Origin of the sequence: Natrinema sp. DC36 (assembly GCF_020405225.1) — an archaeon.
GTDB lineage: Archaea > Halobacteriota > Halobacteria > Halobacteriales > Natrialbaceae > Natrinema.
Genome location: NZ_CP084472.1, coordinates 3,083,603 through 3,198,945, shown reverse-complemented (window position 1 = coordinate 3,198,945; position 115,343 = coordinate 3,083,603). Strand labels below are relative to the sequence as shown.

At 64.7% G+C, this 115,343-nt stretch carries 102 protein-coding genes (2 of these 102 running past the window's edge); 51 read left to right on the top strand and 51 right to left on the bottom strand.

The annotated features are described in order from the left end of the window. Together metX and LDH74_RS16430 are read right to left on the bottom strand one after the other, a co-directional pair. Positions 1–93 carry the 5' end (the start) of a homoserine O-acetyltransferase gene (gene metX / locus LDH74_RS16435; RefSeq protein ID WP_226039775.1) on the bottom strand. The gene continues 1,113 nt to the left of window position 1, outside the view, so only the first 93 of its 1,206 coding nucleotides appear in the window; it begins with the start codon at positions 91–93; the stop codon falls past the left edge of the window. After that, a complete protein-coding gene (locus LDH74_RS16430; protein WP_226039774.1) occupies positions 90–1,442 on the bottom strand; it encodes an O-acetylhomoserine aminocarboxypropyltransferase/cysteine synthase family protein in 1,353 nt (450 codons plus the stop codon). The genes metX and LDH74_RS16430 overlap by 4 nt, the downstream gene beginning before the upstream one ends. 235 nt (positions 1,443–1,677) lie before the next feature. Between LDH74_RS16430 and LDH74_RS16425 the strand changes: the two genes are divergently transcribed. Further along, a complete protein-coding gene (locus LDH74_RS16425) occupies positions 1,678–2,016 on the top strand; it encodes a DsrE family protein (RefSeq protein WP_226039773.1) in 339 nt (112 codons plus the stop codon). Between the two features lie 125 nt (positions 2,017–2,141). Here LDH74_RS16425 and LDH74_RS16420 read toward each other — a convergent pair whose 3' ends face one another. Further along, positions 2,142–2,798 carry a DUF6517 family protein gene (locus LDH74_RS16420; RefSeq protein ID WP_226039772.1) on the bottom strand — a complete coding sequence of 219 codons (657 nt, stop codon included), beginning with the start codon at positions 2,796–2,798 and terminating at the stop codon, positions 2,142–2,144. A 151-nt stretch (positions 2,799–2,949) separates the two neighbouring features. On the opposite strand from LDH74_RS16420, the gene LDH74_RS16415 reads away from it, so the two are divergent. The 3 genes from LDH74_RS16415 to LDH74_RS16405 all read left to right on the top strand — a co-directional run bounded on the left by LDH74_RS16415 (position 2,950) and on the right by LDH74_RS16405 (position 6,353). Continuing rightward, positions 2,950–4,182: an MFS transporter gene (locus LDH74_RS16415; protein ID WP_226039771.1), complete on the top strand. Its 1,233-nt coding sequence runs from the start codon at positions 2,950–2,952 to the stop codon at positions 4,180–4,182. A gap of 121 nt (positions 4,183–4,303) precedes the next feature. Then, positions 4,304–4,852, top strand: a complete 549-nt coding sequence (locus tag LDH74_RS16410) for a plastocyanin/azurin family copper-binding protein (protein WP_226039770.1) — start codon at positions 4,304–4,306, stop codon at positions 4,850–4,852. A gap of 388 nt (positions 4,853–5,240) precedes the next feature. Beyond that, a complete protein-coding gene (locus tag LDH74_RS16405; protein WP_226039769.1) occupies positions 5,241–6,353 on the top strand; it encodes an alanine--glyoxylate aminotransferase family protein in 1,113 nt (370 codons plus the stop codon). A gap of 94 nt (positions 6,354–6,447) precedes the next feature. Here LDH74_RS16405 and LDH74_RS16400 read toward each other — a convergent pair whose 3' ends face one another. After that, on the bottom strand, positions 6,448–7,788 hold the full coding sequence (locus tag LDH74_RS16400; protein ID WP_226039768.1) for a S8 family peptidase: 1,341 nt from the start codon (positions 7,786–7,788) through the stop codon (positions 6,448–6,450). 422 nt (positions 7,789–8,210) lie between these two features. Continuing rightward, positions 8,211–8,498 carry a translation initiation factor eIF-1A gene (gene eif1A, locus LDH74_RS16395; RefSeq protein ID WP_098725110.1) on the bottom strand — a complete coding sequence of 96 codons (288 nt, stop codon included), beginning with the start codon at positions 8,496–8,498 and terminating at the stop codon, positions 8,211–8,213. A 130-nt stretch (positions 8,499–8,628) separates the two neighbouring features. Here eif1A and LDH74_RS16390 point away from each other — a divergent pair, with 130 nt between their 5' ends. Further along, a complete protein-coding gene (locus tag LDH74_RS16390; RefSeq protein WP_226039767.1) occupies positions 8,629–8,808 on the top strand; it encodes a hypothetical protein in 180 nt (59 codons plus the stop codon). A gap of 41 nt (positions 8,809–8,849) precedes the next feature. On the opposite strand, the gene LDH74_RS16385 is transcribed toward LDH74_RS16390, so the two are convergent. Together LDH74_RS16385 and rnz are read right to left on the bottom strand one after the other, a co-directional pair. Further along, positions 8,850–10,826 (bottom strand): DUF460 domain-containing protein, encoded by a 1,977-nt coding sequence (locus LDH74_RS16385; RefSeq protein WP_226039766.1) that lies wholly within the window; start codon positions 10,824–10,826, stop codon positions 8,850–8,852. A gap of 367 nt (positions 10,827–11,193) precedes the next feature. Continuing rightward, positions 11,194–12,132: a ribonuclease Z gene (gene rnz / locus LDH74_RS16380; RefSeq protein WP_226039765.1), complete on the bottom strand. Its 939-nt coding sequence runs from the start codon at positions 12,130–12,132 to the stop codon at positions 11,194–11,196. A 254-nt stretch (positions 12,133–12,386) separates the two neighbouring features. Here rnz and LDH74_RS16375 point away from each other — a divergent pair, with 254 nt between their 5' ends. Both LDH74_RS16375 and LDH74_RS16370 read left to right on the top strand, forming a co-directional pair. Further along, positions 12,387–13,508 (top strand): DUF4179 domain-containing protein, encoded by a 1,122-nt coding sequence (locus LDH74_RS16375; protein WP_226039764.1) that lies wholly within the window; start codon positions 12,387–12,389, stop codon positions 13,506–13,508. Positions 13,509–13,670: 162 nt separating this feature from the next. Then, positions 13,671–14,675, top strand: coding sequence for an AAA family ATPase (locus tag LDH74_RS16370; RefSeq protein ID WP_226039763.1), 1,005 nt, complete (start codon positions 13,671–13,673; stop codon positions 14,673–14,675). 29 nt (positions 14,676–14,704) lie between these two features. On the opposite strand, the gene LDH74_RS16365 is transcribed toward LDH74_RS16370, so the two are convergent. Then, positions 14,705–15,220, bottom strand: a complete 516-nt coding sequence (locus LDH74_RS16365) for a DUF21 domain-containing protein (protein WP_226039762.1) — start codon at positions 15,218–15,220, stop codon at positions 14,705–14,707. Between the two features lie 98 nt (positions 15,221–15,318). Here LDH74_RS16365 and LDH74_RS16360 point away from each other — a divergent pair, with 98 nt between their 5' ends. After that, complete coding sequence (locus LDH74_RS16360) at positions 15,319–15,756, top strand: acyl-CoA thioesterase (protein WP_226039761.1); 438 nt, start codon at positions 15,319–15,321, stop codon at positions 15,754–15,756. Here LDH74_RS16360 and LDH74_RS16355 read toward each other — a convergent pair whose 3' ends face one another. Both LDH74_RS16355 and LDH74_RS16350 read right to left on the bottom strand, forming a co-directional pair. Further along, on the bottom strand, positions 15,757–16,008 hold the full coding sequence (locus tag LDH74_RS16355) for an AbrB/MazE/SpoVT family DNA-binding domain-containing protein (RefSeq protein WP_226039760.1): 252 nt from the start codon (positions 16,006–16,008) through the stop codon (positions 15,757–15,759). A 419-nt stretch (positions 16,009–16,427) separates the two neighbouring features. Then, complete coding sequence (locus tag LDH74_RS16350) at positions 16,428–17,513, bottom strand: methyltransferase domain-containing protein (RefSeq protein ID WP_226039759.1); 1,086 nt, start codon at positions 17,511–17,513, stop codon at positions 16,428–16,430. Positions 17,514–17,980: 467 nt separating this feature from the next. Between LDH74_RS16350 and LDH74_RS16345 the strand changes: the two genes are divergently transcribed. Together LDH74_RS16345 and LDH74_RS16340 are read left to right on the top strand one after the other, a co-directional pair. After that, positions 17,981–18,541 carry a TATA-box-binding protein gene (locus tag LDH74_RS16345; protein WP_006092636.1) on the top strand — a complete coding sequence of 187 codons (561 nt, stop codon included), beginning with the start codon at positions 17,981–17,983 and terminating at the stop codon, positions 18,539–18,541. Between the two features lie 427 nt (positions 18,542–18,968). Beyond that, positions 18,969–19,388 carry a hypothetical protein gene (locus tag LDH74_RS16340; protein ID WP_226042545.1) on the top strand — a complete coding sequence of 140 codons (420 nt, stop codon included), beginning with the start codon at positions 18,969–18,971 and terminating at the stop codon, positions 19,386–19,388. Between the two features lie 92 nt (positions 19,389–19,480). On the opposite strand, the gene hisG is transcribed toward LDH74_RS16340, so the two are convergent. Both hisG and LDH74_RS26665 read right to left on the bottom strand, forming a co-directional pair. Next, positions 19,481–20,341, bottom strand: coding sequence for an ATP phosphoribosyltransferase (gene hisG / locus LDH74_RS16335; RefSeq protein ID WP_226039758.1), 861 nt, complete (start codon positions 20,339–20,341; stop codon positions 19,481–19,483). A 227-nt stretch (positions 20,342–20,568) separates the two neighbouring features. After that, positions 20,569–20,697, bottom strand: a complete 129-nt coding sequence (locus LDH74_RS26665) for a hypothetical protein (protein ID WP_345778533.1) — start codon at positions 20,695–20,697, stop codon at positions 20,569–20,571. Between LDH74_RS26665 and LDH74_RS16330 the strand changes: the two genes are divergently transcribed. Beyond that, positions 20,692–22,707 (top strand): copper-translocating P-type ATPase, encoded by a 2,016-nt coding sequence (locus LDH74_RS16330; RefSeq protein ID WP_345778532.1) that lies wholly within the window; start codon positions 20,692–20,694, stop codon positions 22,705–22,707. The two genes, LDH74_RS26665 and LDH74_RS16330, sit on opposite strands and share 6 nt — an antisense overlap. Before the next feature lie 87 nt (positions 22,708–22,794). Further along, positions 22,795–23,052: a hypothetical protein gene (locus LDH74_RS16325; protein WP_226039757.1), complete on the top strand. Its 258-nt coding sequence runs from the start codon at positions 22,795–22,797 to the stop codon at positions 23,050–23,052. Between the two features lie 21 nt (positions 23,053–23,073). Here LDH74_RS16325 and LDH74_RS16320 read toward each other — a convergent pair whose 3' ends face one another. After that, on the bottom strand, positions 23,074–23,271 hold the full coding sequence (locus LDH74_RS16320) for a heavy metal-associated domain-containing protein (RefSeq protein WP_226039756.1): 198 nt from the start codon (positions 23,269–23,271) through the stop codon (positions 23,074–23,076). A gap of 127 nt (positions 23,272–23,398) precedes the next feature. Between LDH74_RS16320 and LDH74_RS16315 the strand changes: the two genes are divergently transcribed. Together LDH74_RS16315 and LDH74_RS16310 are read left to right on the top strand one after the other, a co-directional pair. Continuing rightward, positions 23,399–23,989: an AsnC family transcriptional regulator gene (locus tag LDH74_RS16315; RefSeq protein ID WP_226039755.1), complete on the top strand. Its 591-nt coding sequence runs from the start codon at positions 23,399–23,401 to the stop codon at positions 23,987–23,989. A gap of 84 nt (positions 23,990–24,073) precedes the next feature. Continuing rightward, positions 24,074–26,671: a heavy metal translocating P-type ATPase gene (locus tag LDH74_RS16310; protein WP_226039754.1), complete on the top strand. Its 2,598-nt coding sequence runs from the start codon at positions 24,074–24,076 to the stop codon at positions 26,669–26,671. 191 nt (positions 26,672–26,862) lie between these two features. On the opposite strand, the gene LDH74_RS16305 is transcribed toward LDH74_RS16310, so the two are convergent. The 4 genes from LDH74_RS16305 to LDH74_RS16290 form a co-directional block, all read right to left on the bottom strand. Beyond that, positions 26,863–27,063, bottom strand: coding sequence for a hypothetical protein (locus LDH74_RS16305; RefSeq protein WP_226039753.1), 201 nt, complete (start codon positions 27,061–27,063; stop codon positions 26,863–26,865). Positions 27,064–27,315: 252 nt separating this feature from the next. Beyond that, positions 27,316–28,197 carry a hypothetical protein gene (locus LDH74_RS16300; RefSeq protein ID WP_226039752.1) on the bottom strand — a complete coding sequence of 294 codons (882 nt, stop codon included), beginning with the start codon at positions 28,195–28,197 and terminating at the stop codon, positions 27,316–27,318. A 362-nt stretch (positions 28,198–28,559) separates the two neighbouring features. Beyond that, positions 28,560–29,387 carry a DUF4382 domain-containing protein gene (locus tag LDH74_RS16295; RefSeq protein ID WP_226039751.1) on the bottom strand — a complete coding sequence of 276 codons (828 nt, stop codon included), beginning with the start codon at positions 29,385–29,387 and terminating at the stop codon, positions 28,560–28,562. Between the two features lie 133 nt (positions 29,388–29,520). Next, positions 29,521–30,168, bottom strand: coding sequence for a stage II sporulation protein M (locus LDH74_RS16290; protein ID WP_226039750.1), 648 nt, complete (start codon positions 30,166–30,168; stop codon positions 29,521–29,523). 94 nt (positions 30,169–30,262) lie between these two features. On the opposite strand from LDH74_RS16290, the gene LDH74_RS16285 reads away from it, so the two are divergent. The 3 genes from LDH74_RS16285 to LDH74_RS16275 all read left to right on the top strand — a co-directional run bounded on the left by LDH74_RS16285 (position 30,263) and on the right by LDH74_RS16275 (position 33,973). Further along, positions 30,263–31,561 (top strand): amidohydrolase, encoded by a 1,299-nt coding sequence (locus LDH74_RS16285; RefSeq protein ID WP_226039749.1) that lies wholly within the window; start codon positions 30,263–30,265, stop codon positions 31,559–31,561. Positions 31,562–31,709: 148 nt separating this feature from the next. Further along, positions 31,710–32,408 (top strand): hypothetical protein, encoded by a 699-nt coding sequence (locus LDH74_RS16280; protein WP_226039748.1) that lies wholly within the window; start codon positions 31,710–31,712, stop codon positions 32,406–32,408. A 275-nt stretch (positions 32,409–32,683) separates the two neighbouring features. Further along, positions 32,684–33,973 carry an adenosylhomocysteinase gene (locus LDH74_RS16275; RefSeq protein ID WP_226039747.1) on the top strand — a complete coding sequence of 430 codons (1,290 nt, stop codon included), beginning with the start codon at positions 32,684–32,686 and terminating at the stop codon, positions 33,971–33,973. Between the two features lie 62 nt (positions 33,974–34,035). Here LDH74_RS16275 and LDH74_RS16270 read toward each other — a convergent pair whose 3' ends face one another. Further along, positions 34,036–34,887 (bottom strand): PAS domain-containing protein, encoded by an 852-nt coding sequence (locus LDH74_RS16270; RefSeq protein WP_226039746.1) that lies wholly within the window; start codon positions 34,885–34,887, stop codon positions 34,036–34,038. A gap of 168 nt (positions 34,888–35,055) precedes the next feature. After that, positions 35,056–35,313, bottom strand: a complete 258-nt coding sequence (locus tag LDH74_RS16265) for a HalOD1 output domain-containing protein (protein WP_226039745.1) — start codon at positions 35,311–35,313, stop codon at positions 35,056–35,058. A 279-nt stretch (positions 35,314–35,592) separates the two neighbouring features. Here LDH74_RS16265 and LDH74_RS16260 point away from each other — a divergent pair, with 279 nt between their 5' ends. The 3 genes from LDH74_RS16260 (at position 35,593) to hjc (ending at position 42,498) form a co-directional block, all read left to right on the top strand. Next, positions 35,593–40,968, top strand: a complete 5,376-nt coding sequence (locus LDH74_RS16260; protein ID WP_226039744.1) for a PAS domain S-box protein — start codon at positions 35,593–35,595, stop codon at positions 40,966–40,968. Positions 40,969–41,064: 96 nt separating this feature from the next. Continuing rightward, positions 41,065–41,874: a CPBP family intramembrane glutamic endopeptidase gene (locus tag LDH74_RS16255; RefSeq protein ID WP_226039743.1), complete on the top strand. Its 810-nt coding sequence runs from the start codon at positions 41,065–41,067 to the stop codon at positions 41,872–41,874. Positions 41,875–41,973: 99 nt separating this feature from the next. After that, positions 41,974–42,498: a Holliday junction resolvase Hjc gene (hjc, locus tag LDH74_RS16250; RefSeq protein ID WP_226039742.1), complete on the top strand. Its 525-nt coding sequence runs from the start codon at positions 41,974–41,976 to the stop codon at positions 42,496–42,498. Between the two features lie 451 nt (positions 42,499–42,949). Here the strand turns inward: hjc and LDH74_RS16245 are convergent, their stop codons facing one another. Next, positions 42,950–43,573, bottom strand: a complete 624-nt coding sequence (locus LDH74_RS16245; protein WP_226039741.1) for an SWIM zinc finger family protein — start codon at positions 43,571–43,573, stop codon at positions 42,950–42,952. 196 nt (positions 43,574–43,769) lie between these two features. Here LDH74_RS16245 and LDH74_RS16240 point away from each other — a divergent pair, with 196 nt between their 5' ends. Both LDH74_RS16240 and LDH74_RS16235 read left to right on the top strand, forming a co-directional pair. Then, complete coding sequence (locus tag LDH74_RS16240; RefSeq protein WP_226039740.1) at positions 43,770–44,042, top strand: hypothetical protein; 273 nt, start codon at positions 43,770–43,772, stop codon at positions 44,040–44,042. A gap of 42 nt (positions 44,043–44,084) precedes the next feature. Then, a complete protein-coding gene (locus tag LDH74_RS16235; protein WP_226039739.1) occupies positions 44,085–44,468 on the top strand; it encodes a hypothetical protein in 384 nt (127 codons plus the stop codon). A gap of 90 nt (positions 44,469–44,558) precedes the next feature. Here LDH74_RS16235 and priL read toward each other — a convergent pair whose 3' ends face one another. Then, entirely contained in the window at positions 44,559–45,653 is a 1,095-nt protein-coding gene (gene priL, locus LDH74_RS16230; protein WP_226039738.1) for a DNA primase regulatory subunit PriL, read from the bottom strand. 253 nt (positions 45,654–45,906) lie between these two features. Here priL and LDH74_RS16225 point away from each other — a divergent pair, with 253 nt between their 5' ends. After that, a complete protein-coding gene (locus LDH74_RS16225; RefSeq protein ID WP_226039737.1) occupies positions 45,907–46,776 on the top strand; it encodes an alpha/beta hydrolase in 870 nt (289 codons plus the stop codon). A gap of 49 nt (positions 46,777–46,825) precedes the next feature. On the opposite strand, the gene LDH74_RS16220 is transcribed toward LDH74_RS16225, so the two are convergent. Together LDH74_RS16220 and LDH74_RS16215 are read right to left on the bottom strand one after the other, a co-directional pair. Then, entirely contained in the window at positions 46,826–47,140 is a 315-nt protein-coding gene (locus tag LDH74_RS16220) for a HalOD1 output domain-containing protein (protein ID WP_226039736.1), read from the bottom strand. A gap of 163 nt (positions 47,141–47,303) precedes the next feature. Next, a complete protein-coding gene (locus LDH74_RS16215) occupies positions 47,304–48,047 on the bottom strand; it encodes a DNA polymerase sliding clamp (protein WP_226042543.1) in 744 nt (247 codons plus the stop codon). Between the two features lie 260 nt (positions 48,048–48,307). Here LDH74_RS16215 and LDH74_RS16210 point away from each other — a divergent pair, with 260 nt between their 5' ends. Further along, positions 48,308–49,084: a 23S rRNA (uridine(2552)-2'-O)-methyltransferase gene (locus LDH74_RS16210; RefSeq protein WP_226039735.1), complete on the top strand. Its 777-nt coding sequence runs from the start codon at positions 48,308–48,310 to the stop codon at positions 49,082–49,084. 8 nt (positions 49,085–49,092) lie between these two features. Here LDH74_RS16210 and LDH74_RS16205 read toward each other — a convergent pair whose 3' ends face one another. From LDH74_RS16205 to LDH74_RS16195, 3 genes are all read right to left on the bottom strand, one after another. After that, the gene (locus LDH74_RS16205) at positions 49,093–49,269 is read right to left on the bottom strand and encodes a ribbon-helix-helix domain-containing protein (protein WP_098725150.1); all 177 of its coding nucleotides are present in this window, start codon (positions 49,267–49,269) and stop codon (positions 49,093–49,095) included. Between the two features lie 310 nt (positions 49,270–49,579). After that, complete coding sequence (locus LDH74_RS16200; RefSeq protein ID WP_226039734.1) at positions 49,580–49,960, bottom strand: hypothetical protein; 381 nt, start codon at positions 49,958–49,960, stop codon at positions 49,580–49,582. 107 nt (positions 49,961–50,067) lie between these two features. Beyond that, positions 50,068–50,724, bottom strand: a complete 657-nt coding sequence (locus tag LDH74_RS16195) for a helix-turn-helix domain-containing protein (RefSeq protein ID WP_226039733.1) — start codon at positions 50,722–50,724, stop codon at positions 50,068–50,070. A 190-nt stretch (positions 50,725–50,914) separates the two neighbouring features. On the opposite strand from LDH74_RS16195, the gene LDH74_RS16190 reads away from it, so the two are divergent. The 4 genes from LDH74_RS16190 (at position 50,915) to LDH74_RS16175 (ending at position 53,769) form a co-directional block, all read left to right on the top strand. Beyond that, a complete protein-coding gene (locus tag LDH74_RS16190; protein WP_226039732.1) occupies positions 50,915–51,556 on the top strand; it encodes a helix-turn-helix domain-containing protein in 642 nt (213 codons plus the stop codon). A gap of 95 nt (positions 51,557–51,651) precedes the next feature. Continuing rightward, positions 51,652–51,915 (top strand): HalOD1 output domain-containing protein, encoded by a 264-nt coding sequence (locus LDH74_RS16185; protein ID WP_226039731.1) that lies wholly within the window; start codon positions 51,652–51,654, stop codon positions 51,913–51,915. Further along, complete coding sequence (locus LDH74_RS16180) at positions 51,912–52,121, top strand: hypothetical protein (RefSeq protein ID WP_226039730.1); 210 nt, start codon at positions 51,912–51,914, stop codon at positions 52,119–52,121. The genes LDH74_RS16185 and LDH74_RS16180 overlap by 4 nt, the downstream gene beginning before the upstream one ends. Before the next feature lie 337 nt (positions 52,122–52,458). After that, on the top strand, positions 52,459–53,769 hold the full coding sequence (locus tag LDH74_RS16175) for a 5'-deoxyadenosine deaminase (RefSeq protein WP_226039729.1): 1,311 nt from the start codon (positions 52,459–52,461) through the stop codon (positions 53,767–53,769). A 521-nt stretch (positions 53,770–54,290) separates the two neighbouring features. Here LDH74_RS16175 and LDH74_RS16170 read toward each other — a convergent pair. Next, a complete protein-coding gene (locus tag LDH74_RS16170; protein ID WP_226039728.1) occupies positions 54,291–56,621 on the bottom strand; it encodes a twin-arginine translocase subunit TatC in 2,331 nt (776 codons plus the stop codon). A gap of 140 nt (positions 56,622–56,761) precedes the next feature. On the opposite strand from LDH74_RS16170, the gene LDH74_RS16165 reads away from it, so the two are divergent. The 5 genes from LDH74_RS16165 (at position 56,762) to LDH74_RS16145 (ending at position 64,255) form a co-directional block, all read left to right on the top strand. Then, complete coding sequence (locus LDH74_RS16165; RefSeq protein ID WP_226039727.1) at positions 56,762–57,778, top strand: twin-arginine translocase subunit TatC; 1,017 nt, start codon at positions 56,762–56,764, stop codon at positions 57,776–57,778. Positions 57,779–58,193: 415 nt separating this feature from the next. Continuing rightward, positions 58,194–60,356, top strand: coding sequence for an assimilatory nitrate reductase NasA (gene nasA, locus LDH74_RS16160; RefSeq protein WP_226039726.1), 2,163 nt, complete (start codon positions 58,194–58,196; stop codon positions 60,354–60,356). A gap of 6 nt (positions 60,357–60,362) precedes the next feature. Then, the gene (locus tag LDH74_RS16155; RefSeq protein WP_345778531.1) at positions 60,363–61,712 is read left to right on the top strand and encodes an MFS transporter; all 1,350 of its coding nucleotides are present in this window, start codon (positions 60,363–60,365) and stop codon (positions 61,710–61,712) included. Positions 61,713–62,113: 401 nt separating this feature from the next. Beyond that, the gene (locus LDH74_RS16150) at positions 62,114–63,883 is read left to right on the top strand and encodes a ferredoxin--nitrite reductase (protein WP_226039724.1); all 1,770 of its coding nucleotides are present in this window, start codon (positions 62,114–62,116) and stop codon (positions 63,881–63,883) included. Between the two features lie 84 nt (positions 63,884–63,967). Then, positions 63,968–64,255 carry an amphi-Trp domain-containing protein gene (locus tag LDH74_RS16145; RefSeq protein ID WP_226039723.1) on the top strand — a complete coding sequence of 96 codons (288 nt, stop codon included), beginning with the start codon at positions 63,968–63,970 and terminating at the stop codon, positions 64,253–64,255. Between the two features lie 68 nt (positions 64,256–64,323). On the opposite strand, the gene LDH74_RS16140 is transcribed toward LDH74_RS16145, so the two are convergent. Both LDH74_RS16140 and larE read right to left on the bottom strand, forming a co-directional pair. Then, positions 64,324–64,680, bottom strand: a complete 357-nt coding sequence (locus LDH74_RS16140) for a hypothetical protein (RefSeq protein ID WP_226039722.1) — start codon at positions 64,678–64,680, stop codon at positions 64,324–64,326. Positions 64,681–64,912: 232 nt separating this feature from the next. Continuing rightward, the gene (gene larE, locus LDH74_RS16135; protein WP_226039721.1) at positions 64,913–65,767 is read right to left on the bottom strand and encodes an ATP-dependent sacrificial sulfur transferase LarE; all 855 of its coding nucleotides are present in this window, start codon (positions 65,765–65,767) and stop codon (positions 64,913–64,915) included. A 153-nt stretch (positions 65,768–65,920) separates the two neighbouring features. Between larE and LDH74_RS16130 the strand changes: the two genes are divergently transcribed. After that, complete coding sequence (locus LDH74_RS16130) at positions 65,921–66,481, top strand: DUF6789 family protein (protein ID WP_226039720.1); 561 nt, start codon at positions 65,921–65,923, stop codon at positions 66,479–66,481. On the opposite strand, the gene LDH74_RS16125 is transcribed toward LDH74_RS16130, so the two are convergent. The 3 genes from LDH74_RS16125 to LDH74_RS16115 all read right to left on the bottom strand — a co-directional run bounded on the left by LDH74_RS16125 (position 66,478) and on the right by LDH74_RS16115 (position 70,752). Then, complete coding sequence (locus LDH74_RS16125) at positions 66,478–67,632, bottom strand: glutamate-cysteine ligase family protein (RefSeq protein WP_226039719.1); 1,155 nt, start codon at positions 67,630–67,632, stop codon at positions 66,478–66,480. The two genes, LDH74_RS16130 and LDH74_RS16125, sit on opposite strands and share 4 nt — an antisense overlap. A 340-nt stretch (positions 67,633–67,972) precedes the next feature. After that, complete coding sequence (locus LDH74_RS16120) at positions 67,973–68,932, bottom strand: DUF368 domain-containing protein (protein WP_226039718.1); 960 nt, start codon at positions 68,930–68,932, stop codon at positions 67,973–67,975. 239 nt (positions 68,933–69,171) lie between these two features. After that, positions 69,172–70,752, bottom strand: coding sequence for a SagB/ThcOx family dehydrogenase (locus LDH74_RS16115; RefSeq protein ID WP_226039717.1), 1,581 nt, complete (start codon positions 70,750–70,752; stop codon positions 69,172–69,174). Between the two features lie 80 nt (positions 70,753–70,832). Between LDH74_RS16115 and LDH74_RS16110 the strand changes: the two genes are divergently transcribed. The 3 genes from LDH74_RS16110 (at position 70,833) to LDH74_RS16100 (ending at position 74,451) form a co-directional block, all read left to right on the top strand. Continuing rightward, positions 70,833–72,980, top strand: a complete 2,148-nt coding sequence (locus tag LDH74_RS16110) for a helix-hairpin-helix domain-containing protein (RefSeq protein WP_226039716.1) — start codon at positions 70,833–70,835, stop codon at positions 72,978–72,980. 112 nt (positions 72,981–73,092) lie between these two features. Next, entirely contained in the window at positions 73,093–73,260 is a 168-nt protein-coding gene (locus tag LDH74_RS16105; protein ID WP_226039715.1) for a hypothetical protein, read from the top strand. A gap of 60 nt (positions 73,261–73,320) precedes the next feature. Then, positions 73,321–74,451, top strand: a complete 1,131-nt coding sequence (locus LDH74_RS16100; protein ID WP_226039714.1) for an ORC1-type DNA replication protein — start codon at positions 73,321–73,323, stop codon at positions 74,449–74,451. Positions 74,452–74,486: 35 nt separating this feature from the next. On the opposite strand, the gene LDH74_RS16095 is transcribed toward LDH74_RS16100, so the two are convergent. Beyond that, positions 74,487–76,520 (bottom strand): SLC13 family permease, encoded by a 2,034-nt coding sequence (locus LDH74_RS16095; protein WP_226039713.1) that lies wholly within the window; start codon positions 76,518–76,520, stop codon positions 74,487–74,489. A 176-nt stretch (positions 76,521–76,696) separates the two neighbouring features. Between LDH74_RS16095 and LDH74_RS16090 the strand changes: the two genes are divergently transcribed. Next, complete coding sequence (locus LDH74_RS16090) at positions 76,697–76,858, top strand: hypothetical protein (protein WP_226039712.1); 162 nt, start codon at positions 76,697–76,699, stop codon at positions 76,856–76,858. On the opposite strand, the gene LDH74_RS16085 is transcribed toward LDH74_RS16090, so the two are convergent. Further along, a complete protein-coding gene (locus LDH74_RS16085) occupies positions 76,849–77,118 on the bottom strand; it encodes a hypothetical protein (RefSeq protein WP_226039711.1) in 270 nt (89 codons plus the stop codon). The two genes, LDH74_RS16090 and LDH74_RS16085, sit on opposite strands and share 10 nt — an antisense overlap. Positions 77,119–77,252: 134 nt before the next feature. On the opposite strand from LDH74_RS16085, the gene uvrB reads away from it, so the two are divergent. The 3 genes from uvrB to LDH74_RS16070 all read left to right on the top strand — a co-directional run bounded on the left by uvrB (position 77,253) and on the right by LDH74_RS16070 (position 86,598). Further along, a complete protein-coding gene (gene uvrB, locus LDH74_RS16080; RefSeq protein ID WP_226039710.1) occupies positions 77,253–79,307 on the top strand; it encodes an excinuclease ABC subunit UvrB in 2,055 nt (684 codons plus the stop codon). 588 nt (positions 79,308–79,895) lie between these two features. Continuing rightward, positions 79,896–85,370 (top strand): hypothetical protein, encoded by a 5,475-nt coding sequence (locus tag LDH74_RS16075; RefSeq protein ID WP_226039709.1) that lies wholly within the window; start codon positions 79,896–79,898, stop codon positions 85,368–85,370. A gap of 1 nt (position 85,371) precedes the next feature. After that, on the top strand, positions 85,372–86,598 hold the full coding sequence (locus tag LDH74_RS16070; protein WP_226039708.1) for a hypothetical protein: 1,227 nt from the start codon (positions 85,372–85,374) through the stop codon (positions 86,596–86,598). A gap of 217 nt (positions 86,599–86,815) precedes the next feature. On the opposite strand, the gene LDH74_RS16065 is transcribed toward LDH74_RS16070, so the two are convergent. The 7 genes from LDH74_RS16065 to LDH74_RS16035 all read right to left on the bottom strand — a co-directional run bounded on the left by LDH74_RS16065 (position 86,816) and on the right by LDH74_RS16035 (position 94,478). Further along, a complete protein-coding gene (locus tag LDH74_RS16065; protein WP_226039707.1) occupies positions 86,816–88,039 on the bottom strand; it encodes a putative manganese transporter in 1,224 nt (407 codons plus the stop codon). Positions 88,040–88,282: 243 nt separating this feature from the next. Continuing rightward, positions 88,283–89,605 (bottom strand): NrfD/PsrC family molybdoenzyme membrane anchor subunit, encoded by a 1,323-nt coding sequence (gene nrfD, locus LDH74_RS16060; protein WP_226042542.1) that lies wholly within the window; start codon positions 89,603–89,605, stop codon positions 88,283–88,285. 100 nt (positions 89,606–89,705) lie between these two features. Then, complete coding sequence (locus tag LDH74_RS16055; RefSeq protein ID WP_226039706.1) at positions 89,706–90,188, bottom strand: GNAT family N-acetyltransferase; 483 nt, start codon at positions 90,186–90,188, stop codon at positions 89,706–89,708. Between the two features lie 136 nt (positions 90,189–90,324). Continuing rightward, a complete protein-coding gene (locus tag LDH74_RS16050; RefSeq protein ID WP_226039705.1) occupies positions 90,325–90,849 on the bottom strand; it encodes a GNAT family N-acetyltransferase in 525 nt (174 codons plus the stop codon). A gap of 118 nt (positions 90,850–90,967) precedes the next feature. Continuing rightward, on the bottom strand, positions 90,968–91,264 hold the full coding sequence (locus LDH74_RS16045) for a translation initiation factor (protein WP_226039704.1): 297 nt from the start codon (positions 91,262–91,264) through the stop codon (positions 90,968–90,970). Positions 91,265–91,899: 635 nt separating this feature from the next. Beyond that, positions 91,900–93,657: an excinuclease ABC subunit C gene (locus tag LDH74_RS16040; RefSeq protein WP_226039703.1), complete on the bottom strand. Its 1,758-nt coding sequence runs from the start codon at positions 93,655–93,657 to the stop codon at positions 91,900–91,902. A 26-nt stretch (positions 93,658–93,683) separates the two neighbouring features. Next, positions 93,684–94,478, bottom strand: coding sequence for a hypothetical protein (locus tag LDH74_RS16035; RefSeq protein ID WP_226039702.1), 795 nt, complete (start codon positions 94,476–94,478; stop codon positions 93,684–93,686). Positions 94,479–94,646: 168 nt separating this feature from the next. Here LDH74_RS16035 and LDH74_RS16030 point away from each other — a divergent pair, with 168 nt between their 5' ends. The 5 genes from LDH74_RS16030 (at position 94,647) to LDH74_RS16010 (ending at position 98,313) form a co-directional block, all read left to right on the top strand. After that, positions 94,647–94,916, top strand: a complete 270-nt coding sequence (locus LDH74_RS16030; protein WP_226039701.1) for a hypothetical protein — start codon at positions 94,647–94,649, stop codon at positions 94,914–94,916. Between the two features lie 119 nt (positions 94,917–95,035). Continuing rightward, positions 95,036–95,968, top strand: a complete 933-nt coding sequence (locus LDH74_RS16025; protein ID WP_226039700.1) for an ABC transporter ATP-binding protein — start codon at positions 95,036–95,038, stop codon at positions 95,966–95,968. Continuing rightward, positions 95,965–96,939 carry an ABC transporter permease gene (locus tag LDH74_RS16020; RefSeq protein ID WP_226039699.1) on the top strand — a complete coding sequence of 325 codons (975 nt, stop codon included), beginning with the start codon at positions 95,965–95,967 and terminating at the stop codon, positions 96,937–96,939. The genes LDH74_RS16025 and LDH74_RS16020 overlap by 4 nt, the downstream gene beginning before the upstream one ends. 126 nt (positions 96,940–97,065) lie before the next feature. Then, positions 97,066–98,070, top strand: a complete 1,005-nt coding sequence (locus LDH74_RS16015; protein ID WP_226039698.1) for a TRC40/GET3/ArsA family transport-energizing ATPase — start codon at positions 97,066–97,068, stop codon at positions 98,068–98,070. Between the two features lie 57 nt (positions 98,071–98,127). Continuing rightward, entirely contained in the window at positions 98,128–98,313 is a 186-nt protein-coding gene (locus tag LDH74_RS16010; protein ID WP_226039697.1) for a multidrug transporter, read from the top strand. 323 nt (positions 98,314–98,636) lie between these two features. On the opposite strand, the gene ligA is transcribed toward LDH74_RS16010, so the two are convergent. The 5 genes from ligA to LDH74_RS15985 all read right to left on the bottom strand — a co-directional run bounded on the left by ligA (position 98,637) and on the right by LDH74_RS15985 (position 103,753). Next, entirely contained in the window at positions 98,637–100,715 is a 2,079-nt protein-coding gene (ligA, locus tag LDH74_RS16005) for an NAD-dependent DNA ligase LigA (protein ID WP_226039696.1), read from the bottom strand. A gap of 271 nt (positions 100,716–100,986) precedes the next feature. Next, positions 100,987–101,412 carry a DUF5518 domain-containing protein gene (locus tag LDH74_RS16000; RefSeq protein ID WP_226039695.1) on the bottom strand — a complete coding sequence of 142 codons (426 nt, stop codon included), beginning with the start codon at positions 101,410–101,412 and terminating at the stop codon, positions 100,987–100,989. A gap of 66 nt (positions 101,413–101,478) precedes the next feature. Beyond that, positions 101,479–101,868, bottom strand: a complete 390-nt coding sequence (locus tag LDH74_RS15995) for a 2Fe-2S iron-sulfur cluster-binding protein (protein WP_226039694.1) — start codon at positions 101,866–101,868, stop codon at positions 101,479–101,481. Positions 101,869–101,899: 31 nt separating this feature from the next. Further along, positions 101,900–103,312, bottom strand: coding sequence for a selenium-binding family protein (locus LDH74_RS15990; RefSeq protein WP_226039693.1), 1,413 nt, complete (start codon positions 103,310–103,312; stop codon positions 101,900–101,902). Between the two features lie 60 nt (positions 103,313–103,372). After that, positions 103,373–103,753, bottom strand: coding sequence for a 2Fe-2S iron-sulfur cluster-binding protein (locus LDH74_RS15985; protein WP_226039692.1), 381 nt, complete (start codon positions 103,751–103,753; stop codon positions 103,373–103,375). A 166-nt stretch (positions 103,754–103,919) separates the two neighbouring features. On the opposite strand from LDH74_RS15985, the gene rio1 reads away from it, so the two are divergent. Both rio1 and LDH74_RS15975 read left to right on the top strand, forming a co-directional pair. Beyond that, positions 103,920–104,795 (top strand): serine/threonine-protein kinase Rio1, encoded by an 876-nt coding sequence (gene rio1, locus LDH74_RS15980; RefSeq protein ID WP_226039691.1) that lies wholly within the window; start codon positions 103,920–103,922, stop codon positions 104,793–104,795. Between the two features lie 61 nt (positions 104,796–104,856). Beyond that, positions 104,857–105,360, top strand: a complete 504-nt coding sequence (locus LDH74_RS15975) for a metallophosphoesterase (RefSeq protein WP_226039690.1) — start codon at positions 104,857–104,859, stop codon at positions 105,358–105,360. Between the two features lie 48 nt (positions 105,361–105,408). Here LDH74_RS15975 and LDH74_RS15970 read toward each other — a convergent pair whose 3' ends face one another. After that, positions 105,409–106,167: a PAC2 family protein gene (locus LDH74_RS15970; protein WP_226039689.1), complete on the bottom strand. Its 759-nt coding sequence runs from the start codon at positions 106,165–106,167 to the stop codon at positions 105,409–105,411. A 272-nt stretch (positions 106,168–106,439) separates the two neighbouring features. Between LDH74_RS15970 and LDH74_RS15965 the strand changes: the two genes are divergently transcribed. The 3 genes from LDH74_RS15965 (at position 106,440) to LDH74_RS15955 (ending at position 110,341) form a co-directional block, all read left to right on the top strand. Further along, positions 106,440–106,997: a KH domain-containing protein gene (locus tag LDH74_RS15965; protein ID WP_226039688.1), complete on the top strand. Its 558-nt coding sequence runs from the start codon at positions 106,440–106,442 to the stop codon at positions 106,995–106,997. Positions 106,998–107,284: 287 nt separating this feature from the next. After that, positions 107,285–108,946 (top strand): thermosome subunit alpha, encoded by a 1,662-nt coding sequence (gene thsA / locus LDH74_RS15960; protein WP_226042541.1) that lies wholly within the window; start codon positions 107,285–107,287, stop codon positions 108,944–108,946. Positions 108,947–109,345: 399 nt separating this feature from the next. Beyond that, positions 109,346–110,341, top strand: a complete 996-nt coding sequence (locus tag LDH74_RS15955) for an ornithine cyclodeaminase family protein (protein WP_226039687.1) — start codon at positions 109,346–109,348, stop codon at positions 110,339–110,341. Positions 110,342–110,736: 395 nt separating this feature from the next. On the opposite strand, the gene LDH74_RS15950 is transcribed toward LDH74_RS15955, so the two are convergent. The 4 genes from LDH74_RS15950 to leuS form a co-directional block, all read right to left on the bottom strand. After that, a complete protein-coding gene (locus LDH74_RS15950) occupies positions 110,737–111,489 on the bottom strand; it encodes a DUF2071 domain-containing protein (protein WP_226039686.1) in 753 nt (250 codons plus the stop codon). A gap of 139 nt (positions 111,490–111,628) precedes the next feature. Beyond that, a complete protein-coding gene (locus LDH74_RS15945) occupies positions 111,629–112,393 on the bottom strand; it encodes a bacteriorhodopsin (protein ID WP_226039685.1) in 765 nt (254 codons plus the stop codon). Beyond that, a complete protein-coding gene (locus tag LDH74_RS15940; RefSeq protein WP_226039684.1) occupies positions 112,390–114,639 on the bottom strand; it encodes a methyl-accepting chemotaxis protein in 2,250 nt (749 codons plus the stop codon). The genes LDH74_RS15945 and LDH74_RS15940 overlap by 4 nt, the downstream gene beginning before the upstream one ends. A 310-nt stretch (positions 114,640–114,949) precedes the next feature. Then, positions 114,950–115,343, bottom strand: partial view of a leucine--tRNA ligase gene (gene leuS, locus LDH74_RS15935; RefSeq protein WP_226039683.1) — the 3' portion only. It continues 2,306 nt past the right edge of the window; 394 of the gene's 2,700 nt are visible here — the last part of the coding sequence; the start codon falls outside the window, past its right edge — the gene reads right to left on this strand; it ends in the stop codon at positions 114,950–114,952.

The window sequence follows — 115,343 nt, the reverse complement described above, 5'->3', positions numbered from 1 at the left end:
GCCGTAGGTCTCGTAGGCCATCTCGAGGTTCGGGATCGATTCCCCCGACTCGAACTGGAACTCCCCCAGATCGACCGTCTCCTTCGTCGTCATCGTGTTTCCCCCGTCCCTCGACAGGCCCGCGTCGCCGCCTCGATCGCCTGCTCGAGGTCGGCCAGGATATCCGCGGGGTCCTCGATCCCGACCGACATCCGCACGAGGTCGGCCGTCACGCCCGCTTCCTCGCGCTCTTCCGGCGAGAGTTGACCGTGGGTCGTACTCGCGGGGTGGATGACCAGCGTCTTCGCGTCGCCGATGTTGGCGAGGAACTGGGCGAGTTCGACGTTCTCGCAGAAGGCCTTGCCCGCCTCGAACCCTTCTTCGAGGCCGAACGCGACCATGCCACCGAAGTCCTCGAGATACCGCGTGGCGTTGTCGTGAGTGGGGTGGTCCGCGAGCCCGGGATGCGTGACCCAGGCGACGTCCTCGTGGTCGTCGAGGTACTCCGCGACGATGGCGGCGTTCTCGCAGTGCTTTTCGACGCGCAGGGGCATGGACTCGAGCCCCTGGAGGGTCTGCCAGGCGTCGAACGGCGACTGCTGGTTGCCGAGACTGCGCAGCGAACGGAATCGGGCGGTAGCCGCGAACGGTGCGTCCGAAAAATCCCGCGAGAAGTCGACGTCGTGGTAGGCGTGATTCTGACCCGAAATCTCGTCGTAGCCGTGTTCACTCCACGGGAACGAGCCGCCGTCGACCAGCACCCCGCCGACGGTCGTGCCGGAGCCGTGGAGCCACTTGGTCGTCGACTCCCAGACGACGTCGGCCCCGTGCTCGAGCGGCCGACAGAGCGCCGGCGTCGCGAAGGTGTTGTCCACGACGAGCGGGACGCCGTTATCGTGGGCGACCTCGGCGACGCGCTCGAAGTCGGGCGTGACCAGGGAGGGGTTGCCGATCGTCTCGACGTGGACGAATGCGGTATTCTCGTCGATGGCCTCCTCGTAGGCGTCGTACTCGAGGGTGGGGACGAACCGCGGTTCGATGTCCCGTCGACTCGCCGTTTTCGAGAAGTAGGCGGTGGTTCCGCCGTAGGTATCGGTCGAACAAACCACGTTGTCGCCCGCCTCGGCGAGGATCAACACCGCGGAGTCGAGCGCGGCCATGCCGCTTCCGGTCGCGACCGCGCCGGCACCGCCCTCGAGGTCGGCGAGGCGGTCCTCGAGCGTCGTGACGGTCGGATTGGCGATACGAGAGTAGATGTAGCCGTCGTCCTCGAGGGCGTAGCGGGCGGCGGCCGTGTCGGCGTCCTCGAAGACGTAGGAGGTCGTCTGGTAGATCGGCGGTGCCATCGCGCCGGTCTCCGGATCGGGAGACTGGCCGGCGTGGACGCTGCGCGTTCCGAGCCCGCGCCCACCGCGTTCGGCATCGGAGTCGGCGTTGTATCCGTCGCTCGCGTCGTCGCTCATGTTTAGTATGCATACTACTCCACGTTCATATGCGTGGCAGTAACGGCAAAAACCGCAGACTAGAGAATATCACGCACGAACGGGGCGGACGCGTTCGCGTCAGAGACGGACACACGAACGACCGCCTCGATAAGGGACACACACGGCCGCCTTGAGCCGCCGAGCCGACCGTTTCCCACGGAGCGCTTCGCTTGCAGGCTCAAACACTTTCGCTGGCCGGCCGTACCATCGAGACATGCAGACAGTTTTCCACCTCATCGCGGACGAACCGGCACAACGACAGACCGCACTCACGATCGCGGAGAACCTCACGAAAGACGACTCCGTCGAGATTAGCGACATCGCCATCGTCGCCCAAGCCGACGGGATCGAACCGCTGACGGCCGGCGGGGACGGCAGCGACACGGTCGAATCGCTGCTCGAGACGGGCATCTCGGTCAAGGCCTGCGGTAACACGCTCGACCTCAAAGACCTCGCGGAATCGGATCTCGTCGATGGCGTCGAAACCGTTCCCTCCGGTGGCGGCGAACTCACCCGGCTCCAAAACGAGGGCTACGCCTACATCCGTCCGTAGCAATCGCAAGCGCAGAGCCGTTTTCCAGGAGCCCCTGTAACTCTGCTCAGTACAGCTGACGGAGGTACCGCCGTGAACTGACGGATACCGCTGCAGTCGGCGTGCACGCACGTCCTGCGAGCGGCTCAGTTGTGCTCGAGCGACTCGAGCATCGTCCGAACGGCACCGGACTCGGTTTCGAGCCCGTGTACCTGCGGATAGACCGCGACGCAGATCACGAAATCGTCGCCGTGGGCGACGGGCTCGCTGAGCTGCAAAAAGACGTCGAACGAGGTTCCGGCGGAAATCAATCGTGCACGCGCCTCGTACCGGGTAAGCGTCCTTTCGGTTCCCAGAATAGAGACCGATTGCTCGTCGACGGACCGGCCGACCTCGAGTCGGTCGTATCGGCTCTGAATCAGTTCGACGAGTTCGTCCGTCGAGTACTCGCCGACGGGATTGAACGTCTTGCCGAGGACAGATACCTGCGGCGTCGTGAGGACGGCGACAACCGCCGCCCGGGCGCGCGTCAGTCCGAACGAATCGAGCGCGATCGCTCGATCGTACTCGGCGTACCAGTTCCGGACTTCGATAGTCCGGTCGAACCCGAACCGGCTGACAGTCCGCTCGATGACGACCTCGTTGACGGTGTGTTCGCCGTATCCGGTTTCGTCGAGCGCCGTCCCGGAGACGGTCGCCACTTTCGACGAGAGTGAATCCTCGACGAGACTCGTACAGCCGGCAACGACCCCCGTTCCGGCGGTGACTCCCGCAGCGAGTAATCGCCGACGCGTGACTGTCATCGAGAGTAACACGTTCTCAGCGACTGAAACTCCATCGGTTCCGGCCGTCGTCGTCTTCGTGCGCTGACACCAGTGACAGGACGACCCCTGTCCCGTAGCTGCTCGCCTCGAGACGAACGGCTTCATACTCACGGAGCGACAAGCCCCCGTCGTGCACTCGAGTGATCGCGATCGGGCCGTGCTCGCCGCCCTCGTCTTCGCGGTGTTGTTCTCGCAGGTGTTGCTCTATCCGGGCGTGGCGACGCTCGTGGCGGCGCTGGGTGCGGACGCGACGGGTTCGGCGTTCGCGGCGACGCCGCTCGACGCGAGCATGTGGTTTCTGGTCGCCGAGTTCGCCGCCTACGTCACGTTCGTCGGCGTTTGGGGTGTCGCGAGCGACGCGACCGGCCGCCGGACGCCGTTCATCGTCGCCAGCGCCGTCGCCGGTGCCGTCGGCTACGCCGCTCTCGCCGCCGTCCCCGCGGTGGGATCGATTCCCTTCGAGGGCGTGCTCCTCCTGCGGGTCTTTCAGGGCGCGATGACCATCGGCGCGTTCTCCCTGACGATGACCATGCTGATGGACCTCGAGGGCGGCCACGGCCGGAACATGGGCGCGGCGGGGATCGCCATCGGGCTCGGGGCCGCCCTCGGTGCGCCGATCGGCGGCCAGCTAACGGAGGTCGACCCGATCGCACCGCTGCTCGTCGCCGCCGGCTTGCTCGTCTTCGTTGGCATCGCCGTCTCGCTCGTCGAGGACCGCACCCCCGACGAACGCCGGTCCGCTCGCGCGCTCGTCAACGGGATCCGCCGGCGGCCGACGCTGTCGATTCCGTTCGCCTTCGGCTTCGTCGATCGGCTCACGGCCGGCTTCTTCGCGCTCGTGGGAACGCTCTACTTCCAGGAGGCGTTCGGGCTCGACGCCGGAACGACCGGACTCATGCTGGCGTGCTTTTTCGCCCCCTTCGCCCTCCTGCAGTATCCGATGGGTGCCCTGTCGGATCGGATCGGTCGGACGATTCCGATCGTCGTCGGCTCGCTGTGTTACGGCGGCGGGATCCTCCTCGTCGGGGCCTCGCCGTCGGTCGCGACCGCCGCGATCGCGATGGTCGGCGTCGGCGTCCTCGGCGCGCTGGTGGCCCCCGCCACGATGGCGCTGGTCACCGACCTCGCCGACGAGAGCGAACGCGGGATCGCCATGGCCGGGTTCAATCTCGCCGGCAGCCTCGGCTTCCTCGCCGGCTTCCTCCTCGGCGGCACCGTCGCCAGCAGCTACGGCTACGGCACCGCCTTCCTCGTCGTCGGCGGCCTCGAGATCGCGATCGCCGTCGTCACGGTGCCACTGTTTTTGCGGCTCCCGCTCGAGGCGACCGATCGCGTTCGGTCGAGTGACCGTGGCGACGCCTGATACCGTCCGCTCTGGTGGACAGTCAACGAATATAGGTGTCCATATATTGTGGCATGTACTCACATAACATTGTAACGAGAGAAGGTATCAATTTTTATGCGGTCAGGCCCAATCTCCGATGATGGCACAAGACAACCCAGTTTCGCGGCGGACAGCACTGAAGATCACGGGCGCGGCCGCATCGACGGCGCTCGTCGCCGGCTGTAGCGGTGGTAACGGAGACGGAAACGGTAACGGCAACGGTAACGGTGAGGACAGCGGTGCCGTGGCGATCGAACCCGGCGAGACGATTATGTTTAAGGCCACGACCAATAACACGTGGGAGGGCAAATCCCCATCCGGAATCGAAGGCCAAGAGAACCCCACTATCGAGCTTACTGAGGGTAAGTCGTACACCATCGGCTGGGACGAGAACGCGGGCAGCGCCAAACACAACATCGCGCTCTATAGCGAGGGGTCCCCGTACGAGGGGAACAAAACCGAGCAAACGGCTGAGCCCGGCGACAGCCAGACTATCGAGTTCACGGCCAGCACCAACATCGACGAATACGCCTGTGTTCCGCACTACGGGTCGGGAATGAAGGGCACGATCAAAATCACGGAGGGCAGCAGCGGCAGCGGAAGCGGCAGCGGCAACGAGTCTAACTCGTCCAACTCGTCCAGCGAGTAATCGAGACTCGTACCGGTCTCCACAGTTTCTCTCTTGTTTTGTATTGTTTATTGGCGGCCACCGTGGCGAACGTCTCTCCGACCAGCAGCAGGTATTATCACCGAGTTAATTATATTCGGCTAACTCTCGGGGACGTGCTAACCGACGATCGACGGACCCGACGGACGGTACGTCGAACGGTCGGCCTTACCGCCTCGAGCGAGATGGCAGAATACGTCTGTTTGCCCCACTACTCTGATGGCGGGTAGCATCGAAATCCAGGACGGCGACGACTCGAGGGAGTAACGCCGGTAACCGACTTCCGGTGGTAACCGCTGCTCCGTTCCCAGTGCAGCATCAAAAGTACCATACCACCTCGCGACTCAGTAGCCCGTATCAGGTGATTTCCGTGAGCAAGAAACGCGAATACAGGGACGACTATCCCGACAAGACGCTGTACATCCCGGGCCCGACCGAGGTACGCGAGGACGTCCTCGAGGCGATGTGCGAGCCGATGTTCGGCCACCGAATGGACCGAATGACCGACCTCTACACCACCATCGTCGAGGACACGAAGGAGTTCCTCGGCACCGACAACGAGGTCATCATCCTCACGGGGTCGGGGACCGAGTTCATGGAGAGCTCGCTCCTCAACCTCGTCGACGAGGACGTCCTCTGTACGACCTGCGGGAGCTTCAGCGAACGACAGGCCAACGTGGCCGAGCGATTGGGGAAGTCCGTCGACACGCTCGAGTACGAGTGGGGTCAGGCGGTCAAACCCGAGGACGTGCGCGAGCGCCTCGAGGAGAGCGAGACGGCGTACGACGCCGTCACCTGCGTGATGAACGAGAGTTCGACTGGCGTCCGCAACCCGATCGAGGAGATCGGTGACGTCGTCGCCGACTATCCGGACACCTACTTTATCGTCGACGCCGTCTCCGCGCTCGGCGGCGACCTCGTCGATATCGACGAGCACGAGATCGACGTCATCTTCACGTCGGTTCAGAAGGCCTTCGCCATGCCACCCGGCCTCGCCGTCTGTGTCGTCAACGACGACGCCTACGAGCGGGAACTCGAGAAGGACTCGGCGTCGTGGTACGGCGGCTTCCAGCGCTCGCTGGACTACTACGACCGGAAGGGACAGACCCACTCCACGCCGGCGATTCCGGTCATGCTCGCCTACCGCGAGCAGATGAAACACATGCTCGAGGAGGGCCACGACGCCCGCGACCAGCGCCACCGCGAGATGGCCGAGTACACCCGCGAGTGGGCCCGCGAGCACTTCGATATGTTCCCAGAGGCGGGCTACGAATCCCAGACGGTGGCCTGCATCGAGAACACGCAGGGGATCGACGTCGCCGAGACGATCGAGACCGTCTCCGCGGAGTACGACATGGTCTTTTCAAATGGCTACGGCTCCCAACTCGGCGAAAAGACGTTCCGCATCGGCCACATGGGCGAACACGACCTCGAGTCCATCACAGAATTGACTGACGCCATCGAAGACGTCGCCGATCTGTAATCGGCGCTCGAAAATTCCAACGCGACCGACCGAAACGGACCGACTTTTCGTCGTTCACTCCCGAGACCTGATCGTGGCCACGACTCGCCGATAGCTACGAAAATAGTCCCCAGAGCCATTCGAAGAAGCCCACGATCAGGTCGACGACTCGCTCGAGTATCGACAGCAACCCGCCGCCGTCGAGGGGACTGCTACCGCCGTCGGTCGCGCGGTCGTCGCCGACGGCCGACCGGGCGTTCACGAGGCCGTCCCCCTCCGCGCACGTTCCGAGTACCGTTTCCGCCGTCTCGGCGAGGATTTCTCTGACCGGCTCGTTCGGTCCCGGACCCTCCTCCTCGCGGATCTCCCAGACGAGCGCCGCGACGCCGGTGACGTACGGGCAGGCGATGCTCGTCCCGCTCGCCTCCGCGTACTCGTTGTCGACGGTCGTCGAGGTAACGGCCGTGCCGGGCGCCAGCAGGTCGACACCCGAGCCGACGCTGCTGTAGGACGCCAGCGTGTCGTCCTCGTCCATCGCGGTGACCGCGATGACGTCCTCGTGGGTCGCCGGGTAGGTCATCGTCTCCGCGTCGCACGATCCGTTCCCGCCGTTTCCTTCGTTCCCGGCCGCACAGAGCAGGAGGTGTCCCGCCGAGTGTGCGGCCTCGATCGCCCGGTCCATCGTGGAACTCTCGGCCTCGCCGCCGAGGCTCATCGAGATCAGCTCCACGTCGTTCGACATGCACCAGTCGATCCCGGCGATCAGTTCGCTGTAGCGTCCGGATCCGTCGTCGCCGAGCACCTTCACCGCGTACAAATTCGCCCCGGGAGCGACGCCGACGACGCCGAGGTCGTTGTCCGGCGCACCGGCGACACCGGCGACGTGCGTCCCGTGGCCGTGGCGGTCCTCGTAGTCGCCGGGCGTCCCGTCATCGGTAAAGTTCCGACCGCCCTCGACCGAGAGACTGCAGTGGTCCGATTCGATTCCCGTGTCGAGGATTCCCACGTTGACGCCCGAGCCGTCCGATTCGACGGCGTCGGCACCGATTCGTTCGACGCCCCAGGACGGTCGTTGATCGGGATGGCCGAAACAGTCGGAACCCCCAGGTGGGTTCAGGAAGTCCGACAGGGACGGTGACCAGTTCGACGGGATCCCCGTCTCCTCGTCGTCTTCGACGGACGCCACGCGGCGGTCGCCGCGCAGTTCGTCCAGCCTGGTCGACGGCACCTCCGCGACCACGAACTCGAAGTTGTCGAACTCGAGGACCGTGGTTCCGCTGCTGTCCTCGATGACGCCGAGGAGTTCGCTGAGGCCGTCGAGCAGTCCCGTTTTGGGATGTACGAACACCCGCTCGGTGTCGGTGTTGGATTCCGCAGCCGACGCCGGCGCTCCGAGCAGCCCGGCCGCGGCGCCGGCCCCGATACCGCCGAGTAACCGCCGCCGGCTGAGTTTCATGCGCGGGTCGACGCACAAGGACGGAATAAGTCTTCTGTGTCCGATGATAGTCAGGATTCATGATGGGTCGTGCGTCATCGAGCGCCACCAGAATTGACTAACGAGTGACCGCCAGTGGAAATAACCCACCGGCATCGTCGACGAGTGAGTGGTTCGAAGAACCCGAACGATGTCGTTCACCGTGAGTGAAGCCTTGCGCGGCGCTATGCGCCGCGAACAGTCGAACGGCCGAAGGCCGTGAGACCGGCTGAGCGAGCGGGCCGACGACTGACGTGGAGTGACCCGAAGCGTCACGAAACGGAAGGAGGAGTGTCCTCGTGAACGGAGTGAACGAGGGCTCGGAAGACGCGAAGCGTCTTCCGGTGCTTTTAATCGAATTGTTGCCGAGGGCCGCCGAAGGCGGCCCTCGGCGCAAAACTTCGTTACTGAATATGGCCTTCTTCCCGCAACTGATCGGCCTCGCTCTTCTCGTAGCGCCAGGTGATGTCGGCCTTTTCGTCCTGCCAGTCCCAGGGTTCGACGAGTACGACGTCGTCCTCGCGGATCCAGACGCGCTTTTGCATCTTGCCGGGGATGCGCGCGGTGCGTTCGGTCCCGTCGGCACAGCGTACTGTGACCCGATTCGCCCCGAGCATGTTCGTGACGGTCGCGAAGACCTCGTCATCCTCGGGCATCCGGAGGTTCTTCCGACCGCCGTCTCCGTCGCTCATGGCCGTGGATTCGCGTTCGAGTGGTTTAATCCTTTATCGTCCGTCCGAACGTCGGACGCTGACGGCGCGTGATGGACGTGCGAGCACGGAAACCACGCCGTTTATTTCGCTCGGCTCTGCACCCCTGCGTATGTTGAAAAACCTCGGCGCGCTCGGTATCGCCGGTATCGTGATCTTGCTCGCCGGTATCGGTCTCATCGCATCCCAGAATCTACTGATCGCTGCGGGGATGGCACTCATCGTCGCTGGCCTCGGTCTGGTCGTCAAGTCCCTGATCTCGGGACTGCTCCAGAACTTCGGGATGTTCTGAGACGGTCTACGTCATACTGACTACTGATACGGCAGATCGTCTCACACTTCGCTGTCGCCGGCTCGATGCTCGCTGATGAGCTGGTCGACCATCGCCGATTTGCGGTCGCGTTTCCGTGCCTCGGCGCGCTCGTGCCAGTCGTCGATGGCGGCTTCGACGTCGGCCTCGCGGGCGACGGCGAGTTCGTCGACCTCCTGCATGGCCACGTCGTCGGCGGGGCCGACCGGAATCTCGCTCTCGAAGAGGAGCTCGTCGGCGATCTCCGAGAGGCCACCGTCCTTGAGGACGACGCGGGGATCGAACTCCGCGAGCAGTTCGGCCGTCGATCGGCCCGCGCCGCTGGCGTCCCGGATGTAGACCACGTCGCCGCTCGCGATGCCGTATTGCTCGTCGGCCTCGCGGATCGCGCCCTTCGTGAACTTTTCGACGACCTTCACCGGGACCAGCCCCTCCTTCTTCGCGGAGACGTCGCTGAAGTTCGAGTGGTCGAGCTTCCAGAGGGCCTTCATCCGCTCGACCTTGTTCTCGAGGCTCTCGACGTCCTCGCGGGCGTCGTCGCGCTCGCGCTCGAGTCGGTTCGCTTTCCGCTCGAGGCGGTTCACCTCGCGGTCCTTGCGAACCTGCGTTCGTTCCTCGCGGCGAGCGAGCGTCAGTTTCGACTCGAGTTCGTCGATCCGGTCGTCGCGCTCGGCGACGCGGCCCTCGAGCCGTTCGACGTGCGACTGGAGCCGTTCGACCTGCCGCTCTAAGTCCTTGATCCGTTTCTCTTCCGCGGTGAGTTCGCGGGGCTCGTGCTCGGTGGAGTCCTCCTCGTCGCCGCTGTCGTCGTCGCTCAGGTCCCGCAGGACGGCCTCGACGCTCTCCTCGCCGGCGACGACGCGAGCGGTGACCTCGCCGCGATCGATCCCCGGCGGGAGCTTGTCGGCGATGCGCTCGAACTGGTCCTCGTGGGCGTCGAGGGCGAAGAGCGCGGCGGCCATCGCGTCGCGCTGGTGGTCGTCGTCGTAGGGGTGCTCGCGCGTGCGATGCTGTTTCTCGTCGACCGGCAGATCGCTCTCGGGCGTCCAGCCGGCGGCGTCGAAGCTCCGGCGGAACTTCTCGACGGTTTCGGGGATCGGCGTCACGTCGGCCGCGACGATGATCGGGCGGCCGCGTTCGACGATCCACTCGATCACGTCGGCGGTGTCGCTGGTTCGGGAACTCCAGACGTCGAGGACCTCGCCCTCGAGGCCGACGATGGCGACGGCGGTCGTCGTCCCGGGGTCGATCCCGACGATGACGTGATCGCGGCGCTTGACGAGCGGCTCGAATTCGATGCCGTCGCGGCGCTCGCGCTCGATTTCGACCCGGACGTCCCCCGAGCGATTTCGGGAGACGGGGATGTCGCCGGGCCGGGCTTGCACGGTGAAGACGGCGTTCGCGAAGCCGCCGTAGGCCTCCCGAACGTCGCGCTCGTACTCGAGGTTGTGTTCCTCGAGTTCGGACTCCACCTCGCGGGCTCGTTTCCTGACTGAGCCGTGGATGCGGCGGGTGTAGCGGTCCTCGCTCCAGCCGCCGCTGCCGGTCGAGCGCCCCCGTGCGACCTTCACCTCGGTCGTGTCGGTGAAGGCCGACACCTCGTGGCCGACGTTGTGGGCGGCAAGCCGGGCCGCGGCCTCGGCTTCCTGCATCGGGTCCTTTCCGTAGGGGATGTTGTGGCGGTTGGCGACGCGAGAGAGCGGCTCGGGCTGTTCGGCACCCGTCACCTGCACGAGCGTGGTTCCGCTGGGGAGCGAGCCGAGGAAGTGGATCAGCTGGTCCTTGTCGGCGGCCAGCTCGTACATGTTGTCGGTCGCGACGATCGCCGGCTCCTCGTCGTCGATCAGTCGTCTGAGCTTGCGGTGAGAGACGACGTCTCGAGTGATCTCCTCCCCATCGTAGACCGCCAGTGCGTACGATGGTGCATCGCCGCGCACGTCACCGCTCTGGATATCGACACCGAAGACGACCGCATCGAGCGCACTCGTTCGCGTACTCACAGCGGGCCGTAGGAACGAGACGGCTATAAATCCGACGCGGGTTCGCACTGCGATAGAGTCGGGTGAAAGCTGGGAGCTGGTACGCGTTCTCCAGCCGATTTGCGTATTCACCCAGTTTACTGAGCAGGATGCTCGATAGTCGTTCGATGAAAGAAGCTCCCTGCTACCGTGGCAACAGGGAATCACCACGCCCTCCCCAACCGATTCGTTCGCTCGCTGTACTCGCTCACTCATTCCTCGCGCAATATCGTCGGCCGCCCTCGCTACCACTCGGTCGGCCGACAGTGCGCGCCACCGCACGTCGGTTGATCAGACTCAGACTGAGCGATACATAGGTCCCCTGTATCGAACGATAGCGTCGACTGACCTACTCGCCGTCGGGATACGGAATCTCGAGGCGCTGCCCATCATCGGGAACGAACACGTCCTCGCCGTCGCCCGCGAAGACCTCGCGAGCCTGTTCCTCGTGATCGGCGGTGTGACCGGCGTAGCGCGAGGAGAGGTGCACGAGCGCGAGCCGATCCGCGCCGGTGCGGTTCGCGATCTCGGCGGCCTGGCGGGCGGTCGAGTGGGCGGTGTCGGTCGCCCTATCGGCCCGGTCGTCGGCGAAGGTCGCGTCGTGGATCAGCAGGTCGGGCTCCTCGGCGATCTCGATCGTCGCCTGCGCGGGACGGGTGTCGCCGGTGTAGACGATCGATCGGCCGGGACGGGGGTCGCCGACGACCTGATCGGGGTCGACGACGGTACCGTCCTCGAGTTCGACGGACTTGCCCTCGTGGAGCCTCGAGAACTTCGGGCCGACGGGAACGCCGAGTTCTTCGGCGCGCTCGCGGTCGAATCGGCCCTTGCGATCGTCCTCGACGAGCGCGTAGCCGACCGAGCGGGTGTCGTGGTCGGTGTCGAACGCGCGGACCTCGTACTCCTCGGCGCGGTAGGCGACGTCGCCGCCGCCGATCTCGTCGATCCGCACCGGAAACGAGGGGCGGTTTCCGAGGGCGTTCACCAGCGACTCGAGCTGGGTACGCGTGCCGCGAGGGGTGTGGATGGCGAGCGGCGCGTCGCGGTCGTTGAACGCCATCGTCTGGAGCAGTCCCGGAATCCCGAGGACGTGATCCCCGTGGAGGTGCGTGACGAACAGCTGCGAGACGGAAAAGCCCGTCCCGAAGCGCATCATCTGGCGCTGGGTTCCCTCGCCGGCGTCGAACAGCAGCCCCTCGCCTTCGCGGGCGACGAAGACGCTGCTCGGGTTCCGCTCCGTCGTCGGAATCGCACCGGCCGTCCCCAGAAACGTCACGCGCAGTGGCATCGGTATCCCTTCGGCGGGCCGCGACTAAACCGGCTTCGGATCGCTCGAGCCGAGTTTCGCGTTCAGCACCGCCCTCCTCGGGTGGGAATCGCGAGCCCGACCGTTCGGATCGCCCGTTGGCGACGAACAGCCCCGCTGAACGCTCGTAACTGGCGGTTATTCAGATAAACTATCTCGAACCGAATCGGAAGCCTGCGAACGGACTGCGCATTTTACGTCCGTCGAACACGAAGACGGGGACGACGACACCCCCAATGAGTTCGAGACTGACGTTCGGCACGTTGAAGCGGATCGGTGCGATTCTGATCGCGATCGTGATCGTCATCGCCGCCGGTATCATCGTCGGCCAGGCCCCCGCCATCTTCGGCGTCGAGGAAGACCCCGAGGCCTCGATCACGTTCGAGGATCAACAGGGCAACGGCTCCACCGTCACGGTAGAGTCGGTTACCCTTTCCGAGGGCGGCTACGTCGTCATCGGCGACGGCGGCGACGAGCCGCTGGCCGTTTCCGAGCGCCTCGAGGCCGGCAGCCACGAGAACGTAACTATCGAGCGCGAGGACGACGCGACCCGCGAACTCCTCGGGCAGCTGACCGCGACGGTCCATCGGGACACTTCGGACGACGAGGGCTACGCCTACGAGGCGAGCGACGGCGAGGAGGATCGCCCCTATCTCGAGGACGGGTTTCCGGTCAGCGACACCGCGACGGTGACGACCGGCGACGACGCGGTCAGCAACTCGTTCATGGTCGAATCGATCGACGCGCCGGCGACGGCGACGACGAACGAGACGATCGAGGTGAACGCCACGATCCGCAATCCGACGGAGTTCCGGGCTCAACAGCCCGTCGAGGTCCGTATCGACGGGGCCGTCTTCGCGCGACAGGTGCTGGAACTCGAGGGCAGCGAGACCCGGACCGTGACCCTCGAACTGGACACCAACGGCGCACCGCCCGGAAACCGGTCGATCGGCGTCTACACCGAGGACGACGGGGAACTCGACCGGATCGATCTCGAGTTCCACACCGATCCGAGCGTCTCGGTCGAAACCGCGAGCGACGGGAACGTGACGGTCTCCGCGGCGATTCCCGAGGCGGGATTCGTCGCCCTCGAGCGAAACGGGACGGTTATCGGCACGAGCGACCGACTCGAGCCGGGCGAACACGAGAACGTCTCCCTCGAGCTCTCTGACGACGCCTCGATCGATGCGGACGAGGAACTGACGGCGGCGCTCTACGCCGGTAATCCCGGCAACGCTGATGCGGCCTCGCCGATTGAGTTCGAGGGCGAACCGGTGCGGACGACGTTTACGCCGGCGAACGTGGAGTCGGGCGATTCAGACGACGGCGGGGCCGGGAACGACTCGAGCGGCGAGTAGCGAATCGACGGCTCACCGAGAGGCTGCGGCTCACCGGGTTGTCGACGGGTCCCGCCGGCTAGCGACTCGTCCTGTCGTGTCAAGACGGTCGATAGATGAATACACTGCAGTACCGGCTTCCAACCGACCGATTCTTACCCGCCCCACTCCTAGTCGCTGGCGATGGACGCGCCGCTGTGGACCGAAACCCACGCCCCGGAGCTGGCCGAGTTGCCACAGGACGACGCTCGCGAGTACTTAGAGCGGGCCGTCGAGGAGCCAATCAACCTCCTCCTGCAGGGCCCGCCCGGAAGCGGGAAGACGGCCGCGGCGCGCGCACTGGCCCGTGCGGCCCACGCGGATCCGGACAACGATTTCGTCGAGATCAACGTCGCCGACTTCTTCAGCCGGACCAAGACCGAGATCAAGAACGATCCCCGCTTCGAACACTTCCTCGTCGGCCGCTCGTCGATGTCAAAACGGGACATGATCAACCACGTCCTCAAGGAATCGGCGAGCTACGCGCCCGTTTCAGGCGGCTACACCACAATCTTGCTCGACAACGCCGAGGACATCCGCGAGGACTTCCAACAGGCCCTGCGCCGAATCATGGAGCAACACCACCGGACGACGCAGTTTATCGTCGGGACGCGCCAGCCGACCAAGCTCATCCCGCCGATCCGCTCGCGGTGTTTCCCCGTCTCGCTTCGCTCGCCGACCAGCGAGGAGATCGTGACCGTTCTCGAGCGCATCGTCGAGGCCGAGGGCGTCGACTACGATGACGACGGCCTCGAGTTCGTCGCGGGCTACGCGAACGGCAACCTCCGGCAGGCGATCCTCGCGGCCCAGACGACCGTCGAGAACGCGGGCGAACTCACGATGAGCGCGGCCTACGAGACGATCGGTGAGGTCGGCCTCGAGGACGAGGTCGAGTCGATGCTCGACGACGCCGAAGCCGGCGCGTTCACCGACGCGCGATCGACGCTGGACGACCTGCTCGTCGACGAGGGGTTGGACGGCAACGAGGTGCTGGACGTGATCCTCCGAGTCGCGCGCAAGCGTTACCAGGGCGAGCACCTCGCTCGAGTTCACCGGCTGGCCGCCGACATCGATTTCGAGATGCACGAGGGAACGAGCGATCGAATTCACGTCTCGCATTTCCTCGCGGAGCTGGGTCGGGACGCCTGATTGTCGCGCTCGGCCCGTATCCCGCGTCATCACTCCACGTACGGCTGCTCGAGATCGCTGTTTCCACCGATCCGGTCGCTCAGCCACTGCGTCACGACGTCGAAGACGGTCACCAGCGGCGACAGAGCGTGCTCGACCATCGAGATCGGTCGCGCGACCGTCATCGCCCACCGCTGGGCGTTTCCTAGACCGTACGACTTGGGGACGATCTCGCCGAACACGAGGACGACGACGCTGACGGCGACCGTCGCAGCGGTCACGGCGATTCCGGTGGGGAGGTAGGTGACGAAGACGACCGTCACGATACTCGAGAGCGCCACGTTGACGACGTTGTTGCCGACCAGAACCGTCACGAGCAGCCGGTGCGGGTCGTCCCGCAGAGATTTGAGCGCGGTCGCTCGCCGATCGCCGCCCGTCGCTCGCTCGTCGATCCACGCCATCGGGAGCGTGAAGATCGCCGTCTCTGCGCTCGAGAAGAAAGCGCTACAGCATAGTAAGACGACCGTCGCACCGAGTCCGAACCACGCCAGCGTGAGGTCAACCATGGCCGTGCTTTCGGGACGACATCCATGAAGGCGAGGGATTCGTCGGCCGATATCGCGTCGATACGGAGCGTTATCCCATCGCCGGACGAAGGTCGGGTATGCCGACGCTTCTCGAGACCCACATTCGGAACCGATTTCGCGTCCAGCCCAATCACGCGAACAACAACGATACGCTCCACGGCGGCAACCTGATGAAGTGGCTCGACGAGGTAAGCGCGATGTCGGCGATGCGCTTCGCCGGCGAGACCTGCGTCACCGCTCGAGTGAACGAACTCGACTTCGAGCGGCCGATCCAGATCGGTGACACCGCCCTCGTGGAGGCATACGTCTACGACGCGGGCCGGACGAGCGTCCACGTCGCGCTGCGCGCCTGGCGCGAGGAACCCCGCAGCGGCGAGACCGAGAAGACCACCGAGTCGACGTTCACGTTCGTCGCGATCGATGAGAACGGCGAGAAGGTCCCGGTTCCCGACCTCTCGGTCGAGACCGAGAAAGGGGAACGGCTTCGGGATCGCGTCCACGAGATCAAGGGTTGATCACTCACCGAACGTCGCGTCACCTGCGTCCCGAAACGCTTCGTCGCCCCACTTCGATCCTCGCGTAACCGTCTCGAGATCGGGGAGTTCCCTGATGAGATGGATGTCACCACCGTCGCGAATGACCCGGAACTCGGCTCGCTTCTCGAGATCGGGTTCGTCGCGGAGTTCCGTCGGAATCGTTACCCGGCCGCGACAGTCGAGACGAATAGTGCCGTATTCTTCGCCAGCAGCGTCTTCCGTTCCGTCCATACCGGATCACCGGTGTCTAATCACACGTCACCGCCCTCAATAAGAGATGGGACAATCCGAACCCTATCGTGACTCGCTACAGCGGGCGGCTGACTGTTCGGTCTCTATGATGGCGCGCTGGGTCGCGGTTCGTCAGTGACGAACCGCGACGCGATATCGCGAGGGACGAACGAATGAACGTAGTGAACGAGCGTTAGCGCGGAACCGGGGGTTCCGCGAACCATCCGAACGGGCAGAGCGCGGCGCGACGCGCCGCGACCGTCGAGGCGGTTTCACCGCCTCGCAGCGCCCGTGAGGAGAAATCGGCTGGGGAGGGCGTGGCTACTCCGTGTTGCCACGATAGCAGCAAATCTGTTCCCCCAGTCGTTCTGTATCCGTTATACAGATTTAGCACAAATAACCGACAGACGTTACGGAGATTATCGCTCGAGCACCATCACGTACCGCGTCAGCGACCGGTGCACCCGGCGCTCGAACGCGGACTCGAGTTCCCAGCCGGCCGCCCGCGCCTCCCCGGCCCACGACCGATCCGCGATCACGACCGCTCGCGGGGCCACCCGACGGGCTTCCTCGAGCGCACCGGAGACGAGGTCCGCGAGCCGATGCGTTTCGATCTTCGACTGGCGGCCGTAGGGGGCGTCGAAGACGACGCCGTCGACCGCGTCGTCCGCCAGCGGCAGCCGGGTCGCGTCGCCCCGGCCGACGTGCCACGATCCCCGCGACACGCCGGTCGGCGAGGGCTCGTCGCGCTCGAGGAAGGCCGCCAAATTCTCCCGCGCGCCCTCGACCATCTTCGCCTGCGCGTCGGTGCCGATCACGTCCGCGCCGACGAGGCCCGCCTCCACGAGCACGCCGCCGGTGCCACACATGGGATCCAGGATCGTCGCGCCCGGCCGAGCGCCGGCGACGTTCGCGACGGCCCGCGCGAGCAGCGGATCCATGCTGCCGGGCTGGAAGAAGGGTTTGTCCGTCGGCGCGCGAGCGCCGAAATCGCGGACGCTCTCGGCCGCGAGCCAGCCGAGCGCGCAGACGGAGACCCGCTCGCCGTCGGCTTCACCGGTCCCGTCGCCCTCGAGGGACTCGAGCACGCCGTCGTTCCTGTCGGTCTCGAGCGTCCCTTCCGAAAACGCGACCCGCAGGAGGTGGTCGGGATCCTCGAGATCCACCGCGAAACCCCGATCGACCAGGATTTGGCCGAGTTCACGTTCCGCCGTTTCGGTGCTTACGCCGCTCGAGCCGTGGACGTCGGTCGCCCGCACCGCGACCGATCCCTCCCGGTCGATCGCGGCGGCCTCGAGGATCGCGCGAGCGCTCTCGAGGTCTGCGTCGCCCCGTCCGAGGAGTTCGCTGGCGCGGTGGGTGTAGGCGAGGCCGCGGACGCGCTCGGGGACGATTGTGTGTGCGACGGCGAGCCCCGGTGCGATTCCCTCCACGCCGGTCGCGGCGCTCCCGGCTTCGCGGGCCGCGAACGCGTCGTCCTCGCCGCCTAGCTCGAGCAGATACACGGTCGACTGTCGCCGCGCCTCGAGTATGAGGCTGCCGTTTTTCGCGACTCACTCACGGGATGCTCGTCCGTTCGTCTCGCCCCCTCCACTGCGGACTCGAAGACGGATTTCATCGAAAACGAGCGTTCTGCTACCGTGGCAACAGGGAATCGCCACGCCCTCCCCAGCCGATTCACTCAGTCGCTCCCTCCTTCGCTCATCCACTGGAAGACGCAAAGCGTCTTCCAAGCAGTCACTCGCTACACTCGTGACGACCTCGCACGGCATCGAGCCGCGGTTCATTGGCATTCACCGCGGCACAGCGTGCGCCACCGCACGTAGTTCGTCAGTCATGGATCGATACTACTGGTCGTGTGAGCAACCGCGACCCGGCGACGGTCTCGGATCGATTTCGGTCGTATATACCGGATATATCAGGTGGCGGTACCAACCTTTATAAACCTTAAATACGTCTTTTTAAGCGACTAATGACGGATCCGAAGGACACCATCAACATCGAAAACGTGGTGGCGTCGACCGGCATCGGGCAGGAACTCGACCTCCAGAGTGTCGCGATGGACCTCGAGGGGGCCGACTACGACCCCGAGCAGTTCCCCGGTCTCGTCTACCGAACCCAGAATCCCAAATCCGCCGCCCTGATCTTCCGATCGGGAAAGATCGTCTGTACCGGCGCGAAAAGCACCGACGACGTCCACGAGAGCCTGCGCATCGTCTTCGACAAGCTCCGCGAACTCCAGATCCAGGTCAACGAAGACCCCGAGATCGTCGTCCAGAACATCGTCACCTCGGCCGATCTGGGCCGGAACCTCAATCTGAACGCGATCGCCATCGGGCTGGGCCTCGAGAATATCGAGTACGAGCCCGAGCAGTTCCCCGGCCTCGTCTACCGACTCGACGACCCCGAGGTCGTCGCCCTGCTCTTTGGCTCCGGGAAGCTCGTCATCACCGGCGGGAAAAAGCCAGTCGACGCCGAACACGCGGTCGACAAGATCGTCTCCCGGCTCGAGGATCTCGGCCTGCTCGAGTAACGCCGCTCGAACCGTTCCGCTCGAGTCGGTGTCGCCACCAGTTGCCGTCCGTTCATACGGGTTGCTGTCCCGATGTACAGGAGCAACCGCGAACCGTCCTCCGGTTGCTCCGGAACTGACTTTCAGCAGTCCGTCTTACAGCCGCCTTATCAGTGAACGCTCGAGCGATATCGTCTCGAATCTGCATTCGACGGACTGCTTCCGTTCACCGTCGGCCGGTAGTGACATATTACTCGCGGTCTGGGGCCTGCTCCGTTTCCGAATCGTCTCGAGTTCCCGTGCCGGTCACCTGACCCGTCGCCGCTTTGGTCGGATTATCGATCGTTTATTCCGGCCATAGCGGGCCCGACTGGCCTGAATCGAGCCATACTCGTCGAAACGACCGGTCGCGTTTATCCGATGTGCCGTCGCTGACTTTCTCGTGCCCATGACGATCCACCCTGATCCAACGCCGACCGCTTCGGATCGGTTTCGCCTCGGCAACGACGGTGCGCTCGGTCGTCGCCCCCTCCCGCGTGAGACGATCTCCCGCGTCGTGGACAGCGACCGCCGGTGTGAGATCCTCCGCTGCGTGCTCGCGACCGACGATCCGATCCAGCTCCGAACGCTCGTCGGTCGGCTCGCCGACGCCGAACACGACCCGACGGTCGGGACGACGATCCACCAACTGCGCCAGCGGATCCACACGTCGCTCCGCGAAACCCACCTCCCGCTGCTCGAGGAATACGATATCGTGCGCTTCGATCGAGTGCGGAGCCTCGTCGGTCCGGCGGCGAACTGCGCCGCGTTCGACTCGCTCCTCGAGTTCGACTCGCTCGAGCGACCGATCGCCGCCCGACTCGAGTAGCCCGGATTCGGGTCGATCGGGTGCTCGAGTCCCGGCGTACCCAGCCGCTCGAGTCCCGACGTACCCAACCGCCCGAGCCCCAACCGACCGGACTACTCGACCAGTCGCTCGATCTCGGTCACCAAAATATCGCTCGCGCCGGCGTTTTTGACCTCGGTAATCGTCTCGAAGACGTTTCGCTCGTCGACGACGGCGTGGACCGCGACGGTCGACTCGTCGTCGGTTTCGTCGGCGATGTCCATGATCGTCGGCCCGCCCAGCCCCGGGATGACGTCGCGGACGTCCTCGAGTCGGTCTCGAGGAACGTTCATCATCAGGTACCGTTTGCCCTCGGCCTGCTTGACCGAGGAGAGGGCGGTCCTGACCTCGTCGATCTTGGGCTCGTCGAGCACGTCGTCGCGACCGAACAGCCGGACGGAACTCGAGAGGACCTCGTCGACGATAGCCAGTCGATTCATCTTCAGCGTCGTCCCGGTGCTCGTGATGTCGACGATCGCGTCGGCCATCTCGACGTGGGGCGTGAGTTCCGTCGCGCCCGACACCTCGACGATATCCGGCTCGACGCCGGTATCGTCGAAGAAGTCCGCCGTGATGTTCGGGAACTCGGTGGCGACCGTCTTGCCGGCCAGATCCTCGAGTCGCTCGATATCGCCGTCCTCGGGAGCCGCGAGGACGAGTCGGCAGCGTCCAAACTCGAGGTCGAGCAGCTCCGAGACGTTGTCTACGCGTGCCTCCTGCACCTGATCGAAGCCCGTGATACCCAGGTCGGCCGCGCCGTCGGAGACGTACTCCGGGATATCGGCCGCACGGGCGAACAACACGGTCACGTCGGGGTCGACGGTATCCGCGTAGAGCTTCCGGTCTGCTCCGTTCTCGAGGTGGAGCCCCGCCCGCTCGAGGAGGTCGATCGTCGGCTCGTGCAGGCGGCCCTTGTTGGGAACGGCGATTCGCATATGCTGGCACATTAGCGGCGGGGCGGGAATTGTCTTTTCATCCGATCGACGGCTACCTCGTGTCCCTTCTCCCGGGAGTAGCCAGCCCCACTTCCTTGGTGTGCGACCACCTAGCACCCAATTGAGAACCGACCGATGGACGACCACGACGCCGAACAGGGGACGATCCGGAACCGGCCGATACCGCTCGAGACGACGGCGACCGACCGGACCGGGTCGAGGAGTCGCTACTCGAGGACGAGGCCGACGACGCCGAACGGGGGCGAGACGAGATCCGAGATCGCCACGATGCGGGCGGCGGTCATGGCCACGGCGATGACCGCCACGAGCGCGGTGACCACGACGGCGGCATGCACGCCGGCCACGAAACGATGTTCCGGCGGCGGTTTTTCGTCTCGACGCTGCTCTCGATTCCCGTCCTCCTCTACAGCGAGACGCTCCAGGCGTGGCTCGGCTTCTCGATGCCGGCGTTCCCCGGTAGCGAGTGGCTTACCCCCGTCTTCTCGGTGATCGTCTTCGCCTACGGCGGCGTTCCGTTCCTCCGGATGGCGGCCCCGGAACTGCGGGATCGCGCGCCGGGGATGATGACGCTCATCTCGATGGCGATCACGGTCGCGTTCGTCTACAGCCTCGCGAGCCTCGTCGTCCCGACCGATTCGGCCTTCTTCTGGGAACTCGTCACGCTGATCGACATCATGCTGCTGGGCCACTGGATCGAGATGCGCTCGGTCCGGCGGGCCTCGAGCGCGCTGGACGAACTGGCGAAGCTCATGCCAGACACTGCAGAACGAATCACCGACGACGGTGAGACCGAGGAGGTTCCCGCGAGCGACCTCGAGGAAGGGGATCTCGTGCTCGTCCGTCCCGGCGCGAGCGTGCCAGCGGACGGCGTCGTCGAGGAGGGCGAGTCGGACGTCAACGAGTCGATGATCACCGGCGAATCGACGCCCGTCTCGAAGGAGCCCACGGACCAGGTGATCGGCGGGACGGTAAACGGCGACGGCAGCCTCCGGGTGCGGATCAGCGCGACGGGCGAAGAGACGACCCTCGCGGGCATCATGCGGCTCGTCGAGGAGGCCCAGGGAAGCAAATCGAAAACGCAGGCGCTCGCAGATCGGGCGGCGGGGTGGTTGTTCTACGTCGCGCTCGGCGCGGCCCTCGTCACGGCCGTCGCGTGGACGATCGCGGTGGGATTCGATTCGACGGTGATCGAACGCGTCGTCACCGTCCTCGTCATCGCCTGTCCGCACGCGCTCGGGCTGGCCATTCCGCTCGTCGTAGCGATTAACACCTCGCTGGCCGCGCGCAACGGGATGCTCGTCCGCGACCGAATCGCCATGGAGCAAGCCCGGACTCTCGATACCGTCGTCTTCGACAAGACCGGCACGCTCACCGTGGGCGAACAGGGCGTCGTCGACGTTGCGACTGTCGAGGACGTCTCCGAGGACGAGGCGCTCGAACTCGCGGCCGCCGTCGAAGGCGACTCCGAGCACATGATCGCGCAGGCCGTCCGCGAGGCGGCCGACGATCGCGGCCTCGAGCGCCGGACCGCCACCGACTTCGAGGCGCTGAAAGGCAAGGGCGTCCGCGCGACGGTCGACGGTCAACGGGTGCACGTCGGCGGTCCGAACCTGCTCTCGGAACTCGAGGGCGACGTCCCCGCGACACTCGAGCGGTTCGCCGATCGAGCAGGCGAGAACGCACAAACCGTCGTCTACCTCGTCCGTGAGGGGGACCCAGTCGCCGCGTTCGCGCTCGCTGACGTCATCCGCGAGGAGAGCGACCGGGTCGTCGACGCGCTTCACGAACTCGGCCTCGAGGTGGCGATGCTGACCGGCGATTCCGAGGACGTGGCCAACGCGGTTGCGGCCGATCTCGGGATCGATACGGTGTTCGCAGAGGTGTTACCCGAGGACAAGGACGAGAAGATCACGGAGCTTCAGGCGCAGGGCAAGTCGGTCGCGATGGTCGGCGACGGCGTCAACGACGCGCCGGCGCTCACTCGAGCCGACATCGGGATCGCGATCGGGAGCGGGACGGACGTCGCGGTCCAGTCGGCGGACATCATCCTCGTCAAGAACAATCCGATGGACGTGGTTCGACTCGTGAAACTGAGTCGGGCGAGCTACCGGAAGATGCAACAGAACCTCGTCTGGGCCGCGGGCTACAACGTCTTCGCGCTCCCGCTGGCGGCCGGAATCCTCGCGCCGATCGGGATCCTCCTCTCGCCGGCCGTCGGCGCGCTGCTCATGTCGCTCAGCACGGTGATCGTCGCGATCAACGCGCAGTTCCTCCGGCGCGTCGATCTCTCGGTCCCGGGCCTGCCGGGCGTCTCCGCGCCGGGGGAGGCTCGGCCGGCGGACTGACTCGCGAATCATCGGTACGAACCCTTCGTCACGAACCTGAGGCGAAATTCTCCCGTTCCTTTTCATCATCGGGAATGTACCACCCATATGCCTAGTTCACGAACCGCGACGGCAGTGGTGGGGCTGCTTGTCAGTCTGCTCGTGAGTGCCGTCCTCTGGTGGCACTTCAATACGTTCGCGTTCTTTTTGCTCATCCCGTTCGTTCCGTTCCTGTTCCGCGGTTCGAGCCGAGACGCGTCCGAAGAACCAGTTCGAGCGTGCCCCTCCTGTGGGTTCCAGACGCGGAATCGCGGATACGACTACTGTCCTCGAGACGGAACGCGATTAGAAGAGCGGCGTCAGTAGCGCTGCAGTCGGCTCGCGCAGTTACGCGCTAGCTTCGTACCCCGCCTCGTCGACCGCTTCGACGAGAGCCGTCGTCTCCGCATTGCCCTCGACGGTTGCCCGTTCCGCGTCGCGATCCACGTTAACCGACTCGACGCCCGATACGTCCTCGAGCGCGTCTTCGACGGTCTGCTCGCAGTGTTCGCAGGACATTCCTTCGACGGTAATGGTCTGACTCATACGATATCATATGGATGGCTGCTCTTTGTGCGTTTCTACTTTCGATCGGAGCGTAGAGACGATATTGACTTCGGATTCCAAAGTGCCGGTCGCCACCCTCTTTGCCATCCCGGTCGAACGGTGCGGTATGCGCGACCTCGACGAAACCGACATGGAAATCCTGCGGCTACTGGGCGAAGACGCCCGGCGACCGTACAGCGAAATCGCCGCAACGGTGGACCTCTCCGGGCCGGCCGTCTCGGACCGCGTCCAGCGCCTCGAGGAGGCCGGTGTCATCGAGGGATTCACCGTCGACGTGGACCAGTCACAGCTCAGGGCCGGGATTCCGGTGTTCGTGCAGGCGACCGTTCCCGCGGCCGCTGTCGACGACTGCAAAGTTGCCATCGCGGACGCCGACGCCGTCGAGCACGTGTTCGTCACCGCCGACGGCGAGCTCTGGTTCTACGCCCGTGCGCAGGTCCGACAGGTCCGCGAGTGGCTCCAGGGACTCCTCCCTGACGCGGACGGCGTCGACTACGACGTCACGCTGGTGGACGACGCGGAGTGGACGCCTTCCCTCGACGGCACGTCGTTTGCGCTCACCTGCGCGGAGTGTGGCAACACCGTCGACAGCGAGGGCGAATCGACCCGGATCGACGGCGAGGTGTACCACTTCTGCTGTCCCTCCTGCTCGAGTCGATTCGAAGGGCGATACACTCGACTCGAGGAGGGCGTCTGACCTTCCATTCCAAAGTCACACCCTCCTTGAACTTTGGATTGTAGCCAGTAAAGTGGGTAAGTCGGGATCACCTAGTATCCAGTAATGAGCACTCGAACCGCACATCTGGACATCCGGGGCATGAGCTGTGCGAACTGTTCGCAGACGATCGGCGATGCCCTGGAGTCCCTCGACGGCGTGAGCGAGGCGAACGCCAACTACGCAACCGACGACGGGACCGTCGAGTACGACCCCGAGGTGGTATCGCTCGCCGAAATCTACGAGACCATCGAAGACGCTGGCTACAGCGCCGAGCGCGCGAGCCGGTCGATCGGGATCACGGACATGTCCTGTGCGAACTGCGCCGAAACGAACGAGTCGGCGCTCGAGGAGACGCCCGGTGTCATCGACGCCGACGTGAACTACGCGACCGACGAGGCGACCGTCGAGTACAATCCCGACGACGTCTCGCTCTCCGATCTCTACGGGGCGATCGAGGGGGCCGGCTACACGCCCGTCCGCGACGAGGGCGACGAGGAGTCAGCGGGGGAGCGCCGCGACGCGGCCCGGCAGGCGGAGCTGCGAAAACAGCGCCGCCTGACGATCTTCGGTGCCGTTCTCTCCGCCCCGTTCCTGCTCTTCCTCACCGACAAGTTCCTGCTCGGCGGGGCGCTCGTGCCGGAAACCGTCTTCGGCATCGAGTTCGGCTGGGTGGAGTTCCTGCTCGCGACGCCGGTCCAGCTCGTCCTCGGCCGCCCGTTCTACGTCAACTCCTACAACGCGCTCGTGAAGAACCGGCGCGCCAACATGGACGTGCTGATCGCGCTGGGCTCGTCGACGGCGTACGTCTACAGTCTCGTCGTCCTGCTCGGCCTGCTGGCCGGCAGCATGTACTTCGACACCGCCGCGTTGATCCTCGTGTTCATCACGCTGGGCAACTACCTCGAGGCCCGTTCGAAGGGTCAGGCCGGCGAGGCCCTGCGGAAACTGCTCGAGATGGAGGCCGAGACGGCCACGCTGGTCGACGACGACGGGAACGAGGAGGAAGTACCGCTCGAGGACGTCGCGGTCGGCGACCGAATGAAGGTCCGGCCGGGCGAGAAGGTTCCCACGGACGGCGTCGTCGTCGACGGCCAGTCCGCGGTCGACGAGTCGATGGTGACCGGCGAGTCCGTCCCCGTCGAAAAGGAAGCGGGCGACGAAGTGATCGGCTCGACGATCAACGAGAACGGCGTGTTGACCGTCGAGGCGACCAAGGTCGGCGAGGACACGGCACTGCAGGGGATCGTCCAGACCGTCAAAGAGGCGCAATCGCGACAGCCCGAAATCCAGAACCTCGCGGATCGCATTTCGGCGTACTTCGTCCCCGCGGTCATCCTCAACGCGATCTTCTGGGGGCTGGTCTGGTTCCTCTTCCCCGGGACGCTCTCCGGCGTCGTGGGCGCGCTGCCGCTCTGGGGGCTGGTCGGCGGCGGCCCGGCCGCGCTGTCGACGTTCGAGTTCGCGGTCGTCGTCTTCGCCTCCGCGGTGCTGATCGCTTGCCCCTGTGCGCTCGGCCTCGCCACGCCTGCGGCGACGATGGTCGGCTCCACGCTGGGTGCCCAAAACGGCGTCCTGTTCAAGGGCGGCGATATCCTCGAGCGCGCGAAGGACGTCGACACCGTCGTCTTCGACAAGACCGGCACTTTGACGACCGGCGAGATGACGCTGACCGACGTGGTCGCGCTCGAGGACGAGGGCGATCGAGCGGCCGCCGACGGTGGTGACGCCGCGGCCGATGGAGGAGCAGTGGCTGCTCGAGTAGCCCTCGATCAGGACGAGGTGCTGCGCCTCGCCGCCAGCGCCGAGCGCAACAGCGAACACCCGCTCGCGCAGGCCATCGTCGAGGGGGCCGAGGAGCGCGGTCTCGAGCTATCCGATCCCGACGCGTTCGAGAACGTTCCGGGACAGGGCGTCCGGGCGACCGTCGAGGGCCGCGAGGTGCTGGTCGGCAACCGCCGACTGCTCGAGGGAGAGGGGGTCGATCCCGCGCCCGCCGAAGCGGCGATGGAACGCCTCGAGGGCGAGGGCAAGACCGCGATGTTGGTTGCGGTCGACGGTGCGGTCGCGGGCGCGGTCGCGGACGCCGACACAGTCAAGGAGAGCTCGGCCGAGGCAGTCGCTGCGCTGCGAGAGCGCGGGCTGGATGTCATGATGATCACCGGCGACAACGAGCGAACGGCCCGTGCCGTCGCCGAGCGGGTCGGAATCGACCCCGATAACGTTCGCGCGGGTGTCCTCCCTGAGGACAAGGCCGACGCCGTCGAGGACATCCAGTCGGCGGGTCGCACGGCGATGATGGTCGGCGACGGGGTCAACGACGCGCCGGCGCTCGCGGTTGCGTACGTCGGCACGGCGATCGGTTCGGGGACGGACGTGGCCATCGAAGCCGCGGACGTGACGCTAATGCGTGACGATCCGCTCGACGTGGTGAAGGCGATCCGCATCTCGGAGGCCACCCTCCAGAAGATCAAGCAGAACCTCGTCTGGGCGCTGGGCTACAACACCGCGATGATCCCGCTGGCCTCGCTCGGCCTGCTCCAGCCCGTGCTCGCGGCCGGCGCGATGGCGCTGTCATCGGTGTCGGTCCTCTCGAACAGCCTGCTCTTCCGTCGATACACGCCGGATCACGACTACGAACTGTTCGGGCGACTTCGGCGCTGAGCGGCGCTCCGACCTCGAGGGGCTGCTTTCTGCTCGAGCCTCGGCCGGATTTCGCTCGAGTCGTAACGGACGGGTTAACGGCCGTACTACTTGCTCATAGCACGGTTTCTTCATTCAGCAGTTCCCGCGAAACTCGCGGTACGGACAGCGTCTCTCCGTATCGCTCTCACTGTTGCCGACCGCTCCGGCAGTTACGTCGGTGTGAGGAGTCTGTAGATACCGACGAAAACACTCGTAATCAGGAGGCCACCCCCAGTAACGACGAACAGTTCCGAAAGGTTGATTCCCACGAATGCGAGGGTATCGGGAATCAACACCCCGAGAATTACTGCGGATAATCCTATCCAGAACACTTCGTTGCGCTGGTAGAGGGCTGTGAGCGTTTCCGCCATACTGTCACTGGAGGTGTTCCGGAAATAACCCTTCGTTCTCCGATACACTCGTATACAAAGTTCCGTTGAGTACGGGCGAAGGCGTTACCGAAGCGGCTACACACCTCTCAAATAGATACCAGAAACAGCCTGCTGAATCCAGCGGATATCCCGCTCAAACTGGCTCTATTGTGGTGGAGCTGGGTGTGAGGTACGGCATTCCTCCACACGAAACACGGGGGCAGCGACGGAAAGGTCTGGCTCCGGTCAGGACTAGAGTACAAACGGCTCTGTAGCGGTGGCTCGCAGAGTGACGGTCGCCACTCTGAGCATATAGGCGGTGAGGATAATAAACGGTGCCAGAGCGGTCGTGAACGCGGCGGCCACAAAAGTCAGGAGCGGTGAGAGGCCAAATATCCATATTTGCGGGAGGATGTTCGCGTTTATAGCCAGAATCGTGGTTGCGGTTCCCAAGATAGCTGGGAGTGAGACGATTAAGAGCGTGCGTGACAACATTGAGAACTCCCGTCTATAATACAACGTCGTGAAAAAATGGCGTCCGGTCGTGATCAGTTCGAACGCGCGGATGAGCCTCTCGAACCGATCTTCATCACTATCAGAGAGCTCATCCGCATACGCCAGATGCAATACACGCGATCGTTCCATCAACGGGCCAAGATTCAAATCAAGCCCAAGCCACAGGGCACTGAACTCGCCCCCGCCCGTTTGATCAACGGACTTCTCAATGTATTCGATGGTCTGGAGAATGGTCTCGATGTGTTCTCTGATTTCCTCGGCATCCCTTCCGTCAAGTTCCTCTGTAACCGTCTCTAACTCGTGTGCTCGCTGGTTGATAACTCCGACCATCATAGAGAGGAATGAAGCCGGGTCCATGATGCTATGCTCGGTGTCTGTCAGATGACCTATTTCGCGGCGGAATTCTAGCGTGCCTCGAAGACGATCTTCCTGTGCACCGATAGAAATAATATCGTATGATAGGACGATTGAGTTGATCGATACGACGATCGAGACAAGCAGGATAATCCCTCCCAGAAAGGTGTTGAGAACCGTCTCGACGGCAGCGGTCTCGGTGAGGAGTCGTTGCATTTCGAACGGCCAAATCGTGCCAATTGCGAGGATAGCGACGAACGTCATCGTGAGAAGCGCCCCGGTGACGGCATGCCGATTCCCCTCCAAGAGTAGCCATTGTACCAGGCTGACGCCACGTCTCCCTGACGGGTCCGGGAACCACCCTCGCCAGCCTCCGGATCGGCTCATTTTGTCACCCGGATGGAGCAGGACACAAGTGGTGGTTTGACCGATAGAGATTGATTCGAAGCATCCATACTCCGATATAATCGGTACCTAGTCACTTAACTCACGGTATCGTGATCATCTCGGACTTGATAGGAATAGAGTCAGGGGGAGCGACCGATAACTGAATCAAGTGCTACCGGCCGGCCGATCGACTCCGTAAACTGCGTGCAGGTCGGCGGCTGACTGACCGGTGCTCGAGTTTACGCCGCTTCGGCCCGCTTCTCGCCGTCGTTCTCGTTGCCGCGCTGTTTGTCGGCTTTCTCGTCGTCGTCGTTTTTCTCCTTGTCGACGTCGCGAATTTCGACATCGTCACCGGTGCCGCTCTGACTGATCACCGGCTTGAGGATGTACTTCCCGCTGTTACCGGCCTTGTGGGGCGCAATATCGTAGACGAAGTCGACCCGATCGCCGTCGCCGATGGTGAACTTCGAGTTGATCTGGAGCCTGTTGCTCGGCAGTTTCACTGTCGTCTCGCTCCCGTCGGTCAGGATCCCCTCGGTGTCGCTGACGTAGATGAAGACTTTCTCGTAGTCGCCGGCCGGCAACTCGAACTCGTCGATCATGGACGCGTTCGCGCCCTTCAGCTCGGTGAGATCGACCGTCCGATTGTCGACGTCGTGCTCGACCCAGTGCTCGTCGGACGCGCCGTCGTCCGCCTCGGTGTCCGCGTCTGCCTCGGCGTCCGTTTCGTTCGTCGACTCGTTGCCATCGTCGGACTCGTTCCCGTCGTCTCCGTCAGTTTCGTTCCCGCTACTGTCGGTCTCGTTCGAGTCGTCGTCACTCAGATCGCCGGTTCGCTTGAATCCGACCTTCGTAATCGTCACGTTGAGATGCTGGAAATCGTCGATCACGCTCGGGTCGTCGCTGACGTAGAACGCGGCCGTCCCCATCCCGCCATCGCTCGAGTCCGTGGTGGACGAGTCGTCGGTCGGCGAATCGCTTTCTGGAGTGCCGCCCATCCCGCCGGCACAGCCGGCGATGGCGACGAGGGCTGCCACGAGTATCAGTTGGACCGCTTGTCTGTTCATACGCAGCGACAGTCAGCCATCCGGTAAAAGGGGATCGACGATTCGATCCGTTCACAACCGTTTAGACGCTTCAAAACTGGGAAAACAGCGGGCTAACCGACGTTCCGGTGGGACGCTGCTCCCGCCCGTTGCGTCAGGCAGCAAACAGCGCCTCGAGCAGCGCGGGCGTAACGAAGGCCTCGACGACGGCCGCGACGACGAGTAACAGCCAGCCGGCGAGGACGAGGAGGCCAGTCCGGTAGAGGTAGCGTCTCGTGAGGATCGCGTCGCGCAACCCGCGAAGCCGCTGGCCGACCCGATACAGCAGCCGGAAGCCGACGCCGGCGGCGATGAACAGTGCAGGGAGTTCGAAGATTCCGTGCGGAAGGAGGCCGACGAGGATGAAGCCGATACCGACGTCGCTGGCGACGAACGCGCCGACATTCCCGACGATTACTCCGTTGAACACCATCGCCCAGGCCGTCAGGAGGCCGAGCGTGAGCGCGCCGAGGATCGATAGCAGGAACGCCCGCGTGTTGTTGACGAGCAGGAAGCGCATCAGTTCGGTTCTGCTCTGCCCGCCGATATCCGGGAAGAGCGGCTCCCCAACCAGCTCTTCGATGATCTCGAGGAGGTTGTAGCCGGCTGCCATCAGCGCGATGCCGACGATGATCCCGAACGCGAACAGGCCGGCGGCGAAGCCGACGTATCGACTGTGTTCGTCCCAGGCGTCCGCGAGCGCCTCGCGCGGCGGATAGCCGCCGGTGGTGCGGTCACGTTCGCGCTGGGTTTGCTCGTTCATAGTCTTACATTTCCGAAATAACGCATAAAGCCCGCGGCTCGTCTCGCGACCGGTCATCGACAGGCTAAGGCCGCCCGACGAGAATCCTGCACCAATGACGACGCTTGCGATTACCGACGGGCAGGTCCTTCGCCCCGATCTGACGGTGACGGCTGCCGACGTACTGGTCGATCAGGAACGCGGCGAGATCCTCGAGATCGGCCTCGATCTCGCGGGCGACGCCGACGAGACGCTCGACGCCGCGGGCTCGCTCGTGACGCCGGGGTTCGTCAACGGCCACTGCCACGTCGCCATGTCGCTCCTGCGGGGGTACGCCGACGACAAGCCCCTCGAGGCGTGGCTTCAGGAGGACATCTGGCCCGCCGAGGGGGAGCTGACGCCCGACGACGTCCGCGTCGGCGCGGAACTCGGCCTGCTCGAGCTGATCAAATCCGGAACGACCGCCTTCGCGGACATGTACTTCCACGTCCCCGAGGTCGCCGCCGCGGTCGAGGACGCGGGGCTCCGGGCCCGCCTCGGCCACGGCATCGTCACCGTCGGCAAGGACGGCGAGGCCGCGCGCGACGACGCGCGAACGAGCCTCGAGATCGCCCGCGAGTACGACGGCGCGGCCGACGGGCGGATCTCGACGGCGTTCATGCCCCACTCGCTGACGACCGTCGGGAGCGAGTACCTCGAGGAGTTCGTTCCCGAAGCCCGAGCGGCGGGCGTCCCGATCCACTACCACGCCAACGAGACCGCAGATGAGGTCGCACCGATCGTCGACGACCACGACCAGCGACCGCTCGAGTACGCCGCAGAGCACGGCCTCCTCGAGCCCGAGGACTTCGTCGCCCACGGCGTCCACGTCGACGACCGGGAGATCGACCTGCTCGCCGAGGCCGGCACCGGCGTGATCCACTGCCCGGCGTCGAACATGAAACTGGCGAGCGGGATGGCTCCCGTTCAGCGCATGCTCGAGGCGGGCGTCACCGTCGGCCTCGGGACGGACGGCGCGGCCTCGAACAACGACCTCTCGATGCTCGACGAGGCCCGCGACGCGGCCATGCTGGGCAAGCTCGCCGCCGACGACGCCAGCGCGGTGCCCGCCGATGCGGTCGTCGATGCGATGACCCGGGGCAGCGCCGACGCGATCGGCCTCGAGTCGGGTCGCCTCGAGGCGGGCGCACCGGCCGATTTCGCGGTGATCGACCTCGAGCAACCGCACCTGACGCCGCGACACGACCTCGTGAGCCACCTCGCGTACGCGGCCGCGGCGGCCGACGTGCGCCACACCGTCTGCGACGGCCGGGTCCTCATGCGCGACCGCGAGGTGCTGACGCTGGACGAAGCGGACGTTCGGGAGCGAGCGCTCGAGGCCGCCGAGTCGTTGGTGGCCCGCGCCGGCGAGTGAGCCGGGAGGCGTCTGACCGGATATCTCGAGATAAACTCTCAGGCTCCTCTATAAACGCTCAAACTGTGTCTGCTTCCGTTTTAACTCCGGGCGAACGCCGAGAACCGCCGAGGGGGTTTATTTAACAAACCGGGAAAGTCTGGAGCGGATGAAGAACAAGCTACTCACGATGACACTGGTTGCCGTCATGGTCACGTCCGCGTTCGCCTCGGCGGGCGCGGCCGCGGCAGGGACCGACGGTGACCTCGCGGTGTCCGTCGACGACGGCGAGGATGTCGTCGTCGGCGTCACGGCAAACGGCAGTGCGGTCGCGAACGCGACCGTCGACGTATCGACCACCGACGAGAACGCGACCTACGACGGGACCGGAACGTACACGACCGACGACGCCGGCGAGGTCGTGCTTCCCGACCCCGCGGAGAACGTCACCGTCTCGGTGACCACAACGGCCGACAATCAGACCGCCTCGACCACGGCGACGCTGACCGTAACGAGCAACGAGACCGCGGACGGTAACGAGACCGACAACGAGTCGAGTTTCGGTTCGCTCGTCTCCGACTTCGTCGAGACGCAGCAGAACGAGTCCAACGAGACGACCGGGATCGCCGTCGCGAACTTCGTCGTCGCGAACAACCCCGGTAACGCGCCGAGCCACGCCGGCCCGCCGAGCCACGCCGGTCCGCCGTCCGTCGACGATGACGACGGGAACGAGAGCGACGATGACAAACGAGGACCGCCGAGTCACGCGGGCGGACCGAGTGACGATGGCGACGACGCTGACGACGGCAACGACGGCGACGACAGCAAGGGCGGCGGCCCGCCGAGTCACGCGGGCGGACCGGAATAACACCGGCGCCGCTGACGAATAGTCCGATTCAATTACACTCGAACGACTGACGCCGGTCGACGCGGATCCCCCCGGTCGTCGCCGGTGTCGGACCCCGATCGCGGCCGTCCCCGGACCGCCGCGATCGAGCGGGCACGTAGTGCGGTCGATCCACCCACCACTTTCGTTGCGCCTTTTTTACAGTCACCGAGTCGGGACGCGACGCCCTCGAGTCCGGGAGCCGTGTCCGAACCGGGTTCGGTAGCGTTTTGGCCACGGTCCCACTCTGTCGAGCCATGACCGACACCGAGTATCCCCCGATCAGCGAGCAACTCGAGGACCTCGAGTCCGCTCGCGAGGAGGGACGCCGGAAGATGGACTGGGCCGCTCAACACATGCCGATCTGCGAGCACGTTCGCGAGGAGTTCGTCGCGAACCAGCCCTTCGCGGGCGAGCGCATCGGGATGGCGATGCACGTCGAGGCGAAGACGGCGATCCTCGTCGAGACGCTCGCGGAGGGCGGCGCCGAGGTCGCCGTTACCGGCTGTAACCCGCTCTCGACCCACGACGACGTGAGCGCGGCGCTCGACACGCACGAGAACATCACCAGCTACGCCAAACGCGGCGTCGACGACGACGAGTACTACGCCGCGATCGAGGCCGTCATCGCCCACGAGCCGACGGTCACCGTCGACGACGGGATGGACCTCGTCGCGGCGATCCACGAGGACTACCCCGAACTGATCGACGGCATCGTCGGCGGCGCGGAGGAGACGACCACCGGCGTCCACCGCCTGCGCGCGATGGATGCGGACGGCGCGCTCGAGTACCCCGTCTTCGCCGTCAACGACACGCCGATGAAGCGGCTCTTCGACAACGTCCACGGCACCGGCGAGTCCTCGCTGGCCTCGATCGCCATGACGACGAACCTCTCGTGGGCCGGCAAGAACGTCGTCGTCGCCGGCTACGGCTACTGCGGGAAGGGCGTCGCGAAGAAGGCGTCGGGCCAGAACGCCAACGTCATCGTCACCGAGGTCGAGCCCCGCCGCGCGCTCGAGGCCCACATGGAGGGCTACGACGTCATGCCCATGTCGGACGCAGCCGACGTCGGCGACGTCTTCCTGACGACGACCGGCAACCGGGACGTCATCGTCGAAGAGCACTTCGAAGAGATGCAAGACGGCGTCCTGCTCGCCAATGCAGGTCATTTCGACATCGAGATCGACCTCGAGGCGCTCGACGACCTCGCGGTCGATCGCTTCGAGGCCCGCGACGGCGTCGAAGCCTACGAGATGGCCGACGGTCGCAAGCTGAACGTCATCGCCGAGGGCCGGCTCGTCAACCTCGCCGCGCCCGTTTCGCTGGGCCACCCCGTCGAGGTCATGGATCAGTCGTTCGGCGTGCAGGCCGTCTGCGTGCGCGAGATGCTGGAGAACAGCGACGCCTACGACGCCGGCGTCCACGACGTCCCCGACGACCTCGACAAGGAAATCGCCGAGATCAAACTCGAGGCCGAAGGCGTCGACTTCGATTCGCTGACGGACACCCAGCGCGACTACATGGGTAGCTGGGACCACGGAACGTAGCTCGATCGGTGCTTCAGTAGCAGTGGAAGCGCGACCGCTTCCCGAATTCGTCCCTCAGGAACTCACTCTTCGAGCCCGTCGCTTCCCTCGGACTCGTCGACCACGAACACCAGGCTTCCGTCCTCGAGGCCGCCGAGCCGAACGCGAGCAGGGAACGTCGCGCCCGTCTGCCGGCGGCCGGTGCAGCTACCAGTCCACCGCCATCCCTCGGCGATGGTCGGGAGCGCCGCCGACTCGAGGTGGGAAACGGCCGCGTCGGTGAACAGCTCCCGCCACGGGGTTCCGGCGAGGTCGTCGCGATCGGAGCCGAACTGCATCGCGAAGGAGCGACTCGCGAACTGAACGTCACCGTCGGGGTCGACGATCGCGATCGCATCGCCGGCGAACTCCACGCTCGCCAGCGATCGTCGCGCGAGCGTCGTCAGCCGGCGGCGCTCGAGGAGATCGTGGACGCGGTCGGCGAGCAGTGCGAGCGTCTCGTCCCGTTCGGCGACGGCGGTCCACCCGTCCGAGCGGACCGCCCGCGTCAGTGTGGGCGCGAGTTCGTCCGCGAGGACGACGACCGGCAGTTCGGGCGCGTCGGTCCTGATCGTCTCGAGGGAATCGGCAACGTCGTTCGCGCTCCCGTCGTCGGTCGGCTTGTCACCCGTCGTATCATCGGTCCGCTCGCCACTTTCGCCGCGGTCCTCAGTTCCGTCGGTCGCCGTCGTCGGCGACTGCACGACGAGACAGTCGATGTCGTCGAGCCTGGGCCGCGCGTTCTCGAGTTCGGGGACCGACTCGACAGTGACTTCGGTTTCGTCGTCGAACGCGCGGTCGATCGCGTCGCACTCGCGGCCGACGACGAGGAGCAGCAGCTGTGCTGGCCGCGTTTGAACGGTCGGTTCGGGGACTGCAGCAGTTGATCTCAACATTGGTCTCGGCGTCGGCAGGGTCTCGTTGTACGACCGCGTTCGGTTCGGGGTCGGATCGCGCTCGCCGATCGTCGGCTCGGCCTGTTCATATCCGTCGGGCACCGTCTCGTGTCGGTCACGTCGATCACGTTGGTCACACCCGCCGAGTTGGTCTCGAGCTACCGGCGTTTACCCGCTGTCATGGACGTTCCCGTCGACGCTGACGGTGCCGTTGCTTCGAACCTCGACCAGCGAATCGCCGTATTCGAACGTGACGCGAATCCCGTCGTTCGTGTCCCGCTCGAAGAGCTGATCGAGCGCCTCGGGATCGACGACGTTGTACAGGGGCTCGAGTTCGTGTGCGGCGGTGCCGGTCGCCGTCGCGAGCGCCTCGACGACGCGGAGACTGATCGAATCGCTGTAGTGTTCTACCGTTGTTCCAGTCATCGTAGTCGGAGCAACGCGAGCGACCGGTATCCGCTTGGCTGTTATACACGTAACGCCGACGCAGCTGCGACACTACGTGTATAGTGTCTCGGTCCGTCGGCGAGTCAGCGTCGCTGTTGTCCTCCGTTGCTCGGCGAACGGATCGTCCGGCACCGATGCCAGATCGGTCCGTTCCGCGATCGGATTCGGATTATATCGAGACGATTCGTTACTGAACGTTCGAATAATATCGAGAAAACAAACCACGCATATCATTGGCAGTCATTCCGTAGGTGCCCTATGGTCGGTAACGCAGTGTGTCACGGACTGCTCGCGAACGTCACGACGCGTTCGATCGCGGTGTTGCTCGGAACGATCGGCGTGGTGGTCGGTCTCGTCAGCGGGATCGCACCGCCCGATCTCGCGACGCTGGGGTTCGGCGCGGCGACGGAACCCGGACTGCTCGTCGTGGGACTCGCCGCGCGAAGCGGCTCCGATGGACCGACCGATATCGAGCGGCTCACCGACGACCTCCGACAGTTCATTTCGCGCATCGAGGACGATCCCGCGTCGTTCGAGCCGGACCGCGCCGACGAATCGACCGATATCGACGAGGCAATCGACTTCGCGATCGACCGGGACGACGAAGTCGGTCGACTGTCCGAGGTTATCGAGGATCTAACGGTCGCGGTACGCGAGCGCGAACGGAGACGCGCCGAGAGCGACCGCGACCGACGGGACCTCTATCGGGTCACGTCCGATCCCGAACTTCGGGGCGAGGCGAAGATCCGACGACTGCTCGAACTCGGCTGTGACCGGCTGGGGCTCGAGACCGGGCTCGTCTCCCGGATCGACGAGGCAAACGACCGGTACGAGGTCGAGACGGCCGTCGGCCACGAGGACGAACTCGAGGGAGCGGTACTTGATCTCTCCACAATTTACTGTCAGGACACGATCGCGTCGGACGATATTCTGGGGATCTACGACGCCGAAGCGACGGGCTGGGAATCGCACCCGGCAGCCGACGAACGCGGTATCAGTTGCTATCTCGGCGGCAAGATCGTCGTCGATGGCGAACTCTACGGGACGCTCTGTTTCCTGAACCGCGACTCCCGGGACCGGCCGTTTACGGCCGCCGAAAAGTCGTTCGTGGATCTGATGAGTCGCTGGATGAGCCAGGCCGTCGAGCGGCGCACGTACGTTCGACGGATCGAGGAGCGCGAGCGACGCCTCGAGCGAGCTCAGCAGTTCACCGACGATATGCTCGACGCCGTCGACGATGTCGTCTATCTGCTCGACGAGGACGGCGAGGTGCTACGGTGGAACGAGAGTTTGCGCGAGGCGACCGGCTACACTGCCGCCGAGACCGAGTCGATGCACGCCCTGGACTTTTTCGACGAGACCGACCACGACCGGATCACAAGCGCGATCGCGACGGTTCTCGAAACCGGGTCGACGCGCATCGACGTCCCGCTCGTGACCAGCGACGGCGAACGAATTCCCTACGAGTTCGTCGGATCGGCCCTCGAGAACCCGGCGGGCGATCGAATCATCGCCGGCGTGGGTCGCGACATCAGCGAGCGCAGGGACAAAGAGCGACGGCTCGAGCGATACGAGCAGTTCACGAACGACGTCCTCGACGCGTTGGACGACGTGTTCTACATCCTCGACGAGGACGGGACGTTCCAGCGCTGGAACGAGACGCTGGTCGAGGTGTCGGGGTATTCGGACGCCGAGATCGAGTCGATGGACGCGCTCGATTTCTTCGACGAGGAAAATCGGTCGCCCATTCGCGACTCGATCGAAGAGGCCTTCGAGACGGGTGAGACGCGGGTCGAAGCGCCGTTGCAGACGAAATCGGGCGAGCAGATCCCCTACGAGTTCATCGCGTCGGTCCTCGAGGATCCCGACGGCCGGCCCGTCGAGGTCGGGATCGGCCGGGACATCACCGAGCGCAGGGACAAAGAGCGTCGGCTCCGCGAGCGCGAGGCCCGACTCGAGCGAACCACGCACCTGCTCGAACAGTCCCAGCGGCTGGCGAAAATCGGCGCGTGGGAACTCGACGTGACCGAGGAACCGTCCGCCCTCGAGTGGACCGCCGAGGTCAGGCGGATTCACGGGGTTTCCGAGGACGAAGAGATCGATCTCGAGCGGGCCCTCTCGTTTTACCATCCCGACGATCGCCCCCGGATCCGTGCAGCGGTCGAGCGCGCGATCGAGGACGGCGAGCCGTACGATCTCGAACTCCGTCTCGCGACGGATGACGACAATCGGCAATGGGTTCGGGCCATCGGCGAACCGGTCTTCGAGAACGAGGAGGGCCATTCCTCCGACGGCCGGTTGCAGTCCGGCGACGGGGAGATCGTCAAACTCCGCGGCTCGTTCCAGGATATCTCCGAGCGAAAGGAGCGCGAACGCGAACTCGAGCGCACCGAGACGATCATTCAGGCGCTGGACGAACTGGTGTACACGATCGATTCGGACGGCCAATTCCGGTTTCTGAACGATGCGCTCACGCCAATTACCGGCTACGAGCCCGAGGAGTTGATCGGCGAGCACGTCTCGACGGTGATGGCCGACGGGGACCTCGAGACGGCCCGGGAGCGGATCCGCGACCTGCTCCGCGCCGACGAACCGTCCCGGACGTTCGAGATGGCTCTCGAGACCGTCCACGGTGACGTGCTCGACGCGGAAAATCACATGGCGCTGTTACCGACGGTCGACGGCGAGTTCGCCGGGACCGCGGGCGTCATCCGCGACATCACCGAGCGCAAGGAACGCGAACGCGAACTCCAAGCGACGAGCGCACGGCTCGAAGCGCTGTTCGAGAACACCCCCGATATGATCAACGTGCTCGATACCGAGGGAACGATTGTCGATGCGAATCGAACGCTTTCCGAGGAGTTGGGCTACGATGCAGACGCACTGATCGGGACGAACATCTGGGAGCACGACCGCCTGTTCGACGCGGACGAGGTCGTGGCCTTGCTCGAAGAGTTGTCGGTCGGCGAACGGCGAAAGTTCGAGGGGGAGTATCAGCGTCGCGACGGCTCGACGTTCCCCGTCGAAATACACCTGATTTGCATCGACCTCGAGAACGAAAACCGTTTCATCGCGATCAGTCGCGATGTGACCGAACGGAAGGAACGCGAACGGGATCTCCGGGAGACGAAACGGCGCCTCGAACTCGCCCTGGAGGGGACGAACACGGGCGTTTGGGAACGCGACTTCGAATCCGATGCGGTCGTCTGGAACGAGACGCTCGAGCGGCTGATCGGACTCGAACCGGGGACGTTCGAGGGGACGCTCGAGGCCTACAGGCGGCGCGTCCATCCGGACGACGTTCCCCGTCTCGAGGCTGCGGTCGATCGAGCGATCGAGAACGACGAACTGTTCCAGACTGAATTCCGGTTGCGACACGAGGACGGGCACTGGATCTGGGTCGGGGCTCGCGGCCGACTCGTGAGCGACGAGGACGGTGGCAGGCGTCTGGTCGGAATCAACAACGACATCACTCAGCGAAAGGAGCGCGAACGGGAACTCGAGCGGACGACGGAGCTGCTCAAACAGGCCGAGAGACTCGCCGGCATCGGCGGCTGGGAACTCGACAGTAGCGGTGATTCGCAATCGGTAACCCTGACGGACGGGTTGCGTCGGCTGTACGAACTACCCTCGGATGCAGTCGTCGGTCCCGAACTCGCGTCTTCGTTCCCGCATTCGGAGGATCGACCGGCCGTTCTCGAAACCGTCGACGCAGCGCTCGAGCACGGCGAAGGGTACGAGATCGAACACCGCATGCTGACAGCCGAAGGGAACGTGCGATGGGTTCGCTCTATCGGTGAGCCCGTCTGGGAGGACGAGGAGGGACGGCGTCCCTCCAGCAGTCGGACACAGTCCGATACTGACGAGATCGTCGGCGTTCGGGGGACGATTCAGGACATCACCGAGGACAAGGAACAGGAACTGGCACTCGAGTCGCTCCACGACGCCGCCCGCGACCTGCTGGGTACCGACACCGAACGGGAGGTCGCGGCGCTGGTCGTCGAGACGGCCGCGGACATCCTCGAGGCGTCGGGCGTGGCCGTCTACGCCCTCAACCCCGATGTGAACCGGTTCGAGCCCGTCGCGTACACCGACGAGTTCGCGACGCTCTGTTCGGGACCGCCGTCGGTCACCGTCGGCGACGACGACTCCGTCCTCTGGAACGCCTACGTGACGGAAACGGGGACGGTCGTCGACGATCCGGCGTCGTTCGATCGGTCGCGGGTCTTCGGGCCGGCGGTCGAGAGCGGGGTCGTCGTTCCGATCGGGGATCACGGGGTCTTCGCGGTCGCGTCGACCGACGGAACGATCGATACCGACGCTCGACGGCTGATCGAGACGCTCGTCGCCACGACCGAGGCCGCGTTCGATCGCCTCGAGAGCGAGGCGAGCCTCCGCGAGCGGGAGTCGGAACTCGAGGAACGGAACCGCCGGCTCAACCGCCAGATCGAGATCACCGAACTTATCAGGCGGATCGATCAGTCGCTGATCGGGGCCGACGGCCGCGCGGAGATCGAACGGACCGTCCCCGAACGGCTGATCGAGGCCGACGACGTCGCGTTCGCGTGGATCGGCCAGCTCGACGCCGGCGGTACCCGACTCGAGCCCCGGGCCTGGGCGGGAACCGGCCAGGAGTATCTCGACGACGTCTCCCTCGAGGGCGACACCGCCGAGCCGGCCGTCCGGACCGCCCGGACCGAGACGCCGACGGTCGTCTCGAACGTCGTCGAGGGACTGCAAGGCGATCCCTGGCGGCGACGAGCCGTCGATCGCGGGTTCCAGTCGGTCATCAGCGTCCCCCTCTCGCACGCGGAGTACTCTTACGGCGTCCTCACGGTCTACGCCGACGAACCGGACGCGTTCGGCGATCTCGAGCGGACGGTCATGACGGAACTCGGCGAGGGGATCGCGAACGCGATCACCGCCGCCAAAACGCGGGAGGCGCTGCACGCCGAAACGCTGCTCGAGTTGACGCTCCGGATCGAGGGCTCGGAGGACCTGCTGTCTCGCATCGCGGCGAAGACGGGTGCCCGGGTCGAGTACGCTGGTCTGGGGACGCACTTCGGCGACGAGACGCTGCTGTTCTTCGAGACCAGCGGCGTCTCCCCCGACGACGTTCGCGCGGTCCTCGACGATCTCGTCTCGGTGACGGACTCCCGGCTCATCAGCGACACCGACGGCGATTGCCGGTTCGAGGCGACCGTCACCGGCGATGTCATCGCCTCGCGGCTGGTCCGCCACGGCGGCAGTCCGCGGTCGATGCACGCAGACGCGACGGGGACCGAGATCACCGTCGACGTTTCGACGGGTACCGACGTCCGCGAGTTCATCGAGATGCTCCGCGAGGGGTATCCGAACGTCGAGCTCCGATCCCGCCGCCACGTCGAGCGATCGATGGGGACGCGAACCGAGCTCGTCACGTCGCTGTTCGAGGCGCTGACCGACCGGCAACTCGAGGTGCTTCGCACGGCCTACTTCGCCGGCTTCTTCGAGTGGCCACGCGAGAGCACCGGCGAGGAGATCGCCGAGCTGCTCGCGGTGACGCAACCGACGGTCAACAGACACCTGCGGATCGGCCAGCAGCGACTGCTGGCGCAGTTGTTCGAGGACGAAGTTCCCGTTCCCGCGGAGTGATCGATCGGCGTCGGCCGTTCGACGAGGGGGCTCCCCGGCGAGACGGGCCGTTTCGGATGAGCAACGCCCAAGGCCCCCGTCGTCGTACGTCTCCGCATGGAAACGCCCGCACGCCATCGCGACGACGGCCCGATTCGGTCGACGCTCGTCGCGATCGGCCTGGCAGCGTTCGGTATTCTTGCCAGTCAGTTCACGGTCCTCCCTGCCGTCCTGCTCGATCCGGCGGTAATCACGTCACCGATGGAGGCGTCGATCACGAGTCGAGCGCTCCTGTTGACCCTGAACTTCGTCGGCTTCGCGCTCGCCGGCGGGATCTACCTCGCGGCGACCGACCGCGGCTGGTCGTACGTCGACCTCCGAACCCCGACGAAACGGGGCTGGGGCTACATCCTCGCCGGCGTCCTCGGGAGCTTCGTGTTTTACGTTCTCGTCAGCATGCTCGTCCAGTTGCTTTCTCTTCCCACCGCGGAGAACTCTGTCTCGGGCTTCATCGGCGACGACCAGACGATGGTTCTCGTCATGATCGCGATCGTCTTCCTCTTCAACGCGCCAGCCGAGGAGTTCCTCTTCCGGAACATCGTCCAGAAGCGCCTCTACGACGCGTTCTCTCGGCTTCAGGCGGTCGTCATCGCCAGCGCCATCTTCGCGCTGATCCACATCCTGTCGTACGCCGTCTCCCAGTCGCTGCTCGCGACCGTCGTTCCGGTCGTCATCGTCTTCGGCGGCTCGATCATTTTCGGGCTGCTCTACGCGAAAACGGACAACCTCTTCGTTCCGATCGCCGCCCACGCCGCCTTCAACGCCATCCAGTTCGGCATCCTCTACATCGCCCTCGAGTACGAGATCGAGACCGCCGAGCCGTCGACCTCGATACTCGTCGATCTGCTGGCCGTCGTTCCGCTGTAGGCTCCGCGGCTATCGGCTGTTCCACCGTACTCGTCCCCGACCGATCACTTCCACCGCGCTGTCAGTTCCTTTATTACCGGCGGGCGGTGACGGTGGGGTATGTCTCAGGCGAAGGGCGACCGCCGCGAGCGGGAACTCGTCAACGCACTCGACGAGGCCGGCTTCGCGGTCATGCGTGCGCCCGCCAGCGGTTCTGCGACCGAGCGCGAACTCCCCGACGTGCTCGCCGGCGACGGCGAACAGTTCTACGCGATCGAGGCGAAATCGAGTTCGGGCGACCCGATCTATCTCACCGGCGAGGAGGTCGAAGCGCTCATCTACTTCGCGCAGAACTTCGGCGCGAAACCTCGAATCGGCATTCGCTTCGACCGCGAGGACTGGTACTTCTTCCACCCCGGCGACCTCCACGTGACTGACGGCGGTAACTACCGCGTCAAGAAGGAGACGGCCATCGCCGAGGGAACCGACTTCCCCGAGTTCACCGGCCGATCCGAGAAGGTCACGCTCGAGGAAGTCGGCGACGACGGGGCCGATACCGGTCCCGACGAGGAGATCCTCCGCGTGCTCAACGCCGTCGAGCAGGGCGTGATGGACGTCGAGGAGGCCGCGAAAGTTCTCGAGTGACAGTTATCGATTCGGAACGGAAGAGACAAACTGAGCGCGCACTCACAGTTTGCGCGCTATCTCTTCAGTTGCAACGACCAAACGGTAGAATAAATATGGGATAGTGATAAATAATCCGATAGAAACGACACTAAACACCCACAGAAGAATCTGTGCCACCTGTAGTGCGTATGCAAGACTCAGGACCAGGATAAACGCGATTCCGATACCTATTGAAGGCGGTAGTTTTGTCCGCGCTTCTTGGAACGTCGTGCGTTCATATTATGGCCAATACCCTAAATAATTTTCATTTGATGGTGTATTCTTCACGGGTAATCTGGCAGATGATCCGTCCAGGCATTCCGCGAACTTCACGAGTTCGTCCGAATAGAGGCCGTGTTCCTGTCCACTGGTACGCATTCGTTCGTCCGGAACCCAGTTCGGTCTCTCCTTGCGAAGCCGACTCGAGTCGCTACGTCGCCTTCTCGAGGCGGGTCCGCGGGAAGACGTAGATTCGCAGCGACGAGGGAACGACGCCGTTGGGCGCGACGGTGGCGTGGGGATAGATCGCGCCGACGACGGGGACGTCGGGATCGTAGTCCGCGTTGGTCTCGTAGTCTGCGACGGTGGTGTCGGCCGCTCCGATCTCGACGGCGTCGGCTCGCAGTTCCGAGACGTCGACGACGGTGAGTCGATCGCCGGTTTCGCGATCACGGACGGTGTCACCCGCGTAGAGCGCGTGCTCGTCGCAGTAGAACGGCGCGGGTTCGTCCTCGTCGACGAAGATCGTCTCGCCGCAGTCGCGACAGTCGACCGCGATCTCGCCCGGCGGCGGGGTCCGGCCCTCCGTGATCTCGATCGCGACTCTACGGACGTGCTTGCAACGGGCCTCGCGGAAGACGTGATCCGGGCAGGTGCACCGACCCGCCTCGAGGTCCACGAGGTAGGTGTGGTCGCTCGCGGACTCGACCTCGTAGAGGCCGTCGCCCAGCGACAGCACCGACATCGGTTCGATGCGTGCCCGGCGCGATCGCTTCGTGAGGTGATCTGCTGACGGTACTGGAAGCGGTGCTTTCGGTGACGCTGTTGTTTTCATGGGTGCGTCGAAGTGGATTCGCTAGTCGGCTGGCTATTCGACGTGGGTAGGGGATCGATGAGTATAACGGGTTCGCTTGCATCCTCATGGCCGCGGTTTATACGGGAGTCGCGGACGACTGACGACCGCAGCCGACGATCCGACTCGAGGCACCCTTCGAAGCGCTTTTCACCGGTCCGGCGAAACCGCTGGGACAATGCTCGAGCGCGAACAGCTCATCGAAATCGTCGTCGCCGTTACTGTCGTCTTCCTGATGCTGGGGGCCATGATCGCCGTCGGATCCTCCTACGGAGCCGATAACAGCACGCTCTCGCCCGAAGGCGGACAGATACTGGTGGCGGTCATCGCCGGCTTCATTCTCCTGATGACCGCGGCCGGCATTCTCCTCGCGTATCTGCTCAACGACCCCGAGAACGGCCTCGAGGCCAACGACGATGACGACGACGCGGACGCGAAGGGGACGTTCTGAGGGCGTCGGTACGCTTTTCACATTGCTGGTTTGACAATACCCATGGCTAGTGCTGACTCCAGTTCGGCTCGAACGAACGGATTCCGTTCCGGTCAGGCTGCCGCCGTCGTCGTGCTCGTCCTGCTCTGTTCGTCGCTGCTCGTGGGCGTGCTGTCCATCGTCGACCCGGTCGTCGCCGCCGGCGCGGTGGTGGTTCCCACCGGACTCGCGATCGCGCTCCTGTGGCGACTGGCCGTCTCAGGTGACTCGACGACCGATCGCGAGGCCGGGGACGACGGCTCGAGCGTCTGGAACGCGATCCCGTCCGACCAGTACGACGGTCGACACGCCGAATCCGGCGGTCTCGCCCGCGGCGAACAGGAACGGGCGCTACGGGACATCCAGCAACAGGCGGACGAACTGTCCGACGAGCCCTCGCAGAAGTGACGTTTCGAAAAGAACTGCCGCACTTCGACCGTCTTGGCCCCGCAGTCGACCGCAACCGTTCGCCGCTTGCGGTCCAGTCGTCAGCGACACTCAGTCGCCGCTCGCGGCGCTATTCTCGGCGTCGTCAGTCCCTTCTCTCCAGTCCTCGATCTCGTCGTCGTCGGCGTCGTCGATCCGCTGCTCGTAGTAGGCCATCGGATGCGGAATCCGCTCGCAGAGATCGTCCTTGTTCACGCAGTCGCCGTAGGACTGCATCGTCGCACACGAGGGCGGCGAGTACTCCGTCGGGGAGCTATCGCCGCGGATGTGGTCGGTCTGGTAGCGGGTCATCTCCTCGCCGAACGACGAGTTGACGCGGTAGAGGTCGACGATCTGATCGGTGGTCATCCCGATACTCGTCAGGAACGCGGTGATCGCGAATCGGGAGTGGTGCGCCAAGTGTTCGCCCTTCTGTATCTGATCGAGCAGAGCCTTCATACACGGCGGGAACAGGTCCGGAACGACCGTGTCGATATCCTGGGTCAACTCGAGGTCCGCCAGCACCTCGCGGATCTCGGCGGCGTCGTCCTCGAGCGCGGTCGCGATGGTGTCGGGCACCTCGAACGGAAGGCCGTCCTCGATACGGCTCCGGATCGCCTCGCGCAGGAGCGCGAGTAATTCGTCGGCGTCGACGGGCACCTCGCCGGCGTCCAATGGCTTATTAACCAGCCGCCACTCGTCTTCCCACAGGTCCTCGGCCAGCGGGAGGTAGGTGCCGACGTCGATCCGATAGCCGTCGCCGTCGGTCGCCTCGCGAACGTCGTCTCCCAGGTCGAACTCGGCGAGCAGATCCTCGAGTTCGAGTCCCGTCGTCTCGACGCTCTTCAGCTCGGTGGTGTCGGCCATGTCGGCGGTGAAGCGGTCGTAGGCCGTCGCGGCCTCCCCGCGGGCGTACTTTCGGACGAGCACTCGCTCCCCGACCAGCGAGACGAGCACCCGCGCGACGGGATAGGAGAGCAATTCGACGCGAGCCTCGCGGTGTGAGTCCCCGATCTCCCCCTCCCCGAGCGCGGTAATCACGCGTTGGCGCGCGCGGTCGACGACCGCCTGATCCTGCTCGACGACGGTCGCGAGATCGACCGCCTCCGTCGCGACGGACTCGCGAGCGGCCTCGAGAAACGGGTACCGCGCGTGCAGTCGCTGCATCGGTAACAATATTTTACCGCGACGGGATAAACGCGCTGATTATCACAATCGGTCTTTATCCCGCTGAACCGTTCCGACGGGTGGGCCTCGAGCGCCGATCGTGAGCCGAGCGGCCTCAAGACGGTCGTCCCCCGACCGTCACCACGGCGATAAAATCGGATTACCGGGTTCCACAGCCGATCGCACGACACGGGATGACACTGCTCACCTTTCGAGGATCGATTTCAAGGGCGTTCGACACGTCAGTCCGGGTATGCCACAGGCGATGAGAGACGGCGTGTCGATCTACTACGAACACGAGCGGAGCGATGGAGACGGAAGCGCGCCGGTCGTGTTCGTTCAGGGACTCGGATTCGGTCGGTGGATGTGGCGGTGGCAGCGCGAGGCAGTCGCCGACGAGTACGACGTGATCGCTCCGGACAACCGGGGCACCGGCCGCTCGGACGTCGGCCTGCCGCCGCTCGTGGCGCGACTGCCGGGGACGCTCCGCGCCCTCGTCATCCTCAAACTGGCCGGTTACTCGATGGGCGGGCTCGCAGCGGACCTCGAGGCCGTTCTCGACGACGCGGGAATCTACGACGCCCACATCGTCGGGGCGAGCATGGGCGGGATGATCGCCCAGCGCTACGCGCTGGAGTACTCCCGGGCGAAATCACTGACGCTGTGTTGTACGTCCCACGGGGGCCCCGACGCGGCACCGGTTCCCGAGGAGACGCAGGAGCGCATGTTCGATACGCCCGACGGGGCCAGCGAACGGGAGACGATCCGCCATCGAATGCGCCCCGCGTTCAACGAGCGGTTCACCAACCGGAACCCCCACCTGATGGATCGAATCATCGAGTGGCGACTCGAGCAGGACGCCGGCGCCCCCGGTCGCGAGGCCCAGGCCGCCGCCGTCCAGAACTTCGACGTCAGCGACCGCCTCGACGGGCTCCGCGTGCCGACGCTGCTCCTCCACGGGACCGACGACCAGGTCGTCCCCGTCGAAAACGCGCGGCTGCTCGCGGAGAAGATTTCGGACAGCCGCCTCGAACTCGTCGAGGGCGGCTCGCACCTCTTCTTCATCGAAGACGACGAACTGGTCAACGAGCACCTGCTGGCGTTCCTCGACGAGCAGGAGTGACGATAGGTACGAGACTGCGGCCGGCCTGGCGCTGCTCGGGAGGCGGTCGTCAGCTGGCCGCAGTGACGTTCCGGATCCGGATCTCGCCGTCGCTTCGGACGCCGACGTCGAGCCCCTCGTAGGTGAACCACACCAGATGAGTGCCGTCGGTCGCCCCTCGCTGAGCGTGTTCGACCAGGTCGTTGAGCGCGCCCGGATCCATGACGTCGTACAGCGGCGATAGCTCGGCGGGATCGGCCTCGAGAACCGCGGCGACTGCGGTGACGACGGCCTCGCTCGGCCGGCCGTCCGCCGGATCGAACGTCGTGACGTAGCTGTGATCGGGCGACTCCGACTCGTCCGTCGAATCGTTCGGGGAGGGCATACCCTGCTATTGTCGAGAACTTCGGTAGCCACTCGCCTGCCTATATTATCGTATTAAGTAGTCGATGACGCTCGAGCGCGTCAGACGGTCTGCTGTCAGTTAGTTCCGGCGCGCCCGCATGGCGGGTCGCGGGTGTGCCGATAAACAGTTACAGCAGACCGTATCAGTCGCTCTGGATGCGCGGTGCGAGCATGTAGGTGACCTGTCCCTGCCCCTCCGCGAAGCCGAAGTAGATCTTGACGGGGAACTCCTCGCCGAGGTCGAGCGTGACCTCGGTGTCTTTGGGAATCGCCTTGTTCATGTCCTTCAGGTAGTCCAGCGAGAACAGCGAGCGGGCGGGGCCGACCTGCAGATCGATCAGATCGTCCTGGGTGAGCTCGAGGTGGACGTCGTCGGTGTCGCCCTCCGCGCTGACGTAGAAGAATTCGTCGGTTTCGTCGACGCCGAGTGCGATGTGGTCGGAGACCATATCGGCGGCGGTCACCGAACGGTTGACGTCTTTCCCCTCGAGGACGACCTCCGCGGGCAGGTCGAGGTCCGGAATGTCCGGCTCCTGGCGGATCGAGTCGGGATCGATGAGCGCGAGCGTGTACTCGAGCCCGTCGATCTGGATGTGAAGCTTGCGGGTCTCCTCGTCGAGTTCGAGTTGGATGAGCTGACCGGTGTCGGCCATGCCGGCGATATCCTCGAGCCGCGAGAGGTCGACGCCGATCAGCCCGCCGTCCGCCTCGTAGGATTCGAACGCAGACGCATCGAGCGAGAGGTCGACCATCCCGACGTTCGCGGGGTCGACGGCGCGGATTTCCAGTCCGTCTTCCTCGAGGTGGATCTTGCACTCGTCGACCAGCACGCTCACCGAATCGAGCGCGCTGGTGAGCGTTTCGGCGCTCACGATGGCCTTGAACATATAGGTCGGCGTACGGACGGTCGCCATAAAAAGCCACCCTTTACGCGCGAGCGGGCTCGAGTAATCTCGACTCGTGGCTTGGCGGTGATCGCCGGACGACACCGCCTCGAGCAGGAGCCCGTTTCCGGAGACCGCGCGACCGAACGGGCAGTGATGGGCGCGACCACTCGAGGCGGGACCGCGTATTCGCGGCCTGAAACCGCGAGTCGCGGCACCTATCCGTCTCGACCGTCTAGTGACGCTAACTGAGTGTAACTTCGATGGCAGGTAAAGACCACTACTACAACAAGGCGAAGCAGGAAGGGTATCGCTCTCGAGCGGCCTACAAGCTCAAACAGCTCGATAACCTCGAGAACGTCATCGACCGCGGCGATACGGTCGTCGACCTGGGGGCGGCCCCCGGCGGCTGGCTCGAGGTCGCCGCCGAGGCGGTCGGCTCGGAGGGGAACGTCATCGGCGTCGACTTCCAGCGGATCAAGGACTTCGAGGATCACGACAACGTCGAGACGCTCCGCGGAGACATGACCGAAGAGAAGACCCGCGATCGGGTTATCGACGCCGCCGGCGGCCCGGTCGACGTCGTCATCTCCGACATGGCACCCAACATGTCCGGCGAGTACTCGCTCGATCAGGCCCGGTCGCTGCACCTCGCACGGCAGGCCTTCGAGACCGCCGTCGAACTGCTCGACAGCGGCGGGGACTTCGTCGTGAAGGTCTTCGAGGGGCCGGACGTCGACGACTTCCGAGCGGACGTCGAGGAGGAGTTCCAGTACGTCCGCGCGACGTCGCCGAAGGCGAGTCGAGACGAGTCCTCCGAGGTTTACTTCATCGGAAAGGGACGGCTCACCGCCACGGTGCGGCCGGGCGACGAACTCGAGGTCGAGATCGACGCCGTCGGAAACGAAGGCGACGGCATGGCGAGCGTCGACGGCTACCGGCTGTTCGTCCCCGATACCGAGGAGGGCGAGACCGTCACGGTGCGCGTCGAGGACGTCAAGCCGAACTTCGGCTTCGCACAGCGGATCGACCGGGACTGACCGGTCGGCTACTCTTCCGTCTCGAGGCGGTCGTGGCGCTCGTCGATCTCGTCCAAGATATCCAGATTCTTTCGGATCGAGGACCGAATCGCGTCGCTGCGGTTGACGAACTTGCCGTCGTCGCCGACGTGGTCGTCCAGATCCTCGAGGAGTTCCTGCGGAATTTCGACGCTGATCTTGGGCATCAGTCTGGATAGTCGTTCGCGCGTCCTCGACTTAAGAGGGTTGATCGCACGGTTTCAATCGGGATTTCGTCTCGAGACGGATTCCGACTCGGCCGGGACGCCGTTCAGGCGACCGATGTCTCACCCGGGACGGGTCAACCGGCGTGCGGCGGCGCACGCTGTCCGCGAGGTGCGAGATCGCATTCTTGCGCTGCTCGCAAGTAGAACTCGGCTGGGGAGGCGTACGGTTGGGGGAGGCGTGATAATCCGCGCTGCCAGCGCAGCAGAACACGCCCTGTTACCACACGGTTCACTCGTCACTAATCCATTCTCACTGCTCGAGAGTGACGACGGCATCCGCCACGAGACGGTCGTCTCGCAACTCGTCTATCAGTTCGAGAACGGGCACCAGCTCGTCGAACCGAGGACCTCTCGTGGCGACGTAATCGTCTCGGTCCCACTCGATGAAGCGGTCGTCAGCGAGCTTCGGAACGTGAACGAGGTGCATACGGATGCGCTCCTTGTCGCCCGCGTTGCTCTCTCGATCGGTGGACAGATACTCGTGGAGGAACCCCTGGTTCGCTTCAGCAATTTCCTGGGAACTGCTGGACAACTCCGGGACGTGGTATCGGCCGGATTCCAGTAATTCGACCAATAAATCGCGTCGCTGCCCGTCAGCCAACGCCTCGAACACCTCGTCATTGCCAACCATCGAGTTCTTTCTGTCAACTCGCCTTAATCCCTGCTTACGGCCCATACAAACTCATTCTTCTGCCAGTCCGGTGTGGATTTGCCTTGGTACACGAGGGAGTCGGTCGGTCAGCCCTCCGATTCGGTGTGGACGAGCGTGTACCTGACGAGCGACATGATTGCACGACGGAGTCGTTCCGTCACGGCCTGATCCGAAATATCAAGTTCGTCCGCGAGTTCCTTGGTCGTACAGCCTCTCGGGATGTCGTAGTACCCCGTTCGGACGGCGAGCGTGATCGCTTCGCGCTGGAGTTCGGTCAACCCGTACCACGGACCGGCGTCCGGTTTCGTCGGGTTGTACACGCGCTGCACCTCCAGCGAAATCTGCGCGTCCTCGCAGTCCGTCCGAAATCCACTGAGAGCGTCGTGATCGGGAAATCGCAACTCGAACTCCCACGTATCGGGCGTGCCGATGGCACTCAATAGCTGTCCCTCGCTCTCCGTGATTCCCTCGAAGAGGTGATCGTGGTTCGCATCCCAGTCGAGGGTGAAGAGCGTCCTGTCGTCGAAGACGTCTACCTCCGCCGCGCTGGTGACGGCCGGGTGGCGTTGGACGGACTCGAGAAACGACTGTCGCGTCGAGTTGTGGATCCAGAAGAGCGGAACGGCCGCCTCGCCGATGGGGACGAGATTCTCGAGTTCGATGGACGTGATCCCATCGACGTCGAGAATCCGTCCGAGTTCGAAATCCGCAGATGGAACCCGAAATTCTACAATCACGCTCATTACTTGTTCTTGCTCTCTTGGTAAGACATATTCTGACAAAACGAACCGGCATGGTGGACCATGCCGGTACGAAACCGGAAGGGTGTTACTCTCTAGTGGCTCTCTGTGGTATCTTCACACGTCGGCCATCACCGTTAGTGCTTGGTATACCACCCACGTGGGTTATTGACCTTCGTGGCGACCCATCGGTATGGCTACCGTGATGGAGTTTACGAGTCCGGCGGACGAGTTTCCACTGGGGACGATCTTCGAAAACCTCCCCGAGGTAACGATCGACATGGAACGACTCCTCCCACAGGAGGACCTGATAATCCCGTATTTCTGGGTCCGCGGCGCGGCCGCCGAAGACATCGAAGCCGCGTTCGAAGCCCACGCTGGACTGGTTACCATCACACTCATCGATAGCGTCGACGACGAGTATCTCATGCGTGCAGAGTGGGAATCGGAATATTTCGGCATCCTGAGCGCCCTCACCGAAACCAACATCTCCATCCTCTCCGGAGTCGGGACGAAAGAGGGGTGGGACTTCGAAGTCCGCGGTGAGAGCCGTGAGGCGATCAGCGATTTCCGCACCGAATGCCAAACGAACGACATTCCTATCGAGATCACCGCAGTCCACCAGTTGCTCCCGATACAGGGCGACGACTACGAGTTGACCGACACCCAGCGAGAAGCGCTGGTGTTGGCCTACGAACGCGGATACTTCGATTCGCCGCGTGAGGCCTCGCTCGAGGATATCGCTACGGAACTCGGAATCACGCAGCAGTCGCTTTCGTCTCGACTCAGACGCGGTCACCGACGGCTCATCGGCGGGACGGTAATCAATCAGTAGTCTCGACTGGAAATCTAGGCAGCGGTATTAATACCTCCTGTATAATCAGTGGTCGTGTTGAACCGACGCAGACCGCTAGAGTAACGTAGATACCTATGACTGCCAGCTTAGCCAGTACCGAGTTAGAGACGTTGGAGTTCGATCGGGAGTCGGGTACGTACCGTGCCCGGTACGATCAGGACGCGACCGCTGCGAGCATAGCTGTTGTCGCCGCAGTGTCGAACGGTCTGGATACCGATCCGCTCGAACTGGACCCGCTCCACGACACGATCGATACCGATTCCCTCACTGATCTGGTTCGACATCGGGGGCCGCCGAACGAACCGGTCGGCAAGACCGTTGGAACCACACGCCAATGACTACCGACGAGCTGCCGCCCTCGTCCGAAGCGGAGTTGCGTGCCGAATTGAAAGCGCTTCTTCGTCGTGCGCACGACAGTGATCTCGAGATCGAAGGCGGATGGGACTGTCGGAACGGAACCGACTATCCGGACTGGGACGTGATCGTTACTGAAGTACGAAAGAACGAGGAACCGAAGCAGGAGATGCCGTCGACAAACGAGTGATAGAGGGTACGTGCCGCGTGTGAAACGGGTTCTCTGAGCGGTGATAGAGCGAGTTGGTAACACACTTTCTTCTCCAGAGTAAGGGAGGACACTGAGGTGCCCGAGTCGGTACGTCTGTCCGCAAGCTCACCAGTTATAGTAGTCACTGAAAGTCACTGCACACCTGATTGCATGACAGCGATGCGATCAGCGTGTATGTCGTTTCAGTGACTACTATAATTCCGCGTACCGTCATGTCGATTGTACTCCTGTTGGCCCTCTTATCATCGAACGAGGCTTTAAACGAGGCTGAACTGCGGAAAGGAAGTTATTTCGGGGACTAGTATCACCCGTTTGTATGTTACTTTCGGGCACCGTCATCGTCGATGCGTCAACGACTATCGAGGAGGGGGCGGTCGTCACCGAGGACGATTGTATCGTCGCCGTCGGTGACCGTACCGACCTCGTCGAGCAGTACCCTGGCCACGAGCGTCGTGAGTACGATATCCTACTCCCGGGTCTGGTCGGCAGTCACATTCACTCCGTTCAGTCGCTTGGCCGCGGCGTCGCCGATGACACTGCGTTGCTTTCCTGGCTGTTCGATTACGTTCTCCCGATGGAGGCCGAGATGGATGCCGACGTGATGTATACCGCGGCGAAGCTCGGCTACCTCGAGTGTATCGAGTCCGGGACGACCACAGTTATCGATCATCTCTCGGTTCATCACGCTGACGCGGCGTTTGACGCAGCCATCGACGTCGGTATCCGCGGTCGACTCGGGAAGGTGTTGATGGACACGGAATCTCCGGCGGGGCTTCAGCAGGGTACTCAGACCGCTCTCGACGAAACGGAGAAACTCATTCGGGAGTATCACGATGTGAACGACGGCCGCATTCAGTACGCCGTCACACCCCGCTTTGCGGTGAGCTGTACTGAGGCGTGTCTCCGCGGGTGTCGTGACCTCGCGGACGCGTACGATGGCGTTCGCATCCACACACATGCGAGTGAGAACCGCGACGAGATCGCAGCCGTCGAGGAGGAAACGGGGATGCGCAATATTTTCTGGCTCGACGAGGTCGGCCTCACGGGTGAGGACGTCGTCCTCGCACACTGCGTCTGGACCGACGAGGCCGAGCGCGAACTCCTTGCAGAGTCCGGGACTCACGTCTGTCACTGTCCGTCATCGAATATGAAGCTCGCCTCGGGTATCGCACCCGTCATCGACTACCTCGAGCGTGGTATCAACGTCGCACTCGGTAACGACGGTCCGCCGTGCAACAACACGCTCGATGCCTTCACCGAGATGCGACAGGCGAGCCTCCTCCAGAAGGTGGAGACGCTCGATCCGACGACGACGGCCGCAGAGACGGTGTTCGAGATGGCGACACGAAACGGTGCGGAGGCCGCCGGATTCGAGCGTCTCGGCGAACTTCGTGAGGGATGGAAAGCCGACATCATCGGGATGACGACCGATGTAACACGCGCGACGCCAGTCAACGATGTGTTCTCTCACCTCGTCTACGCTGCACACGGCGATGACGTCGAGTTCACGATGGTCGACGGTGAGGTCCTGTACGACGGAAGCGAACACGTCGGTATCGACGCTGCAGCCGTCCGCGAGCAAGCGCGTGAATACGCTACCGAACTGAACGCGACACTGGAACTGTAGGTAGCGCAGTCCGTGCTTATCGGGCAGATCGAAGCCGATCACGAGGCGTTCGACGATCACGTAGTCACGAGAGATACCAACGATGTCTCTCCAGCAAGGATGTCAATCGCGGGAGCAAGTGTAACGAAGCATCCTCAATCGCGGCAACGCGGAATTGCCACGCCCTCCCCAGCCGATTCGTTCGCGCCTCGCGGCGCTCGCTCATCCACTGTCAGAGCGAGCTCTGACAAGCCTTCCCTCACTGCGTCTGCTCACGGGTGCTTCGCACCCGTTCGCATGGTATGCGGGACCGTCGGTCCCGCACTATTCACGAAGACCTCGCGCATCTTCGGACCGCGGCTCACATTATCGAGGCCTTCACTTCGTTCAGGCCTCGCAATTCGCCGCGGCCCAGCGCGCGCCACCGCACGCCGGTTGGCGATTCGGCGTGAGACATGTAACACACCCGTACGAAGCGGTTCCCGGACCGAGTGAACTACGAAATTTCGGGTAAAGAAGCAGCGAGCGTTCGGCGAACACCATCACTCCGTCGCGGTCGCACCGGTGTCCTCGGCGTCCGGTGGGGCCGCCGAGCCGCCGCCACCGCCGAACAGCCGGCCGCCGCCCGTGAGGACGTAGAGGACGGCGAGGCCGAGCAGGTAGGTGAGCGAGATCGGGATGGCGAACAGCAACATCATGAGGATCCCCTTCGGGCTGAAGAAGGCGGCGATGACGAAGATCCCGACGACGACCGGCCGCCAGCGCTCGAGCATCGAGCGGTAGCTGACGACGCCGCCGACGTGGAACAGCGCCATCGTGACGATGATGTTGAGCAGGAAGCCGATGCCGACGGTCGTGGCGATCACGAGCCAGAAGAAGCTCTTGATCCGGTAGGAGATGACCATCCCGTTGCTGATCGCGTCCGAGACCAGATACGAGATGATCGTCGGCGCGACCCAGAAGAACCCGAGGTAGGTTCCGACGGCGAAGCCGACGAGCAGGCCGCCGCCCCAGACGACGAACGTGCGCCGGTCGCCGTACACCAGCCCGCGCTCCTTGGCTGCCGGCCAGGCGTAGAACAGTATCACCGGCAGCGTGGCGACGAGCCCGGCGAGGGCGCTCACTTTCGCCTCGAAGATGAGCACTTCGACCGGATGTAACGCGACGACGATGTCCATCGCTTCGATGAGTTCGCCGAGGTTCATCCCGCTCGGGTCGATGTCGTTGCGGCTGGCGACCTCGTCGAGCACGTGCTGGGGAACCCGATCGAGGAAGAGCCTGAGGATGTCCCCGAGACCGCCCGAGTAGAGCCAGAAGAAGGTGCCGCCCATGACGACCATGAACAGCCCGACGATGCGGAACACCTTCGAGGTGAGACTGTTGAAGATGAAGGCGATGTCGTAGGCGTAGCCGCCGATGTCGTCCTCGGTGGTCTCGTCCTCGGTAAAGGGATCGAGCATGCCCGCGGCGGTGTTCGCGAAGAGGCTCTCGTCCTCGCCACTGTCGCCTCCTGCACCGCTCGCTGCGACACTGCCCGCGGCCGCGCCGTCACCGCCGTCGTCGGCCGTCTCGATCGAATCGAACCTGTCGAGGATAGCCTGCGCTTTTGCCCGGTCGTCGTCGTACATCGCCTGCCGGGAGTACTCGAGCGCCTGGTCCTCGCTCATACTGTGGAAGACCTGCACCGACACGTCGTCGATGTCCTCGACCGCGAGCGTCTCGAAGTCGACGTCCTCGTGGGTGTCGGCCCGTTGAATGTCGTCCGATCGCGGATAGACCGGCTGCTGGAGCACGTGGATCGTATAGCCGAACAGAACGACGAATCCGACGGCGGCAGCGACCAGGAGGCCGACCGCGACCTCACCGGCGAGACCGTGCGCGTTCGCCATCGCCTCGAGCCCGAGGGTTCCGCTGGGGCGCAGCCACGACGGGAACGTGGGGTAGACGGACTCGCGGAGGTAGCCGAAGCCGCCCTGGTTGACCGCGACGGAGATCGCGGCCGCGACGACGGCGAGCACGCCGCCGAACTGGAGGAGACGCCGCTTGACGTGGTCGGTTCCCGTCCCCTCGGATTTCGCCGCGCCGCGCCGGCGGACGTTGGTGACGACCTTCGCCAGGCCGAGGCTGAAGACGTAGAGGATAATCATCGGCATGGCCCACATGACCTGCGTGAACGGATCCGGCGGCGAGAACAGGGCCCCGAAGATGACGATCCCGACGACGGCGTGTCGCCACTTGTCCCGGAACGTCTCGTAGGGGATGATCTCGGTGTAGGACAGCACGCCCATCAACAGCGGGAGCTGGGCGGCGAGTCCGAACGAGAGCGTCAGTAGCGCCATGAACTCGGTGAACTCGGTGATCCCGTAACTGGGTTTGACGCCGGCGCTGACGGCGTTCCCCGCGAGGAAGCCGAACGCGTACGGGAAGAAGATGGTATACGCGTAGACGACGCCAGCGACGAACAACGAGAGCGCCATCACGACGAAGCCGGCGATGTATCCCTTCGAGATCGGGACGACGCTGTGATAGCCGCGGCGACGGATCGCTTTCCGGGAGAAAAAGAGCAGTGCGGGAATCGCGACGACGGCACCCGTGATCATCCCGATTTTTGCCTGCAAGAGGATCACCTCGAACGGCGTTCGCGTGATGATGTCGGTCGAGCCGGCGATCTCCTCGCTCATCTGGCCCTTCGCGGTCGCCTCGAGGAAGTCCCAGACGACCACGCGAAGCGCGTAAAAGGAGCTGACGAAGCCGATGAGAAAGACGATAAACACCTTCTGCAGGTGCTCTTGGGCACCCGAGAGGAGCGCGCCGATCGTCTCCCGGCCGCTGTTGATGGCCCGGGCGGTGTCCTCGTCGACGGCAGAACTCATTGGGTTGGGGTAACTGACATCCAGTTATCAACCTTTCGAGTGGGTGTGCGGGTTCGTGGGGCGATCGAACGGCCTTCTCACTCTCGAGGGGTAGTCGTAAGAAAAAGGCCTATAACCGGTGGCCTATCAGTATTCCGTAGATGTCGGACGAGCCGGCGGACGATCGCGATGTCGAGTCCCCCGAAGAGTCACGGGAGGACCCCGATATCGAGGGCCCCGACGAGTCACGAGAGGACCTCGACGAGCGACGGCTGGCTCCGGACGATGCCGCCGAATCCGAACCCGGCCCCGCCTCCGATACGGGCTCGTCAGCGACCGCCGGCGTGGAGTCGTCGACCCTCGAGACCGACGGCGAAGGCGTCGTCGGCGATCCGCACGCCCCCGAGCAGCCGTACCCCGATCCCGACGACGATATCGGGGGGCTCTCGACGCCGCCGGACGACGAGGAGATGCCCCTGGCCGATCACATCGAGGAGATGGTGCTTCGGCTGGCGGTCGTGTTGCTGTTCGGGGCCGGCGGGACGGCGATCGGGTTGCTGTGGGCCTCCGACGCGATCGAGTTCATCTGGTTCAACGTCTTCCCCTACGACGCCGGCGAGGTCCCGCCGCCCCACGTCTACAACCCGCTCGAGCTGTGGTTGACCCGGATCAAGATCTCGTCGCTGCTCGGGATCATGATCGCGCTGCCGGCGTTCGTCTACGAGTGTTACCTGTTCATGCGGCCGGGACTGTATCCGAACGAGCGAAAGTACTACCTCGCGGCGGTGCCGACGAGCGTCGTTCTCGGCGCGATCGGGATGCTGTTTTCCTACGTGCTCGTGTTGCCGATCCTCTTTCGGTACTTCACCTACTACGCGGAGGGGAGCGCCGAGATCGCGTACGCGCTGGGCGAGACGTTCAACCTGATCATCACGCTCATGGGCTTCCTCGCGATCGTGTTCCAGATTCCGCTCTTCATCATGCTGGCGATCATGATGGGCGTGACGACCCGCCGCTGGCTGGCCCAGAAGCGGCTGTACTTCTGGGCGGGCTTCGCGGGGCTCTCGTTCATGTTCACGCTCGATCCGACCGGGATGGCTCCCATCCTCGTCGCCGTCACGATGATCCTGCTGTTCGAAGGGACGCTGTTCGTCCTGAAGTGGGTCGGACGCGAGTAGTCCGACTCGAGCCGGTATCGAGCCGATACGGGGCATTTTCGCTCCTATCGGCTGTCACACGTGCGATCGATCGGTCGATACCTCGATTCCCGACAGCTGTGGCCGGTCGTCTAGTGTGACCGACGGTCTACTCTTGGGAATCCATAGCACGGAATGCATTCGTGGACATCTGTCCGCTCGGCTCGGCGGAATAGCCGCCGTTTAATCCCCTTATATTCTCCCTATCCGTTCGCATATTGTGGACTCTCTCCGATTCGGCCGAGAAAATACGTTGTTTGTAAACGATCACCGTTTAGTAGTTGCATATGTTTTCTTGATCCGTGAAACTCTGAATGATATCGCGCAAATATATCTCCGATGGGTGTGATTGTAAATCACACAGCCCCGTCCACGTCGCGTCCCGGAGGTGTGAGCCGTGACCGATCTGGTGCCGACAACGTGTATGCGGTGTGCGGTCGGCTGCGGGCACGTCCAGCAGGCTCCCGATCGCGGCTACGGCCTCGGGACCGTCCGCGGCGATCCGAGTCATCCGGTCAACAGGGGACTGGCCTGTCAGCGCGGCGTCAGCGAGACCGCCGATCCGGGCGGCGAGTGGCTCACCAGACCGCTCGTACGCAAGGACGGCGAGCTCGTGGCAACCACCATCGAATCGGCCCTCGAGCGCGCGGCGGAAGGTCTCGGTACCGCGCTGGAAGACGTCGGGAGCGACAGCGTCGCGGTACTGGGGAGCGGGCAGCAGACCAACGAGGCCGCCTACGCGCTGGGCAAGCTCGCCCGCGGCGGCTTCGGAACCCGCTACTACGACGCCAATACGACGCTGTGTATGGCCTCAGCTGTCACCGCCTACTACGACGCGTTCGGCAGTGACGCGCCGCCGCCGACCTACGACGACATCCCCGAGGCCGAGACGCACGTCGTCTGGGGCGCGAATCCGTCGGCCGCCCACCCGGTCATGTTTCGCTGGATCCGCCAGTCCGCCGACGAGGACGACTCCGAACTCATCGTGGTCGACCCCGTCCACAGCGAGACCGCCGAGGTCGCCGATCACCACGTCCCGCTCGAGCCGGGCGGCGACCTCGCGCTGGCTCGAGCCGTTCTCGCTCGAGTCATCGAAACGGACCGCGTCGACGAAGAATTCGTCGAGGAGGCGACGGTCGGCTTCGACGAACTCCGCGCGGAGCTTCCCGACGCGGCCGAGGCCGCCGAGATGGCGGGCGTTTCGATGGCCGACGTCGACCGCCTCGCGGACGCGCTCGAGGATCCCGCACTGCTCTACTGGGGAATGGGCATCAATCAGAGCGTCAACGGGACCGCGGCCGCCGGCGCGCTGATCGATCTTTGTCTCGCGACCGGCAACCTCCGGCCGGGATCGGGACCGTTCTCGCTGACCGGCCAGGCCAACTCGATGGGGACCCGCGTCTGCTCCTCGAAGGGCTCGTGGCCCGGTCACCGCCCGTTCGCGGATCCGGATCACCGTAGAGCGGTCGCCGAGACGTGGGGCGTGCCGGTCTCGCGGTTCCCCGACGACACCGGGCCGGGACCGGTCGGCATCGTCGACGCGATCGGCGAGGACGTCGACGCCGTCTACGCGGTCGCGACCAATCCCGTCGCTGGCATGCCCGACACGACGCACGTCCGCGAGAAACTCGAGGACTCGTTCCTCGTCGTACAGGACGCCTTCCGCAGCGAAACGGTCGAGTACGCCGACGTCGTCCTGCCCGCGGCGACGTGGGGGGAGTCCGAGGGAACGACGACCAACATGGAGCGGACCGTCTCCCGGGTTCGAGCCGCGACGGAGACCCCCTCGGGCGTCCGGACGGACCTCGCGTTGATCGGCGATCTCGCCGATCGCATCGTTCCCGACCTGTTCGACGAGACACCGGATCCCGAATCGGTCTTCGACGAGTTCGCAGAGCTGACAGCCGGCACCCCCGCCGATCTCTCCGGGATCAGTTACGACCGCCTCGAGGCCGAACGCGCGGTTCGCTGGCCGGCACCGGCACCGGACGTGTCGGCGGGCTACCGGTACTACGAGGCCGGGGACGGCGGCGAGACCGATTCCGGCGCCCCGACCGACGAATCGTGGTCGTTCTACACCCAGTCTGGCCGCGCGCGGTTCTCGACGGGCGAGGCCCGGCCGCTTCCCGAGCCGACCGACGAGTCCTATCCGTTCACGCTGACGACCGCGCGCCGTCCGGACGCGTATAATACCGGGGTTCGAACCCGCGAAGACGAACCGCCGACGGCGCGGGTCAGCCCGGCGACGGCCGCCGCGATCGCGGACGAACTCGAGGCCCCCGTCGACGGCCACGTGGGCGACGAGCCCGAGGAGGGAGACGAGGAACAGCAGTACGGCCGCGTGGTCTCTCGACGGGCATCGGTCACCGTCAGCGTCGAGACCGACGAGGCGATCCCGGACGGGGTCGTCTGGCTGCCGATTCACCACCCCGACGTCAACGATCTCACGCTGCCGGACGCCGACCCGCGCTCGAACGAGCCGAACTTCAAGCAGTGTGCGGTCCGCCTCGAGCCGCCGCGGGAACGCGACGTCAGGGCGGTCGCGGAAGCGAGTGCCTGAGGACTTATGACCGCGAAATCGACATCCGATCCGGCGAGCGGTGGCACACCCCCGATCCGGGGGAGTCCGCGACGGGGTGTGGCGTCCGCGACGCTCGGCTTCTTCGTCGGCTTCGCCGGCGTGGTGCTCTACGGCCCCGTCGCGACCGAACTCGAGGGGGCGATGGGCCTCTCAGGGCTCGCGCTCGGACTGCTGGTCGCAGCGCCGCAGTTGACCGGCTCGCTCCTTCGCATTCCCTTCGGCGCGTGGGTCGAGGACGTCGGGGCGGCGAAGCCGTTCCTGGTTTTGCTCGGCGGTGCCGTCGTGGGGATGGCCGGCCTGTCGACGATTCTCGTGACCCTCGGGACCGACGGTCTGACGATGGCCCACTATCCGCTCGTCTTCCTGTTCGGCGCGCTTTCGGGCTGCGGGATCGCGACGTTCTCCGTCGGGGCGGCCCAGACGTCGTACTGGTCGCCGGAGGACCGACAGGGAACGATGCTCGCGGTGTACGCGGGTCTGGGCAACAGTTCGCCGGGAATTTTCACGCTCCTCGTCCCCGTCGCGCTCGCCGTGCTCGGCCTGACGGGTGCGTACCTCGCGTGGTTCGGCTTCCTCGTTTGCGGGACGTTCGTCTACGGCGTCATCGCCGTCGACCCCCCGTTCTTCCAGCTCCGGAAGCGGGGGCTCGAGGCCGACGCGGCCAAACGGGCGGCCGAAACGGGTGGTCAGGAGCTGTTCCCGAGCGGGGACGCGATGGCGTCGATCCGCGAGGCGGCCGGCATTCCGCGAACGTGGGTGCTCGTCGCGCTCTTCTTCGCGTCGTTCGGCGGCTTCCTCGCGCTGACGACCTGGTTTCCGTCCTACTGGACGGCCGTCCACGATCTCGACCTGCAGGCGTCGGGTGCCCTCACCGCGATCGCCTTCACGCTACTCGCGGCGCTCATTCGCGTTCCGGGGGGCGTCATCAGTGACCGAATCGGCGGCGAACGGACCGCGATCGCGAGTTTCGCCGTCGTCGCCGTCGCCGCGGCCGTTCTGATGGCGGCGCGGACCGTCCCGCTCGCGATCGGCGCGACGGTCCTGCTCGGTATCGGGATCGGCGTCGCCAACGCGGCGGTGTTCGGGCTCGTCCCGAAGTACGTGCCGGAGGCCGTCGGCGGCGCGTCGGGGCTGGTCGGCGGACTCGGCGCGTTCGGCGGCTTCGTCATCCCGCCGATACTCGGGCTCTTCGTCGATCTGCAGGGGACCGCCGGCTACGCGAACGGTTTCGTCGTCTTCCTCGTCCTCGCGATCGCCTCGATCGGCCTCTCGGGCGGGCTGTACCGCGCTCGAGTGGTGCCGACGCCGGACGGTCCGGTTCCGTCCGACGATTGAACTCGTCCGGTTTCCGATCCGATTTCTACCCGATCGTCGAGTTCGATGCCAGCCACACACCCGGTCGTGACGTTATCCCGGCCGTGTCACCCACCGCGCGTCGGTCTCGTGCCCCGAGATCGAAGACGATAGCCGCGATTGCTCGCGAAACGGGGTCGAATCGCGCCGACCGTCTTTGAAATCGGCCATTCTCTACCCCGCTGAGCCGTGATATACATCCTAATACAGACTATATCCCATTGGAGATCTCACGTCCGGCCCCGAATACGAGCCAAAATAAGCTATTTGTAAACGATTACTGTTATATGATTTAGGAACGTGTCCTCGAAACGTGAATTACGTCATGTTTGGCGAAGAACTCTGCAGATTCGAGTCCGATCGTCCGGTCGGGGTGGTCCGCGATGGCGCATAAGAAAGAGGAACTCAAGGAGGGCTGTTACGGGGACGAGGTTCGCGAACACATCCTCGAGTTCGCCGAAAACGGCGGCTACGAGGCGATTCCGGAGGACGAGCACGAGAAGTGGTTCACCCGGTTCAAGTTCTGGGGACTGTTCCACCAGCGCTCCGGGCAGGAATCGTATTTCATGATGCGGCTGACCAACGCCAGCGGCATTCTCGAGCCCGACCAGCTGCGGACGATCGGCGAGGTCGCCCGCGAGTACGCGACGGGTCCCGTCGAAAATCCCGAGTTCGGCAACGGCTGGATCGATCTGACGACCCGCCAGTCCGTCCAGTTGCACTGGCTCAAACTCGAGGACGTGCCCGAAATCTGGGAAAAACTCGAGTCCGCCGGCGTTCACTCCCGCTCGGCGGGCGGCGACACGATGCGCAACATTTCCGGCTGCCCGCTCCACGGGAAGGCCGAAGAGTTCGTCGAGGCCGGTCCCCTGCTCGAGCGCTTCGAGGAGGAGCTTCGCAAGGACGATGCGCTCGCGAACATGCCCCGGAAGTTCAACATCAGCGCGTCGGGCTGTACGGTCGGCTGTGCGCAGGACTCGATCAACGACATCGGGTTCGAGCCGGCGACGAAGGAGGTAGGCGGCGAGACCGTCAAGGGGTTCAACGTCCGTGTCGGCGGCGGGCTCGGCGGCCGCCAGCCCCGCGCCGCGACGCCGCTCGATATCTTCGTTCGACCGGAGAACGCCTACGAGGTCGGCCGCGGCTTCGTCGAACTCTACCACGACTACGGGAACCGCCAGAATCGATCGAAGAACCGCGCTCGGTTCTTCGCCGAGGACTGGGGGATGGAGAAAATTCGGGAGACGCTCCAGGCGGAGTACGTCGACTTCGAAATGCTCAGCGCGGGCGAGGACTTCCGCGAGGAGTACACCTATAACGCCGGTCGCCCGGTCGCGGACGGCCAGCACGACCACGTCGGCGTCGGCGACCAGTCGGACGGGCGGAACTACGTCGGCCTGAGCGTTCCCGTCGGCCGGCTCCCGGCCGAGGACGCCATCGAACTGGCCGACTACGCAGACGAGTACGGCTCCGGCGAGGTCCGCCTGACCCGCCGCCAGAACCCCGTCATCGTCGACGTCGCCGACGGGGATCTCGAGGACCTGCTCGCCGAACCGCTGCTCGAGACGTACCCCGCCGAGCCGAGCCCCTTCGAGCGCGGCGCGATGGCCTGCACGGGAACGGAGTTCTGCTCGATCGCGCTGACCGAGACGAAAGGGCGGATGGCCCGCATGCTGCGCTGGTTCAACGAGAACGTCGAGTTGCCCGACGACGTCGGCACGATCAAGATGCATTACTCCGGCTGTACCGCGGACTGCGGGCAGGCGATGACCGCCGACATCGGCCTGCAAGGGATGCGCGCCCGCAAGGACGGTGAGATGGTCGAGGCCTTCGACATCGGCGTCGGCGGCGGCATCGGCGAGGAGCCCTCGTTCATCGACTGGGTGCAACAGCGTGTGCCGGCCGACGAGGCCCCCGGTGCGATCCGAAACCTGCTCCAGGCCTACGCGGCCCACCGTTCGGAGGGACAGACGTTCCGTCAGTGGGTCGAAGCGACCGGCACCGAACAGCTCGTCGAGTTCTGCGAGCCCGAGGAGACCGACTTCGAGGCACCGTACATGGCCGACGCCAAGCAGTCGTGGTACCCCTTCGCGGAGAGCGAGTCCGCGGCGGCCGCGGCCGGCGAGGAGTCCGCGGCTCCCTCGGACGACTGAGAGGGAGACGATACCGGTTCGGCGGCGGTATTAAACCGATTTCTCGAGCACGTATTTATCAACTTCCGGACCGTATAGTCGAACATGCCCGAAGAAGTACTCTTCAAATCCGAAAGCGACCAGAGTCGAGCCGAGATCGCGTCCCTTCTCCGACGCGTCGCGGACAACCTCGAGGACGGCGAGGCGATCACGCTCAAAGCCGGCTCCGAGTCGGTCACGCTCGAGCCGCCTGCTCGTCCCACCTTCGAGGTCAAAGCCGAGCGCGAGGGGCCGGCCGACGCGCCCGGCGAACTGAGCGTCGAGTTCGAACTCGAGTGGGACGAAGGCGGTGAAGGGAATGAGGACGGCGGTGGACCGCTCGAAATCGAATAATCCGGCCGTTCGACTACGTGCGTAGGTGTGGGTGGTGACCGCCCGCAGTCGACTCGCGAACGACACCGTTAGCGGTGCTCACATGTCCGTTCGTACGCGTAGTCGAGGGCGTCCTCGAGCGAGCCGGGGCCGTCGTAGCTGGCCGAGAAGAGATCCATGAAATCTCGAGCGATTCGGTTACACCGTTCGAACGTCAGGACGGTTCTGACCCGCATCGTTTCGGAGAGATCGAGCCCCGGGTAGCTCGTCGCCGTCAGCGAGTAGCCGGGGTGATCTTCGCCGTCGAGCGAGGCGGGCGCGACCTTGAGCCGTAAATCACCCGATTCGTGGCGGTACGTCCGATACTGCATTTCCCGGCCCGTGTCGGCCGGGGTATAGGTCCGACACTCTTCCGTGTTCCACTCGAGCGGCACGTCGGCTTCCATCGATCACTGATACTAACTCGAGTGCTACGTTCGTATCGCAACGAGCAATATTACCGGACGATAGTCCAGAACCTTCACCTATGTCGGGTTCTCTGGTTCATAGGCGATTATATTTTGGATGTTTGTCTACTCACGAACGTAATTCGTTACAATCGATAAATCCATTCTCGTAGCGGCGGCCGGTTTCTCGCCTCCGTTCCGCGATTGACTGTCGATTCTTGGTCGGGAGGGGTCAGTTATGGCTCGAGGAGTTCGCCTCGACGGTCGGCTCTTCATCTTCGGTTCCGGGACTGACGCTCCCGGTCCGGTAGCCGTGGAGATCGAGCGTGACGTGATCGAATCCCAGCTTCGAGAGTTCCGCCCGGACCGTCTCGACGAACTCGCGTTCCAGGGCGCGCTCGAGTTCGTCGGGTGCGACCTCGATGCGGGCGAGGCCGTCGTGGTCGCGGACGCGGAACTGATCGAAGCCCCACTGGCGGAGCAGCGCCTCGGCCCGTTCGATTCGCGCGAGTCGGTCGTCGGTCACGTCGAGACCGGTCGGGATCCGCGAGGAGAGACAGGCCATCGAGGGCTTGTCGGCGACCGACAGATCGTAGCGGTCGGCGATCTCGCGGACCTCGTCCTTCGCGATGTCGTGGGCCAGCAGCGGTGAATGCACGTCGAGTTCCTCCACCGCCTGTAGTCCGGGCCGATGGCCCGCGCCCGGATCGTCCGCGTTCGTGCCGTCACAGACCGTTCCGACCTCGAGTTCGCGGGCGGTCTCGAGCATCTCGCCGAGTCGCATCGTCCGACAGTGATAGCAGCGATCGTCGTCGTTTTCGACGAACGCGTCGCTCTCGAGTTCGGAGAAGGAGACGATTTCGTGGCGGATACCGATCTCGCCTGCGACCCGTTTGGCGTCCTCTAGTTCGGCCGCGGGAAGCGTCTCGCTCTTCGCGGTGCAGGCGACGGCGTCCTCGCCGAGCGCGTCGCGGGCGAGCGCGGCCACCACGCTCGAGTCGACTCCGCCGGAGAAGGCCACGAGGACCCCGTCCCGGCCGGCGAGGTCGGTGCGCGCGGCCTCGAGTTTCGCCTCGACCGAAGTCATTGCCCGTGGTTCGAACCGGACGGGCAAAAGGACGTTGTCCCGATTTCGTGTGTTCCGATGTCGTTCGCTCGTCTGCGCGTCGCACGGCCGGTTGCAGTCAGCAGCGCGCCGGAGGGTTAAGGATCTGTTTGTGGTACCGAACACGAGCATACTATGTCCGTATCCGATCGGTTGCGCTCGCTCTCCGACACGGAGGGTCACACCGAAGACGTCGATGCGCATTCGCGCGAGGAACACGTCGCCGACGCGGTGGCTCGCGGGATCCAGGGCGGTTTCGTCGCGACGCTGATCATGACCGCCTTTCGCCTTCCGCTCTTGCGATCGCTGCCGCCGTCGGCGAACTTCTGGTCGCAGTACGTCGCCGGCGGCGACCCCGACGACCACACGATCCCCGGCCTCGCTCTGCACCTGCTCTACGGAATCAGTTCGGGCGCGCTCTTCGGGGTCCTGTTCTCCCTGTACGACGCCGGCCGGTCGATCGAGCCCGAACAGCGCGGACTCGTCTGGGGCTCGGTCTACGGCATGGTCCTGTCGGCCTTCGGTACACAGGTCATGCTGAAGGAACTGCTCGATATCCGCCTCGAGGCCGACGAACTCGCGCTCTTTCACGCCGGCCACCTCGTCTACGGCCTTTCGCTCGGGGCCTGGGTCGGCTCCCGAACCGAGGGCGTCGAAGATCCGGAACGAGAATACGAGTACGACGACGGCAACTAACCGTCGGTCCCGCTCAGCTCGTCGACGTCTTCCTCGAGTCGGCTCGCGTACTCGAGTCGCAGCTCGCGGGCGTCGGCTTTCGTCACGTACTGACGGCCGTCGATCTGCGTCGAGATCGGGTGATAGTCGCCGACGGTGAACCCCATCCGCTCGAGGTAGTCCGCGACGGCCGCCGACTCGAGCCCCTGCTCGATCGCCGACTCGGCGAGACCGCGGACGGTTTCGAACGCGGGGAGGGCGATCCCCTCGTTCGTAACGTGGCCGGGTCGAGCCCGCGGGACGCCGCTATCACTCGCGATTCCGCCGTCGACGCTCTCCCGGCGGCCGCCGTCTCTCCCGCCCGCACCGTCGATCCGGACGGTGGTGTGGTGGAGCCGCTCCATCACCGTCTCGAGTTCGTCGACCAGTCGGAGCAGCTGGCTCGGCAGGGCGGTGTCGGGCGAGCGCCACTCGACGGTCGGCATCGAATCGCGCAGTCGCACGGGCGTCCAGACCACGTCGTCGGGCGAGAAGTGCTCCTCGACGGCCGCCGCGTCGACGCCCGCCGCGACGGCCGCCGTTTCGAACTCCTCGTAACAGTGCTCGAGCCGTCGGTGCCACTCGCCGACGTTCTCGACGTAGCGCCAGAGCTGGCCGTGTTTCGGGAACGCCGCGTAGCTCTTCTTCCGGTAGCAGTGGGCACGGGCCCCGTTGGCGATCCGTTCGCCCCGATGGTACGGCGAGGAGTTGACCAGCGCGAGCGCCGGGTCGAGGGCGATGAGCGCGTTGAGCTGGTCGGTCACGTTTCGCTTCTCGACGTGGATGTGGGTCCCGGCGCAGTACTTCGCGTAGTCGAAGTTCTCGCCGATCACTTCCTTCTGGATACAGCCCCGCTCGTCGGGGCGGCGGTCGATCTCGTCGCCGTTGATCGGCGTCCCCAGCGGGACGAGGTGCTTGTCCAGCTCCGCCGCTCTCGAGAGGACGTCCTCGAGTTCCGTGACGAGTTTCGTGCGGAGCCCCGAGACCGTCTCGCAGGGCGGCGTCTTCAGTTCGAACAGCGGTTCGACGAACTCCCGCTCCGTCTGTGACGACACGTCGGCGAGCGGCCCCGGTTCGGTGAGGTTGCCGTCGCTGTCGACGACCCAGTACTCGACTTCGATGCTCGTTTTCATGCTCGAGGCCTCTTCGTTCCCGTCGGTCGGCCGGTCGGGTTGTGGTGCGGTCCGCGACGACGCAATTCGGCTCGGTCTGCTGGCTGGAAAACCGGTACTCGTTGTCGGTATCGGTCCGATTGGACCGATTCGTGGAAGTGACCGCGCCCTGCAGCCGCCACCCGTATTTCATCGGGCCGTCGCTCCCGGTAGTGTGAGTCCGATTCGACCGGGAGGACCTCGACGACGACAAACGAAAGGCGATCACGGAGCTGATCGACGACCTCGCGAACGAGCACCTCGAAGACGCCGATTTCGACAATTGAATCCGATCAGCTCCTCGGTACGGGGACCGGAGCGCTCACTCCGGATCGAACCCACCGACGAGATACTCGAGGGCGAACAGGGCGACTGCACCCACTGCGGCCCACGCGGCCGTCAGAGCGATCGTTTCCGTCGTCCACGCGTGCGTTTCGCCGATGTTGTGCAGCGGGGCCGGAACCGAGCCGGCGATCAAACTCACCAGGAAGACGAGCGTCAGCTCGCGGTTGCGGGCCAGCGCGGTGCGCACGACGCGGGCGATGGTAACGAGGCCGACGACGCCGCCAGCGAGGAACAGCACGACGGTCGTTCCCGGATCGGTGACGGCGGCGAGCGAGCCATCGCCGAGCAGGTCGCCGATGGCGTGGACGAACGCACTCAGTTCGTCGGAGAGGAAGATGTACTGGCCGAGCAGGATCAGGATGAGCGAACCGGAGATTCCCGGCAGGATCATCGCGCTGACGGCGATTGCGCCGGCGACGAGGATCACGACCGGACCGCCCCCCGGGAGCGTGACGAGGTCGGCGGCGACCAGTAACGCGAGCCCGGCACCCGCGGCCGCGGTCCCCGCGTGAACGGGCGTCGTGAACGTCAGACTCCGGCCGAGCGTGATCGCCGAGGCGGCGATCAACCCGGTGAAGAAGCCGAACATCGCGACCGGGTTGGACTCCGCGAGCGTCGAGACGAGGTCGGCGATCAGCACCACCGCGGTGGCCATGCCGACGCCCAGCGGGAGCAGGAATCCGAGATCCAGTTCGAGCAGCGCCTCGTGCGCTCGATCGCGCCGCTCGGAACGGTAGCCCCGGAGGACGGCGACGGCTCGGCCAGGCGTAAACGCCGTGACGGCGGCGATTAGCCGGCCGTAGAAGCCCAGCAGGAGCGCGACGGTGCCGCCGGAGACGCCGGGAAGGGCGTCGGCCGTCCCCATGCAGAGCCCGTAGCCGTAGGCCCGAAGCAACTCGAGTCGGTCGACGACGACGTCGGTTCGTTCATACTCCATGTGTTCGTTCCTGGCGTCGCTGGTCGGCGTCGCGGCTCGACAGCGTTCGATACCACCGTCTCGAGCCCGAGCGATCGAGCCGCCGGTTTAGCTGCATGGTCGATGGGGCGACGTGCGTCCGTATAAAAGTGCGACAACCTCGTCAGCGCGTGCTACCCGTCCTCGTTTCTCGTCCCCGTCTACTATCCTTGTCTACCGTCCCTGACCACCGTCGCCGTCCGGCTCGGCGAACCGCGGTTTCAGGCCGGCCGTCCAATCGTGTACAGGAACATCGGCGTCTGTCCCGCGGCGCGGGGGGCGAAGAAGTCCGAGACGACGTCGTCGTAGAACGTCAGCCCGGTCCCGCCGAGGTCGCGGTGAGCGTAGGTCCCGAGATACAGTCGGCCCGCTGTCAGCGACGCCTCGAGCTGTGCCACCCGGTAGCCGCGATCGCCGAGGGCGTCGACGACCGCTGCGAGGTCGGTCACGAAGTAGATGCAGACCGCGGCGTCGGCGGCCAGCCGCTGATCTAGCGCGAGGTGGCCCGCCTCGTTGCGAAACTCGCCGGCCCGCAGGCGCTCGAGTTCGCCGCGGGCCGGATGGTAGCGGTAGCTGCCCGACGCGAGGCCGTCGACGCCGTTGACGATGAGGTAGGGATCGACGACCGAGAGCGGCGGGTCGTCCGCGAAACGGCCGTCCATCGCCACCCCGCGAACGGCCCGGTCGAGCACGGTCGACAGCTTCCGAAAACCGATCGGCTCGCGCTCGTACTCCCGACAGGAGCCGCGGCGACGGATCGTCTCGTGGAGCGGCCGGCTCGAGGCCGTCTCGTGATCCACCGGCTCGAGCGCGATCCGTTCGCCGTCGCCGGGTTCGCGGGTGCCGATCGGTCCCGCCGGTCGCCCGGATCGCCAGGAATCGGCCGCGCCGCCGCTCTCGAGAACGCCAGCCGACCACGCCTCGTGGATCAACGGGAACTCCCGCTCGTTCGGCGAGAGCGGTTCGGTGTCGGGATCGATCGGGTCGACGTCTGTCGAACCGGAACCGGACTCGGAATCGGTGCTTCCGGAACCGATCGGCACGATCTCGAGCGGCGCTTCGCGCACGGGCTCGAGTCCGAGCAGGTCCGCGACGGGCCGGTCGGCGAAGCCGGTGACGACCTCGGCGCGGTAGTCGAGCGCGTGGGCCACCGCCAGCAGGTTCGCGAGGTGCGTCCCGGAGTCCCAGAACGCGTGGCGGAACGTCCGTTCCCCGTACTTCCAGGCGTTTCGCCACCACGTCGTGGTCGCGACGACCGACAGCGGCGCGTCGGCGACGCCCGCGTGCTCGCTGGCGCTCGCGAGCACGCCGCGGTAGTCCCCCTCGCGGAGCACGTCGAGCGATAGCGTCCGGGGATCGAAGTGGTAGACGCCGGCCTCGAGTTCGGATGCAGCGTCCGAGCCGTCGCTCCCCTCGGCGTCGACCCCCAGATCGCCGCAGACGACGTACAGATCGACGTGGTAGAGCGCGCCGGTCGTCGCCGCGGCGCGAAAGCGGAGGGTTCGACCGCGCCTGTCGATCCGTTTCGTGACGCCGGCAGCGTAGTAGCACAGGCTGGTGACCGTCTCGAGACCCGGCTGGAGCGATCGAGTCGGATCACCGTCGGGCGTCGGCTCTGCGATGGCTGCGAGCGCGGGCTGCTGGGGCGGGCGAATTCGATCGGCGAGCGGCTTCGCGGGCAGGTCGGTGTACACCTTGTACAGCCGCGGTTTGTTGTCGAATTCCAGACCGCGACCGCCCTCGCGAACGCTTCCGGGCGAGTGTTTCGTCCGCTCGTGGTAATCGATCGCCCCGGTTGGCATGCGCCGAGCTACCACGGCAACGCGGAAAAACCCGGGCAGGAACTTTTTCCTCGCTCCGGTTTGTTACACCGCTCGAGAACATGGACCTCGAGTCGATTCCGGGCGTCGGTGAGAAGACGGCCCGAGCGCTGTCCGCGCTCGACGATCCCGAGCGCGCGCTCCGGGCGGGCGACGTGGAAGCGATCGCGACCGCCCCGGGGATCTCTCAGGGTCGGGCCGCCCGCATCGCGCGCGGCGCGATCCGACTCGAGCACGACGATCCCGGCGGGTTCCTCGCCACCGATCGCGCCCGCGAGGTCTACCGGGAGCTCCTCGGACTGCTCGAGGAGCGCACGGTCACCGACTACGCCGCCCGGCGACTCGAGACCGTCTATCCGAGCCCGCGGCGCTCGCGCATCGAGGAGGTGCAGGCGTTCGCTCGCGAGGCCCTCGAGCGCGACCCCGATCCCGCGGTGCTCGACGCGCTCGAGGGGGTCGAACCCCTCCGGGAGCCGGGCGACGTGCGGGTTCGCGAGCGCTGTCTGGCGACGACCGACGCCGAGCGCTACTCGGCGGCGCGCGAGGCGATCCCGGAGCTCTCCGTCGAAATCGTCGAGGACGCGCAGGGGCTGGCCGAACTCGCTCGAGGGTACGCGACGGTGATCGCCCTGGACGAGTCCTTCGCCGGCGTCGCGCTCGAGGGCGACGTGCAGGTCCGGCCCGACGCCCTCGAGAATCCGGCGGAAGTCGTCCCCGAGCGGCCGCTGGCCTTCTTCGCGCGCAATCGGGACCGCCTGCAGGCGGCCGTCGCGGTCCACCGGACCGCCGATCTCGAGCCGCCCTGCGATCTCTCGGCCCTCGAGGACGGCCTCTCGCGGCTGGCCGAGGACGGCACGGTCGCGGGCGACGACGAACTCGACCGGCTGACGACGGCGGTCGACGACCTCGATGCGGCGGCGAGCGCGGCCGAGAGCGTCGCCAACGACCATCTTCGGGAGGCGATCCGCGAACAGGACGTGACGATCGAGGGCTCGGACCTGCTCTCGCTGGTCGAGCGCGGGGCCGGCGTCGACTCGCTCCTCTCGCGGGAACTCGCGGACGAGTACGCCGCTGCGGTCGAGGCGGCCCGAGACCACCTCGTCGACGCGCTCGATCTCGATCAGGGTGAGGCCGAAATCGCGCGCCGCGCGTTCAGCGACGAGCCCACGTTTCCGGTCGAGCGCGACGAGGACGTCATCGGTCGGCTGCGCGAGGAGCTGACGGCGGCCAAGGAACGCCGCGCGGGCAAACTGAAACGCGAACTCGCGGCCGATCTCGCCGACCAGCGCGAGGGTGCCCGTCAGCTCGTCCGGGACGCCCTCGAGCTAGACGTCGAACTCGCGATCGCTCGCTTCGCCGAGGAGTACGAGTGTACGATGCCGGAGTTCGTCGACAGCGAGGCGCTACGCGCCTCGGAAGCGAGTAGCGCGGAACGAAGTTCCGCGGACAGTCGAGCGGCTTCCGAACCGCCGCGAGACGACGGTGAAACCGCGAGCAAAAGCGTTGCCGAGGTCGGCTTCGCGATCGAGGCCGGTCGCTCGCCCTTGCTCGACGAGCCGCTCGAGTCGATCGACCCCGTCGATTACGAGGTCTCGGGCGTGGCGCTCCTCTCGGGGGTCAACAGCGGCGGGAAGACCTCCACGCTGGATCTGGTCGCGAGCGTGGTCATACTGTCCCACATGGGCCTGCCCGTCCCTGCCGAGCGCGTCCGATTACGGCGGTTCGACGACCTGCACTACCACGCGAAGACTCAGGGGACGCTGGACGCGGGTGCGTTCGAATCCACCGTCCGGGAGTTCGCCGACCTCGCACAGGGCGGCGAGGGCTCGCTCGTGTTAGTCGACGAACTCGAGAGCATCACCGAACCCGGGGCCTCGGCGAAGATCATCGCCGGGATTCTGGAGGCGCTCTCGGCAAACGGCGCGACGGCCGTCTTCGTCTCTCACCTGGCCGGCGAGATCCGCGAGATGGCCGACTACGACGTGACCGTCGACGGCATCGAAGCCGTCGGGCTCGTGGACGGGGCACTCGAGGTCAACCGCTCGCCGGTCAAGGACCATCTGGCGCGGTCGACGCCGGAGCTGATCGTCGAGAAATTGGCCGGCGAGGCCCGGGATGACACGGTCGCGACCAACGGCGGCGCGCCCGCAGACGGCGAGGGCGACCCGGAACCCGCGTTCTACGATCGACTCCTCGAGAAGTTCGAGTAGTCTCCGTCCGTGCGTCCCGGTGGCCGGACCGGCCGAAACCGGCACCAGTCGCCGCGTTGCACTGGGGTATGCAAGTGTAATACCTACCACTGCCGGCCGTCTGTGCTACAGTATGCCATATCAGTTCCAGTGTCCCAGGGACGGGTGTTGTTTCGAACTGCGCTGTGACGCCGATCACGAGGCCGCACGACTCGCGCGAGCCCACGCCCGCGTCGCACATCGCGACCGAATTCCACCGGCGGATCTCGATCGCTGGCTCGAGCGAATCGAGGCCGCCTGACGCCGCTCGAGCCGAGAATCCGGCAAACATCTAAGTAGCTTCGACAGCGTGGTGAAAGTGATGGCAGACGACCCCGAGGAGGGGATGTTGTCGTGGGACGAATCCGTGTTCCGGAACGAGCACGTCTTCGAGATCGACTACGTCCCCGAGACGTTCAAGCACCGCGAGGGCCAGACCCAGAGCCTGACGTACGCGCTGCGCCCGGCGGTGCGGGGATCGCGGCCGCTGAACGTCGTGGTTCGGGGTCCGCCCGGGACGGGCAAGACGACGGCGATCCAGAAGCTGTTCGACGAGGTGGGGGCCCAGACGAGCGAGGTCCGAACGATTCGAGTCAACTGTCAGGTCAACGCGACCCGGTACTCGGTGTTCTCGCGGCTCTTCGAGGGAACGTTCGACTACGAGCCGCCCTCGTCGGGTATCTCCTTCAAGAAGCTGTTCGGCCAGATCGCCGAGAAACTCGTCGAGGAAGACAAGGTGCTCGTCGTCGCCCTGGACGACATCAACTACCTCTTCTACGAGAACGAGGCCTCGGACGCGCTCTACTCCCTCCTGCGGGCCCACGAGGAGTACCCTGGGGCGAAGATCGGCGTCGTCGTCGTCTCTTCCGATCCCGCGCTGGACGTCATCGACGAACTCGACTCCCGGGTACAGAGCGTCTTCCGCCCGGAGGACGTTTACTTCCCGGTCTACGACCAGCCCGAGATCGTCGACATCCTCGAGGAGCGGGTCGAACGGGGCTTCAACGACGGCGTCATCGCCCGGGATACCCTCGAACACGTCGCGAAACTCACCGCCGAGAGCGGCGATCTCCGGGTCGGGATCGATCTCCTGCGACGGGCCGGACTGAACGCCGAGATGCGGGCCAGCCGAACCGTCGAGCGACAGGACGTCGAGAACGCCTACGAGAAGTCCAAGTACATCAACCTCTCCCGGTCGCTGTCGGGACTGACCGACACCGAACGGGCGCTGCTCGAGGTCATCGCCGACCGCGACGGCGATCAGGCCGGCGAGGTTTACGAGGTCTTTCACGACCGGACCGACCTCGGCTACACGCGCTACTCCGAAATCGTGAACAAACTCGACCAGCTCGGCCTGATCGACGCCGACTACGCGGACGTCGACGGCCGCGGCCGCTCGCGGTCGCTCACGCTCTCCTACGAGAAAGAGGCGGTACTCGACCGGCTCGAGTGATTTCGCCGGATGCGACTCCGAAACGGCTGCTCGTTTTATATGCCCCAGAGCAGTGCGATGCCACCCGTCGTGACGACTGCCAGCAGGAGCTGTAGCGGCCCGCCGACTCGCAGGAAGTCGGTGAACTTGTAGCCGCCGGGGCCGTAGACCATCAGATTCGTCTGATAGCCCACCGGCGTCATGAAGGAGGTCGCGGAGGCGAACATCACCGCGAGGAGAAACGAGAACTGCGTCGCTCCGAGGCTCCCCGCGGCGTCGATCGCGACGGGGATCATCAACACCACCGTCGCCACGGGCGTGATGACGTTCGCGAGCAACCCAGTCACGACGGTGAACAACAGCAAGACCGCGACGAGCGGGAGAAACGCGGCGGTCCCGACGAGCGCGCCGGCGATGACCTGCGAGCCGCCCGTCGCCTCGAGGGCGACGCCGAGGGGGATCACGCCCGCGAGCAGGAACACGATGTTCCACGAGACGGCGTCGTACGCGTCGGTGGTCGACAGACAGCCGGTCACGATCATGAGGAAGACGCCGGCGAACGCCGCGATGACGATGGAGACGAGACCGAGCGCTGCGGTTCCGACGACGCCGGCCATGATCGCGAGTGCGATCGGCGTCTTCGGCGACAGCGGCGCAATCTCGTCGACCCCGTCCTCGAGCAACTGATCGGAGGCGTCGTCGACGACCACGAGGTCGCCGGTCTCGGTGACGTACTCGATCGTACTGGTGACCGTCTGGACGAGGAGGAGGTCGCCCGCCTCGAGCGTCACTTCCTCGAGGTCGGTCCGGAGCAACTCGCCGTCGCGACGGATCGCCAGCACGGTCAGCTGATAGACCTCCCGGAGATGCGTCTCGGAGAGCGTCTCTCCGACGAACGACGAGTCGACGGGGACGATCGTTTTGGCGAGTCGCTCATCGCCCGCGGACTCCTCGAATGTCTCCTCGGTCACCGACTGCCGGTGGAGCTGGCGCAGCCCCTGATTCTCGACGAAGCGGTTGACCGTCTGCAGGCTCCCGTGGACCGTGAGCACGTCGTTCTCTCGGATGCGCTGGCCTGGTTCGATCACCGTCGTCCCGTCGCCGTCGCGGTCGTTGCCGTCGCGGGTACGCTGCTGGCCGCCCCCCTCCCTATTGCCTCGCGTGTCGACGGTCTCGTCGCGGGAGAATCGCTGATCCCGTTTCGCTCCACCGGCCGGTGCCTCGCGATCGCCATCGTCAGCACCATCGTATTCGAGCACCCGCTCGTTCACTGTGGGCTGGGCGTCACTCTCATTGTCTCGACGATGCTGAAGGATCCGAACGTCCGAGTCGGCTCGTTCCTCGAGTTCGTCGACCGTGAGTCCGATCGGTGCCGAGTCCGCGTCGACGCGGACCTGCGTGAGATGATCCTCGAGATCGAACTCCTCCACGAGGTCCGCGTCGACCGGGATCCGAGCGGGCGTCAGCCACCGACCGACGGTCATGAGGTAGGTGAGGCCGACGACCAGAATCACGAGGCCGAGGGCCGAGAACTCGAACATGCCGATGGGGGATCGACCGAGCAGGTCGGCGGCGAACTCGCTGGCGAGCAGGTTCGTCGAGGTGCCGACGAGCGTCAGGGTGCCGCCGAGGATCGCGGCGTACGAGAGCGGCAAGAGGAGTTTCGACGGCGAGATGCCGGTCTTCTCGGCGAGATCCGAGATCATCGGGATGAAGATCGCGACGACGGGCGTGTTGTTGATAAAGCCCGCAATCGGCCCCGTCGTGGCGATCGTCGCCGCCAGCGCACGCGTTTCGTCGCCGTCGGTAAACGCCGCCAGCGAGAGGCCGAGCCGCTGGACCACGCCGGTCTGCTGGATACCCGCACTGAGCATGTACATCGCGACGATCGTCACCGTCGCGGTGTTGGCAAAGCCCGAGATCGCCGCCCGGTGGCCGACGCCGGTCAGCGGCTCGAGCGCCGCCAGCGAGACGACGATCCCGATCGCCGTCACGTCGTTCGGAATCACTTCCGAGACGAACAGAACGAGGGCGACGGCGATGAGCCCGAACACCACCAGCGCACCGCCCGATAGCTCCGCACCGATCATCGTGTGCCGTCCGGTCTTCCGTCACCAGTCATATGCTCGTGTCTGTGAGTTATTGCCAAATCTATGTTTCGAGAGCGGGTCGCGGTCGGCCGCCGCACTCGACCGAACGCAGCGTGGCCGTTCCGGCGGGTCGCTTGAAGTATCGTAGCCACCTCGCAGGAGATTGCCTCCGTCCAGTGTTCGAGGAGTTGTTCGCGAAGACGGACACGGACGTCAACGTCGGGATCGAACGCCGAGAGAATACTGACCGTCGCGGTTTCGTTCGGTGGTTTCGCTCGTCGGTTTCGAAATCCGCCGGCGATTTCGTCCGTCGCTTTCTCCCGCTCGTTCAGGCCTGATCGAGGGTCTCGCGATAGTCTTCGGTCGTCTCGATGGCCGACTCGAGCCTTTCTTTCGTATCGCCGTCCGCCCGCTCGCGGGCCTGGCGGAGCGTATTGAGCCGTTCGTCGAGGACGGCGTGATCGGGTTCGGTATCGCTCATCACGTAGTCGTCGAACGCGTCCGTCGTTTCGCGGATGTCCTCGCGGACATCGTCGCTGTCCGCCGATTTTGCGGCCTCCTCGAGGTCGTCTCGGGCCCGCTGGAGTTGCTCCGTCATGGTCGGTTTCACCACGAGCCGATTCATAACGGTTGGGCGAGCAGTGGCCACGTTCGGATCGGTTCGGGCTCGAGTCGACCTCGCCCCGGTCGACATGCGAGCGCGTAAAGTGGCTCGAACCCCTGACTCCGATAATGAGTGACGCGAAAGGCCCCCTCCAGCCGGATCGGCCGAACGTCGATCATCCGTTTCGGGTCGACGCTCCCTTCGAACCAGCGGGCGATCAGCCCAAAGCGATCGAGCAGCTAGTCGACGGATTTCGGTCCGGAATGGACAAACAGACCCTGCTCGGCGTGACCGGGTCGGGGAAGACCAACACCGTCTCGTGGGTCGCAGAGGAGATCCAGAAACCGACGCTGGTGATCGCCCACAACAAGACGCTGGCGGCCCAGCTCTACGAGGAGTTTCGCAATCTCTTCCCGGACAATGCCGTCGAGTACTTCGTCTCCTACTACGACTACTACCAGCCCGAGGCCTACGTCGAACAGAGCGACACCTACATCGACAAGGACGCCTCGGTCAACGACGAGATCGATCGCTTACGCCACTCCGCCACGCGGTCGCTGCTGACCCGCGAGGACGTCATCGTCGTCGCCTCGGTCTCCGCGATCTACGGCCTCGGCGACCCGCGCAACTACATCGACATGTCCCTGCGACTCGAGGTCGGTGAGGAAGTCGGCCGCGACGAGCTCCTCAAACGCCTGGTGGACCTGAACTACGAGCGCAACGACGTCGACTTCACGCAGGGCACGTTCCGGGTGCGGGGCGACACCGTCGAGATCTACCCGATGTACGGCCGGTACGCCGTCCGGGTCGAACTCTGGGGCGACGAGATCGACCGCATGGTCAAGGTCGACCCGCTCGAGGGGAAAACCCAGGGCGATCAGCAGGCGGTGCTCGTCCACCCCGCGGAGCACTACTCGATTCCGGAGACCACGCTCGAGGACGCGATGGACGAGATCCGCGACGATCTGGATTCGCGCATCTCCTACTTCGAGCGCCAGGGCGACATGATCGCCGCCCAGCGCATCGAGGAACGGACGAGTTTCGACCTCGAGATGATGCAGGAGACGGGCTACTGTTCGGGCATCGAGAACTACTCGGTCTACCTCTCGGATCGGGAGTCGGGCGAAGCGCCGTACACCCTCCTCGACTACTTCCCGGACGACTTCCTGACCGTGGTCGACGAGTCCCACGTCACCCTCCCGCAGATTCGCGGGCAGTTCGCCGGCGACAAATCCCGGAAGGACTCGCTGGTCGAGAACGGCTTTCGGCTGCCGACGGCCTACGACAACCGACCGCTCACCTTCGAGGAGTTCGAGGAGAAGACCGATCAGACCCTCTACGTGAGCGCCACGCCGAGCGACTACGAGCGCGAGGAGAGCGAGCAGATCGTCGAACAGATCGTTCGGCCCACCCATCTCGTCGACCCGGTGATCGAGGTCTCCGACGCGACGGGGCAGGTCGACGACCTCATGGATCGCATCGACGAGCGGATCGAGCGCGAGGAGCGCACCCTCGTGACGACGCTGACCAAACGGATGGCCGAGGACCTCACCGAGTACCTCGAGGAGGCCGGCGTCGACGTCGCCTACATGCACGACGAGACGGACACGCTCGAGCGCCACGAGATCATCCGCTCGCTTCGATTGGGGGAGATCGATGTGCTCGTGGGAATCAACCTCTTGCGGGAGGGCCTGGACATCCCCGAGGTCTCGCTGGTGGCCATCCTCGACGCCGATCAGGAAGGGTTCCTCCGCTCGGAGACGACACTCGTCCAGACGATGGGCCGGGCGGCCCGGAACGTCAACGGCGAGGTCGTCCTCTACGCCGACGAACCCTCGAACGCGATGGAGTCCGCGATCGAGGAGACCCAGCGCCGCCGCGAGATCCAGCGGGAGTACAACGAGGAACACGGCCTCGAGCCCACGACGATCGAGAAGGAGGTCAGCGAAACCAATTTGCCCGGCAGCAAGACCGACACCAGCGAGGTCTCCGGCCGTGAGATCGAGGGCGAAGACGACGCGGCGCGGTACGTCGACGAACTCGAGGAGCGGATGCAGGACGCGGCGAGCAACCTCGAGTTCGAGCTCGCAGCAGATATTCGCGATCGGATTCGGGAGGTCCGGGAGGAGTTCGAACTCGAGGGCAGCGACGAGGGGATCGCGCCGCCGACCGAGGAGTTCTGAGCGGGATCGGCGCTCCGCGAGAATCGATTCCGACCGTCGAGAAGTCGCGATTGCACCAGCATCCACGAGTCCGTTGTAAATCCGGTACCGCTTTCGTGGCCCTCCGACGGTCCGAAACAGGATTCCGAGACGGCAGAGAGTCCGAGTCTCAATTATAGTCTCGATCTCTGAGACCGCACGAGACGTGTCCGTCATCGCTCGGTAAACCTCTCCGATTTCTAACAAACATACCTGAGTCGGACGACAGTCATTTCGCCATCTAGTTTCTCGGAGAAGATGGCGTAACCGCTTCCAGACGGAGCGAACCACCGTTTTTGAGCGGACGATCGGACGTTTCCGTCGCTACTCGAGAAGAAATTGACGAGTGACTGAGAACCATCTGTTCACCGTCTGAGCGCCGTTTCGTCAGGAGAACTCGTGGCTGATTCCTCGACTGGGACTCATTATCGCAAGAAGACAGAGAGATATTACACACATCGATAATCTATTATATTACGGCTATAGTCACAGCATATGAACATTCCAACTGAAAAGATATTAGCAGTAACGTTCTCCATTTTACTGGTTACTGGGGCTATCGGCCCGGTTTTGGCCGCTCCAGATGCCAATACACCGCAACCGACCGCAGAGAAGGGGAGCCTAAACGCGGCGTACGAACTGTTTTCGGCAGGTGGCCGTGACCCCACCGCACTCGAGCTGAAATATGCAGCCGTGCAGGAATTAGCGGTGCTGGAGCCTGCGGATCGGTCAGACGAACGGCGGAAGAAACAGGCAGGGAATCGAATCAACGAGACGATAGACGGCTATCTCGACAACGACCGCGTCGAGAGCCCGGGGGTGTTCGAGGGAGACGCCGCCGCCGCATCGCATTTAGCGTCGCTCTCGGATGCCGATCCCCACGGAGTCAACCAGACGACGTGGTTACTCGCGAAGGCGAACGCGCGGACTGCGAACGTGTCGATTACGGATGCGAAACGCGCCCTCGAGCGGTTCGATGACGACCTCGACGATCCCGGTCATCGGAACGCGATCGAGAGTCACCTTCGAAACGCCCAACGCGCGTACGAACGGGGTGAGAAAGAACTCGAGCGAGACGGAAGCGTCAAACGAACAGCGAAGGATCGCTCACGTGCGATCCGGCAGTTCATGACCTCGTGGCGACAGAGTCAGCAAGCGCTCGACACGATCCAGCGGGAGACGACCCCGCAAGTCACGATCACGACACGGGGCGATCCACCCCGAAACGACAGTGATTCGATCACCGGTGAGATCCGGGGCACTGTCTTCGATGTTCGGCCACACGATTTGACCAACGCGACGGTCACGGTCGGTGATACCGAAACGAAAACGGTTCCGCTCGAGACGACTGGCCGGGGACTGACGGCCACGTTCGCGGTGAACGTCACCCTGCAGGAGCGGCGTACGTCGGTCACAGTCGAGGTCGACGACACCGGGACCCGACGCGGAAGACCTGGTGCTTCTGACGTTGGTCGTGATACCGTCTTGTTCGACGGCGACGGCCTTCCGGATACGTACGAAAGAGATGTCGTCGGAACCGACCCGCAGGACCCGGATAGCGATTCTCCGAAGGTCGATGCAAACGTCAGTGATAACGGCGTCATCGATGGCCTCGAAGACTTCGACGCTGACAACGTCTCGAATTACCACGAAGGTCGGTTCGGGTCCGATCCATTCCGGACGGACACCGATGGTGACGGACTGCCCGATCAGTTCGAGGTCCAATATCCGGAACTCGACCAGACCCTGATCGATACCAACGACGACGGTATCAGCGATGCCGAGTGGGATATCGACGACGACGGATTGACCAACCGCGAGGAGTACGAAGCCGGCACGAACCCGCAGTTGGCCGACCGCGACCACGACGGTCTCGAGGACGGCCGCGAGTTGGAGGTCGGCACGGACCCCCAGAACCCGGATACCGATGACGACGGGCTGCTTGACGGCGAGGAACTCGAGCTCGGAACCGACCCGCTCGTGGCCGACTCCGACGGTGACGGGGTCGCGGACGGTAACGAGACGATCGAGACGACGGTTCGCGACGAAGAAACCAACGTCTCGCTAACGATGCGCGGTTCAGGGAATGTGGCATCTGCGGTAGATATCACCCCGAAGCCGACGTTCTTCGAGGAAGACGAGATCAGTGCCAGCCCGACTGTCCGTGTCGTCAACCGTACGGACTTCACGAACGCGACGATCGAAATTCCGATCGACGAGACGATCCCGGAGTCGAAATACGACGATCTCTCCGTCTTCAAATGGAGCGGACAGGCGAACGAGACGTGGATGCCGGTCGAGTCGACGATCGAAAACGGAACCGCACGTGCGACGGTCGACTCGTTCTCGTACTTCACGGTGCTCGACGCCGACGAGTGGGTCGATGCGACGCTCCTCGACGAGACCGCGGAAGCGGTTCCACTCGAAGGCAGTTCGAACTTTTCGTGTAACGCTGCCTGCGAGATCGCGAACGACTCGACGCTCGTCCTCGGTGGTGAACCGAGTGCTCGAAAGATAACCGTCGAGCAGGGATCCGAACGCTTCGACGTCGTTCCGTTGAGTAACGGCCAGCGGATCGAGGAGTTCTACGATTACGGTAACGCCCAGATCAACTCCCCGCTGCCGATCGCCGAGAGCGACAAGAGCCAGCTCTTCTTCTGGTCCGGCCCGGAGGGACTGAGTCTGGTCCTTCTCCACGACAAGCCCAGCGACGGGTCCGGTGGCGCGGTCACGATGACGTTCGACGATCTTCCGACGGGTCAGGGGAACTGGATCGTCAAGGACGACTCCGGGGATTATCGACATAGTACCCGGTTCGACTGGGCGTGGAATCGAATTCGTACGGACGGCGGTGTGTTTCGCGGGGGCCTCACCAACCAGTCGGTAACGATCGATCCCGCATTCAACGATGCAGCGACCAAATCGCCACTCGATCCCGGTGAACTCACCGACTGGCAGGTACTGACCGGCCGTGCGACCGATCCACGGTCTCATTCGCTGGAGATGGACGAGCCGGTGACCGTCCGCGTTCCCGAAGCGCCGGCGATGAACGAATCGAACGAGACGGTCGGCGATTCCGGAAACGCGTCCATCACGTATGATCTCAGCGACGATACCGACGAGATTTCGGTCGCCTACCAGACCGAGCAGACGAACGTCGATCCGAATGCGACGTTCGTCACCACCGGTTCGAACGGAACGACGGTCACCGAATCACTATCGATCGGGACGGTGGGCACGGTCAAAGAAACCGTCAACGTCTCCGCGCTTAGTGATGGCGAGGCCACGCTGACGCTCACCGCTGACGGTGTCAATCTCAGAGCACAACTGCTCACCACGGATGCGGTCGATACGGACGGTGACGGGATTCCGGATGCTACTGAGCGGAAGGGATTCCTGACCCCACGCGGCACAATCACGACCGACCCGGACAGTGCCGATACGGACGGCGACGGGCTCAGTGACCGCGAAGAAATCGGCGAGCCGACGAACTTAGCTGACGTCGCCGAACGACTCGAGCCCGGTAGCGGCGCTTCGGACCGGCAACAGCGACAGGCCAGAGCCCTCCTCGAGACCGTCGAAGAGGCCGGCTACGATACGAACTCGACCAGAGGCGTCTACCTCAACATCGCGAGTGACCCGACGGAGGCAGACTCCGACCACGACGGACTCGACGATCGTACTGAACGCGTCGAGGGGAGTACGGTCGTCAGAACGACCAGCGCGAGCGAGACCGAACGCGCTCTCGAGGGATCGGATATCGATACGCTGTCGAACGCCTACGAGACGTACAACGCGACCAGCAACCCGTGGAGCGTCGATACGGATGGGGACGGACTCGACGACAGCCGCGAACGCGAACTCGCGACGGATCCGACCGGAAGCGACACCGATCGTGACGGGCTCTTTGATCGCGAAGAAGCCGACGGCGAGGGTGATCCGACGCTGTTCGACACGCGCCCGCCGACGATCGACATCCGGAGTTCGGGATATCATATCCCGGAGACGAGCCTCGACACGACGTACTGGGTCAGCCTCCGTCTCGAGGATCCGACCGGTGTCGATCGAGCTGCACTGATCAAAGGCGGAAACGAAGAGACGTCCGAGACCTACGACGGTGACGATACCGTCTACGACTACCTCGAGTTTACCGAAGAATTCGCCGAGTCGGAAACCGATCTCGACACGAGCAGCGTAAAATCGACGTTCGTCTCTGGCTTCAAGAAGACTGCAGAAACGGTCGGGAGTATCAGCGAGAGCATCGGTGATACCGTCGCAGGGACGACAATCCACGTCAAAGCAAGAGATACCAACGGCAATGGTCAACAGGTCGTTGGCATCCAACGGCAGAATTTCTACAGCGAAGTCGCCGACGGGCTTTACACGGACACGATCTTCGATTATGCGGTAGCCAGCGAGTTCGGCACGGTCTCCGGATTCTCCTCGAGTCTGGGCGTCGCGTTCCAGGATGTCTCCCAGCTCATCGACGACCCCGCTGCCGTCGTCGAAGGGATCGAGATGCTTCTCGAGCTAGTCAGAGAGGAACGACTCGGGGCCGCCAAAACGCTGGTCGACGTGATGGTTCAGAGCGTCGAGCAGAAGCAGGCGTTGAACAACCCCTACGGCTCACTCGAGGAGAAAGACCATCCAGGACTGTATAACACGTTCGAACGAAACTGGTACGAGGGGTACGCAGCCGGCTTCCTCGCAAAGACGGCGCTCGGCGGCGGGGCCTCGAGCAGCGCCAAGAACACGATCAAGAGCACGAAGACGGCGCAGAAAGTCGGCTCGAAACTCTCGGACACGAAGGCGGTTCGAGCGCTCTCACGAGTCAGCGATACGAAAAAAGCCGCGAAAGGCCGTGCGACCGCCCGAATTCTGCTGACGGTCGATGGTGACGCTGCCGAACCGCTACTGAGTCAAGCCGATACCGCTGGCGGTGCGTTCCGTCTCTGGCGGCATCAGCGTACGATGGATGCCGACATTGATGCGCTATCGGAGACAAAACAGGGACAGCTCGGTAGATTGCTGTCCCGAGCCGGCGGAGACGGACAGCAGACCTACGCTGAGCTCACCGCTGTCGACGGCGATGCTGCAGATTCCCTGCTCGAGATAGACGATTTCACGACCCAGTATCGATTCATCAGGGCTCATCAGGACGGCACTCTCGATACGGACGACCTATCGACAGTCGTCAAGCGCTACGACGACCTGGACCCGGACGAAAAAGCACTCGCACAGCGGTCGATCGCCCGGTCCGGGGACGACGGCATCAGGCTGCTGGAAATCGGCGTCTGTAATAGCCCATGTGATAGCCTGTTGGAATCTATCGATGACTTCGGCGATAATCGAGGACTAACTACCGGAGAGACGAACAAACTCGTCGACGCGTTCGAGGATTCCGACGCTGTTCCGGACGATGTCCCCGGTGGAGATCCTGAGGCAGTGTATCAAGATCTCGTGTTCCTCGATAACAAAAACGCCGATGATCTGAATGGTGCGATCGGGGAAATTTCCGGTGACAGGGCTGGATACACTGGCCTCGCGGGAGAAACCCGAACTGCAAGGAAAGTAATCGAAAATGACGCTGATGCTGATATCGAATTACGAAAGAAGGTCGACCCCAATGATATCGAAGACAACGATATCCCGAACGGCCTCACTCGAGATGATGATCTAAAGAAGGGGGTCACTGACATCGACGTCAACGATAAGAACGGCCCTGCCTACGAATCGAAGAACACTCGTGGCTTTAAGCCCCTCTACTCAGGCGGAAGTGCAAATAAGGCTGTCGGCAACAGCCTCGAAGATCTCCGAAAGAAATTGAATACACTTGCAGCGAGTGGCGAAGATGAAATTGTTGTCGTCATGCGAAAGGACCAGCTAAATGCCGAGTACAGTGACGAAATCACAGATGACTTCCGGTCAGGAGTCGATAATTCAGTGAAATATCTCGATAACCCGACCCAACTTGGTGATGTAATCGAAGACGACTTCGATGGTGTTACAGTGGAGTTCAAAAGCTACGAGGAAGTAGGGACGTAAAATGACCGACCGACTACAAATGGAGGGCGTCGTCATGGTGTCGTTCTACAGCACCGAACGGCTGGAATACGAGGAGTTAGTCGAGCCGACGCTATCTACCTCCGCAGAGTTGGGATTTGCCGGCAAATCGACGACGCCAGTGGATTCCGACGAGGTCACGCTAGTCGACGAAAGTGGGACGTCAGTATACGCGAACGGAAGGGAAGTGGGTCTCGATTTCAATCTCGAAGGGCTGGATGAGAAGCCGATAGATTCGGTCCTTACCATCTCAGCGGCTGCCAACGGTATGATCTCTGCGGACGCCGATCCCGACGACGAGTATACCGGCTTTGCCCGCGATCTTGTCGAACTCATCCGTAAACTCACCCTCGAGTTGGATCCGATTTACGTTGCGACGTTCAATACACACTTCGCACCGGGAATCCCCTCGCCGGAGACGGTACTCGCGTTCGACGTCCCGATCGACCTCGAGCGGATCCCGTGGTTGGGGGTCTACTCCGAGCCAGTGATCGAGCAACTCGGCGGCAGAGAGCACGTCCTCGAAACCCCGGCGTGGACGGTCGAGGAACTCGAAAACGGCAGCATCCTCATCATCACGACGCGAACGCCGTGGAAGGGGTATCACAGCAAACTGCCGGCCGATGACCATCTCTTGGGAGCGGATGACGTCGAACGAGAAGCGAGCGACGACGGATCCGCCGGACTGTCCGACCCGTTCGCCGCGCTGGACAGCGGCGAGTTCGGTGCCGACGTCTGCGTCTACCGTGACGACATTCGCGAAGAATTCCGCAACGAAGATCTCCAACTCGTCCGCGTACGCGTCGACGATCGCGGTGATCTCCGCCGGCTCGAGGACGACACCTTCGTCCGGAACGTTGTCGAAGACAATTCCGGAGGGAAAGCCGATGTGATCGGTCGAATGCTCGATGACATCCCGGCAGACGCGACGCGCGACGAGCAAATGGTTTCGGCATTGCTCCACGAGTCCATCCCGCCGTCGTTCGTTTGCCTCGAGGAACCGGAGGGTCAGAACGTCGTCACGAAGGTGACGAACCTCGATGTCGAGACGGACAAACACGACTTGCTCGTCTCGCTCGGTCGCGTCGCCGACCTCGAGGAGTTCCACGAAGACGAGGATCTCGAGATGATGTGCAACGCCCTCGATAAAATTGCCGATCTCGAGGACGTCGACGGGATCGAGAAGACGCTCGAGGATTGGCTGGTCTGAGCCAGAGCAGCTACTATCGTGTTCTGTCTCGCTTGCACCAGACCAGTCGTCGACGATCGGCTTGCGGAGCAGACTACTCACATCTGTACAAGACGTTCCGCGTGAACTGATGCCAGAGCTACGCGGGTGGCTTCGTTACTAGTGAGGGAAGGAAGGACAACTACCCTTGGTCTGGAGTGACAAAGAAGTCAAATAAATAATCCCTATCGGACGGGGGTCACAACACCCCAAATCCGAACTCTGCCATCCCGAACACCGGCCCCCACAGGAAGTGGAGCGCGACGCCGACGACGACGGCGGGCAGGAAGTTGTAGATCGTCGCGACGATGGCGGCCCTGGCGTCGACGGCTAGCAGCGGAAACAGGGCGTCGCCGTCCTGTGCGATCGCGTTGGCGCTCAGCGCCGAGAACGGCAAGCCCCCCTCGGCGTAGACGCTCGCGAGCAGGATCTGGGGGCCACAGCCGGGGATCAGCCCGACGACCGCGCCGCCGATCGGTGCCAGCACGCCCGCCGCCGCGGCGAGGGTCGCGATGTTCACTCCGCTGAAGAGGACGAAGTACTCGTAGACGAGAAAGGCCACGAGCACCCAGACGGTGACGAAACTGGTCTCCATCGCCGCGTGGGTGAGCGTGTCGTAGACGGAGCCGAAGGAGTCTCGAGCCCGGGCGATCTCTCCCTCACCGACGTAGTGGCGGCCGACGGCGTAGAGGTACAGCGACAGGACCGCTCCGACGATGCCGACGACGGTGAACAGCCCGTCGAAGCCGAGGCCGAGCGCCAGCGCGACCTCGGGACCGCCGCGGAGCAGGTAGATCGTCCCGAGGACCAGTCCCGAGATGGCGGCACCCCACCAGAAGACGTGCGCGAGGTGAGAGAGCGGGGTGAGCACTCGAGAGTGTCGATCCGGTCCCGACTCGTGGGCGTGGGTGGGGGCCGGGCCGCCGTAATCGTGGGTGGGGTTGGGCCCGACGCCGCTGTTGACCACGGTGCCGCCGTCGGCCATCGCCGGCGAGAGCTTCGCGACGGCGGCGTCGACCCGCGAGACACCCAGTCCGACCTCGTCGACGAGGTAGCCGGTCGCGACGGAGGCCGCGAAGGCGATAGCGTACGCGTACAGCGCGGCTTCGGGGGCCAGTGCGAGGATGACGAACGCCGAGTCGCCCGCGGTCGCACCCAGCGTCGCGACGACGGTCCCGAAGCTGACCGTGCCGCGGACGTACAACGGCATGACGACGATCGCGCCGCCACAGCCGGGAGTCAGCCCCAGCAGCCCGCCGAACAGCACTTGTAGTCGTTCGTTGTCCTCTATCGCGCTGATGACGGCCCCGTCGGTCGCGTACTGGAGTAGACCGAAGGCCAGTACCGTTACCGCGACGAACGCGCTCACCTGAACGTAGCCGTCACGGAGCGATGCGAGGAGGACCTCCAGCAGTTCGTTCATGGCGTCTCACTCGTGGTTTGGGCGTTCGGCACCCAAAGTTTAGACATCTCTAAAGATAGGTTTAGTATCGTGGGCTAAATAGTTGCTGGTGGCCGTTGCCGGTCGTTCACGTCCGTAATCGTCGGCTCGCTCACGTCTGTCTGCCCCGTCGTAGGCCCGTCAGCTCAGCCGTCCCGGTCGCTTCCCTCGGTTTCATTCCCACGAGAGAACTGGAGCGGTCGCCCCGCTCGTCGTCGTGCGGTCCTACTCGTTCTCGTGGTCCTCACGCAGGTGTTCGATCGCGTGGAGCTCGACCACGGGAAATATTTTGGCGACGGTGAGGAAGAACAGACAGACCATGCCGATCGTTCCAGTGATCGACGCGAGTTCGATCAGGCTCGGCACGTAGACGCCCGGGACGGCCGCGTAGATGTCGAACGTGGGGTGCAGGAACCCCTCGACGACGAACAGCACCTTCTCGAGGATCGTCGCGGTGAGGACGGCGAGGCCGGCGACGACGGCCCGTCGCTTGGTGAACAGCGTCGGCCGGAGCGTCTGGGCGAAGATGTACGTCAGGGTCAGGAAGACCAGCGACATCGAGGTGAGGTAGATGGGGTTGGTCGCTCTGGCCAGGGCTGCGACGGTCAGATCGACGGGTGCGGCGAATAGCCCGGTGATGTTCTGCTGGAGCTGCAGCCACAGGAAGAGCAGACAGAAGAAGCCGAGCCAGAGGAGCAGTCCGCGGAAGATGTCGTCGGTGAAGATGTGGTCCCAGTCGTAGGCGGAGCGGAACGAATAGGCGAGGATGATCACGCCGCTGATGGCCGACGTGAGCGCGATGGTGAGAAACTGCGGCCCCTGCACGCCGCCGAACCAGGTCGGCATCGTGGGGATCACCGCGAACAGCCACGGAATGACGCCGCCGTGGAGCAAGAGCGGGGCCATGATGATGATCGCGAGCGCGAGCCACCAGACCATACGCTGGACGATCCGATCTTCCGTCCTGGTGTAGCCGATCGTGATGAGCCGGTAGATCGGATCGAGGCGGTCGGGCAGCTGGTCGCGCAGTCGGCTGACGTCGTAACGCAGGGTGAGCGAGAGATAGGTCGCCGTCAACACGAAGTAGGCCGTGATGACGGTCACGTCCCACACCAGCGGCGAGTTGTGGATCGTGATGTGGTAGTGACCGAGGACGCTCGTGACCATCCGGTCCGGCCGGCCGAGGTGGACGATGATGTAAAAGCCCGCCGCGGACAGCCCGGCGAGAGTCAGCAACTCGGCGAGTCGCGCGACCGGCATGTACCGGTCCATCCCCAGCAGACGGACCGCGGCCGAGAGGATGATCCCGCCGTGGGCGATGCCCACCCACCAGATGAAGGCGCCGATGTAGATTCCCCACGTGACGCCGCCACCGCTCCCCCAGTCACCGAGCGCGGTGACTGCCAGCCCCTGCTGCAGCTGGTAGGCCCAGCCGACGAGGAAGGCGAGAAGCGCCAGTCCCGCTACGGCGACCATCACGAAGTACGTTTTCGAGGTCGTCCCGATCGGCCGCAGAATGTCGGCCTCACTCGGCGTTTTCGTCCCCATCGTGCTACGGTTGATCACACTAGCGCCTCACTTGCGTCCGTGCGGTGCATTTGCAAGGTCTCGGAGCGATCGGTTTCATCCGCTTCGTCGCCGTCGCGCGCTACAGCTCGAGCGTGTAGACCACTTCTCGTCGCCGCTTGCCGCCGATTTCGACCTCGTCTTCGTCGGTCGGCTCGAACCCGTGGGTTTCGTAGAACTCCCGTCCGCCCTCGTTCGAGGCGAGGTCGATCGCGCGCATTCGCTCCATGTTGAAGTCCCGAAGGTCCTCGCGCAGCCGCTCGTACAGCGCGGTTCCGATCCCTTCGCCCTGGTGGTCCGGGTGGACGGACATCCGAAGGACGTCGCCTTCCTCCGCCGTGACGACGCCGTGGGTGAAGCCGACGAGGTCGCCGTCGGCTTCCGCAACGAGGAAGGCGGTACCGGGTTTCGACAGCGCCGTCTCGAGGGCCTCGTCGCCGTACCACTCGTCGATCGTTTCGTCGATCGTCTCGTCGTCGAGTTCGTCGTAGGTGTCGTGCCACGTCTCGCGGGCGACGGCCCTGATCTGTTCGCGATCGTCGCGGATGGCTGGTCTGATCTCCATGCGATGCGCTACGACAGCAAGTGCCAAAGTGGTATCACCCCACTGTGTTAGGTATCGCTACCGGCCGGGAACGAGCCCGTCCTCGCGGACGACCGATCCCTCGCTCGAGCCGGTTCCGACCGGAGGAAACCGCCGCCTACAGCTCGAGCGTGTAGACCGCCTCGGGGTAGAACTCGCCGTCGATTTCGACCTCTCCCTCGTCGGTCTGCTCGAAGCCGAGTCCCTCGTAGAAGGCGCGGCTGGCGTCGTTGAACGCGAAGTCGAACGATCGGACCCGCTCGGCCTCCTGGGATTCGATCTCCGCCATCAGCCGCTCGTGGAGTTCGGAGCCGATCCCCTCGCCCTGGTGGTCCGGGTGGACGTACATCCGGAGAATGTCGGCCGTCTCGCCCTGGACGACCGCGTGGGTGAAGCCGACGAGGTCACCGTCGCGTTCGTCGGACTCCGTCCGACTCCCATCCGCGGACCGTCGCTCCGCGCGCTCGGCGACGAGGACGACCGTCCCGGGTGCCTCGAGCGGCATCGAGTCGTCGGTGTACCAGTCGTCGACGGTCCGATCGATCATGTCGGCCTCGAGTTCGTCGTACGTCTCGTGCCAGGTGTCGCGGGCGACGGCGGTGATCGCCTCGAAGTCGTCGGACGTCGCGGATCGAACGTTCATACCTCATCATCGAACGTGGGACATAAATAATACGCTGCAACGAGGCGACCGCGCCGACGGAGCCGTGACTCGGTCGTCGCACAACACGCGGGTAGAGCGGAGCCGCTCCCGGAGGGTCTCACTCCCGAACGTCGAACCCTCGGTCCCGAAGCAGGTCCGGGACGCGATCGCGGTGGTCTCCCTGCAGTTCGATGCGACCTTCGTCGACCGTTCCGCCAGTCCCGAGCGAACTCTTGAGGTCCGAGGCGGTCGATTCGATTTCCGACTTCGTGAGGTCGAAGCCCTCGATGATCGTCACCGGCTTGTCGTATCGCCGGCTCTCGGTTCGGAGCGACAGTACTTGCTGAGATGTCTCGAGGTCGCCCTGGCTGTCGAGTTCGTCGAGCAGGTCGTCGATGTCGTCGTTGTCTGCCATATAGTCGCATGGGCCGTGGGCGAGGATAGCCCTGTCCTTGCCGTCGCAACGGTCGCGGGATCGGATCCGACGGCCGGTTCGGACCGATCGTTCCGTTGCTGCTCTCGAGTCACGTCCTCCGGTCGTTGTCCTGCTCAGTGAAGGGGTACCACGTCTTACTCCAGACCGACCATCCGGCGTGCGGTGGCGCGCGCTGTCGGCGAGGCGTGACTAGTGCGAGACCGGAGGTCTCGCAGACCATTCGCGCGGCGTCGCCGCGCGAAGACGACGGGAGCGCCTCGAAAGCGAATAGCGCGGGACCGGAGGTCCCGCGAACCATGCGAACGGGTCGAAGACCCGTGAGCAGACGGAGAACGAAGTGATCCGTGAGCAGGCCGACCGAACATCAGTGAGGGTGGCCGATGACGTTGCGCGAGGGATGAGTGAGGGAGCAGAGCGACCGAACGTTAGCGCGGGACCGACGGTCCCGCGAACCATACGAACGGCCTTCGGCCCGTGAGTAGAAATCGGCTGGGGAGGGCGTGGCGATTCCCTGTTGCCACGACCGCAGGACGCTTCGTCTCACCCAATCCCTCCAGAACACACTGTCCCGTTCTCAGATGGAGAGTGCGGCAAAGAGACGAGCTCTGCTGATGTTAGAGCCGCGACTTAATCGTCTCGGCCGTCTTCTCGCCGATCCCCTCGACGCTCCGAAGGTCCTCGAGGCTCGCCTCGCGAACGTTCTCGACGCTGCCGAACCGCCCCAGAAGTCGTTTTCTGGTTTCGGGGCCGACTCCCTGCACGTCGTCGAGCACCGTCTTGACCTCGTCGCGGATAGTCTGGTGATACTGCACGGCAAAGCGGTGGGCCTCGTCTCGCACGCGCTGGAGGAGGTGCAGATGCGGCGCATCGCTCGGCCACGAGAACGTCCGACGGGGCGTGACCACGCGCTCCTCGGCCTTCGCCAGCGCCACGGCGGGCACGTCCCAGCCGACCGCCTCGAGCGCGTCGCGGGCGGCCTCGAGCTGGCCCTCGCCGCCGTCGATCAACAGCAGATCGGGATCCGGCCGGTCGTCGCGGTCCTCGACGGCGCGGCTGGCGCGCCACTCGAGCAGGGCGCGCATGTTGTCGTAATCGTCGTTCTGGTCGGTGAGCTTCTTTCGGCGATAGTCGCTCTTCTCGGCGCTGCCGTCGACGAAGGTGACGTCGCTCCCGACCGCCGATTTCCCCTGGGCGTGGCTCACGTCGAAGCCCTCGATCCGCCGGGCCGAGTCGATCTCGAGGGCGTCCGCGAGCATCCCGCACTCGTCGCGTCGACCCACGTTGCGCCGGGCGTTCTTCAGCGCGAGTTCGACGAGTTTGGCCTCCCGGCCCGCACCCGGGACGCGGACCGAGACGCCCTCCGCCTCGAGCCAGGCCGCGACCTCCTCGTCGCCGTGTCGTTCGGGCAGAAGCAGGGCGTCCGGAAGCTCGCGTTCTGCGTAGTACTGGACGATGAAGGCGGCGAGCACGGCGGAGACGCCGTCAGCCTCGCCGTCGGCGTCGACCCCCGCGGAGCCGGGTGCCTCGAGCGTGTGCCGGTCCCGGTCGATCAGTTTACCGTGCTCCGCGCGCAGCCGGGCGACGGTCGCGTCCTCGCCCTCGATGGCGACGCCGAGCACGTCGACGCCCCGCTCGTCACCGGTCGACTGAACCGCCTCGCCGCCTTCGCCGTGGAAGGCCGCGACGGTCTCGAGTCGGTCCCGCAGGTTCGCCGCGCGCTCGAAGTTCTGCTCCTCGGCGGCGGCTTCCATCTCCCGGCGTAGCGGGTCCGTGAGGATTCCAGTCTCGCCCTCGAGGAAGCGCTCGACGGCGGTGACGTCCTGCGCGTAGCTCTCGAGGTCGATTTCTCGGGTGCAGGGCGCGGTACACAGCCCCATCTCGTAGTCCAGACACGGCCGCTCGCGGCCCGCGTACTTGTGGTCCGAACAGCCCCGCACGCCGTACGTCTCCCGCAGGGCCTTCACGACGGTCTCGACCTGCACTTTGCTGGTGTAGGGGCCGAAGACCGTTGCGGACTCGTCCGGGTCCCGCGTGATCTCGATCCGCGGGGCGTCGTGGGCCGTCAGTTGGACCATCGGATACGACTTGTCGTCCTTGAGCCGGACGTTGTAGCGGGGCTGGTGGCGCTTGATCAGGTTCGCCTCGAGCAGCAGCGCCTGCGTCTCGGTGTCGGTGACGGCGATCTCGATCCCGTCGGCGCGGTCGACCATCCGGCGGATCCGCGCGCTTCGGGGATCGGCGTAGGACCGGACCCGACTGCGGAGATCGACCGCTTTCCCGACGTAGAGTGTGGTTCCGTCCTCCCGGAACTGGTAGACGCCGGGCTCTCGGGGCAACGACCCGGCGCGCTCGCGAACCGCGTCGGCGTTCATCGGCCGCCCTACGGAGTCAGGAGGTTTCAGCCTGACTCCTCGTCCCCGAGCCACTCCGCGTTGGGTCGGTCCGCTCGAGCCCGCTCGTCACCGCGCGGGTCGTCCCGCAGCCCCTCGCCGCGACCGCCGTCGGTATCGGTGCTTCCCTCGAGCGTCGATGCCGACACGGGCGCTGACGGTGACGCCGACGCAGACGCCGATGCTGACGCCGCTTTCGGTCGAATCGCGGTCTCGATCTCGGCGGTCAGGCCGGCCTCGAGATCGGCCCGGCTGACGGGAACTATGAGGTCGGTCCCGCCGCGCACCCGCAGGACGAGCCGGCGCGAACGCGAGCGGACGTAACGCCAGACGAGGGCGGCGGCGACGGCCAGCGCGACGCCGCCGCTCAGGAGAACGGCCCAGTCGAGCACCAGGAGGGCCGTTTCGATCGCCGAGAGCGCGCCGTCGACGAGGCGCTCGAGAGGGTCCGAGTCCGGGAGCGGGCCGGTGTCCTGAAGGCCGGACGCCGGAACGTAATCGACGAAGCTGACGGCCCTCGCCGCCTCGAGCAACCCGACGCCGACGAAAGCGGCGGCGATTCCCCAGCAGAGTCGACGGAGCCGGTCGACCGTTTCGACGCTCACGGTTCCGACGTTCGGCCGCTCGGCGTGGCGAAACCCCGGTCCGTCCGCGTCCGGGACGAACGTCATGACGCGACGGTTCGTGACGACGACCGTCGCGCTCTCGAGGTCGACGCGTCGCTCGACCCTCTCTCCCTCGTCACACAGCTGATCGGCGTGCTCGCTCCACTGCGCGACGCGCTCCGTTCTGGTCTCGGCCATCGATGATCGTCATCACTGCTCCACCGTCGACCCTCAAGTACGTCGGTGCCCGTTCGCGCGAGTAGGGCGCGCCTTCGGGGCGGATCCAATACCGTCAGACGGGGCTCGACACCGTTGGGACGGGTTCGACACGGTACTTTCTCGGTGCTTGACCCCGACTTGACGCGTATGAGTGACTCGACGGTTCGGTGCTGGCTCGTCGAACGAACGTTCGACGACCGCAACCTCGTGACGATCGTCTACGCGACACCCGACGGCTCGCGCTACCAGCAACGGGAGCGATCCGCGACGTCGCTGCAAACTGGGTCGGCGGTCACCGCGGCCGCGGAGATCCCCGACGACGAACTCGAGCCGGTGACCGACGAGGAAACCCGCGAACGCTACGCCACGGAGGTCGAACGGACGGCCGAACAGCACGAGCCCGACGATCCGATATAAGTATGACAACCATTCACGCCCAAATCGGCGATATTGGCGCGTAACGGCCGGTAACCGTTGAATACAACTGTAACGAGGATGTCACAAACCTTATCGGGCAACGCTACGACCACTCTGTCATGCCCGCTATTACAGTCGACAACCTGACCAAGTCGTTTGGTCAAACCGTCGCACTCGATGACCTCTCCTTCCGGGTCGAAGAGGGCGAGGTGTTCGGTTTCCTCGGTCCCAACGGCGCCGGGAAGTCGACGACGATCAACATCATTCTCGATTTCGCCCGCCCGACGGCGGGCGAAGTTAGCGTTCTCGGAATGGACGCCCAGCGGTACAGTCGGGACATCCGGCAGCGAACCGGGGTTCTCCCCGAGGGCGTCGAGTTGTACGACCGGCTGACCGCCCGCCAGCACCTCGAGTTCGCGATCGACTCGAAGGACGCCGACGACGACCCCGAGGCGCTGCTCGAGCGGGTCGGCCTCGTCGACGCCATCGACAGGAAGGCCGGCGGGTATTCGAAGGGGATGGCCCAGCGGCTCATGCTCGCGATGGCGCTGGTCGGCGAGCCGGACCTGCTGATCCTCGACGAGCCCTCGACCGGACTCGACCCTAACGGGGCCCGCGAGATGCGCGAGATCGTCCGCAAAGAGAACGAACGGGGCGCGACCGTCTTCTTCTCGAGTCACATCATGGAGCAGGTCGAGGCGGTCTGCGACCGCGTCGGCATCCTCCGGGACGGCGAGATGGTCGCCGTCGACTCCGTCGAGGGACTGCGCGACTCCGTCGAAGGCGGGACGACGCTACGCGTCACCGTCGATCGGATCGACGACGACGCGCTGCAGGCGGTCCGCTCGCTCCCCGACGTCAGTGACGCCACCGTCCAGGGGCAGAACCCGCCGACGATCGTCGTCGCCGTCGACGGCTCCAAGACGGCCGTTCTCTCCGCGCTCGAGGACCGCGGCATCGAGATTCAGGACTTCGAGACGACCGAAGCGTCGCTCGAGGACGTCTTCCAGTCGTATACGACCGACACCGGAACGGAGGTGCACGCGCGATGAGCACCGATACGAGTACCGGAACGGGATCGGTGGATTCGGGCGGATCGACCTCGAGTTCGATCAACCTCGAGAGCGTCCGCGCGGTCGCGAAGAAGGACTTCCAGGACGCGGTTCGCTCGTGGCTGTTCTGGGGTCTGAGTGCGTTCTTCTTCCTGCTGCTGGTCGGTATCACGGGATCGCTCGCGTACTTCGGTGAGGATCTCGCAGCGCAAGGAGCGACGACCAATATGCTCGTGTCGTTGGCCAGTGAGATCACACGAATCGTGATCCCGCTGATCGCGCTGGTGCTCGGCTGGAAATCGATCGCCGGCGAGCGCGAGAGCGGGAGCATCAAGGTTATGCTCTCGCTCCCCCACTCCCGGAAGGACGTCCTGCTCGGGAAACTGATCGGTCGATCGGCTGTCCTCTCGCTCTCGTTGACCGTCGGGTTCGTGCTCGCCGCCGCCGTCGTCGCTGCGTTGCTCGGTGGCTTCGACATCGTGGACTACGTCGGCCTCCTCGCGATGTCGATCATCTACGGCGTTGCGTACACGAGTATCGCCGTCTCGCTCTCGTCCCTGACCCGCTCGACGACGATCGCCGGCGCCGCGATGTTCAGTATCTTTCTCCTGTTCTACGTCATCTGGAATAGTCTATCGGGGGTGTTCGGGCTGTTGGCAGATCGAGAGATCCTCTTCTTCGATACCGTGACCTACACCACCGAATTTCAGGGACAGGAGGTACAAGTCGAACGTCTCCCGAATTGGGCGTACTTCATCATCAATCTCGATCCCGGCGAAGCATTTAGACGCGTCCTGACACTGGTCACTGACGTCGACTCGATCCAACTGCAGGCCCAGTTGAGCGAGGAAATGTTCGGCGGTCAACTGCCGTTTTTCCTTCAGGACTGGTTCTCCTTTATCATCCTGCTGGCCTGGATCGTCGTCCCGCTCGCGATCGCGCTCTGGCGGTTCGATCGCGTCGACCTGTGAACTGACGCGCGACTGCTTCTCTCTTGCGTTTCACGCTCGAGTCCCGACCGAAAGTCCGATCGCCAGCGATGACACTCCATCAACCGTGGCAATCGGTTTAGGTTTCTTCCGGCCGTATACGACCCCGTGACCGACTGCATCTGCTACGGCGGCAAGGGCGGCGTCGGTAAGACGACCTGCGCCGCGGCCACCGGGCTCTCGCTGGCCGCCGCGGGCCGGCGGACGCTCGTCGTCTCGACCGACCCCGCTCACTCGCTCGCCGACTCGCTCGAGGCCGATATCGGACCGGAGCCGACCGAACTCGAGGCACCCACTCTACTCGAAGGTGCCGAGACGGCCGCGCCGCTCGAGACCGAGGACGACCAATCGGGACGTCTGTGGGCGGTCGAGATCGATCCCGAAACGCAGCGAGAGCGCTACGAGAAACTGGCGCGGGCGCTGGCGGCGGACCTGCGCAGCGCCGGGATCAGCCTCTCGGACGCGGAAGTCGAGGAACTCTTTGCGGGCGGCGCGCCGGCCGGCAGCGACGAGATCGCGGCGCTCGATCTGCTGGTCGAGTACGTCGACTCCGGCGAGTGGGACGTCGTCGTCTTCGACACCGCGCCGACGGGCCACACCCTGCGGCTGTTCGACATGCCCGGGGCCATGGGACGCGCGCTCGAGACGGCCCAGTCGCTTCGCGGGCAGGCGAAGCGGATCGGATCGGCGGCCCGGACGGCGGTACTCGGACCGATGTCGATGCTCGGCGGGCGGCGCGACGACGAGGACGAGAGCCTCGCGGCGTTTCAGGCCCGCCTCGAGCGCGCCCGCGACCTGCTCACCGATCCCGAGCGGACCGAGTTTCGGGTCGTCCTGATTCCGGAAGCGATGGCCATCGCGGAGTCCGAACGGCTCGTCGAACGGCTTCGCGAGGCCGGCGTGTCGGTCGAGCGGCTGGTGGTGAATCGGGTGCTCGAGGACCCCCACGAGGGCTGTCCGCGCTGTGAGTCGCGGCGGGCGCGCCACGAGGAACGGCTCGCCGAAATCCGCGAGACGTTTCCGGGGCTCGAGGTGGTGACGCTGCCCGACCTCGAGGGGGAGGTGCAGGGCGGGGAGTCGCTGGCGGTGATCGCCGAGCGGCTGCCGACCTGAGCGATCACAGTGGTTTTCACCACCAGATCCATGGTGTCAGACGGTCTACACACGACCATGGCACTCTCGCTCGGTCGGAACTCGTCCCCGCTCGTCACGGCGATCGGCGCGGCCGTCGCGCTCGTGGCGATCGTCGGTACGCAGGTGTTGGGCTGGGAGTGGGGCTCCGGACAGCTCGTCCCGACGATTATCGGCGTCGTCGTGGCCGTGATCGCAGTTTTCGTGGTGCTCACTCGTCGGTAGTCAGCGTCGCTTTCTCGGAATCCTCTCTCCGTTGGGGGATACATTTGCACGAAGCGTTCTGCTCACGCTGGCAATAGGGAATCGCCACACCCTCCCCAACCGATTCGCTCGCTCGCTCACGGTTCCCTTCAGTCACCGTTCGCTATCCGAGGCGCTCACCGTGTTCGCGCCTCGCACCGCTCGCTCATCCCTCGCACGAGTTCGCAGTGCGGTTCGTCGTCGACTCACCGCACTATAGCGCGCGCCACCGCACGATGGATGGCCAATCTAGAAACGGACGGAGAGTGAGTGTCTCGGGAGTACTCACGACCCGTCTCGAGCGACTACTCGAGGCTGATCCCTTCCTCCTCGAGCAGCGTCCAAAATTCGGATTCGTCGAGGATCGGCACGTCCTCGTCCCGGGCGTCGTCTCGCTTCGTCGCGCCCGGATTGTCGCCGGCGACGAGGTAGTCCGTGTTGCCGGAGACGCTCCCGGTCGCGTTCGCGCCGTGGGTTTCGACGAGTTCCTGCGCGTCGCTTCTGGTCATCTCCTCGAGCGAGCCCGTAAAGACGAGGGTCAGTCCCGCGAGTTCGTCGCCGCCGGTGTCGATGTCGACTTCCTGCGGGGAGACGTGCTCGAGCACGCCGTCGACGACGGCGGCGTTGGCCTCGCTCGCGAAGAACTCGTGGATCGTCTCGGCGACGGTGTCGCCGATTTCGTCGACGTCCTCGAGTCGGTCGGGGTCGTCTTCGGCGGCCTCGCGAAACGCCGCGAAGCTGCCGAGTTCGCGGGCGAGTTCGCGGGCCGTCGTCGGCCCGACGTGAGGGATACCCAGCGCCGAGATGAAGTCGGAAAGCGGCGGTTCGCGGCTGGCCTCGATTTCGCTCAGGAGGTTCTCGGCGCTGGTTTCGCCCCACCCCTCCAGCGCCAGCAGTCCCTCCTGATCGAGTTCGTAGAGGTCTGCAACGGACTCGAGTAAGCCGGCGTCGACCAGCTGGCGGACGCTCTTCTCGCCGAGCCCCTCGAGGTCGAGGCCGTCGTCGCCGGCGTAGTACTCGATCGATCGGCGGAGTTGCGCGTCACAGCCCAGCCCGCCGGTACAGAACGCGATCGGGCCGTCGCGCTCGACGGGGCTGTCGCAGACGGGGCACGTTTCGGGCATCTCGTAGTGGCCCTCGCTCCCCTTCTCGACGACCTCCTCGACGTAGGGGATGACGTCGCCCGCGCGCTGGACGCGAACGGTGTCGCCGACGTTCACGTTCTTCGCTTCGATCTCTTCGGGGTTGTGCAGGCTCGCTCGCGACACCGTGACGCCGCCGACGTCGACCGGCTCGAGCAGGGCGACCGGCGTCAGTCGGCCCGTCCGACCGACCTGGAGCGCGACGTCGACGATCGGCGTCACCTCCGCGCGGGCGGGGAACTTGTAGGCGAACGCGTAGCGGTCGTGGCGCGCGGTCCGGCCTAGTTCCTCGCGGGTCTCGCGGTCGTCGACCTTGATCACGGTGCCGTCGATCTCGTAGTTCAGGTCGTCGCGGGCCTCGAGCATGCGGTCGCGGTAGTCGACGGCCTCGTCGATGTCGGCCGCGAGTTCGACGTGGTCGGTGACACGGAGCCCCCACTCAGGGAACCGCTCGAGTTCGGCACTGTGGGAGTCCGCGAGGTCGCTGGCCTCGAGCACGTCGAAGAAGAAGACCTCGAGGGGGCGCTCGGCGACGACCGAGGGGTCGAGCTGGCGGATCGTGCCCGCGGTCGCGTTCCGGGGGTTGGCGAACGGTTCCTCGCCGCGCTCGATGCGCTCGCGGTTGTGCGCCTGGAAGGCGTCTTTGGGCATGTAGACCTCGCCCCGCACGGCGAGAAAGTCGGGGTGGTCGCCGTGGAGCCGCTGGGGGACGGAGCCGATCGTGCGCGCGTTGCGCGTCACGTCGTCTCCCTCGCGGCCGTCGCCACGGGTGACTGCCCGCTCGAGGCTGCCTTCCTCGTAGACGAACTCCATCGAGACGCCGTCGAACTTGGGTTCGCACACGTATTCGACATCGCCGACCTCTCGTTGCACTCGGTCCGCGAACTCCCGCACGTCTTCCTCCTCGCCGCTCTGGTCGATCGAGAGCATCGGTTCGACGTGTTCGACCGTCTCGAACGCCTCCATCGGCTCGCCGCCGACGCTTCGGGTGGGACTGTCGGGATGAGAGAGATCGAACTCCTCCTCGAGGTCGCGCAGTCGGGCAAAAAGCGCGTCGTAGGTCCGATCGGCGATCAGCGGCTCGCTCTCGACGTAGTACCGGCGGTCGTGTTCGCGGATGGCCTCGCGGAGCAGTTCGACCTGCTCGCGGGCCTCGTCCTCCGAGAGGTCCTCGACCGGCGTGAAGTCGGTCGGCGGCTCCCGGAGATAGGGATTCTCTTCGTCCTCGTCGGCGACAGACATTGCTCGAGGGTTGCCACTCGGACCCGTTAACGTTACTGACTGGGGCTTGATCGGTTTGCTCTCCTTCTCTTGAGTCGACATCGTGGTCGGTCGGTTCCGGCAACAGGATGGATTCGCGACGCGGGTCACTCGAGTGCTCTTCGACTGTGTGTTCGTTCGATCACGACGGTGGTAGAAGCAGTTCCGCGAACTCACCATCGCTTGTCTCATTCATAACATCGACCGATCGCTTTGAACGGTCAGTACAGGAGTTTTGTCTGACAGCCTGTCGTTATGATGCGTCCACGTTGGTCGTCCATCGGGAGCCAACGGTGTTTGCCACCCACCCACCGACACGACCGAATCCGAGACCGAATAGGGGTGCAACACACACCACCAGTCCACTGGCGAAGACGACAAATACGACTCTCCGTAGCGACCATGGTGCCGTCGTACCTGCTGTCGCAATGAATATGAGCAGTCCGAGGACGCCACCAATAAAACCAGCGCGGAGTCCAGCAGCACTTGGGTTTGACGAGCGGATTGCGGCGATGACTCCTGCGACGAACGCTCCGATTATCATTATACCACCGCCGATGGTCCCCTCCGAATTAGGCAGCCAGTTTAGAATGGCGGTGACAGGTAGCGAGGCTATCGCACCGATGAGCGCGAATCGCCATGCTGGAGGAAGCGTGTGGACGCGGAGAGGTGACACCATACTTATTCCTAAAAAATTCCAATAGTATATATTTTCGCCGGGTCGGACACTGTAAGATCTACAGAATCACTTCCACGGGTTATCCACCAGTTCGCTGTGAACGCTCGAGCCGACCTCGATCCGACAGTCGGCCCGCGGGGAGGCGATACACAGGAGCACGTAGCCGGCCGCCCGATGCCTGTCCTTCAGCGCTCGTGGCAGCCGGCGATACGCGACGGCGTCGTCGACGGCACACACGTCGGCGTCTCCGTCTCCGGCGCGCTCGCTATTCGGTGGCCGCGTCCCTTCGACCTCGAGCAGCCGTCCGGAACAGGTCCCGCAGGCGCCCGTCCGACAGCCGTACGGGAGCACGCTGCCGTCGCACTCGGCAGCCTCGAGGATCGTTTCGTTCTCATCGACCTCGACGGTCCGCGTCCGGCCGTCCGGCCACTCGAGGGTCACGTCGTGGCTCGTCATGTGCTCGGCCAAATGTCGGTTTCGCGGCCGCTCACTGCCAGACGTCGCTCGTGCAGTCGCCGTCGGGCCACCGGATCTCGTGGGCGCGAGCTGGCCCCGCCGGACACTCTCCCCAGTCGACGAGGAAGTCCTCATCGAGTTCCATCGTCCCCTTCCGAGGGTCGACGTCGGCTTTCAGCATCACTGAGCCGCGCTCGGACTCCTCGGGGTAGAACTGGTCGTCCCACGAGGAGAACAGCGAGGTGGTCCAGTAGAGGCGTTCGCCGTCGAGCGAGAGCTGTATCATCTGCGGGCCGGCGGCCAACTCGCGGCCTTGGACCTCCTGGACCTCGCCGAAGGTGCCGCCGACCGAGAGCGAGTCGGCTCGCCGCGGGTTCGACGGATCCGAGATATCGTACATCCAGACCTCGCCGTGGAGCCAGTTCGAGCCGAACAGGTACCGATCGTCCATCGAGATCAAGATGTCCGTCGGGAGCGCGGGGACCGGCATGTCCCAGTCGTCGTGCTCCCGGCTCTCGAAGTCGATCACCTTCTCCGCACGGTACTCTCCGTCACCGTCGGCCGCGCTCTCATCGCGCCAGAAGTGGAAGATATTCGACGAGAGCGCGGCTCCCACGAACCCGTGGGTCGATTCGGGGGTGTGGAGAAAGCGCACCTCGAGGGGAATCAGCCCCTCCTCGCCGAGATCGATCGTCTGCTCGACGGTGCCCGCCTCCCAGTCCCAGAAGTGGAGCCGCTGACCGTAGTTCCCTTCCTCGACGTCCTCGAGGTCGAATCCGGGGTAGTACGTCTTGGGGGCGGCCCACTCGCTCGAGACCATCACGTTCTGGCGGGGCTGGTACCAGTAGTCGTAGTTCATCTCGATCTCGCCCGGCGGCTCCCACCGCCCTTCGATTTCGAAGTCCTCGTTCAACTCGAGGAAGCCGCCCGGCAACTCGCCGTCGGCGTCGCCGAGCATGCTGATCAGGATCTCCCCGTCCGGGATGCAGTGGACGGTGTGCGGTGCCGAGAGGTCGTATTCGAAGACCTCCTCGGGTTCGATCACCGTCTCGAGTTCGGGATTCCGCCGGTCTTGCGCGTCGATCACGTGGATCCGCGAGGAGCGCTGGCCCGGGACGATCAGGTGTCGCCGCTCGAGACCGTCCATGTGACAAGACGACGAACAGGCGTTCCACCCGAAGTGGTGGAGTTCGTCCCCGCGATTCGGCAGTTCGATGCGGTCGACGATCTCGCAGTAGGTGTCCGAGTCGGGATCGAGGTCGACGACCGAGACGAAGTCCGGCGCGTCGACGTCGGTGCCGACGTAGAGCCCCATCACGTAGGCCAGTTCCTCCCGCTCGCCCTCCTCGATCGCGGCCTGGGGCGTCGCGTAGCCGGGTCCCTCGTGGTGGTGCTCGTGATCGTGGCTCGGTTCGACGTCACCTGGCGTGCTAGCATCACTCATAGCTGTACCGACCACGAACGAGTAGATAAATCTGGTCGGGGTGACGAGAGCGGGAAGGACCTATGCCCAGGGACTGTCGCCGACTTCGGCGCGGACCCGCGGACCGACCTCGAGGCGGCAGTCGGCTCGCGGCGAGGCGATACACAGCAGGACGTAGCCGTCCGCCCGTTCGGGGTCAGTCAGCGCCGCCGGCGACCGTCGATAGGTGAATGCATCGGCGACTTCGAGCGGGCGGTCCGTTTCGCTTTCCTCGGTGTCGTGCTCTTCCGTCTCGAGTCCGATCAGCCGACCGACGCAGGTGATACACGTTCCTTTCCGACAATCGTACGGGAGCCGAACGCCGGCCCGCTGGGCCGCCTCGAGTACCGTCTCGTCCTCGTCGATAGCGATCGTCCGGGTCGGGCCGTCGGTCCGCTCGAGCGTCACGTCGTACTCCGTCATCGGTTCCCCTCGACTGTCGGACACCGTTCGGTCGTGCGACTCATTGCCGCTACTACGACGGGCAGTCGGAAAAGGAAGACGCGAGCGCTTGCCCGGTCGCCATCGGCTCGAGACCGGCCGACCGATACCCAGTATTTACCCGCACTCGTCGCGTAGGTCCGGACAGATGGGACAGGGAACGGAGTTCGGACTGGTCGACCTCGAGGACGTCGAGAGCCCGGGCGACGAGTGGGAGGAGATCGACGTCTCGGAGACCGACGCCGATCGCATCGCTCGCAAGCGCGATCGGAAGTTCGAGCAGTTCGAGGAGCGGATCAAAGACGCCGATCAGTTCAAAGTCGAGCAGTCGGTGTTCGACGACGCGACGCTGGCGGCGCTGTACAAACTCGTCCAGGACGGCTACGTCGATGCGTTCGGCGGCCCGCTCTCGACGGGCAAAGAGGCTAACGTCTACCTCGCGCAGGGCGACGACCGCGAGGTCGCGGTCAAGATCTACCGGATCAACGCCTCGAACTTCACGCAGATGCGCGACTACCTCGAAGGCGACCCCCGCTTCGAGGGTCTGGGCGGCAAGAAGAAGGACGTCGTCCTCGCGTGGACCAAGAAGGAACTCGCGAACCTCCGGCGCGCGCAGGCGGCCGGCGTGCGGGTTCCGGAACCCCTTGCCACCGAGCGCAACGTGCTGGTCATGGAGTACATCGGTACCGAGGACGGGCGCGCGAAGCGCCTCGGCGAAGTCACTATCGAGAACCCGCAGACGGCCTACGAGGTCATGCGCGAGTACATGCGACGACTCTACTCGGCGGGGCTGATCCACGGCGACCTGAGCGAGTACAACGTCGTCTTCGACGAAAGCGAGGGCCAACTCGTGTTCATCGACCTCGGGCAGGCCGTTACCGTCCACCACCCCAACAGCCGCGAGTTTCTCGAGCGGGACTGTCGGAACGTGGCGAGTTTCTTCTCCCGGCAGGGGCTCGAGGTGACCGGCGACGAGCTGTTCGAGTTCGTCACGAATCCGGAGCCGGATCCCTCGCGGAGCTGATCGCCGCACTGCCGTCGTGGCGTCCCGAACGTCTTAGTGGCTCGCCAGCGCGCGAAGGTGTATGAACGTCGGCATCATTTCGGACACGCACGACAACGCCGAGGCGACCGAACGCGCCATCGAGATTTTTCGGGAGGAGGGCGTCGAGATTGTCATCCACTGCGGCGACTTTATCGCTCCGCTGATAGTGCCGTACTTCGAGGAGTTCGAACTCCACGGCGTTCTCGGGAACAACGACGGCGACGTCGCCAATCTCCAGGCAGCCTTCGACTCGCTGGGCGGTGAGAGCCAGCTTCACGGTCGGTTCGCGGACCTCGAGTTCGACGGGCTCTCGTTTGCAGTCCTCCACGGCGAGAGCAAAGCCGAGGTCGAAGCGATCGCCGCCGGCGAGACGTACGACTTCGTCTGTTACGGCCACCACCACGAGCGCGAGCTCACCGATGACGGACGGACGACGGTGCTCAATCCCGGCGCACACTTCCTGGCGAAATCCGAGGCGGATCGGACCGTGGCGATCCTCGACACGCGCTCGGCGTCGGTGCGGTTCCGATCGGTGCTCGAGTAGCCGTTCGGACTTTTGATCGAGCGGTGCTGGTCACCGCCGCTTCCGGGTTCACATGAACATTCTATCTTCCGGAAAACTCCGATTCTCGGGGTTCGCCTGGGAATCGAGCGCCCCCATTCGATCTGCGAGTTCACCGTAGTACCGCTGGAGCTCTGCGGCTCGTTCGCGAAGCTGTTCGTCGTCGATTTCGATGCCGTAGACGGTTTCCAGCAGTTCCAGATACCGGAGTGACGCCTCGAGGTCCGGCCCGGGCGGATGCGTCGGGGTGACGAACGCGCCGAGCGGCGGGGCCTCCCGTTCCAGACTGCGTCTCGTCAGTGCGCCCGCGACGCCGTCGAGGACGCCCCCGCTGACCGGCGAGACGGTCGACTCCGCGAGCCGGCGATCCCTGTACTCCGGCGTGGCGACGGAGAAGACATCGTGTTCGTCCGGGCCGTGTGGATACGGGACGCCGTGAAAGACGGCCAGCTCGTCGATGTCGGTCGAGTTGACCCACTCCAGAACGCCGTCGACGAACGCGTCGGCCGCCCACACCGGGACGAACAGTTCGCTGAGCAACACGGTGCAGTCGATCTGCGTCGACGCGTACACGCGCATCGGATGTCTCGGTTCGCCGTTTTCGACCGGGGTGATCTCCGGCAGGCCGCGGGATCGAACGTACCCCACTCGGTCGAACTCGCGGTGGGTGACGAGGTAGTCGACGGCCGTGAGTCCCGCCAGTCCGACGTTCGCGAGCCCGACGAGCAGCGTCCCCTCGAGCGGTTCGTCTATCGAGACGGACACGTCGTACACCGGTTCGGGTGCCATGCCGTCCGCTACGTTCGAGCGCGACTTATAGGAGTGAGCATGGGTCTGACTGCGGACCCGTCGGCGGGTCATCGGGCGTCGGCTCGCGGCGGTAGCCCGACCGTCGCGGACCGGCGCTCGAATCGGATTCCTCGACGGTTCGGGGTGGCCACCGGTGACTGACAGGTTCGGATAGGCTACCGGCAACCGACGTGACCACGTACGTGGGTGCCACGTCCCACCCAGTACTCGCGGACCAAGCGCTTAACCTCGCCCAGCCAGTAGCGAACCGTATGCAGCACGTGAAGATTCCGCAGGACCGCATCGGCGTTCTCATCGGTGAAGGAGGCGAGACGATGCGCGAGATCGAGGCGGAAGCGGAAGTGCGACTCGACATCGACTCGGAGAACGGCTCCGTCGCCGTCGAAACCGTCGGTGACCCCGTGCTCGGCCTCAAAGGCCCCGAGATCGTTCGCGCCATCGGGCGCGGATTCGCACCCGAAGACGCCCTGCGACTGCTCGAGGACGATATGATGTTGTTCGACGTCGTCGACATCGACGCCGCCTCGCGCAACAAGACCGACATGAAACGCAAGAAGGGCCGGCTCATCGGCGAGAGCGGTCGGACCCGCGAACTGATGGAGGAGCTAACCGGGGCCGACGTCGTCATCTACGGCTCGACGCTCGGGATTATCGGCGGCCCACAGGAGGTCGACGTGGTCCGCAGCGCCGCCGAGATGCTCCTCGACGGGGCACCCCACGGCGCGGTTTACTCCTTCCTCGAGGAGAAGCACAACGAGATGAAACACAAGGGGATGGAGTATCACCGGTTCCCCGGCGGCCAGTCCTGATCGACGACTTCGCTTTCGGTGTTCGCCTCCGCGATCGACACCGTGAACGGACGTTCTGTCGGCCGATCGATCGGAACTGACGGTCCCGCGGCTGTTCGACCCGTGCGGTATCACCGCCGAAGCGCGTCCATTCGCCGATTCTCACGTTGTGCGTCCATATATACCCTGACAGCTATCGGATCGAAAACGCCAGACATGGCCCTCCTGGGGCGCTCATCTTCAGCTGATAGAGAAAGGCTTATATAGAATCACAAACAATCATTCGAGTGACTATGGCTCAACAGCAGATGGGCAATCAGCCCCTTATCGTACTCTCGGAGGACAGTCAGCGAACCTCCGGAGAGGACGCGCAGTCGATGAACGTACAGGCCGGGAAGGCCGTCGCCGAGTCCGTTCGGACGACGCTCGGCCCGAAGGGGATGGACAAGATGCTCGTCGACTCCTCGGGCAACGTCATCGTCACCAACGACGGTGTCACACTGCTCTCGGAGATGGAGATCGACCACCCCGCGGCCGACATGATCGTCGAAGTCGCCGAGACCCAGGAAGAGGAGGTCGGTGACGGCACCACCAGCGCCGTCGTCGTCGCCGGCGAACTCCTCAGCCAGGCCGAGGACCTCCTCGACCAGGACATCCACGCGACCACCCTCGCCCAGGGGTACCGAGAGGCCGCCGAGGAAGCCACCGCGGCCCTCGAGGAGATCGCCATCGACGTCGACGAGGACGACACGGAGATCCTCGAGCAGATCGCCGCGACGGCGATGACCGGTAAGGGCGCAGAGAACGCGAAGGATCTGCTCTCCGAACTCATCGTCGAGGCCGTTCGCGCGGTCGCCGACGACGAGGGCGTCGACACGGACAACATCAAAGTCGAGAAGGTCGTCGGCGGCTCCGTCGAGAACTCCGAACTCGTCGAAGGCGTCATCGTCGACAAGGAGCGCGTCTCCGACAACATGCCGTACTTCGCCGAGGACGCCAACGTGGCGATCGTCAACGGCGATCTCGAGATCAAGGAGACCGAGATCGACGCCGAAGTAAACGTCACCGATCCCGACCAGCTCGAGCAGTTCCTCGAGCAGGAGGAGGCCCAGTTGCGCGAGATGGCCGAAGCGGTCGCTGACGTCGGCGCTGACGTCGTCTTCGTCGACGGCGGCATCGACGACATGGCCCAGCACTATCTCGCACAGGAAGGCATCATCGCAGTCCGTCGCGTCAAGTCCAGCGATCAGGCCCAGCTCGCCCGCGCGACCGGCGCAACGCCGGTCTCGAGCGTCGACGACCTGACCGAGGACGACCTCGGTGCCGCCGGTAGCGTCGCCCAGAAGGAGATCGCCGGCGACCAGCGCATCTTCGTCGAGGACGTCGAGGACGCGAAGGCCGTCACCCTGATCCTCCGCGGTGGCACCGAACACGTCATCGACGAGATCGACCGCGCCGTCGAGGACTCCCTCGGCGTCGTCCGAACGACGCTCGAAGACGGCAAAGTGCTCGCCGGCGGCGGCGCACCCGAGATCGACGTCTCGCTCTCGCTGCGCGACTACGCCGACTCCGTCGGCGGCCGCGAACAGCTCGCCGTCGAGGCCTTCGCCGACGCGCTCGAGGTCATCCCGCGTACGCTGGCCGAGAACGCCGGGCTCGACCCCATCGACTCCCTCGTGGAACTCCGCAGTGCCCACGACGGCGGCGACACGGGTGCCGGGCTCGACGCCTACACCGGCGACACCATCGACATGGACGCCGAGGGCGTCTACGAGCCGCTCCGCGTGAAGACGCAGGCGATCGAATCCGCCACCGAGGCGGCCGTCATGCTGCTTCGCATCGACGACGTCATCGCCGCGGGTGACCTTGCGGTCTCCCACGATGACGACGAGGAAGAGATGCCGCCGGGCGGCGGTGGCATGGGCGGCGGCATGGGCGGTATGGGCGGCGGCATGGGCGGCATGATGTAAGCCCAGCTTTTACGCTGCGCTCACTCGCTCACGTCGCTCGCTCGTTCGCTCGGTAAAACCTGGATCTAAAGCACTCCTCGCTCCCGATGGTCACTCGTCGGCCCGAGCGCGGCACTGCGTGCCGCGCTCGGTGAACGGCGTCGTTCGGGTTCTCCGAACCGCTCACTCGCCGACGCTCGATTCGGGCGCGGGTTCAAGGGGCGATAGCCCGCTCGAGTCGCTCACTGCAGTCGGCCCATTTCATCGTTTTCTCTTTCGTCGCTCTCAGATCCCGACTTCCGGATCCGCTCGTCGTTCGTATCGCTCACTGGTGGAATCAGGCGCATACCGGGCGGTTCAGTCTCACACGGAGCCCTCGAGTCACGACGAACTAAGTACGAGCCCGCAATATTCGCGGGTATGAACACGCTTCTCCTGGACAGCGACGACGTCGACGAGTACGCCGCCCTCGGCGACGTCATCGACGCCGTCGAACAGGCGTTCGCGGCCTTCGAGCGCGGGACGACGCAGATGCCCGCTAAGTCCTACATCGACCTGCCCCGATACAACGGCGATTTCCGGTCGATGCCCGCCTACCTCGACACCGGCGAGTGGGACGCGGCCGGACTGAAATGGGTCAACGTCCACCCGGACAACCCCGCGGACCACGACCTGCCGACCGTTCTGGGGACGATGATCTACTCCGATCCCGAGACCGCGTTTCCGCTGGCGATCATGGACGGCACGACGCTCACCATGAAACGAACGGGCGCTGCGGCGGCGGTCGCGACCGACTATCTGGCCGTCGAGGACGCCTCGACCCTCGGTCTCGTCGGGGCCGGCGTCCAGTCGTACACGCAACTCGAGGCGATCAGCGAGGTCCGCCCGATCGAGACGGTCGTCGTCTCGGATCCCGACGAGGAGCGAGTCCAGCGGTTCGTCGAGACCTACGCGGACCGGTTCGACGTCCGTGGGGGCTCGATTTCGGAGGCGGGGCGCTGTGACGTGCTCTCGACCGTGACGCCGGTCGAGGAGCCGATCGTGGGACTCGCAGACGTCGGCGAACGGACGCACGTCAACGCCATCGGGGCCGACGCCGAGGGCAAACACGAGCTGGCTGATGCGTTGCTCGAGGCGGCGACGATCGTTATCGACGACCACGAGCAGTGTACGCATTCGGGCGAGATCAACGTCCCCTACCGCGCGGGGACGCTGACCGACGCGGACATTCACGGTGAGATCGGCGAACTCGTTGTCGGGTCGAAAGCGGGACGGACCGACGAGACGGGGATCACGGTCTTCGATTCGACCGGGCTCGCGATTCAGGACGTGGCGGCCGCGCGAGTCGTCTACGAGCGGGCGTCGGCGGATGGCGTCGGCTACCCGTTCGATATGATCGGTGCGGACGGCTCATAGGAACGGCAGTTTTGACTCACCGACTGCGGTCGATGAGGCTCTCGAATATCTATCTCGCGACTTATCGACGCTATGAGCGTCCTGCTCACGCGGCTACGAAATGCCACACCCACCCCAGCCGATTTCTGCTCACGGGCGCTGCGGGACGGCTGCGCCGTCCCGACAGTCGCGGCGCGTCGCGCCGCGCACTGCCCGTTCGCATGGTTCGCGGAACCTCCGGTTCCGCGCTAACGCTCGCTCCTTCCAGTCGCTCACTCATCCACTGTCAGAGCACGCTCTGACAAGCCTTCGCTCGTGGACCTCGCGTGGCTTCGAGCCGCGGTTCGCCGTCGGCGAACCGCGCCACAGCACGCGCCACCGCCGTGAGGTCGGGTAAATATGTACGACCCTACCGCTCACAACCGCCGCGGAATCGAACCGGTCATCGAGAGTTCGTCGGCGTACTGGACGACCGGGCCGTCGGTCGGCGTCGACAGGCCGTTGGCCTCGAGCATCGTGTTCTCGTGAATCGCCACGTCGGCGGGCTGGAGCGGCCACGGGTCGTGTGCGATCTCGCCGGTCAGGACGCCGCTCGCGGTCGGCGCGTAGAACCGCCGACGGGCGGTGAGCCAGTGCTCGAGCGTGTCCGGTTCGGCGGTCCGGATCTCGCCGTCGGGACGGTAGGTCGCGGCGAATCGAGCGGGCGTGTCATCGTCCGTCCGCCGGCGCTCGCTCGCGAAGGCGACGTGGTTCTCCTCGGTGGCCCCGACCCGGATGTTCGCGTCGTAGACTGGCAAACTCGTCGTTCGGCCGACCGTCGTCGCGATCGGCGACCCGTCGAGATCGATGCTGAAGAAAAAGACGCCGGGATCGCCTCGATAGCGGACGTACGTCCGGACGGTGAGTACTGGAAACGCCAGCCGGGTGATCGACGGCGTCCCGCGGAGGCCCACGTTCGTCAACACGAACGGGAGCACGCCCAGCCAGGCGCGACCGTCCCGCGTCTCGAGAGTTAGTTGACCGGGGACGTGCGGTCGAAGTTCGTCCGGATCGACCGGCCAGTGGACGAACAGTCCGTCGCGCCAGGTCATCGAGGCGACGTGCGGTGCGTTTGGCGACGATCCTCCCGCGAACCTCCATCGAAACGGATCCGTGCGTTGTGCAGTCATCCTCGGAACCAACAGGTACTGTCAGTACCCGACGACGGGGCGACGTAAATACTAGATAGCCTGCTGTCAAATCCGATGGTGGTTCGGTCGGTACTCCGCGGAGAGGGCCGCTATCCGGCACCGGACCGTGGCGCTGGCGTTAGTCGGCCGGGTCGACCGCTGTGTCGTCGGATCTCTCGAGCGTGACGCCGTCCGAGCCGTCGTCACCCGCATTCGACGATCTGAGACTCTCGATCACCTGATCGGTGGCGTTGGTCGCTCGTAACACCAGTACGCCGAACCCGATCCGGGCGAGGATGTCGAGGTAGGAGGCAACGAAGATACCGCCGAACGCGTCGAGCAGTCCGAGGCCCTGTCGCGAGACGAACCCCATGATCAGATAGAACACCCAGAGCAACAGGAGCAAGTTCCGGAGCTTCCCGTAGAGCAGGACGCGCTCGCCGCTTCGGGATGCGGAGCGCTTCGTGAGCGGCCACACCATCAGGTAAACGATCGCCACGAGGGAGACGATCGTGACGATCCCGGCCGCCGCGTTCAACGGGGGCTCGAGGAAATAGCGGACGGCCGTCGAACCGACCCACATCACGCTCAGGACGGCGGCTGCAGCCAGTTGTCGTCGTGTCGCGCCGGCGACCAGCCCGGCGACGACGACCATGATCGGCGTCACGATCGTGTAGTCGACGTACCGGGTCATCGGAATCGGATCGCCTCCCGCCGTCGTGATTCTGAACAGTTCGATCGACATTCCGAAGTTGGCGAGCGCGAGCGTCCCGCAGATGATCGGGACCGGCAGGTAGTACCGTCGTTTCCCGGCCGGCATTCGTGCGATCCAGACGAGGAAGCCGACTGTCGCGGCGACCATCGCGTAGAAGGCGATCCGATAGAGTTGGAGTTCGGGGATCATCGGCTGTCACCTCCCTGTCCCGCCGGGGTCACGGTCGGATCGGCCCCCGAGGAAACGGTGAACTCGTCGACGGCGTCGGCGAGGTTCGTCGCCCGTTCGTCGAGCCGCGTCGCCTCGGCCGAGACGTCGGTGATCGTCGCGGTCGTCTCTTCGGCGGCCGCGGCGACCTGCTGGGCCTGCGAGGTCGTCTCGTCGGCGACGCTCGCGACGTCCTGGACGATCGTCGCCAACTCCCCGGCGGATCCCGCCTGTTCGTCGGTCGCCTGATCGATCTCCTGGACGCCGATCGTCACCTGTTCGATCTCCGTCGCGATCCGGTCGAGTCTGTTCGAGAGCGAGTCGACCTGTTCGGTCGCCGATCCGATCGTCGATTCGGCCGCCTCGATCTGCGTGGCACTCTTCGTCGCGCGCTGCTGTATCGATTCGATCATAGTTTCGACATCGTCGACCGCCGTCTGAGTCTCGGCTGCGAGTTCCTTGACCTCGTCTGCGACGGCCTGGAAGCCGCCGCTATCGCTCGAGGCGCTTTCGGATCGCGCGGACTCGATGGCCGCGTTCAACGCGAGCATATTGGTCTGGCCGGCGATCTCGTCGATCAGCTCGACGATCTCCTGAATCTGCTCGGCCTCCTCGTCCAGCGATCGGATCGTCTCGGCGACGGCTTCCGTCTGTTCGCTGGCCGCGTGCATCTCCGCCGTCGTCTCGGTGGCCGCCCGCTGGCCGTCGGTCGCCAGTTCGTCGACCTGACTCGATTGTTCGGCGATGGTGCTCGTCGCGGCGGCGACCTCCTCGACGGTCGCGGACATCTCCTTGACCTCGGTCGACGCCATCGACAGGTCCTCGGCCTGCGACGCGGAGCCGTCGGAGATTTCCTGGACCGACGAGCTGACCTCTTCGCTCGCCCGCCGGATCTCGTCGGAGCTGGTCTGGACCTCCGTACTCGTCCGCGCGACCTCCGCGGAGATCGTCTTGACCTGGGCGACCGTCTCCTCCAGATCGGCGATCATCTCGTTGAACGCCTCGGCGATCGAGACCATCGCCTCGTGGTCCGTCTCGGGCTCGAGACGCCGCTGGAGGTCACCGTCGGCACACGACGCCATGACCTCGCTGTAGCGCTCGGCTTCGGCCTCGAGCTCGCGGTTTCGCTCTTCGGTCCTCCGTTGCGCTTCGCGGGCGCGTTCGCGCTGGTCTTCGAGGTCCGATAGCGTCTCCCGAAGCGAATCTCGCATCGACGCAAAGGAGCCGTAGAGCGATCCGACCTCGTCGATCCGGTCGGTCTCGAAACCGACCTCGAGGTCGCCGTCACCCATCCGTTCGGCTTTGCCGGCGAGCTGCCGGAGGTTCAGCGAGATGTTCCCGCCGAGGACGACCCCGACGAGGCCGAGGTGGAGGATGACGACCAGCAGCAAGGCGACCAGCGACGACGTCGCGGTCCGCTGCGGGCCGTAGACGGCCGCCGCGGTATCGTAGCTCGTGACCGTCAGCGATTCGCCGCCGACGTCGATCGTCGCCGACGTGGCCGCGAACTCCGTCTCGGCGTCCTCGGGGGTCCCGGTCGAGACGCCGTCTCCGTCCGGCGAAGCGGCGTCGAGGACGGCGTCGTCGCCGACCGTCGCCGCCTCGCCGACCGCCGCGATCGGCTCGCCGTTCGCGTCGGTGACGATCGTCCGCCGGTCGTCTGCGGTCTCGAGGGTCGAGCCGAACGCGCTCACGGGGGCGGAAACGGCGACGTAACGGTCCGATTCGCCGTCGACCGCGGCGACGAACGAGAGCACCGATTCGTCGCTCGCGACCGCGTCGTGGGCGGCGCTGGGTCCGTCGGTGGCACCCTCGACGCCGGCCGTTTCGAAGAAGTTCTCGCCGACCGCGCCGTCCGCACTGCTCGCGAGTACCTCGCCGTCGCCGTCGAGATAGTGAATTTCGCTGATTCGATCCCCGCGCGTCGACTGGGCCGTCGCGAGCCGTTCGCTGATTTCAGCGTTGGTCCCTTCCTGAACGGTCGCATCCGCGGCCAGCCCGTTCGCCGTTTCGGCGTTCGCCTCGAGCCAGGCCGCTGCGACGTCGCCTCGGTCCGCCGTTCGATCGCTGAAGTGGTCTTCCGCCGCCGGGCCGACCGTACCGGAGACGTGGCCCAAAAAGAGCGCGGAAACCAGTACCGTCATAACGACGACCAGCAAGAATATGAGACCGATCTTTACACTGTACGTTTCTCTGAGCCGATCAGGGAGATAGTCCTCGAATGCCATAGTGTCTCGTTGAGCCGTCGGGCAGCGCGATGCTGCCCGATGTCTTCTTTAACAATGTTTACCCGCCCCAATTGAATGTATCGATTCAACTGATTGTCGCGAATGATAGTCATACACTATCCCTTGAGAATCAGTTCTACAGACATTATTCCCGGTATTTTGTTTGCCCGAACTAACGCTCAAATAAACATAAATTATATTTAATTGACTTGTAGCGGAGCGAAAAGCTGATCGGAACATCGGCGAACGGTCCGCAACTCTCCGCGGACGGCGCGATCGATTTACGTGGCGGTGATCGCCGGGGGTGGGTTCAGTCGTCTATCTCGATGGCCGGTCGACCGGGCTCGGCGTTTGTGAGCACGTCGTCGTCGGCCTCGTCGGCGCGAACGACGCGAACCGGTGCCTCGAACTCGCGTTCGATCAGCCACGCGGCGGACTCGAGCGCCGCGTGTTCGTCGCTCGGCCCGAGCGTCATCGACAGCGCCTCGCGTTCGACCTGGAGGTCCTGCCCGTAGTCGGCCGCCGCGTCGCCCTGCTCGCGGATGTGTGACTCGCCCATGAGTTCGCCGATCAGGTTGTCGGCGTCGCTCTCGATCGCGATCTCGAGGGCGTCGTACTTCCAGTCGGGGGCGACGACCACGTCGATCGCCGTCGGATCATCGATCCCGGCGACCTCGACGATGTCACGGATGTCCTCACGAGTG

Coding starts and splice junctions, on each gene's coding strand:
- LDH74_RS15990 (WP_226039693.1), bottom strand. CDS start 103,312: ATGAGTGATGCTAGCACGCCAGGTGACGTCGAACCGAGCCACGATCAC.
- LDH74_RS16355 (WP_226039760.1), bottom strand. CDS start 16,008: ATGGACGGAACGGAAGACGCTGCTGGCGAAGAATACGGCACTATTCGT.
- hjc (WP_226039742.1), top strand. CDS start 41,974: ATGTCTCAGGCGAAGGGCGACCGCCGCGAGCGGGAACTCGTCAACGCA.
- LDH74_RS16055 (WP_226039706.1), bottom strand. CDS start 90,188: ATGGAGATCAGACCAGCCATCCGCGACGATCGCGAACAGATCAGGGCC.
- rio1 (WP_226039691.1), top strand. CDS start 103,920: ATGGGACAGGGAACGGAGTTCGGACTGGTCGACCTCGAGGACGTCGAG.
- LDH74_RS16325 (WP_226039757.1), top strand. CDS start 22,795: ATGCCTAGTTCACGAACCGCGACGGCAGTGGTGGGGCTGCTTGTCAGT.
- LDH74_RS16125 (WP_226039719.1), bottom strand. CDS start 67,632: ATGAAAACGAGCATCGAAGTCGAGTACTGGGTCGTCGACAGCGACGGC.
- LDH74_RS16400 (WP_226039768.1), bottom strand. CDS start 7,788: ATGAAACTCAGCCGGCGGCGGTTACTCGGCGGTATCGGGGCCGGCGCC.
- LDH74_RS16120 (WP_226039718.1), bottom strand. CDS start 68,932: ATGGAGTATGAACGAACCGACGTCGTCGTCGACCGACTCGAGTTGCTT.
- LDH74_RS16110 (WP_226039716.1), top strand. CDS start 70,833: ATGGACCTCGAGTCGATTCCGGGCGTCGGTGAGAAGACGGCCCGAGCG.
- LDH74_RS16245 (WP_226039741.1), bottom strand. CDS start 43,573: ATGAAAACAACAGCGTCACCGAAAGCACCGCTTCCAGTACCGTCAGCA.
- LDH74_RS16170 (WP_226039728.1), bottom strand. CDS start 56,621: ATGAGTTCTGCCGTCGACGAGGACACCGCCCGGGCCATCAACAGCGGC.
- LDH74_RS15975 (WP_226039690.1), top strand. CDS start 104,857: ATGAACGTCGGCATCATTTCGGACACGCACGACAACGCCGAGGCGACC.
- LDH74_RS16010 (WP_226039697.1), top strand. CDS start 98,128: ATGGCACTCTCGCTCGGTCGGAACTCGTCCCCGCTCGTCACGGCGATC.
- LDH74_RS15995 (WP_226039694.1), bottom strand. CDS start 101,868: ATGACGAGCCACGACGTGACCCTCGAGTGGCCGGACGGCCGGACGCGG.
- LDH74_RS16130 (WP_226039720.1), top strand. CDS start 65,921: ATGTCCGTATCCGATCGGTTGCGCTCGCTCTCCGACACGGAGGGTCAC.
- LDH74_RS16270 (WP_226039746.1), bottom strand. CDS start 34,887: ATGTTGAGATCAACTGCTGCAGTCCCCGAACCGACCGTTCAAACGCGG.
- LDH74_RS16095 (WP_226039713.1), bottom strand. CDS start 76,520: ATGATCGGTGCGGAGCTATCGGGCGGTGCGCTGGTGGTGTTCGGGCTC.
- LDH74_RS16050 (WP_226039705.1), bottom strand. CDS start 90,849: ATGAACGTTCGATCCGCGACGTCCGACGACTTCGAGGCGATCACCGCC.
- LDH74_RS16150 (WP_226039724.1), top strand. CDS start 62,114: ATGGCGCATAAGAAAGAGGAACTCAAGGAGGGCTGTTACGGGGACGAG.
- LDH74_RS16100 (WP_226039714.1), top strand. CDS start 73,321: ATGGCAGACGACCCCGAGGAGGGGATGTTGTCGTGGGACGAATCCGTG.
- hisG (WP_226039758.1), bottom strand. CDS start 20,341: ATGCGAATCGCCGTTCCCAACAAGGGCCGCCTGCACGAGCCGACGATC.
- nrfD (WP_226042542.1), bottom strand. CDS start 89,605: ATGGGGACGAAAACGCCGAGTGAGGCCGACATTCTGCGGCCGATCGGG.
- ligA (WP_226039696.1), bottom strand. CDS start 100,715: ATGTCTGTCGCCGACGAGGACGAAGAGAATCCCTATCTCCGGGAGCCG.
- LDH74_RS16180 (WP_226039730.1), top strand. CDS start 51,912: ATGACTACCGACGAGCTGCCGCCCTCGTCCGAAGCGGAGTTGCGTGCC.
- LDH74_RS16220 (WP_226039736.1), bottom strand. CDS start 47,140: ATGCCCTCCCCGAACGATTCGACGGACGAGTCGGAGTCGCCCGATCAC.
- LDH74_RS16190 (WP_226039732.1), top strand. CDS start 50,915: ATGGCTACCGTGATGGAGTTTACGAGTCCGGCGGACGAGTTTCCACTG.
- LDH74_RS16265 (WP_226039745.1), bottom strand. CDS start 35,313: ATGACTGGAACAACGGTAGAACACTACAGCGATTCGATCAGTCTCCGC.
- LDH74_RS16145 (WP_226039723.1), top strand. CDS start 63,968: ATGCCCGAAGAAGTACTCTTCAAATCCGAAAGCGACCAGAGTCGAGCC.
- LDH74_RS16360 (WP_226039761.1), top strand. CDS start 15,319: ATGCCGACGCTTCTCGAGACCCACATTCGGAACCGATTTCGCGTCCAG.
- larE (WP_226039721.1), bottom strand. CDS start 65,767: ATGACTTCGGTCGAGGCGAAACTCGAGGCCGCGCGCACCGACCTCGCC.
- LDH74_RS16330 (WP_345778532.1), top strand. CDS start 20,692: ATGCACGCCGGCCACGAAACGATGTTCCGGCGGCGGTTTTTCGTCTCG.
- LDH74_RS16000 (WP_226039695.1), bottom strand. CDS start 101,412: ATGGTGTCACCTCTCCGCGTCCACACGCTTCCTCCAGCATGGCGATTC.
- LDH74_RS16320 (WP_226039756.1), bottom strand. CDS start 23,271: ATGAGTCAGACCATTACCGTCGAAGGAATGTCCTGCGAACACTGCGAG.
- LDH74_RS15940 (WP_226039684.1), bottom strand. CDS start 114,639: ATGGCATTCGAGGACTATCTCCCTGATCGGCTCAGAGAAACGTACAGT.
- LDH74_RS16025 (WP_226039700.1), top strand. CDS start 95,036: ATGCCCGCTATTACAGTCGACAACCTGACCAAGTCGTTTGGTCAAACC.
- LDH74_RS15965 (WP_226039688.1), top strand. CDS start 106,440: ATGCAGCACGTGAAGATTCCGCAGGACCGCATCGGCGTTCTCATCGGT.
- LDH74_RS16235 (WP_226039739.1), top strand. CDS start 44,085: ATGGCTAGTGCTGACTCCAGTTCGGCTCGAACGAACGGATTCCGTTCC.
- LDH74_RS15945 (WP_226039685.1), bottom strand. CDS start 112,393: ATGATCCCCGAACTCCAACTCTATCGGATCGCCTTCTACGCGATGGTC.
- LDH74_RS16430 (WP_226039774.1), bottom strand. CDS start 1,442: ATGAGCGACGACGCGAGCGACGGATACAACGCCGACTCCGATGCCGAA.
- rnz (WP_226039765.1), bottom strand. CDS start 12,132: ATGCCACTGCGCGTGACGTTTCTGGGGACGGCCGGTGCGATTCCGACG.
- LDH74_RS16315 (WP_226039755.1), top strand. CDS start 23,399: ATGCGCGACCTCGACGAAACCGACATGGAAATCCTGCGGCTACTGGGC.
- LDH74_RS16410 (WP_226039770.1), top strand. CDS start 4,304: ATGGCACAAGACAACCCAGTTTCGCGGCGGACAGCACTGAAGATCACG.
- LDH74_RS16390 (WP_226039767.1), top strand. CDS start 8,629: ATGTTGAAAAACCTCGGCGCGCTCGGTATCGCCGGTATCGTGATCTTG.
- LDH74_RS16375 (WP_226039764.1), top strand. CDS start 12,387: ATGAGTTCGAGACTGACGTTCGGCACGTTGAAGCGGATCGGTGCGATT.
- LDH74_RS16260 (WP_226039744.1), top strand. CDS start 35,593: ATGGTCGGTAACGCAGTGTGTCACGGACTGCTCGCGAACGTCACGACG.
- LDH74_RS15955 (WP_226039687.1), top strand. CDS start 109,346: ATGAACACGCTTCTCCTGGACAGCGACGACGTCGACGAGTACGCCGCC.
- LDH74_RS16175 (WP_226039729.1), top strand. CDS start 52,459: ATGTTACTTTCGGGCACCGTCATCGTCGATGCGTCAACGACTATCGAG.
- LDH74_RS16070 (WP_226039708.1), top strand. CDS start 85,372: ATGACCGACCGACTACAAATGGAGGGCGTCGTCATGGTGTCGTTCTAC.
- LDH74_RS16300 (WP_226039752.1), bottom strand. CDS start 28,197: ATGACGTTCGTCGCTATCCTCGCAATTGGCACGATTTGGCCGTTCGAA.
- LDH74_RS16045 (WP_226039704.1), bottom strand. CDS start 91,264: ATGGCAGACAACGACGACATCGACGACCTGCTCGACGAACTCGACAGC.
- LDH74_RS16225 (WP_226039737.1), top strand. CDS start 45,907: ATGCCACAGGCGATGAGAGACGGCGTGTCGATCTACTACGAACACGAG.
- LDH74_RS16030 (WP_226039701.1), top strand. CDS start 94,647: ATGAGTGACTCGACGGTTCGGTGCTGGCTCGTCGAACGAACGTTCGAC.
- LDH74_RS16215 (WP_226042543.1), bottom strand. CDS start 48,047: ATGTTCAAGGCCATCGTGAGCGCCGAAACGCTCACCAGCGCGCTCGAT.
- LDH74_RS16195 (WP_226039733.1), bottom strand. CDS start 50,724: ATGAGCGTGATTGTAGAATTTCGGGTTCCATCTGCGGATTTCGAACTC.
- LDH74_RS15970 (WP_226039689.1), bottom strand. CDS start 106,167: ATGGCACCCGAACCGGTGTACGACGTGTCCGTCTCGATAGACGAACCG.
- LDH74_RS16140 (WP_226039722.1), bottom strand. CDS start 64,680: ATGGAAGCCGACGTGCCGCTCGAGTGGAACACGGAAGAGTGTCGGACC.
- LDH74_RS16115 (WP_226039717.1), bottom strand. CDS start 70,752: ATGCCAACCGGGGCGATCGATTACCACGAGCGGACGAAACACTCGCCC.
- LDH74_RS16365 (WP_226039762.1), bottom strand. CDS start 15,220: ATGGTTGACCTCACGCTGGCGTGGTTCGGACTCGGTGCGACGGTCGTC.
- LDH74_RS16310 (WP_226039754.1), top strand. CDS start 24,074: ATGAGCACTCGAACCGCACATCTGGACATCCGGGGCATGAGCTGTGCG.
- LDH74_RS16065 (WP_226039707.1), bottom strand. CDS start 88,039: ATGAACGAACTGCTGGAGGTCCTCCTCGCATCGCTCCGTGACGGCTAC.
- LDH74_RS16290 (WP_226039750.1), bottom strand. CDS start 30,168: ATGAACGAGCAAACCCAGCGCGAACGTGACCGCACCACCGGCGGCTAT.
- LDH74_RS16370 (WP_226039763.1), top strand. CDS start 13,671: ATGGACGCGCCGCTGTGGACCGAAACCCACGCCCCGGAGCTGGCCGAG.
- LDH74_RS16420 (WP_226039772.1), bottom strand. CDS start 2,798: ATGACAGTCACGCGTCGGCGATTACTCGCTGCGGGAGTCACCGCCGGA.
- LDH74_RS16345 (WP_006092636.1), top strand. CDS start 17,981: ATGACGGATCCGAAGGACACCATCAACATCGAAAACGTGGTGGCGTCG.
- eif1A (WP_098725110.1), bottom strand. CDS start 8,498: ATGAGCGACGGAGACGGCGGTCGGAAGAACCTCCGGATGCCCGAGGAT.
- LDH74_RS16205 (WP_098725150.1), bottom strand. CDS start 49,269: ATGCCCAAGATCAGCGTCGAAATTCCGCAGGAACTCCTCGAGGATCTG.
- LDH74_RS16185 (WP_226039731.1), top strand. CDS start 51,652: ATGACTGCCAGCTTAGCCAGTACCGAGTTAGAGACGTTGGAGTTCGAT.
- LDH74_RS16305 (WP_226039753.1), bottom strand. CDS start 27,063: ATGGCGGAAACGCTCACAGCCCTCTACCAGCGCAACGAAGTGTTCTGG.
- LDH74_RS16240 (WP_226039740.1), top strand. CDS start 43,770: ATGCTCGAGCGCGAACAGCTCATCGAAATCGTCGTCGCCGTTACTGTC.
- LDH74_RS15950 (WP_226039686.1), bottom strand. CDS start 111,489: ATGACTGCACAACGCACGGATCCGTTTCGATGGAGGTTCGCGGGAGGA.
- LDH74_RS16020 (WP_226039699.1), top strand. CDS start 95,965: ATGAGCACCGATACGAGTACCGGAACGGGATCGGTGGATTCGGGCGGA.
- LDH74_RS16275 (WP_226039747.1), top strand. CDS start 32,684: ATGACCGACACCGAGTATCCCCCGATCAGCGAGCAACTCGAGGACCTC.
- LDH74_RS16085 (WP_226039711.1), bottom strand. CDS start 77,118: ATGACGGAGCAACTCCAGCGGGCCCGAGACGACCTCGAGGAGGCCGCA.
- uvrB (WP_226039710.1), top strand. CDS start 77,253: ATGAGTGACGCGAAAGGCCCCCTCCAGCCGGATCGGCCGAACGTCGAT.
- LDH74_RS16425 (WP_226039773.1), top strand. CDS start 1,678: ATGCAGACAGTTTTCCACCTCATCGCGGACGAACCGGCACAACGACAG.
- LDH74_RS16035 (WP_226039702.1), bottom strand. CDS start 94,478: ATGGCCGAGACCAGAACGGAGCGCGTCGCGCAGTGGAGCGAGCACGCC.
- LDH74_RS16285 (WP_226039749.1), top strand. CDS start 30,263: ATGACGACGCTTGCGATTACCGACGGGCAGGTCCTTCGCCCCGATCTG.
- LDH74_RS16255 (WP_226039743.1), top strand. CDS start 41,065: ATGGAAACGCCCGCACGCCATCGCGACGACGGCCCGATTCGGTCGACG.
- LDH74_RS16340 (WP_226042545.1), top strand. CDS start 18,969: ATGACGATCCACCCTGATCCAACGCCGACCGCTTCGGATCGGTTTCGC.
- LDH74_RS16280 (WP_226039748.1), top strand. CDS start 31,710: ATGAAGAACAAGCTACTCACGATGACACTGGTTGCCGTCATGGTCACG.
- LDH74_RS16295 (WP_226039751.1), bottom strand. CDS start 29,387: ATGAACAGACAAGCGGTCCAACTGATACTCGTGGCAGCCCTCGTCGCC.
- LDH74_RS16155 (WP_345778531.1), top strand. CDS start 60,363: ATGACCGCGAAATCGACATCCGATCCGGCGAGCGGTGGCACACCCCCG.
- LDH74_RS16105 (WP_226039715.1), top strand. CDS start 73,093: ATGCCATATCAGTTCCAGTGTCCCAGGGACGGGTGTTGTTTCGAACTG.
- priL (WP_226039738.1), bottom strand. CDS start 45,653: ATGCAGCGACTGCACGCGCGGTACCCGTTTCTCGAGGCCGCTCGCGAG.
- thsA (WP_226042541.1), top strand. CDS start 107,285: ATGGGCAATCAGCCCCTTATCGTACTCTCGGAGGACAGTCAGCGAACC.
- LDH74_RS16040 (WP_226039703.1), bottom strand. CDS start 93,657: ATGAACGCCGACGCGGTTCGCGAGCGCGCCGGGTCGTTGCCCCGAGAG.
- LDH74_RS16200 (WP_226039734.1), bottom strand. CDS start 49,960: ATGGTTGGCAATGACGAGGTGTTCGAGGCGTTGGCTGACGGGCAGCGA.
- LDH74_RS15985 (WP_226039692.1), bottom strand. CDS start 103,753: ATGACGGAGTACGACGTGACGCTCGAGCGGACCGACGGCCCGACCCGG.
- LDH74_RS16165 (WP_226039727.1), top strand. CDS start 56,762: ATGTCGGACGAGCCGGCGGACGATCGCGATGTCGAGTCCCCCGAAGAG.
- LDH74_RS16210 (WP_226039735.1), top strand. CDS start 48,308: ATGGCAGGTAAAGACCACTACTACAACAAGGCGAAGCAGGAAGGGTAT.